At 68.4% G+C, this 115,343-nt stretch carries 107 protein-coding genes (1 of these 107 running past the window's edge); 35 read left to right on the top strand and 72 right to left on the bottom strand.

Features of this window, described 5'->3' with window-relative positions; genetic code table 11:
• Positions 1-517, top strand: partial view of an alpha/beta hydrolase gene (locus FFS72_RS14250; RefSeq protein WP_171018679.1) — the 3' portion only. 368 nt of this gene lie to the left of the window's left edge; only the last 517 of its 885 coding nucleotides appear in the window; the start codon falls outside the window, past its left edge; it ends in the stop codon at positions 515-517.
• A 218-nt stretch (positions 518-735) separates the two neighbouring features.
• Here the strand turns inward: FFS72_RS14250 and FFS72_RS14245 are convergent, their stop codons facing one another.
• The 9 genes from FFS72_RS14245 to FFS72_RS14205 form a co-directional block, all read right to left on the bottom strand.
• Positions 736-1,482 carry an ABC transporter ATP-binding protein gene (locus FFS72_RS14245; protein ID WP_137874531.1) on the bottom strand — a complete coding sequence of 249 codons (747 nt, stop codon included), beginning with the start codon at positions 1,480-1,482 and terminating at the stop codon, positions 736-738.
• A complete protein-coding gene (locus tag FFS72_RS14240) occupies positions 1,479-4,193 on the bottom strand; it encodes a branched-chain amino acid ABC transporter permease/ATP-binding protein (protein WP_137874530.1) in 2,715 nt (904 codons plus the stop codon). Before FFS72_RS14240 ends, FFS72_RS14245 begins: the two co-directional genes overlap by 4 nt.
• A 28-nt stretch (positions 4,194-4,221) precedes the next feature.
• On the bottom strand, positions 4,222-5,454 hold the full coding sequence (locus tag FFS72_RS14235) for an ABC transporter substrate-binding protein (protein ID WP_171018678.1): 1,233 nt from the start codon (positions 5,452-5,454) through the stop codon (positions 4,222-4,224).
• Positions 5,455-5,661: 207 nt separating this feature from the next.
• Positions 5,662-7,626: an acetoacetate--CoA ligase gene (locus FFS72_RS14230; RefSeq protein WP_137874528.1), complete on the bottom strand. Its 1,965-nt coding sequence runs from the start codon at positions 7,624-7,626 to the stop codon at positions 5,662-5,664.
• Position 7,627: 1 nt separating this feature from the next.
• On the bottom strand, positions 7,628-8,482 hold the full coding sequence (locus FFS72_RS14225) for an HpcH/HpaI aldolase/citrate lyase family protein (protein ID WP_137874551.1): 855 nt from the start codon (positions 8,480-8,482) through the stop codon (positions 7,628-7,630).
• Positions 8,483-8,522: 40 nt separating this feature from the next.
• A complete protein-coding gene (locus FFS72_RS14220; RefSeq protein WP_137874527.1) occupies positions 8,523-9,014 on the bottom strand; it encodes a MaoC family dehydratase in 492 nt (163 codons plus the stop codon).
• Complete coding sequence (locus tag FFS72_RS14215) at positions 9,011-10,174, bottom strand: acyl-CoA dehydrogenase family protein (protein ID WP_137874526.1); 1,164 nt, start codon at positions 10,172-10,174, stop codon at positions 9,011-9,013. Before FFS72_RS14215 ends, FFS72_RS14220 begins: the two co-directional genes overlap by 4 nt.
• Positions 10,171-12,201 (bottom strand): acetyl-CoA carboxylase biotin carboxylase subunit, encoded by a 2,031-nt coding sequence (locus tag FFS72_RS14210; RefSeq protein WP_249353310.1) that lies wholly within the window; start codon positions 12,199-12,201, stop codon positions 10,171-10,173. Before FFS72_RS14210 ends, FFS72_RS14215 begins: the two co-directional genes overlap by 4 nt.
• A gap of 5 nt (positions 12,202-12,206) precedes the next feature.
• Positions 12,207-13,739 carry a carboxyl transferase domain-containing protein gene (locus FFS72_RS14205; protein ID WP_137874525.1) on the bottom strand — a complete coding sequence of 511 codons (1,533 nt, stop codon included), beginning with the start codon at positions 13,737-13,739 and terminating at the stop codon, positions 12,207-12,209.
• Positions 13,740-13,868: 129 nt separating this feature from the next.
• Between FFS72_RS14205 and FFS72_RS14200 the strand changes: the two genes are divergently transcribed.
• The 4 genes from FFS72_RS14200 to FFS72_RS14185 are packed head-to-tail and all read left to right on the top strand — an operon-like array spanning position 13,869 to position 16,320.
• The gene (locus tag FFS72_RS14200) at positions 13,869-14,483 is read left to right on the top strand and encodes an SACE_7040 family transcriptional regulator (protein WP_137874524.1); all 615 of its coding nucleotides are present in this window, start codon (positions 13,869-13,871) and stop codon (positions 14,481-14,483) included.
• 55 nt (positions 14,484-14,538) lie between these two features.
• Positions 14,539-15,159, top strand: a complete 621-nt coding sequence (locus tag FFS72_RS14195; protein ID WP_137874523.1) for a TetR/AcrR family transcriptional regulator — start codon at positions 14,539-14,541, stop codon at positions 15,157-15,159.
• A gap of 36 nt (positions 15,160-15,195) precedes the next feature.
• The gene (locus FFS72_RS14190; RefSeq protein ID WP_137874522.1) at positions 15,196-15,969 is read left to right on the top strand and encodes a maleylpyruvate isomerase family mycothiol-dependent enzyme; all 774 of its coding nucleotides are present in this window, start codon (positions 15,196-15,198) and stop codon (positions 15,967-15,969) included.
• A gap of 21 nt (positions 15,970-15,990) precedes the next feature.
• Positions 15,991-16,320, top strand: a complete 330-nt coding sequence (locus FFS72_RS14185) for a YnfA family protein (protein WP_137874521.1) — start codon at positions 15,991-15,993, stop codon at positions 16,318-16,320.
• On the opposite strand, the gene FFS72_RS14180 is transcribed toward FFS72_RS14185, so the two are convergent.
• From FFS72_RS14180 to FFS72_RS14165, 4 genes are all read right to left on the bottom strand, one after another.
• Positions 16,301-16,960, bottom strand: coding sequence for a YoaK family protein (locus FFS72_RS14180; protein WP_349303993.1), 660 nt, complete (start codon positions 16,958-16,960; stop codon positions 16,301-16,303). The genes FFS72_RS14185 and FFS72_RS14180 overlap by 20 nt on opposite strands.
• Before the next feature lie 49 nt (positions 16,961-17,009).
• On the bottom strand, positions 17,010-17,279 hold the full coding sequence (locus FFS72_RS14175) for a GlsB/YeaQ/YmgE family stress response membrane protein (RefSeq protein ID WP_137874519.1): 270 nt from the start codon (positions 17,277-17,279) through the stop codon (positions 17,010-17,012).
• A 161-nt stretch (positions 17,280-17,440) separates the two neighbouring features.
• A complete protein-coding gene (locus tag FFS72_RS14170; protein WP_137874518.1) occupies positions 17,441-18,550 on the bottom strand; it encodes an NDMA-dependent alcohol dehydrogenase in 1,110 nt (369 codons plus the stop codon).
• A 28-nt stretch (positions 18,551-18,578) separates the two neighbouring features.
• Entirely contained in the window at positions 18,579-20,081 is a 1,503-nt protein-coding gene (locus FFS72_RS14165; protein ID WP_137874517.1) for an aldehyde dehydrogenase family protein, read from the bottom strand.
• Between the two features lie 157 nt (positions 20,082-20,238).
• On the opposite strand from FFS72_RS14165, the gene FFS72_RS14160 reads away from it, so the two are divergent.
• Genes FFS72_RS14160 through FFS72_RS14150 form a run of 3 tightly spaced genes read left to right on the top strand, consistent with a single transcriptional unit; the run spans position 20,239 to position 22,317 of the window.
• Positions 20,239-21,234, top strand: a complete 996-nt coding sequence (locus FFS72_RS14160; RefSeq protein ID WP_212744354.1) for an ABC transporter ATP-binding protein — start codon at positions 20,239-20,241, stop codon at positions 21,232-21,234.
• On the top strand, positions 21,231-22,082 hold the full coding sequence (locus FFS72_RS14155) for an ABC transporter permease (protein ID WP_137874516.1): 852 nt from the start codon (positions 21,231-21,233) through the stop codon (positions 22,080-22,082). Before FFS72_RS14160 ends, FFS72_RS14155 begins: the two co-directional genes overlap by 4 nt.
• Positions 22,072-22,317, top strand: coding sequence for a helix-turn-helix transcriptional regulator (locus tag FFS72_RS14150; RefSeq protein WP_084734306.1), 246 nt, complete (start codon positions 22,072-22,074; stop codon positions 22,315-22,317). Before FFS72_RS14155 ends, FFS72_RS14150 begins: the two co-directional genes overlap by 11 nt.
• Before the next feature lie 16 nt (positions 22,318-22,333).
• Here FFS72_RS14150 and FFS72_RS14145 read toward each other — a convergent pair whose 3' ends face one another.
• The 6 genes from FFS72_RS14145 to FFS72_RS14120 all read right to left on the bottom strand — a co-directional run bounded on the left by FFS72_RS14145 (position 22,334) and on the right by FFS72_RS14120 (position 29,900).
• Positions 22,334-23,998: a helix-turn-helix domain-containing protein gene (locus FFS72_RS14145; protein WP_137874548.1), complete on the bottom strand. Its 1,665-nt coding sequence runs from the start codon at positions 23,996-23,998 to the stop codon at positions 22,334-22,336.
• 13 nt (positions 23,999-24,011) lie between these two features.
• Entirely contained in the window at positions 24,012-25,601 is a 1,590-nt protein-coding gene (locus tag FFS72_RS14140) for an AMP-binding protein (protein WP_137874547.1), read from the bottom strand.
• Between the two features lie 242 nt (positions 25,602-25,843).
• A complete protein-coding gene (locus FFS72_RS14135) occupies positions 25,844-27,211 on the bottom strand; it encodes an MFS transporter (RefSeq protein WP_249353306.1) in 1,368 nt (455 codons plus the stop codon).
• Between the two features lie 122 nt (positions 27,212-27,333).
• Positions 27,334-27,825 carry a hypothetical protein gene (locus tag FFS72_RS14130; protein ID WP_137874515.1) on the bottom strand — a complete coding sequence of 164 codons (492 nt, stop codon included), beginning with the start codon at positions 27,823-27,825 and terminating at the stop codon, positions 27,334-27,336.
• Positions 27,826-27,924: 99 nt separating this feature from the next.
• Entirely contained in the window at positions 27,925-28,803 is an 879-nt protein-coding gene (locus FFS72_RS14125; protein ID WP_137874514.1) for an alpha/beta fold hydrolase, read from the bottom strand.
• A 44-nt stretch (positions 28,804-28,847) separates the two neighbouring features.
• Positions 28,848-29,900 carry a YeiH family protein gene (locus FFS72_RS14120; protein ID WP_137874513.1) on the bottom strand — a complete coding sequence of 351 codons (1,053 nt, stop codon included), beginning with the start codon at positions 29,898-29,900 and terminating at the stop codon, positions 28,848-28,850.
• Positions 29,901-30,002: 102 nt separating this feature from the next.
• Between FFS72_RS14120 and FFS72_RS14115 the strand changes: the two genes are divergently transcribed.
• Positions 30,003-30,902 (top strand): LysR family transcriptional regulator, encoded by a 900-nt coding sequence (locus tag FFS72_RS14115; protein ID WP_050065759.1) that lies wholly within the window; start codon positions 30,003-30,005, stop codon positions 30,900-30,902.
• Here the strand turns inward: FFS72_RS14115 and FFS72_RS14110 are convergent.
• From FFS72_RS14110 to FFS72_RS14080, 7 genes are all read right to left on the bottom strand, one after another.
• Complete coding sequence (locus FFS72_RS14110; protein WP_137874512.1) at positions 30,874-32,439, bottom strand: long-chain-fatty-acid--CoA ligase; 1,566 nt, start codon at positions 32,437-32,439, stop codon at positions 30,874-30,876. The two genes, FFS72_RS14115 and FFS72_RS14110, sit on opposite strands and share 29 nt — an antisense overlap.
• A complete protein-coding gene (locus tag FFS72_RS14105; RefSeq protein ID WP_137874511.1) occupies positions 32,433-33,128 on the bottom strand; it encodes a CoA transferase subunit B in 696 nt (231 codons plus the stop codon). The genes FFS72_RS14110 and FFS72_RS14105 overlap by 7 nt, the downstream gene beginning before the upstream one ends.
• On the bottom strand, positions 33,125-33,916 hold the full coding sequence (locus FFS72_RS14100) for a CoA transferase subunit A (RefSeq protein WP_137874510.1): 792 nt from the start codon (positions 33,914-33,916) through the stop codon (positions 33,125-33,127). Before FFS72_RS14100 ends, FFS72_RS14105 begins: the two co-directional genes overlap by 4 nt.
• Positions 33,913-34,497, bottom strand: a complete 585-nt coding sequence (locus tag FFS72_RS14095; RefSeq protein WP_137874509.1) for an RBBP9/YdeN family alpha/beta hydrolase — start codon at positions 34,495-34,497, stop codon at positions 33,913-33,915. The genes FFS72_RS14100 and FFS72_RS14095 overlap by 4 nt, the downstream gene beginning before the upstream one ends.
• Before the next feature lie 93 nt (positions 34,498-34,590).
• Positions 34,591-35,646 (bottom strand): beta-keto acid cleavage family enzyme, encoded by a 1,056-nt coding sequence (locus FFS72_RS14090; RefSeq protein ID WP_137874508.1) that lies wholly within the window; start codon positions 35,644-35,646, stop codon positions 34,591-34,593.
• Between the two features lie 50 nt (positions 35,647-35,696).
• Positions 35,697-36,590 carry a TauD/TfdA dioxygenase family protein gene (locus FFS72_RS14085; protein ID WP_249353305.1) on the bottom strand — a complete coding sequence of 298 codons (894 nt, stop codon included), beginning with the start codon at positions 36,588-36,590 and terminating at the stop codon, positions 35,697-35,699.
• Positions 36,591-36,625: 35 nt separating this feature from the next.
• Positions 36,626-37,600 carry a quinone oxidoreductase family protein gene (locus FFS72_RS14080; RefSeq protein WP_137874507.1) on the bottom strand — a complete coding sequence of 325 codons (975 nt, stop codon included), beginning with the start codon at positions 37,598-37,600 and terminating at the stop codon, positions 36,626-36,628.
• A gap of 203 nt (positions 37,601-37,803) precedes the next feature.
• Here FFS72_RS14080 and FFS72_RS14075 point away from each other — a divergent pair, with 203 nt between their 5' ends.
• Positions 37,804-38,808, top strand: a complete 1,005-nt coding sequence (locus FFS72_RS14075; RefSeq protein WP_137874506.1) for an AraC family transcriptional regulator — start codon at positions 37,804-37,806, stop codon at positions 38,806-38,808.
• Here the strand turns inward: FFS72_RS14075 and FFS72_RS14070 are convergent.
• The gene (locus tag FFS72_RS14070; protein WP_137874505.1) at positions 38,805-40,025 is read right to left on the bottom strand and encodes a serine hydrolase domain-containing protein; all 1,221 of its coding nucleotides are present in this window, start codon (positions 40,023-40,025) and stop codon (positions 38,805-38,807) included. The genes FFS72_RS14075 and FFS72_RS14070 overlap by 4 nt on opposite strands.
• A 56-nt stretch (positions 40,026-40,081) precedes the next feature.
• Positions 40,082-40,765 carry a TetR/AcrR family transcriptional regulator gene (locus FFS72_RS14065; protein WP_137874504.1) on the bottom strand — a complete coding sequence of 228 codons (684 nt, stop codon included), beginning with the start codon at positions 40,763-40,765 and terminating at the stop codon, positions 40,082-40,084.
• A 299-nt stretch (positions 40,766-41,064) separates the two neighbouring features.
• Between FFS72_RS14065 and FFS72_RS14060 the strand changes: the two genes are divergently transcribed.
• Together FFS72_RS14060 and FFS72_RS14055 are read left to right on the top strand one after the other, a co-directional pair.
• Positions 41,065-41,457 (top strand): carboxymuconolactone decarboxylase family protein, encoded by a 393-nt coding sequence (locus tag FFS72_RS14060; RefSeq protein ID WP_137874503.1) that lies wholly within the window; start codon positions 41,065-41,067, stop codon positions 41,455-41,457.
• Between the two features lie 50 nt (positions 41,458-41,507).
• Positions 41,508-42,860 (top strand): MFS transporter, encoded by a 1,353-nt coding sequence (locus tag FFS72_RS14055; protein ID WP_137874502.1) that lies wholly within the window; start codon positions 41,508-41,510, stop codon positions 42,858-42,860.
• Between the two features lie 57 nt (positions 42,861-42,917).
• Here the strand turns inward: FFS72_RS14055 and FFS72_RS14050 are convergent, their stop codons facing one another.
• Positions 42,918-44,366: a glycoside hydrolase family 5 protein gene (locus tag FFS72_RS14050; RefSeq protein WP_502704119.1), complete on the bottom strand. Its 1,449-nt coding sequence runs from the start codon at positions 44,364-44,366 to the stop codon at positions 42,918-42,920.
• 288 nt (positions 44,367-44,654) lie between these two features.
• On the opposite strand from FFS72_RS14050, the gene FFS72_RS14045 reads away from it, so the two are divergent.
• The 5 genes from FFS72_RS14045 to FFS72_RS14025 all read left to right on the top strand — a co-directional run bounded on the left by FFS72_RS14045 (position 44,655) and on the right by FFS72_RS14025 (position 49,643).
• A complete protein-coding gene (locus FFS72_RS14045) occupies positions 44,655-45,944 on the top strand; it encodes an MFS transporter (protein WP_137874500.1) in 1,290 nt (429 codons plus the stop codon).
• A 123-nt stretch (positions 45,945-46,067) separates the two neighbouring features.
• Positions 46,068-46,712 carry an ABC transporter permease gene (locus tag FFS72_RS14040; protein WP_137874499.1) on the top strand — a complete coding sequence of 215 codons (645 nt, stop codon included), beginning with the start codon at positions 46,068-46,070 and terminating at the stop codon, positions 46,710-46,712.
• On the top strand, positions 46,709-47,938 hold the full coding sequence (locus FFS72_RS14035; RefSeq protein WP_137874498.1) for an ABC transporter ATP-binding protein: 1,230 nt from the start codon (positions 46,709-46,711) through the stop codon (positions 47,936-47,938). Before FFS72_RS14040 ends, FFS72_RS14035 begins: the two co-directional genes overlap by 4 nt.
• Positions 47,935-48,672, top strand: coding sequence for an ABC transporter permease (locus FFS72_RS14030; RefSeq protein WP_171018677.1), 738 nt, complete (start codon positions 47,935-47,937; stop codon positions 48,670-48,672). Before FFS72_RS14035 ends, FFS72_RS14030 begins: the two co-directional genes overlap by 4 nt.
• Positions 48,672-49,643: a glycine betaine ABC transporter substrate-binding protein gene (locus tag FFS72_RS14025; protein WP_137874497.1), complete on the top strand. Its 972-nt coding sequence runs from the start codon at positions 48,672-48,674 to the stop codon at positions 49,641-49,643. Before FFS72_RS14030 ends, FFS72_RS14025 begins: the two co-directional genes overlap by 1 nt.
• Before the next feature lie 22 nt (positions 49,644-49,665).
• Here FFS72_RS14025 and FFS72_RS14020 read toward each other — a convergent pair whose 3' ends face one another.
• From FFS72_RS14020 to mftA, 13 genes are all read right to left on the bottom strand, one after another.
• Positions 49,666-50,187: a DUF779 domain-containing protein gene (locus tag FFS72_RS14020; protein WP_137874496.1), complete on the bottom strand. Its 522-nt coding sequence runs from the start codon at positions 50,185-50,187 to the stop codon at positions 49,666-49,668.
• Positions 50,184-51,209: an alcohol dehydrogenase AdhP gene (adhP, locus tag FFS72_RS14015; RefSeq protein ID WP_171018676.1), complete on the bottom strand. Its 1,026-nt coding sequence runs from the start codon at positions 51,207-51,209 to the stop codon at positions 50,184-50,186. The genes FFS72_RS14020 and adhP overlap by 4 nt, the downstream gene beginning before the upstream one ends.
• 159 nt (positions 51,210-51,368) lie before the next feature.
• Complete coding sequence (adh, locus tag FFS72_RS14010) at positions 51,369-52,892, bottom strand: aldehyde dehydrogenase (RefSeq protein ID WP_137874495.1); 1,524 nt, start codon at positions 52,890-52,892, stop codon at positions 51,369-51,371.
• Between the two features lie 82 nt (positions 52,893-52,974).
• Complete coding sequence (locus tag FFS72_RS14005) at positions 52,975-54,312, bottom strand: transcriptional regulator (RefSeq protein ID WP_137874494.1); 1,338 nt, start codon at positions 54,310-54,312, stop codon at positions 52,975-52,977.
• 61 nt (positions 54,313-54,373) lie between these two features.
• Positions 54,374-55,822 carry a mycofactocin dehydrogenase MftG gene (gene mftG, locus FFS72_RS14000; protein ID WP_137874493.1) on the bottom strand — a complete coding sequence of 483 codons (1,449 nt, stop codon included), beginning with the start codon at positions 55,820-55,822 and terminating at the stop codon, positions 54,374-54,376.
• A complete protein-coding gene (gene mftF, locus FFS72_RS13995; RefSeq protein WP_137874492.1) occupies positions 55,819-57,216 on the bottom strand; it encodes a mycofactocin biosynthesis glycosyltransferase MftF in 1,398 nt (465 codons plus the stop codon). The genes mftG and mftF overlap by 4 nt, the downstream gene beginning before the upstream one ends.
• A 25-nt stretch (positions 57,217-57,241) precedes the next feature.
• Complete coding sequence (mftE, locus tag FFS72_RS13990; RefSeq protein WP_137874491.1) at positions 57,242-57,952, bottom strand: mycofactocin biosynthesis peptidyl-dipeptidase MftE; 711 nt, start codon at positions 57,950-57,952, stop codon at positions 57,242-57,244.
• Positions 57,953-58,010: 58 nt separating this feature from the next.
• Complete coding sequence (locus tag FFS72_RS13985; RefSeq protein ID WP_137874490.1) at positions 58,011-59,963, bottom strand: mycofactocin system FadH/OYE family oxidoreductase 2; 1,953 nt, start codon at positions 59,961-59,963, stop codon at positions 58,011-58,013.
• Complete coding sequence (locus tag FFS72_RS13980; RefSeq protein WP_137874542.1) at positions 59,960-61,915, bottom strand: mycofactocin system FadH/OYE family oxidoreductase 1; 1,956 nt, start codon at positions 61,913-61,915, stop codon at positions 59,960-59,962. The genes FFS72_RS13985 and FFS72_RS13980 overlap by 4 nt, the downstream gene beginning before the upstream one ends.
• 4 nt (positions 61,916-61,919) lie before the next feature.
• Entirely contained in the window at positions 61,920-63,098 is a 1,179-nt protein-coding gene (mftD, locus tag FFS72_RS13975; protein WP_137874489.1) for a pre-mycofactocin synthase MftD, read from the bottom strand.
• 10 nt (positions 63,099-63,108) lie between these two features.
• Positions 63,109-64,344: a mycofactocin radical SAM maturase gene (mftC, locus tag FFS72_RS13970; protein WP_137874488.1), complete on the bottom strand. Its 1,236-nt coding sequence runs from the start codon at positions 64,342-64,344 to the stop codon at positions 63,109-63,111.
• Positions 64,345-64,384: 40 nt separating this feature from the next.
• Positions 64,385-64,681, bottom strand: a complete 297-nt coding sequence (gene mftB / locus FFS72_RS13965; protein ID WP_007531746.1) for a mycofactocin biosynthesis chaperone MftB — start codon at positions 64,679-64,681, stop codon at positions 64,385-64,387.
• On the bottom strand, positions 64,666-64,764 hold the full coding sequence (gene mftA / locus FFS72_RS13960) for a mycofactocin precursor MftA (protein ID WP_084734304.1): 99 nt from the start codon (positions 64,762-64,764) through the stop codon (positions 64,666-64,668). The genes mftB and mftA overlap by 16 nt, the downstream gene beginning before the upstream one ends.
• 107 nt (positions 64,765-64,871) lie before the next feature.
• Here mftA and mftR point away from each other — a divergent pair, with 107 nt between their 5' ends.
• The 3 genes from mftR (at position 64,872) to FFS72_RS13945 (ending at position 67,510) form a co-directional block, all read left to right on the top strand.
• Complete coding sequence (gene mftR, locus FFS72_RS13955) at positions 64,872-65,495, top strand: mycofactocin system transcriptional regulator MftR (protein ID WP_137874487.1); 624 nt, start codon at positions 64,872-64,874, stop codon at positions 65,493-65,495.
• Positions 65,496-65,633: 138 nt separating this feature from the next.
• A complete protein-coding gene (gene mftR2 / locus FFS72_RS13950) occupies positions 65,634-66,314 on the top strand; it encodes a mycofactocin system transcriptional regulator MftR2 (RefSeq protein WP_137874486.1) in 681 nt (226 codons plus the stop codon).
• A gap of 140 nt (positions 66,315-66,454) precedes the next feature.
• Positions 66,455-67,510 (top strand): ferredoxin--NADP reductase, encoded by a 1,056-nt coding sequence (locus FFS72_RS13945; protein ID WP_137874485.1) that lies wholly within the window; start codon positions 66,455-66,457, stop codon positions 67,508-67,510.
• Here the strand turns inward: FFS72_RS13945 and FFS72_RS13940 are convergent.
• The gene (locus tag FFS72_RS13940; protein WP_137874484.1) at positions 67,482-68,267 is read right to left on the bottom strand and encodes a DNA alkylation repair protein; all 786 of its coding nucleotides are present in this window, start codon (positions 68,265-68,267) and stop codon (positions 67,482-67,484) included. The genes FFS72_RS13945 and FFS72_RS13940 overlap by 29 nt on opposite strands.
• A gap of 125 nt (positions 68,268-68,392) precedes the next feature.
• Here FFS72_RS13940 and FFS72_RS13935 point away from each other — a divergent pair, with 125 nt between their 5' ends.
• Complete coding sequence (locus FFS72_RS13935; RefSeq protein WP_137874483.1) at positions 68,393-68,764, top strand: SPW repeat domain-containing protein; 372 nt, start codon at positions 68,393-68,395, stop codon at positions 68,762-68,764.
• A 65-nt stretch (positions 68,765-68,829) separates the two neighbouring features.
• Positions 68,830-69,438: a TetR/AcrR family transcriptional regulator gene (locus FFS72_RS13930; protein WP_249353302.1), complete on the top strand. Its 609-nt coding sequence runs from the start codon at positions 68,830-68,832 to the stop codon at positions 69,436-69,438.
• On the opposite strand, the gene FFS72_RS13925 is transcribed toward FFS72_RS13930, so the two are convergent.
• From FFS72_RS13925 to FFS72_RS13900, 6 genes are all read right to left on the bottom strand, one after another.
• Entirely contained in the window at positions 69,424-70,260 is an 837-nt protein-coding gene (locus tag FFS72_RS13925; protein WP_249353300.1) for a glutamate racemase, read from the bottom strand. The genes FFS72_RS13930 and FFS72_RS13925 overlap by 15 nt on opposite strands.
• A 151-nt stretch (positions 70,261-70,411) precedes the next feature.
• Positions 70,412-71,500 carry a thiolase C-terminal domain-containing protein gene (locus FFS72_RS13920; protein WP_137874481.1) on the bottom strand — a complete coding sequence of 363 codons (1,089 nt, stop codon included), beginning with the start codon at positions 71,498-71,500 and terminating at the stop codon, positions 70,412-70,414.
• Entirely contained in the window at positions 71,497-71,925 is a 429-nt protein-coding gene (locus tag FFS72_RS13915; RefSeq protein ID WP_137874480.1) for a Zn-ribbon domain-containing OB-fold protein, read from the bottom strand. The genes FFS72_RS13920 and FFS72_RS13915 overlap by 4 nt, the downstream gene beginning before the upstream one ends.
• 172 nt (positions 71,926-72,097) lie before the next feature.
• Positions 72,098-73,300 carry an NAD(P)/FAD-dependent oxidoreductase gene (locus FFS72_RS13910; RefSeq protein ID WP_137874479.1) on the bottom strand — a complete coding sequence of 401 codons (1,203 nt, stop codon included), beginning with the start codon at positions 73,298-73,300 and terminating at the stop codon, positions 72,098-72,100.
• A 91-nt stretch (positions 73,301-73,391) separates the two neighbouring features.
• Positions 73,392-73,880 (bottom strand): twin-arginine translocation pathway signal, encoded by a 489-nt coding sequence (locus tag FFS72_RS13905; RefSeq protein WP_137874478.1) that lies wholly within the window; start codon positions 73,878-73,880, stop codon positions 73,392-73,394.
• Positions 73,877-74,419 carry an Rv1363c family protein gene (locus FFS72_RS13900; protein WP_137874477.1) on the bottom strand — a complete coding sequence of 181 codons (543 nt, stop codon included), beginning with the start codon at positions 74,417-74,419 and terminating at the stop codon, positions 73,877-73,879. The genes FFS72_RS13905 and FFS72_RS13900 overlap by 4 nt, the downstream gene beginning before the upstream one ends.
• Positions 74,420-74,511: 92 nt before the next feature.
• Between FFS72_RS13900 and FFS72_RS13895 the strand changes: the two genes are divergently transcribed.
• The 5 genes from FFS72_RS13895 to FFS72_RS13875 are packed head-to-tail and all read left to right on the top strand — an operon-like array spanning position 74,512 to position 77,071.
• Positions 74,512-75,000, top strand: a complete 489-nt coding sequence (locus FFS72_RS13895; RefSeq protein ID WP_502704118.1) for an Asp23/Gls24 family envelope stress response protein — start codon at positions 74,512-74,514, stop codon at positions 74,998-75,000.
• A complete protein-coding gene (locus tag FFS72_RS13890; protein ID WP_137874476.1) occupies positions 74,997-75,329 on the top strand; it encodes a hypothetical protein in 333 nt (110 codons plus the stop codon). Before FFS72_RS13895 ends, FFS72_RS13890 begins: the two co-directional genes overlap by 4 nt.
• Positions 75,326-75,505, top strand: coding sequence for a hypothetical protein (locus tag FFS72_RS13885; protein WP_050065726.1), 180 nt, complete (start codon positions 75,326-75,328; stop codon positions 75,503-75,505). Before FFS72_RS13890 ends, FFS72_RS13885 begins: the two co-directional genes overlap by 4 nt.
• Positions 75,498-76,499 (top strand): DUF6286 domain-containing Asp23/Gls24 family envelope stress response protein, encoded by a 1,002-nt coding sequence (locus FFS72_RS13880; protein WP_249353299.1) that lies wholly within the window; start codon positions 75,498-75,500, stop codon positions 76,497-76,499. The genes FFS72_RS13885 and FFS72_RS13880 overlap by 8 nt, the downstream gene beginning before the upstream one ends.
• Positions 76,496-77,071 carry a hypothetical protein gene (locus FFS72_RS13875; RefSeq protein ID WP_137874475.1) on the top strand — a complete coding sequence of 192 codons (576 nt, stop codon included), beginning with the start codon at positions 76,496-76,498 and terminating at the stop codon, positions 77,069-77,071. The genes FFS72_RS13880 and FFS72_RS13875 overlap by 4 nt, the downstream gene beginning before the upstream one ends.
• Positions 77,072-77,377: 306 nt before the next feature.
• Here the strand turns inward: FFS72_RS13875 and tuf are convergent, their stop codons facing one another.
• The 13 genes from tuf to FFS72_RS13810 form a co-directional block, all read right to left on the bottom strand.
• Complete coding sequence (gene tuf / locus FFS72_RS13870; protein WP_050065724.1) at positions 77,378-78,568, bottom strand: elongation factor Tu; 1,191 nt, start codon at positions 78,566-78,568, stop codon at positions 77,378-77,380.
• 107 nt (positions 78,569-78,675) lie between these two features.
• A complete protein-coding gene (fusA, locus tag FFS72_RS13865; protein ID WP_137874474.1) occupies positions 78,676-80,778 on the bottom strand; it encodes an elongation factor G in 2,103 nt (700 codons plus the stop codon).
• A 137-nt stretch (positions 80,779-80,915) separates the two neighbouring features.
• Positions 80,916-81,386, bottom strand: coding sequence for a 30S ribosomal protein S7 (gene rpsG / locus FFS72_RS13860; protein ID WP_050065722.1), 471 nt, complete (start codon positions 81,384-81,386; stop codon positions 80,916-80,918).
• Positions 81,386-81,760 carry a 30S ribosomal protein S12 gene (gene rpsL, locus FFS72_RS13855; protein WP_007531705.1) on the bottom strand — a complete coding sequence of 125 codons (375 nt, stop codon included), beginning with the start codon at positions 81,758-81,760 and terminating at the stop codon, positions 81,386-81,388. The genes rpsG and rpsL overlap by 1 nt, the downstream gene beginning before the upstream one ends.
• A gap of 302 nt (positions 81,761-82,062) precedes the next feature.
• Positions 82,063-83,484: a wax ester/triacylglycerol synthase domain-containing protein gene (locus tag FFS72_RS13850; RefSeq protein WP_137874473.1), complete on the bottom strand. Its 1,422-nt coding sequence runs from the start codon at positions 83,482-83,484 to the stop codon at positions 82,063-82,065.
• A gap of 107 nt (positions 83,485-83,591) precedes the next feature.
• A complete protein-coding gene (locus tag FFS72_RS13845) occupies positions 83,592-84,191 on the bottom strand; it encodes a TetR/AcrR family transcriptional regulator (protein ID WP_137874472.1) in 600 nt (199 codons plus the stop codon).
• A 15-nt stretch (positions 84,192-84,206) separates the two neighbouring features.
• A complete protein-coding gene (locus FFS72_RS13840) occupies positions 84,207-84,989 on the bottom strand; it encodes an enoyl-CoA hydratase family protein (protein WP_137874471.1) in 783 nt (260 codons plus the stop codon).
• Complete coding sequence (locus tag FFS72_RS13835; protein ID WP_137874470.1) at positions 84,989-86,149, bottom strand: acyl-CoA dehydrogenase family protein; 1,161 nt, start codon at positions 86,147-86,149, stop codon at positions 84,989-84,991. Before FFS72_RS13835 ends, FFS72_RS13840 begins: the two co-directional genes overlap by 1 nt.
• Positions 86,150-86,154: 5 nt before the next feature.
• Complete coding sequence (locus tag FFS72_RS13830) at positions 86,155-88,167, bottom strand: acetyl/propionyl/methylcrotonyl-CoA carboxylase subunit alpha (protein WP_137874469.1); 2,013 nt, start codon at positions 88,165-88,167, stop codon at positions 86,155-86,157.
• 7 nt (positions 88,168-88,174) lie between these two features.
• Positions 88,175-89,773 carry an acyl-CoA carboxylase subunit beta gene (locus FFS72_RS13825; RefSeq protein ID WP_050065716.1) on the bottom strand — a complete coding sequence of 533 codons (1,599 nt, stop codon included), beginning with the start codon at positions 89,771-89,773 and terminating at the stop codon, positions 88,175-88,177.
• 88 nt (positions 89,774-89,861) lie between these two features.
• Positions 89,862-91,013, bottom strand: coding sequence for an acyl-CoA dehydrogenase family protein (locus FFS72_RS13820; protein ID WP_137874468.1), 1,152 nt, complete (start codon positions 91,011-91,013; stop codon positions 89,862-89,864).
• On the bottom strand, positions 91,010-92,740 hold the full coding sequence (locus FFS72_RS13815) for an acyclic terpene utilization AtuA family protein (protein ID WP_137874467.1): 1,731 nt from the start codon (positions 92,738-92,740) through the stop codon (positions 91,010-91,012). Before FFS72_RS13815 ends, FFS72_RS13820 begins: the two co-directional genes overlap by 4 nt.
• Positions 92,737-93,528: a TIGR03084 family metal-binding protein gene (locus tag FFS72_RS13810; RefSeq protein ID WP_137874466.1), complete on the bottom strand. Its 792-nt coding sequence runs from the start codon at positions 93,526-93,528 to the stop codon at positions 92,737-92,739. Before FFS72_RS13810 ends, FFS72_RS13815 begins: the two co-directional genes overlap by 4 nt.
• Before the next feature lie 358 nt (positions 93,529-93,886).
• Between FFS72_RS13810 and FFS72_RS26475 the strand changes: the two genes are divergently transcribed.
• Together FFS72_RS26475 and FFS72_RS26470 are read left to right on the top strand one after the other, a co-directional pair.
• Complete coding sequence (locus FFS72_RS26475; RefSeq protein ID WP_171018675.1) at positions 93,887-94,039, top strand: hypothetical protein; 153 nt, start codon at positions 93,887-93,889, stop codon at positions 94,037-94,039.
• 501 nt (positions 94,040-94,540) lie between these two features.
• Positions 94,541-94,684: a hypothetical protein gene (locus FFS72_RS26470; protein ID WP_171018674.1), complete on the top strand. Its 144-nt coding sequence runs from the start codon at positions 94,541-94,543 to the stop codon at positions 94,682-94,684.
• Between the two features lie 78 nt (positions 94,685-94,762).
• On the opposite strand, the gene FFS72_RS13805 is transcribed toward FFS72_RS26470, so the two are convergent.
• Positions 94,763-95,239, bottom strand: coding sequence for a DUF309 domain-containing protein (locus tag FFS72_RS13805; RefSeq protein WP_502704117.1), 477 nt, complete (start codon positions 95,237-95,239; stop codon positions 94,763-94,765).
• 106 nt (positions 95,240-95,345) lie between these two features.
• Between FFS72_RS13805 and FFS72_RS13800 the strand changes: the two genes are divergently transcribed.
• On the top strand, positions 95,346-95,801 hold the full coding sequence (locus FFS72_RS13800; protein ID WP_137874465.1) for an SRPBCC family protein: 456 nt from the start codon (positions 95,346-95,348) through the stop codon (positions 95,799-95,801).
• A 99-nt stretch (positions 95,802-95,900) separates the two neighbouring features.
• Positions 95,901-96,965 carry a class I SAM-dependent methyltransferase gene (locus FFS72_RS13795; RefSeq protein WP_249353298.1) on the top strand — a complete coding sequence of 355 codons (1,065 nt, stop codon included), beginning with the start codon at positions 95,901-95,903 and terminating at the stop codon, positions 96,963-96,965.
• 54 nt (positions 96,966-97,019) lie between these two features.
• Here FFS72_RS13795 and FFS72_RS13790 read toward each other — a convergent pair whose 3' ends face one another.
• Entirely contained in the window at positions 97,020-98,255 is a 1,236-nt protein-coding gene (locus FFS72_RS13790) for an acyl-CoA dehydrogenase family protein (protein WP_050065710.1), read from the bottom strand.
• A 72-nt stretch (positions 98,256-98,327) separates the two neighbouring features.
• Between FFS72_RS13790 and FFS72_RS13785 the strand changes: the two genes are divergently transcribed.
• Positions 98,328-98,567, top strand: coding sequence for a PLD nuclease N-terminal domain-containing protein (locus FFS72_RS13785; protein WP_249353297.1), 240 nt, complete (start codon positions 98,328-98,330; stop codon positions 98,565-98,567).
• A 22-nt stretch (positions 98,568-98,589) separates the two neighbouring features.
• Here FFS72_RS13785 and FFS72_RS13780 read toward each other — a convergent pair whose 3' ends face one another.
• The 3 genes from FFS72_RS13780 to FFS72_RS13770 form a co-directional block, all read right to left on the bottom strand.
• A complete protein-coding gene (locus FFS72_RS13780; protein ID WP_249353295.1) occupies positions 98,590-99,018 on the bottom strand; it encodes a hypothetical protein in 429 nt (142 codons plus the stop codon).
• A gap of 187 nt (positions 99,019-99,205) precedes the next feature.
• Entirely contained in the window at positions 99,206-100,738 is a 1,533-nt protein-coding gene (locus tag FFS72_RS13775; RefSeq protein ID WP_137874463.1) for a DHA2 family efflux MFS transporter permease subunit, read from the bottom strand.
• Complete coding sequence (locus tag FFS72_RS13770; protein ID WP_050065876.1) at positions 100,735-101,151, bottom strand: MarR family winged helix-turn-helix transcriptional regulator; 417 nt, start codon at positions 101,149-101,151, stop codon at positions 100,735-100,737. Before FFS72_RS13770 ends, FFS72_RS13775 begins: the two co-directional genes overlap by 4 nt.
• Positions 101,152-101,375: 224 nt before the next feature.
• On the opposite strand from FFS72_RS13770, the gene FFS72_RS13765 reads away from it, so the two are divergent.
• Both FFS72_RS13765 and FFS72_RS13760 read left to right on the top strand, forming a co-directional pair.
• The gene (locus FFS72_RS13765; RefSeq protein ID WP_137874462.1) at positions 101,376-101,870 is read left to right on the top strand and encodes a SixA phosphatase family protein; all 495 of its coding nucleotides are present in this window, start codon (positions 101,376-101,378) and stop codon (positions 101,868-101,870) included.
• A 56-nt stretch (positions 101,871-101,926) separates the two neighbouring features.
• Positions 101,927-102,679: an acyl-[acyl-carrier-protein] thioesterase gene (locus tag FFS72_RS13760; RefSeq protein WP_171018673.1), complete on the top strand. Its 753-nt coding sequence runs from the start codon at positions 101,927-101,929 to the stop codon at positions 102,677-102,679.
• Positions 102,680-102,704: 25 nt separating this feature from the next.
• On the opposite strand, the gene FFS72_RS13755 is transcribed toward FFS72_RS13760, so the two are convergent.
• The gene (locus FFS72_RS13755) at positions 102,705-104,375 is read right to left on the bottom strand and encodes a 4Fe-4S binding protein (RefSeq protein ID WP_137874460.1); all 1,671 of its coding nucleotides are present in this window, start codon (positions 104,373-104,375) and stop codon (positions 102,705-102,707) included.
• Positions 104,376-104,765: 390 nt separating this feature from the next.
• Between FFS72_RS13755 and FFS72_RS13750 the strand changes: the two genes are divergently transcribed.
• The gene (locus FFS72_RS13750; protein WP_249353293.1) at positions 104,766-105,836 is read left to right on the top strand and encodes a lipid II:glycine glycyltransferase FemX; all 1,071 of its coding nucleotides are present in this window, start codon (positions 104,766-104,768) and stop codon (positions 105,834-105,836) included.
• A gap of 48 nt (positions 105,837-105,884) precedes the next feature.
• Here FFS72_RS13750 and FFS72_RS13745 read toward each other — a convergent pair whose 3' ends face one another.
• From FFS72_RS13745 to FFS72_RS13730, 4 genes are all read right to left on the bottom strand, one after another.
• The gene (locus FFS72_RS13745; protein WP_137874459.1) at positions 105,885-106,088 is read right to left on the bottom strand and encodes a hypothetical protein; all 204 of its coding nucleotides are present in this window, start codon (positions 106,086-106,088) and stop codon (positions 105,885-105,887) included.
• 218 nt (positions 106,089-106,306) lie between these two features.
• Positions 106,307-110,269: a DNA-directed RNA polymerase subunit beta' gene (locus FFS72_RS13740; protein WP_137874458.1), complete on the bottom strand. Its 3,963-nt coding sequence runs from the start codon at positions 110,267-110,269 to the stop codon at positions 106,307-106,309.
• Positions 110,270-110,369: 100 nt separating this feature from the next.
• Positions 110,370-113,870 (bottom strand): DNA-directed RNA polymerase subunit beta, encoded by a 3,501-nt coding sequence (rpoB, locus tag FFS72_RS13735; RefSeq protein WP_137874538.1) that lies wholly within the window; start codon positions 113,868-113,870, stop codon positions 110,370-110,372.
• Positions 113,871-114,307: 437 nt separating this feature from the next.
• Positions 114,308-115,252, bottom strand: coding sequence for a hypothetical protein (locus FFS72_RS13730; protein ID WP_137874457.1), 945 nt, complete (start codon positions 115,250-115,252; stop codon positions 114,308-114,310).
• Between the last annotated feature and the right edge of the window lie 91 nt (positions 115,253-115,343).

Here is a 115,343-nt window from a genome sequence, read left to right as displayed (position 1 = left end):
CGCGCTCGCCGGGCACTCCTATGGCGCGATGATCGCGCTGGCCCACACGCTGCGTCGTCCCGAACGGGTGTCGACGCTTGCCCTGCTCGACCCCAATTCGTGCTTCACGGGAATGCGCGCACACTATCTCGCGCGCGCCACCCCTCTCCTTCTTCGCCCCACCGAGGATCGACAGCGCGGGTTTCTCCGCTGGGAGACTCGCGGACGCGCCGTCGACCGCGACTGGCTCGACCTTCTCGCACGCGGTTCCGCACACTTTCCCTCGGCGAAAGTGGTTGTGCCGAAACGCCCCCGACCCAGCGAACTCGCAGCCTTGCAAACGGATACGACGGTGATCCTTGCCGGCGGTAGTCGCGTGCACGACAGTCGACGCCTCGCCGACAGCATCAACGGCACCTACCCGCGGATCTCGGTCATCACGGTGAACGAAGCGAGCCACCACACACTGCCGATGTCGCCCCGACGGGAGGTCGATGCGGCCCTGGGCGTGGCGCTGATCGGACTGGCAGATGGCTAGCTTCGCGGCGTGCTCGCCGACCCCACTCACCCACCTCACCCATGTACCCCAGTTGACCGAATGTGGCGTTCGGTCACTTCAACCGACCGAACGCCACATTCGGTCACACAGGCGGAGGGTGGTGACGCGCGCAGCACCCGTCACGACCGCCGCAAGCACCACGAACAGCGGACATGCCATGGGTACGAATTCGCGAGAACCGCGTTCGGGCAATCCGATCAGAGCATCGGTGGCACCTCGTCGGCGCCAGGGGCCGACAGGTATGCCCGCTGGACGGCGTCGAGATCGGCCGCGATCTCCGTCGCCGACCCCTCCAGGATCACCTGGCCGCGGCGCATCACATACACCCGATCGGCCACCCGGAGGACTTGCCGGACGTGCTGTTCGACCAGCAACACGCCGAGATTCCGGGTGTCTGCGGCCTCGCGCACCACGTCGAGCAACCGCGCCACGATCTGCGGCGCCAGCCCGAGCGACAACTCGTCTGCCAGAAGCAGTTTCGGGCTTCGCGCCAGCGCCCGGGCCAGAGTGAGCATCTGCTGCTCACCGCCGGACAACAGGCCCGCCGGACGCCCGAGGAGGGCTCGTAGTTCCGGGAACACCCCGCACGCCGCCTCGGCGCTGACGCCGGCGAGCCTCAGATTCTCGGCGGTGGTCAGGCCCATGATCACCGACCGTTCCTCGGTGACGTAGCTCAGGCCCCGCCGCGCCAGGGTGGCGAGCGGCGCCCGCTTGTCGGAACCGAGCACGGACACGCGGCCCGAGATCGGCGCCAGTTCGCCTGCCGCCGTGAGCATCGTGGTGGACTTGCCCGCGCCGTTCGCTCCGATCAGGGCCACCACCTCCCCGGACTTCACGGTGATGTCGAGGCCGCGGCACACCACGGCCCCGCCGTACCCTGCGCTCAGGCCCCGGCATTCGAGCACCGTCGTGGACAGCGCTTCCTTCGGTCGGGTCGTCGTCATCGCGCCGCCTCCGTCTCGTCGTCGGTACCCAGGTAGGCGTCGCGGACCGCCGGGCTGGCGGCGATCTCGTCCGGCGTGCCCGCCGCGATCACCTTGCCTGCCTCGAGCACCACGATCCGATCACACGTGGTCATCACCAGGCCCATGTCGTGCTCGATGAGGAGCACTCCGGCTCCGCGTTGTACCGCCAGGTGCCGAATGGCGACGGCGAGTTCGCGGCTCTCGGCGTCGTCCAGACCGGCCGCGGGCTCGTCGAGCAGGATGACGGACGGCGCGGACGCGACCGCCCGTGCGATACCGACCAGCCTGCGCCTGCCGTAGGACAACTCACCCGGCAGCACGTCGAGGTCGTTCTCGAGTTCGAAGTCCCGCACCACGGTTGACGCACTCGGGGAGAGGGGATGTCGGCCCGGGCGGATCAGGTCGGTGACCCAGGTACGCCAACCGGACTCGTCGGCGCCTGCGTGGAGGTTCTCGCCGACCGTCACGTCCTCGAACAATTCGAGCGACTGGAAGGACCGACGGAGTCCGCCCTTGGACCGCCGCGCGGCGGACCAACCGGTGATGTCCTCGTCGCCGAGTGTGAGCTGCCCGGACGTGGGGCTGACGAAACCGGTGATCGCGTCGATCACGGTGGTCTTGCCCGCACCGTTGGGTCCGATCAGACCCACCACCTGTCCGGGCGCGATGTCGAGATCGACGCCGTCGACGGCGGTCACGCCCCCGAACCGCACCGTCAGACCGCGCACCGACAGCGGTGTCGGGCTGACCACTCCGGTGGCCGTTTCGGCCGAGAGCTCATGACCTCGGCCCTTGGTGCGCGACAACAGGGCACCCAGTCCGGGGATGTCCCGAAGCCCTCGGGAGATCATGTCGGCGATGCCGTTCTGGTTGGTGAGCAGGGTGACGATGAGAATCACGCCGCCGAGAAGCGCGGCGATGGCCAATCCGGAGAGCAGGCGGCTGAAGAGAGCACCGGGTGCCATCAGCGAGCCGATGAGGCTGCCCGTAACGAACCCGAGTCCGCCGGTCACCGCCTGGACGACGGCGTTGATCGAGGCGAACACGTTGAACTCGAGGTAGGTGACGGCGGTGTTGCGCAGGCCCAGGATGATGCCCGCCACCGCGGCCAAGCCCGACGCGAGCGCGAACGCGTAGATCTTGACGCCGAACACGCTGATACCGAGTGAGGCTGCGGCCCGTTCGTTGGTGCGGACCGCGATGAGCCGTCGCCCGGTGCGCGAACGCCGCAGGTTCGCGACCATCAGACCGCAGATCACCAGCGCCACGAGGCACACCGTTGCCCACCGCTCGGGGTGGACACTCGGCGTCACGTCGAGTCCGAACAGGCTCAGCTGATGGATCTTCACCGAGCCTTCGAGCTTGTCGCCGGTGAAGGTCGGGTTGTTGAAGACCATCTCCTGGATGGTGAACCCGAGCCCCAGGGTGACCACGGCCAGGTTCACACCGCGGGTGCGCAGTGCAGGCAGTGCGAACACCACACCGATCGCGATCACCGCAGCCACACTCACCAGCGCCGCAGGCACGAGTGGCCAGCCTGCCTGCCCCACGAGGCGTGCGGCGAACAGGGCGCCGAGGCCACCGACGGTGTACTGGGCGAGCGACAGCTGTCCGGCGAAACCGGTGAGGACCACGATCGAGAGCAGGAACACTGCCGCGGCGAGGGTCAGGGTCAGTGATCGCAGCCAGTCGCCGCCGCTCAGGATGATGCCGACTGCCACCACTGTCCCGAGAATGACTAGTGGCCAGCGGATCTCGCCGGAACCGAGAGTCGGAAGCCGTTCGGAGACGTGGCTGCGCAACGGCAGCCCCTTCCCCCGCACCACCAGGACGACGAGGATCACCAGGAACGGCACCGCACGGTTGACGCCGGTGAGCGTCTCCATTCCGAGCAGGTCACGCAGGTCGTCCTGGTAGAGCACGACCACGCTCTCGCCCACGCCGAGCAGCAGGCCGCCGAGCAGGGTGAGCGGGAAGGACTTGAACCCGCCGAGCAGCGCGGCGGCGAGCGCCGACACCGTCACGATCACCACGAATGCCGACGGCGTGAGTCCGGTCAGCGGCGCCACCAGGATGCCTGCGGCACCGGCGAGGGCGCCGCCGACGGTCCAGGTCAGCGTGGCGAGGCGCTGCGGGGACCATCCGAGCGCGGCGGTGGCGCGCTCGTTCTCGGCGGATGCGGTGATCGCCAGGCCCACCCGGGTGAACCTGGTCCACGCCCACAGTGCCACCGTCGACGCCACCGCGATACCGAGGAGGATCATCCGATCCTGCTGCACCACAACACCTCCCCAGCGATATGCCTCGTCGGGCAGGAAAGTTCGCACGCGGATCGACGTGCTGCCGTAGTACTGCTGCACCCCGGCCTGCAGAATCACCATCAGGCCGAGGGTGGCGGCGAGCCGGACGATCGGCGCGGCGTTGGCGAGCCACCGCAACACCAACTGCTGAAACGCCAGGCCGATCAGTCCGGCCACCACCACCGCCACCAGGAAGGCAGGCAGCAGACCCCAGTCGAGGTCACGCTGCAGGGTTTCCAGGCAGATGTAGGCCCCCACCATGGCGATCGCGCCCTGCGCGAAGTTCACCACTCCTGATCCGCGGTAGACCAGCACGATGCCCTGAGCCAGGAGAGCGTAGGCGGACCCTGCTCCCAGGCCGAGAATCGCGAACTGCAAGAACTCAGTCATTCGTCAATCTCCAGGTGGGGAGCGGAACTCAGGAGGTGGGAGTGCGCAGGTCGTACTGCGTGGGATCGGTGACGAGCACGTCACCGTCGAACGTCATCCGGTACATCATCGAGTTCGAGACCCGCTGGAAGATCCCGAACGGCTCCACGTCACCGGGCGTCCACGCCGGGACCAGACCTGCCATGTCGAGGTTCTCGGCGTTCTCGAATCCGCCCCAGACAGTCTTGGCGTCGATCTCGTCGAGCCCCGTGGCGACCTCACCGAACGCACGCACCGACAGCCACGGATTCACCGTGTCGCCGTTGAGGTTCGGCAGTTCGAGCTCCTCCTTCCCCGACTGCTCCATGTCCGCGAGGAAGTCCGCGAGCCCGGGGAAGTCCTCGGTGCTCGACGAGGGCGCCGGGGTCGGGCTGGTGTAGGTCGAGGAGGTGGCGAAGGTGCCGAGGTCCTGCAGGTCGGCCTGGGTGAAGCCCGCCGTGCCCAGTGCGAAGGTCAGCGTCGACCCGAGCTGCTCGAATGCCTGCGAAATCGGGTTGGCATCGCTCGCGCCCAGGGCCATGATCACGCCCTCCGCACCGTTGCGCTCCGCCGCGGCGATGAACTGGGTGTAGTCGGTGGCGCCCGCGCCCACCGCGACGTCGTTGACGATTTCTGCGCCCTTCGCCTGCACGGCCGGGGTCAGGAGGCCGACGAGCTGCGCGGTGACCGGGAGGTCCGGGCGCATCAACGAGAGCTTGGTCTTGCCCTGCGCCACCAGCATGTCGATCATCCCGTACAGGTTGAGCAGAGAGCCGGAGAACGGGGTGTACACGTTGGTGGCGGTGAAGTCCGCCATGTTCACCGGGTTCAGTCCGACCCGCGCGATGCCCGCGTCGAACAGGATCTTCGACGACGCCTCGGACGAGGCAGGCGTGAAGTCCGCGAGCGTGGCGACGGCCCCCTCGGAGACCATCTTGTTCGCGCAGTCGACTTCCTTGTTCGGATCACCCATCGAGTCGCACTGAATCAGTTCGAGCGGACGTCCGTTCACGCCGCCCCGCGCGTTGAACGCGTCGACCGACGCGACCGTGCTCGCGGCGTATCCGACCGATCCGAGACCGGGCGCCTCGATGGGCACGATCTGACCGACCTTGATCGGCTCTCCGGTGGCCGCGGTGCCACCCGCCTCGGAGTCCGACCCACTGTCACTGCTGCAGCCCGCAGCGATCAGGCTCACGGTCGCGAGAGCGGTGATCGCGGGGGCGATTCTCTTCAGGTTCACGTCGGATCCTTTGCATGTGGGCAGCTTCCTTCGGGGCACCCAAGCCAGGTCCGCGCGACGCTGAGCTGCACTGTCAGCCAGCTTCCCGCCGAGGACCCATACCCGGACGCCCGACTTGGCAGCAGCGTAAGGGAATCGAACCCACCCTGTGGTCGACTTCACAAAACTTTCGTTACGGAGCGATACGCAACACTCGCGGCAACCCCGTCACGGCCGCTGAGCCGTGTACCAGTCGACCAGGTCAGGGACGTCGACGGCTGACTTGTCTACGGCCGTCGTCGGATCGCCGCCCTGAAGGATTCTCTTGATCGGAACCTCGAGCTTCTTGCCTGTGCGGGTGTGCGGGACACCGGGGGCGGCGATGATCTCGTCGGGGACGTGCCGCGGCGACACCTGGTCGCGGACCGCGGCGGCGATCCGGTCGCGCAACGCGTCGTCGAGGTGGGCGCCGTCCGCGAGCACCACGAACAGCGGCATCCAGTATCCGCCGTCCGACTGTTCGACACCGAGAACGAGGGCTTCGGCAATCTCGGGAAGTCCTTCGACGACCTGGTAGATGTCGGCGCTGCCCATCCGAATTCCGTTGCGGTTCAGCGTCGAATCGGATCGACCGTGCACGACGACACTGCCGTGGCCGGTGATGGTGATCCAGTCTCCGTGCCGCCACACTCCGGGATACACGCCGTAGTACGCGCCGCGGTACTTCTCGCCGTCGGGGTCGTTCCAGAAGCGCACCGGCATCGACGGCATCGGCCGCGTCACCACCAGTTCGCCCACCTGGCCGCGCACCGACCTGCCCTGCTCGTCGAAGGCGTCCAGCGCGACCCCGAGGTACGGGACGGACAGCTCACCCGGCCACACCGGCACGGTTCGCACGCCGCCTGCGAAGGCGGTGACGACGTCGGTGCCGCCGCTGATCGAGAACACCGGAACCGACTCGCCCACGTTCTCCGACAGCCACAGCGACGACGACGAGGGAAGGGACGACCCGGTGATCCCGACGGCACGCAGGGCACCGAGGTCGTGATCGGCGCGCGGCACGACACCGGCTTTCGCGCAGGCCAGCACGTAGCCGGGACTCGTGCCGACCATCGTCGCGCGATGACGGGACGCGATGTCCCACACCGTGTCCGGTGTGGGATGGGACGGGCTGCCGTCGTAGCAGACGATGGTCGCGCCGACGAGCAGCGCGGCGACCTGGAAGTTCCACATCATCCAGCTGGGGCTGGTGTACCAGAACAGGGCGTCGGTCGGTCCGATGTCGTTCTGCAGCGCAATCGATTTCAGGTGTTCCAGGATCACCCCGCCGTGGCCGTGCACGATGCCCTTCGGCAGTCCGGTGGTGCCGCTGGAGAACACGACCCACAGCGGATGGTCGAACGGCACGTCCACCGGGTCGAGGGTGGCGTCGCCTGCGGACGCTTCCTCCCAGCACATCACCGTGCCCGGCTGGCGAAGACCGTCGGGCACGTCGCCCGACTCACCGCCGAGGCGCTCCACGCGGACCGTCAGTCGAAGTCCGGGTAGTCCGGCGCGCACCTGCGCGACGTCGGCGTCCCGCCGGTGCGCTCGACCACCGAAACGGTAGCCGTCGGCGGCGACCAGCACGGTCGGGTCGAGCTGGCCGAGCCTGGTCAGTGCGGCGGCCGCCGAGTAGTCCTGCCCGCACGCCGCCCAGACGGCGCCGAGGCTCGCCGTCGCGAGAAAGGCGACGACCGCCTCCGGAATGTTCGGCAGGTAGCCGACGACCCGGTCGCCCTCGCCGACGCCGTGCGCTTTCAGCGTCGATGCGAACGCGCCGACCTGCCGCCGCAGCTCCTCCCAGGACACCTCGACGTCGGGGGTGTCCTCACCGGACGACCGGATCGCGGGATGGAGCCGAGTCTGGTGGCGCAGGGCCTGCCGGACGTAGTTGACGCGGGCCCCGGGAAACCAGTGGGCACCGGGCATCGAGTCGTCGACGAGCGCCGCGCCGGGCGGGGTCTCCGACTGGACCTCGAAGTACTCCCAGACCGCCTGCCAGAACTCGTCGAGATCGTCGACCGACCACCGCCACAAGGCCTGGTAGTCGGCCAAGGTGACGCCGCAGCGGCCCTGAACCCAGGAGACGAAATCGGTGAGACGCGCTTCTGCGACGTCCTCGTCCGACGGAACCCACTGCGGCTCCACCATGTCAGCTGACCTCCTGATCACCCGCCCGACGAACGATCTGCTCCGCGTGCCGGAACACCGGGGCATCCACCATCTTGCCCTCGAACGTGAACACTCCGCGCTCCGTGCCCGCCGCCGCCAGCACCCGGCGAGCCCAGTCGAGGTCCTCGGGGTCGGGGGCGTACGCGTCGCGGACGACGATGACCTGGCTGGGATGGATGGACACCTTCGCGTCGAAGCCGACCGCGACCGCGTCGTCTGCTTCCTCGCGCAGACCTGCAAGGTCCTTGATGTCGAGGTACACGGAGTCGAGCGCCAGGCGGCCGTGGGCCTTCGCGGCGAGCAGCGACTGCGATCGCACGTGCCGGGCCACGTCCCGGTAGGTGCCGTCGGCGCGGCGGCTGCCGGTACCGCCGAGGCCGGCGACCAGGTCCTCCGCTCCCCACATCACGCCGATCGCGTTGTCGGCGTGTGCCGACTCGGCGACGGTCAGCGCACCGAGCGGCGACTCGATCAGCACGATCACCTCGCGCGGCGCCAACGAGCGCACCTGATCGGCGGACTCGCACTTCGGCAGCATCACCCGTGGATAGCGGGTCTCGCGCAGCGCCTCGAGGTCGAGACGCTGGTCGTCGGTGCCGTGGGCGTTGATGCGGACGACGGTGCGGTCCGGATCGAGGGGCGTGTCGATCAGGGCGCGGCGTGCGGCGTCCCGGTCTGCTGCCGCGACACCGTCCTCGAGATCAAGGATCACCACGTCCGCCGCGGCCGCGGCCTTCGCGAACCGCTCGGGTCGATCTGCGGGGCAGAACAGCCACGACGGCCCCGGCGGAGTCCAGGCAGGAGCGGAGCCTGCGGAGCGACCAGAGCGTTCGATCGCTGAACCTGCGGTGTGACCGAATACTGCGCTCACACTCTCACGCCTCCCCGTCGACGGGCCGCTTGCGGACCATAGTCTTGCGCGTCGCGGTCGCGACGACGTCGCCGTGCTGGTTGCGGGCGGTGTGCGCGAACGTCACGATGCCCTCTCCCGGCCTGCTCTTCGACTCACGCTTCTCCACGATCTCCGTCTCCGCGTACATCGTGTCGCCGTGGAACAACGGCTTGGGGAACGCGATCTCCGAGAAGCCGAGGTTGCCGACGATGGTGCCCTGCGTCAACTGTGCCACCGACAGGCCGACGAGGGTGGACAGAGTGAACATCGAGTTCACCAGCCGCGCGTTGAACGGCGGCAGGTCGTCGGAGAACGCGGCGTCGAGGTGCAGCGCCTGCGTGTTCATCGTCAGCGTGGTGAACAGGACGTTGTCGGCTTCGGTGACGGTGCGGCCGGGACGGTGCTCGTAGACGACGCCGGTCTCGAATTCCTCGAACCAGAGCCCGCGTTGCACGACCCTCCTGACCTCGGTCACAGTCCCGCCTCCCGCGCGATGAGCATGAGCTGCACCTCGGTGGTGCCCTCGCCGATCTCGAGGATCTTGCTGTCGCGGTAGTGGCGGGCGACGGGGTACTCGTTCATGAACCCGTAGCCGCCGAAGATCTGCGTCGCGTCGCGGGCGTTGTCCATCGCGGCCTCGCTCGCGACGAGCTTCGCGATCGACGCCTGCTTCTTGAACGGCTTGCCCGACAGCATCAGTGCCGCCGCGTCGTAGTACGCGGTACGGGCCGTGTGTGCGCGTGCCTCCATGCGCGCGATCTTGAAGGCGATCGCCTGGTTCGCGCCGATCGGACGCCCGAACGCCTCCCGCTCCTTGGCGTACTTGACCGATTCGTCGACGCAGCCCTGGGCGGCGCCGACGGACAGGGCCGCGATCGCGATCCGGCCCTCGTCGAGGATCCGCAGGAAGTTCGCGTAGCCGCGGCCGCGTTCGCCGAGGAGGTTCTCCCGCGGCACCCGGACGTCGTCGAACGACAGGGGGTGCGTGTCGGAGGCGTTCCAGCCGACCTTGTTGTAGGCGGGTTCGGCGGTGAACCCGGGAGTCGACGTGGGGACGAGGATGGTGGAGATCTCCTTCTTCCCACTGGCGGCGACGCCCGTGACCGCGGTGACGGTGACGAGCCTGGTGATGTCGGTGCCCGAGTTGGTGATGAACTGCTTGTTGCCGTTGATCACCCAGCTGTCACCGTCCTCGCGGGCGGTGGTGCGGGTCCCGCCCGCGTCGCTGCCTGCACCGGGCTCCGTGAGGCCGAACGCCGCGAGATTCCTGCCGCTGGTGAGCTGCGGCAGCCATTCCTGCTTCTGTTCCTCGTTGCCGAACCGGTACACCGGCATCGCGCCGAGGGACACGCCGGCTTCGAGGGTGATGGCGACCGACTGGTCGACCTTGCCGAGTTCCTCGAGCGCCAGGCACAGCGCGAAGTAGTCGCCGCCCTGTCCGCCGTACTCCTCGGGGAACGGCAGCCCGAACAGGCCGAGCTCGGCCATCCCCGCGACCACCTCGTACGGGAAGGTGTGGTTGGCGTCGTGCTCGGCGGCGACCGGTGCGACCACCGACTGCGCGAAGTCGCGAACCGCCTTGGCGAGCTGTGCGTACTCGTCCGGGAGCGCTCCGGTGGAGAGATAGTCGGTCATGCCTGATCACCCTTCTCGGTGTTGTCGGTGGCGGCGCTTTCGGCCGGGATCACCTGGGCCAGCAATTGGTCGACCTTCACCTGATCGCCTGCGGCGACGAGGATTTCGACGGTGCCGTCGATCGGTGCGGTCAGAGCGTGTTCCATCTTCATCGCTTCGACGACGACGATCGTGGTGCCTGCTGCGACGGTGGCACCGGATTCGACCCCGACCGCGATGACGGCGCCGGGCATCGGGCTCGTCAGTTCCGCCTCACCGGCATGGACGTCGCCGGTGCGGACGTTGACTTCCTCGACCTCACGCACCATCGCCGTGCCCGACGGGGACGCCAGCCACAGGTGCCCGTCGTGGGCGGCGACGCGATAGGTCTCGCTGCGGCCGTCGAGAACGACTCGCAGTCGGTCACCGTCCAGCGATGCTGTCAGCGACCGGCTTTCGCCGTCCTCGAGGGCGACGGCCGCGGCTCCCGGATGCCCGGTGATGCGCACGTGTTCGGCGCGGGATGCGGTGGCGAGCCGGAAGCTGGTCGGCGCCGCAGCTCCGACACGCCACCCGGTCGGGACGTCCCACGGGTCCGCCGAGCCGGCGGGCCAGCGCTGCAGCCAGCGGTAGACGCCTGCCGCGACGATCTGGTCGTCGGTCGGGTCCGGCGCGGCGAAGTGCTCCACCCGACGGTCGAGCAGGCCGGTGTCGAGGTTGCCAGCGACCACATCGGGGTCGGCGAGCAGGAACCGCGCGAAGTCGATGTTCGTGACGACACCGAGCACCGCGGTCTCGGCGAGAGCGCGGTCGAGTCCGCGCAGTGCCGACGCCCGGTCGACGCCGTGGGCGATGACCTTCGAGAGCATCGGGTCGTAGTCGCTGCCGACGACGGTGCCGACGCGCAGACCGGAGTCGACGCGCACTCCGTCGCCGTGCGGTTCGGCCAGGTCGACGACGGTGCCACCGGTCGGCAGGAAGCCGCGTCCCGGGTCCTCGGCGTAGACGCGGGCCTCGATCGCGTGCCCGGTCATGGTGACGTCGGACTGGGCGATGGTCAGCTTCTCCCCCGCCGCGACCCGCACCTGCCACTCGACCAGGTCGACGCCGGTGACCATCTCGGTGACCGGGTGCTCCACCTGCAGGCGGGTGTTCATCTCCATGAAGAAGAACTCGTCGGGACGGTCCGCGGACACGATGAACTCGACGGTGCCCGCACCCGAGTAGTCGACGCTGCGCGCGGTGTTGCACGCCGCCTCGCCGATCCGCGCGCGGGTCGCCTCGTCGAGCAGCGGCGACGGCGCCTCCTCGATCACCTTCTGGTGCCTGCGTTGCAGGCTGCACTCACGTTCCCCGAGGTGGATCACGTTGCCGTGACCGTCGGCGAGAATCTGCACCTCGATGTGCCGGGGGCGCAGCACGAATCGCTCGAGAAACAGGGTGTCGTCACCGAACGCGGACGCCGCCTCACGGCGCGCACTGACCAGCGCGGCGGGCAGATCCCCGCGGTCCTCGACCATCCGCATGCCCTTGCCGCCGCCTCCGGCAGACGGCTTGACGAGCACCGGGTAGCCGACCTCGTCGGCGGCGGCGATCAGCTCGGCGTCGGTCAGGCCCGGCTTGGCGATACCGGGAACGACCGGCACGTCGAAGGCCGCGACGGCGTTCTTCGCGGTGATCTTGTCGCCCATCACCTCGATCGCTCGCGCCGACGGTCCGAGGAATGCGATACCGGCCTTCTCCAGAGCCGCGGCGAATGCCGCGTTCTCGGAGAGGAATCCGTAGCCCGGGTGCACGGCCTGCGCGCCGGTGCGCTGCGCCGCCGCCACGACCTTGTCGATGTCGAGGTAGCTCTCCCGTGCGGGCGCGGGGCCGAGACGTACGGCGGTGTCCGCCTCCCGCACGTGGCGGGCGTCGGCGTCGGCGTCGCTGTAGACGGCGACGGACCGGATTCCCATCGCGCGCAACGTCCGGATCACCCGGACCGCGATCTCGCCGCGGTTGGCAACCAGAACGGTTTGGAACATGCCTGTGCTGCGTTCAGTCATCTCACTCACATCCGGAAGACGCCGTAGGAGACCGGCTCTATGGGTGCGTTCGCGCACGCCGAGAGTGCCAGTCCGAGAACAGTTCTGGTGTCGGCGGGGTCGATGACACCGTCGTCCCACAACCGCGCGGTCGAGTAGTACGGGTTGCCCTGCGACTCGTACTGGGCGCGGATCGCGTCGGGGTCGCTGCCCGATCCGACAGCCCCGAGCACCTGCGCGGCCTGCTCCCCGCCCATGACCGAGATGCGGGCGTTCGGCCACATCCACAGGAACCTCGGCGAGTAGGCCCGGCCGCACATCGAGTAGTTGCCCGCACCGTAGGAGCCGCCGATCACCACGGTCAGCTTCGGCACCCGCGCACACGCCACGGCGGTCACCATCTTCGCTCCGTGCTTCGCGATGCCGCCGGCCTCGTAGTCGCGTCCGACCATGAACCCGGCGATGTTCTGCAGGAACAGCAGGGGGATCGATCGCTTGTCGCACAGTTCGATGAAGTGCGCGCCCTTCATCGCGGACTCCGCGAACAGGACGCCGTTGTTGGCGACGATGCCGACGGGATGCCCGTGGATGTGCGCGAAGCCGGTGACCAGGGTCTTGCCGTACTCGGCCTTGAACTCCTGGAAAGCGCCACCGTCGACCACTCGCGTGATGACCTCGTGCACGTCGTACGGCGTGCGCGGGTCGGTCGGGACCACGTCGTACAGCTCGGCCTGATCGGCGACCGCGTCGACCGTCTCGGCGACATCCCACGGCCGCGGCTCGCGCGGACCGAGCGTCGAGACGATGTTCCGGACGATGCGAAGCGCGTCCTGGTCGTCGGCCGCGAGGTGGTCGGTGACACCGGAGACCTTCGAGTGCAGGTCGCCGCCGCCGAGTTCCTCCGCCGTGACGACCTCACCGGTCGCGGCCTTCACCAGCGGCGGCCCGCCGAGGAAGATCGTGCCCTGATTGCGGACGATGACGGCCTCGTCACTCATCGCGGGGACGTACGCACCGCCCGCGGTGCACGAACCCATCACCGATGCGATCTGCGCAATTCCCTTGGCGCTCATGGTCGCCTGGTTGAAGAAGATGCGGCCGAAGTGTTCGCGGTCCGGGAACACCTCGTCCTGGCGGGGCAGGAAGGCTCCGCCGGAGTCGACGAGGTAGATGCACGGAAGGTTGTTCTGCAGCGCGATCTCCTGAGCGCGCAGATGCTTCTTCACGGTCATCGGGTAGTAGGTGCCGCCCTTGACCGTGGCGTCGTTCGCGACGATCACACACTCCCGGCCCGAGACCCGGCCGATACCGGCGATCATGCCCGCGCCGGGGCACTCGTCGTCGTAGAGGCCGTTCGCCGCGAGCGGCGAGAACTCGAGGAAGGGGCTGCCCGGGTCGAGGAGGGTGTCGACCCGGTCGCGGGGCAGCAGCTTGCCGCGATCGACATGCCGCTGCCGCGACTTCTCACTACCACCGAGCGCGGCCGTGGCCAGCCGCGCACGCAGCTCGGCCACCAGCCTCTCGTGCTCGGCCCTGTTCTCGTCCCGGTCGAAACCCATCTCGCCGCCCGTCGTGTCGAGGCCATCACGTGACCACCGAAGCATTCGGTTAACTACCAATAACTGAATTTAAGATAACTGTGCTTAACTGAGTTGTCCATACCCCGAGGCCAACGAGGTGACGCTGCCGTGACAACCGACCGCGACGAGCTGCTCCAGCCGGCACTGACGGCCCGCGGCCAGGCGAAGGCCGACCGACGCAGGCAGCTGCTCCAGGCCGCCGCCCGGCTCATCGCCGAACGCGGCTACGCGGGAGTGCGCCTCGAAGACCTGGGTTCCGCGGTCGGCATCAGTGGCCCCGCCGTCTACCGGCACTTCTCCAACAAGGAGGCCCTGCTCGTCGAACTGCTCGTCGACATCAGCGCCCGCCTGTTCGACGGCGGCACCGATGTCGTCGAGTCCACGCCGGACGCCGTGGCGGCGCTGCACGGGCTCGTCGAGTTCCACCTCGACTTCGCCCTCGACGAGTCCGACCTCATCCGGGTGCAGGACCGCGACTTCGCGTCCCTCCCCGAGGGCGCACGGCGTCAGGTCCGCCAGTTCCAGCGGCGCTACGTGGAACTGTGGGTGCAGGTCCTGCGCGAGATCGACCCCGACCTGACCGAGACGGACGCCCGCATCAAGGCCCATGCCACGTTCGGCCTGATCAACTCGACTCCCCACAGCGCAGCGGGCACCACCCCCGCACGCACCCGCGACGTCCTGCGCCGGATGACGTTCGCGGCGCTCGCGCCGGGCGTGTGAGGCTCGCCGCCGAACACCCTTGCGCCGATCCGAACAGCGTTAGACAATACGAACCATGTTAGGCAACGCGCGGCCGGACGCTCCGGCGGCGACCACCGCCTCGCACCCCGGCACCACCCGTGCGAGCAGGCGACGCGACGCCACCCGGTCGGAGATCCTCGATGCGGCCTGGGACATCGTGCGAGCCGACGGACTCGCCGCCCTCACCCTGCGCGACGTTGCCAGGCGAGTCGGAATGCGAGCACCCTCCCTGTACTCGTACTTCCCCTCGAAGAACGCCATCTACGACGCCATGTTCGCGCAGGGATCACGCGAATTCGTGGCCTTCTACGAGCAGGTTCCCCTCACCGACGACGCACTCACCGACCTCCGGGTCGGGATGCACGCCTTCGTCCGGTTCGCCACCGAGGACACCGCCCGCTACCACCTGCTCTTCCAACGCACCCTCCCCGGATTCGAGCCCTCCCCCGAGTCGTTCGCCGCCTCCGTCCAGGGTCTCGACCTCCTGCGCCGCCGCCTCACCGCCCACGGATACGACGACACCGTCGTCGACCTCCTCACGGCGCTCGGCACCGGACTGGCCGATCAGCAGATCTCCAACGACCCCGGCGGGGATCGCTGGATCAGGCTGATCGACGACGCGATGACGATGTTCCACAACCACGTCTCCGGCTGACCGCCGCCACGGAGACACTGCCCCGACGAGGTCGTCATGACCGACATCACCCACCCCACCACCGACATCGCCCCGTACACCCGAGGCGAAGCGCACACGCTCGCGGCTACGGAGTACGCAAGGATGCGCGGCGTCCTTACCCAGTTGGGAGCCGACGACTGGTCACGGCCGACCGACTGCACCGACTGGGACGTGCGCGCGCTGGCGGGCCACATCCTCGGCGGAACCGAATTCTTCTGCTCCCCAAGCGAGTTCGTCCACCAGCTCCGTGCCGGCTCCGCTGCCGCCAAGGGCAGGCCGACGGTCGACGGAATTACGGAGGTCCAGGTCCGAGAGCGCGCAACCCTGAGCACGGACGAGCTGATCGATCGCTTCGCCGCCGCCGGGGACCGAGCCGCGCGCAACCGCGCCCGTCTGCCCGCACCGCTGCGCATGATCCCGATGACGGCGCAGGTCGGCGGCCGGGACGAGAAATGGCGCCTCTCCTATCTCGTCGACGTCGTCCTCACTCGCGACACCTGGATGCACCGCGTCGACCTGTGCCGCGCCGTGGACCGACCGATGACGCTGACCGCGGACCACGACGGCCGAATCGTCGCCGACGTCGTCCGCGAATGGGCACAGCGTCACGGGAAGCCGTATGCCGTGGAGCTGTCCGGCGTCGCGGGCGGCGTGTTCGCCTCGCAGGGAACCGCTTTCGGGAACACGGCTTACGGGCACATCGTGATCGACGCTGTCGAGTTCTGCCGCACACTGTCCGGGCGAGGCCCCGCCGGTACCGGCCTGCTCGCCCAGCCCGTCCCGTTCTGAGCCCGGGCTATCGTTTCGCGCATGACCGTCGCGAAGTCGATAGCCCTGTTCGCCGTGGCCGCCGTGTTCGAGATCGGTGGCGCCTGGCTGGTGTGGCAGGGCGTGCGTGAGCACCGCGGCTGGCTGTGGGCCGGGCTCGGTGTGATCGCGCTCGGGGTCTACGGATTCGTCGCGACGTTGCAGCCGGATGCCAACTTCGGCCGCATCCTCGCCGCGTACGGCGGTGTGTTCGTCGCCGGATCGCTCGCGTGGGCAATGGCCTTCGACGGCTTCCGGCCCGACCGGTGGGACATCGCAGGCGCCCTGATCTGCCTCGCCGGGGTCGCCGTCATCATGTACTCGCCTCGCTGAACCCGACACCAGGGCGGCGGGCGAAACCAGCGGCTAGCGCGGCGGCCACTCCCACGGCCACCCAGAGCCCCGCCAGTCCAACCAGGCGGTGAATGCCCGTCCCGATCCCGACTCCGGCCAGCAGTCCGAGCCACAGGCCCGCGAACCGGAGCCATTCCCAGCGTGCACCCCCGGTCAGCGCGGTGGCCACGCCGCGACCCAGTTTGACGAGCGTCCCCGTCATGTAGGTCAGGCTGATCGACGACCCGCTCCCGCGGTCGAACACGGTGTTCTCGGCACCCATCGCCAATGCCAGTGCCGCGATGACGATCTGCGTCGACTCGACCGCGGACCCCGCCACGGCCACCGTCAGCAGGACAGCGGTCAGTCCCAGAACGGCCGAGCGGCGACGAAGTCCGACTCGGTCGCCGACAAGCGATCCCGCCACGACGCCGAGCACGAACAGCACGATGATCGACGCGCCGACCAGGGCCGGATGCCACTGGCCCTCGGTCGCGGCGACCCCCATTCGCGTGGTGTTGCCACTCATGAACGAGACGAAGAACCCACCGAGCGTGATGAACCCGAACGCGTCCACATAGCCGGCCAGCGCGGCGAGGACAACCGCGACCACGTACGTCCCGCGGTCCTCCCCGCTCACCACGACGCCGCGCGCCGGGGCCGGTCGTGCGCGGCGTCGGGTTGGGCGCCTACCGCGCCTTCTCCCGGGTCAGCGCCGTGTAGCCGAGAGTCAGGATCGCGGCGGCCGCGATGCTGATGATCCACCGCCACCAGTCGATTCCGCCGGTGTCTCCCTTGTCGCTGATCATGTCCCAGACCCAGTACCCGATCAGGGCACCGGCGATACCGAGGACGATGGTGATGACCCAGCCCATCGCCTGCTTGCCCGGGATGACGAGGCGTGCGAGCACGCCGATGACCGCGCCGAAGACGATGGTGCCAACGATGTCCCAGAACATGGTGGACTCCTCTCCTACCACGTCAGCCCAGTCGGCCACGTCAGCCTCGTGCGGCTGCCACGCTTTTCATGGTGACACGGACCGCACCGGAAGGAAACCGGAGCGGCGGACGGTAGCGCGGGCCGGAGCCCGCGATACCGCCCGCCACCCAGGTGAGGCGCCTAGGCGTGCACGACGACACCGCGAATGTTCTTGCCGTCGCGAAGGTCCTGGTAGCCCTCGTTGATCTGCTCGAGGGTGTACCGGGTGGTGACCAGTTCGTCGAGCTTCAGCTGGCCCGCGTCGTAGAGGCGCAGCAGCTTGACGATGTCGTACTGCGGGTTCATCGACCCGAACAGCGAGCCCTTGATCGTCTTCTGGTTGAGCGTCAGGTCGCAGCCCGACACGTGGACCGTCAGCTTCGTGGGATCGGCGAGGCCGGTGATGACGACCGTTCCGCCCTTGCCGACGACGGCGGTCGCGGCGGAGACGACCTCCTCGTCGACGGTCCCGACGAGAATCAGTGCCGCATCGGCTCCCTGGCCCCACGTCAGTTCCGCAACCTTCGCGGCGGCGGTCTCCGCATCCGGGAATGCATGGGTGGCACCGAATTTCAGTGCGGTCTCGCGCTTGAGCGGGATCGGGTCGACGGCAACGACGTACTTGCAGCCGGCGCTGACGGCACCCTGGATCGCGTTGATGCCGAGCCCGCCGATGCCGTACACGACAGCGGTGTCACCGGCGCGCAGGTTGCCCGCGTTGACTGCGGTGCCCCAGCCGGAGGGCACGCCGCAGCCGACGAGCACTGCCGTCTCGAGCGGCAGCCAGTCGTCCACCTTCACCACCGAGTGCTGGGAGATCGTCGCGCGCTCGGAGAAGGTGCCGAGCATGCACATCGCACCGAAGTCCATGCCCTTCGCATGGAACCGGAACGTTCCGTCGGGCATCGAGCCCTCGAGGATGGTGGCGCCCATGTCGCACAGGTTCTGTCGGCCGGTGGAGCAGTACCGGCAGGTGCCGCAGTTCGGGATGAAACTGCACACCACGTGGTCGCCGGGCTTGACCTTGGTGACGCCCGGGCCGACCTCCTCGATGATGCCGGACCCCTCGTGCCCTCCGACGATGGGATAGCGCGGCGGCAGGTCCCCGTCGGTGAGGTGCAGGTCCGAGTGACACAGGCCCGCGGCGGTGTACTTGATCAGCACCTCACCTGGGCCCGGCCCGTCGAGTTCGAGTTCCATGATCTCGAACGGCTTGCCCGCCTCGAGCAGTACGGCAGCGGTGGTCTTCATGAGGGTCTCCTTCGCTTCGGTGGACGGGTCAGAGTGCGATGTTGACGGACTTGGTGATCGTGTAGGCGTCGAGGCCGGCGGCGCCGAGCTCGCGGCCCCAGCCGGACTGCTTGTAGCCACCGAAGGGCATCGCGGTGTCGAAGCCGTTGTACTGGTTGATCCACACCGAGCCGGCCTTGATCTGCCGCGCGGTGCGGTGCGCCTTGGAGATGTCCTTCGTCCAGATGCCCGCGGCGAGACCGTAGATCGAGTCGTTGGCGGCGGCAGCGACACCGTCGGCGGCGTTGAACGGCAGTGCGGCGACGACGGGTCCGAAGATCTCCTCCTGCACGATCGAGAACTCCGGCTTGACGTCGACGAAGACGGTGGGCTCGACGAAGTATCCGGTGTCGCCCCAGCGCTTTCCGCCGGTCAGTGCGCGCGCACCGTCGGCGAGGCCGGCGGCGAGATAGCCGGTGACCTTGTCGAACTGCTCCTGTGAGACGAGCGGTCCGAGCTGGGTGGTGGGGTCGAGTCCGGGGCCGATCTTCACCTGGCTCGCGGCGTCCGCGACGGCCTGGGTGAACTCGTCGAAGATGCTGTCCTCCACGAACATCCGGGTGCCCGCGACGCAGCACTGGCCGTGGTTGAACAGCCATGCGTTGACGGATCCCTCGACGGCGGCGTCGAAGTCGGCGTCCGCGAACACGATGTTCGGGCTCTTGCCGCCGAGTTCGAGGGTGACCTTCTTCAGGTTGCCCTTCGCCGCGTCGACGATCTTCTTTCCGACCTCGGTGGAGCCGGTGAACGCGATCTTGTCGACATCCTCGTGCGCCGACAGCGCGGCGCCCGCGTCGCCGAATCCGCTGACGATGTTGACGACACCCGGCGGGAAGCCCGCCTCCTGGAACACCTCCCCGAGCAGCAGTGCGGTCAGCGGTGTCTGCTCGGCAGGCTTGAGGATCACCGTGTTTCCCGCGGCGAGCGCCGGGGCCAGCTTCCAGGACGCCATGAGCAGCGGGAAGTTCCACGGGACGATGAGTCCGCACACCCCGACCGGCTCACGCAGCGTGTATGCGTGGAACTGCGCGTCCGGCGCGAAAGGCATCGACACGTTGACGGTGCTGCCCTCGATCTTGGTGGCCCACCCCGCGTAGTAGCGGAACACGTCGGCCGCCCAGGCCACGTCGACGGCGCTGGCGATCGCCACGGACTTGCCGTTGTCGAGGGCTTCGAGCTGACCGAACTCCGCGGCCCGCTCGGACAGGATGTCGCCGACTCGCCAGAGCAGCCGTTCGCGCTCGTTGGGCTTCATCGCCACCCACGGTCCCTCGTCGAACGCGCGTCGCGCGGCCCGCACGGCGCGGTCCACGTCCTCGGCCTGGCCGTGCGCGACCTCGGTGAGGACGTTGCCGGTGGCCGGGTCGTGGGTCGCGAACGTCCGACCGGACGCGGCGTCCACCCACTCACCCCCGATCAGGAGCTTCTTCGGTCCTCCGGCCAGAAAGCCCTGAACCGGGGCCGCGAGCGGGAAGTCGGCGATCGCTGTCATCGGAACTCCTTCGAAACGACGATGTGATGTACGTCATGCTCTGTCGGTTTCGATGGCGTCAACTGTCCGAGCTTCGGACACCTGACCGGAAGTCTTGTGACCACAGAATGTAGTAGGTATGCTACGAATCACCATAGATCGACAACGGGGAGGGATTATGGGCAGTCAAAGTCACACCGGCACCGTCGATGACGCGGCCGTCGACACCGTCATCGACGTCCGCGGGGTGCGTATGCGGTACGACGACACCGACGTCCTGCGCGACGTGACGTTCCAGGCCCGGCGGGGCGAGGTTCTCGTCATGCTCGGCCCGAACGGCGCGGGAAAAACCACCACCATCGAGATCCTCGAAGGGTTCCGGCACCGCTCGGACGGAGATGTCACCGTCCTCGGAACCGACCCGGGCCGGGGCGACGAGCAGTGGCGCGCCCGGATCGGAGTCGTCCTCCAGTCGTGGCGCGACCATGCCAAGTGGCGGGTTCGGGAACTGCTCGACCACCTCGGCTCGTTCTACCGGCCGTACACCACCGACACCGTTCGTCGCCCTTGGGACACGGACGAACTCGTCGATCTCGTCGGCCTCTCCGAGCAGGCGAACGCGCGGATCGCGAACCTGTCCGGAGGCCAGCGTCGCAGGCTCGACGTGGCCATCGGCATCGTCGGTCGGCCCGACGTCCTGTTCATGGACGAACCGACCGCGGGGTTCGACCCGGCCGCCCGCCGCGACTTCCACGACCTCGTGCACCGCCTCGCCGACCTCGAGGACACGACGGTGCTGCTCACCACGCACGACCTCGACGAGGCGGAGAAGATCGCGGACCGGATCCTGATCCTCGCCGGTGGGCGCATCGTCGCGGACGGGTCGCCCGACGAGCTGACCCGCCGGATCGCCGGCGACGCCGAGGTGCGGTGGACCGTCGACGGCAGCCGATTCGTCCACAGCACAAGCGAATCCACGGCATTCGTGCACCGACTCTTCATCCAGCACGGCGACGCCGTCGAGGACCTCGAGGTACGGCGGGCCTCACTCGAGGACGCCTACATGGCGTTGGTGCGCCGTCACGAATCCGGCGACCCCGAGCAGGTCGACGATGCGTCCACCGCCCTGGGAGTGGTCGCTCCCGTTCCCGGTCTCACGGAGGTCACCCGATGAACACCACCAGTGCATCCATTCGCGGCGGCGTCGCCCGCGGGCTGATCGAACTCCGTCAACTGTTCACCGCCGCGCCGGACCTGATCGGCCAGTTCCTCACCCCGGCCATCAGCCTCGCCGCCCTGTACCTGCTCCGCGGCCGCGACTACGCGGACAGTGGAATGTCGGTCGCCGAACTCGCCGTCCCCGGACTGCTCGGGTCGATCATCGTGTTCAACGGGCTCTTCGCTGTCACCAACGTACTGGTGCTCGACCGTGAGGACGGAACACTGCTGCGCGCCAAGGCGATACCGGGCGGCATGACCGGATACTTCATCGGCAAGATCGTCACGGCGGCCGGATCCGTCCTCGTGCAGGTGGCGGTCGTGCTTGCCGCGGGAATGGCGATCATCGGTGGTTCGTCGCTCGACGGGCCGGGCGCGTGGGCGACGTTCCTGTGGGTGCTGCTGCTCAGTCTGCTCGCCGCTCTCCCGCTCGGTGCCGTGCTGGGCGCGGTCCTCGAGGGACCTCGCGCCACCTTCCTGCTGACGATGCCGCTGATGGGTCTGATCGCCATCTCGGGGATCTTCTATCCGATCACCGCGCTGCCCGGGTGGCTCCAAGGAGTGGCGCAGGTGTTCCCGTTCTACTGGAGCGGCCTCGGCATGCGTTCGGCACTGCTGCCGGCCGAAGCCGTGACCATCGAGATCGGCGAGTCCTGGAGGCACGCCGAGACCGCCGCGGTGCTCGGGGCATGGGCGGCGGCCGGGCTGCTGATCGCGCCGGTAGTGTTGCGGCGCATGGCGCGTCACGAATCCGGATCCAGCATGGCTGCACGACACGAGAAGGCGATGCAGCGTGCCTTCTGAGGTCGTCTACAACCGCATCGCGATGCTCCGCGCCGAGCGCGGCCTGTCGCGTCGGGAGTTGGCCGAAGCGCTCGGCGTTCACTACCAGACCGTCGGCTACCTCGAACGCGGCGAGTACAGCGCCAGCCTGCACCTCGCGCTCCGGATCGCCGCGTACTTCGAGGTGGCGGTCGAGGTCGTGTTCTCCACCGAGCCGTTCCCCCGGCTGGGTTCGCGCGACACCGAATCCGCGTGAGCCCGCTACACCCGGATCACGACCTCACGTCGAGGGCGCGCATCCGGGTGTAGAGGGTGCTCCGGCTGATCCCCAGCTGGGCCGCCGCGTGCACCTTGTTGCCGTGGCACTGAGCCAGCGCGTCCACGATCGCCTGCCGCTCGGCCTGTTCCCGACCCCCGAGCCTGCTCACCCGGTCGGAGGTTCGGTAGCGGTCGGGCAGGTCGGTCGCGGTGATCCGGCTGCCACCCGCCTGCCCGGCGGCGCTGCCGACCACGACGCGCAGTTCGGCGAGGTTGCCCGGCCACCGGCCCGCGCTCAGTGCCTCCAACGCCGACGCCGTCAGCCGCGCGCCCGGTGCGATCTCGTCGAGCATCGCCTGGGCGATGTCGGGGATCTCGGCCCTGCGCTGCCGCAGTGGCGGCAGCACGACATGTTCGGGGCATCGCGCGACCAGTGCCGCGACCGGACGCGGCAGATCCTGCTCGGGCTCGCCGGTCAGCACGAGCCGGGCTCCACCTGCAGTGAGGGCATCCGTCAGCATCGGATGCACCGCGTCGGGCAGCAGTTGCACCTGCTCGACGACGACCGTGTCGGTGCCGACCAGGGATCGGGCCAACTCCCCCAGCCAGACGTCGAGGCCACGCAACGGGATCTGTGCGGCATCGTGGATGTGGCACACCCGGCTCCCGACGAGATCACGCACGGCGCTGGTGCGTCCTGCCCCGGGTTCGCCGAGCACGACGACCGCATCGTCCGAGTCGCGCAGCCGCAACAGCGTCCCTCGGATCCGCGCACCTGCCTGGTCGCCGAGACCCGGGCCACGCGGAATCGGGGTGGACCGGCGTTCTCGCGGCCGGACCAGGAACAGTGCTCCGCCGTCCGCGCCGGCGATCCGGTCGGCCTGCACGGACACCGACTCTCCCGACGCGAGTTCGATGTCCACCGTGCGGGACTGGTCCGGGGACAGGTCGGCCGCCAGCGCCCGCAGGACGGCATGGTCGGCACCGTCGAGCATCTCCTGCGCGGTGCGGTTGGACAGCAGCAGGTCCTCACCGATCGCGGCCACCGCCACCTGACGCTGCGGCGAGACCCGATGGAAAGCGTCGACCAGGCGTTGCTCGGACGCACGCGACCCGTCGAGCAGTCTCCGCTCGATGTCCGCCGCCGCACGCTGCAGGAAGGGCGCGAACAACGAATTGACCTGCGGGGCAATGCAGGTAAGGTCGAGGATGCCCTCGACCCGGCGGGTGACCGGATGGATGATCGGGTGACCGTAGCAGCTCAGTTCCTTGAACTGGTCGAGGTAGTGCTCGGCGCCGTTGACCACGACACCGCGGCGCACCTCGAGTGGCGTGCCGAGTGCGTTGGTGCCCGCCAGGTCCTCACCGAACCTCGATCCGACGATCGCGCCGAGCCGCTCCATTCGCCGCTCCACGGCCGGGTTGTCGAACACCCGAGCCACGATGCGGCAGTCCGGATCCGCAAGTAGGAGACACAGTTCCGTGCCCGCGATCTGGATACCGACCTCGTCGAGTACAGGGCGCGCCGCCCGGAGCAACCGGCCGGTGAGGTCCAGGTCGTCGGCGGGCGTGGCGTCGAATGCACACCCCGGGTCGATTCCGCTGAGTGCGGAGCGCTTCCAGGACAGCGCGATCTCGGGCCGGACGGCGATCGACCCGCCTGGCCCGTCTGCCGTCACGCCCGTCACCGCCTCACCTGCCTCCGAGCAGTTCGACCGACTTCTCCCGCATCTCGATCTTGCGGACCTTTCCGGTGACGGTCATCGGGAACTCGTCCACGACGTGCACGTACCGGGGGATCTTGTAGTGCGCGAGCTTGCCGGTGCAGTAGGCGCGCAACGACTCGGCATCGAGGTCGGGGGCTCCCTCGCGCATCCGGACCCACACCATGAGCTCCTCGCCGTACTTCGCGTCCGGCACACCGATCACCTGCGCGTCGAGCACGTCAGGATGGGTGTAGAGGAACTCCTCGATCTCACGCGGGTAGATGTTCTCGCCACCGCGGATGACCATGTCCTTGATGCGCCCGGTGATCGCGACGTAGCCCTCGGCGTCCATGACGCCGATGTCCCCGGTGTGCATCCACCGGGCCGCGTCGATCGCTTCGGCCGTCTTCTCCGGGTTGTTCCAGTAACCCAGCATCACCGAGTAGCCGCGGGTGCACAGCTCACCCGGCTGCCCGCGCCGGACCGTCAAACCCGTTGCCGGGTCGACGATCTTGACCTCCAGGTGCGGACCGACCCGGCCGACGGTGGACACCCGCTGGTCGATGGAATCGTCGGCGCGGGTCTGCAGCGACACCGGCGACGTCTCCGTCATGCCGTAGCAGATGGACACCTCGGACATGCCCATCCGCTCGATCACCTGCTTCATCACCTCGACCGGACACGGCGAGCCTGCCATGATCCCGGTACGCAGGCTGGACAGGTCGTAGGAGTCGAAGTCCGGTTCGGCGAGTTCGGCGATGAACATCGTCGGCACCCCGTACAGGGAGGTGCAGCGCTCGGCCTGGACGGCCTCGAGGGTGGCCTTCGGGTCGAAAGCCGGGGCCGGAATCACCATCGCCGCACCGTGACTGGTGCAGGCCAGGTTGCCCATCACCATTCCGAAGCAGTGGTAGAACGGCACCGGGATGCACACCCGGTCGGCCTCGGTGTAGTGGCACAACTCGCCGACGAAGTAGCCGTTGTTGAGGATGTTGTGGTGGCTGAGGGTCGCGCCCTTGGGGAAACCCGTTGTCCCCGACGTGTACTGGATGTTGATGGGGTCGTCCATCGACAGGTCCGCCTGCGCGGCGGCCACTGCGGCCGGATCGGCGGCGTGGGCGGCGAGGCCATCGGTGACAAGCGTCTGCCACTCGTCGCTGCCGATGAGGACAACGGACGTCAGGTCGGGACAGTTCGGTCGAACCTGCTCGATCATCGCCGCGTAGTCGGAGGTCTTGAAACTCGCCGCCGAGATCAGCATTGTGATCCCGGCCTGCTCCAGCACGTACTGCAGTTCGTGCGAGCGGTAGGCGGGGTTGATGTTGACGAGGACGGCGCCGATCTTCGCGGTCGCGTACTGCACCAGCGTCCATTCCGGACAGTTCGGCGACCAGATCCCGACCCGGTCGCCCTTGCGGACGCCCCGCCGCAGTAGTCCCGCGGCCAGCCCGTTCACCTCGGCGGCGAATTCCGCGTACGTCCACCGCCGACCGGAGGCGACGTCGACGAGGGCGTCGCGGTCACCGTGGGCGGCCACCGTGCGGTCGAGGTTGTCGCCGATCGTGTCCCCCAACATCGGGGCGTCCCACACACCCGAGGTGTAGCTGGGCAGCGCACTCGACTGTTGCGCCGTGTCGGGCACGTTCCGGGTCATCGTCCATCCTCCTCGCGCCCTGCCGGTCGGCTGCGGGCGGTTCATCGTCGAAAGTACTCGCGTCCTGTGATGCAGAGCACACAAATGATCGGGGCACAGACATGGTCCGCCGGGCGGGGTGCAGGCAACTGTCCAGGAACTGCACACCCACCCGGCGGCGCATGTCAGAGCGCGAGATCCTTGGTCTCGACCAGCGCTCGGGTGCAGAAGAAGCTGAGCACCGCGAGTGCCGCGAGCATCACGCCGATCGCGATGCCGCCGAACGACGCAGCGAGGGGCGCCGCGATCAGCGGCGGGATCGCCCCACCGAGCACGCCGGCCAGGTTGTAGCCCAGTCCGGCGCCGGTGTAGCGGTAGCGGGTCGCGAACATCTCGGGCAGCAGTGCCCCACACGGACCGTAGGCGACACCGAAGATCGCGAGGGTGCCGAACATGCCGATCACGAACGCGGCGGGGGTGCCCGTGTCGAGGATCGGGAACAGGGCGAGCGCCCAGAACAGGGCGGCGACGCAGGAGCCCATGATCACCTTGCGGCGACCGATGCGGTCCGAGTACAGCGCGGAGACGACAATCGCGGCGCCGAACACGACGGCCGACGCGATGCCGACCGAGAGGACGAACGGACGCGAGAAGCCGAGCGTCTTGGTGCCGTAGCTGGTGAGGAACGCGGTGCCGAGGTAGAAGAACGCGAACAGGGTCGCCAGCGCACCGGCCGAGAGCAGGATCTCCTTGCTCTGGTAGCGCCAGGCGTCGGCGAACGGCAGCTTCTGGGCGGGCTGGTCGGTCTGGTTGGCCCGCTCGGCCTGATTGGCCCGGAAGACGGGGGTCTCCTCGATGGCGAGGCGCATGTAGAGGCCGATGCCGACGAGCACGATGGAGAACAGGAACGGCACCCGCCAGCCCCAGTTCAGGAAGGCGTCGTTGGTGTCGCCGAGCACGGCCCCGGTGACCAGGAAGGTCCCGGACGACAGGATGAAGGCGATGGCCGGGCCGAGCTGCGGGAACATCGCGTACAAGCCGCGTTTGCCGGGTGGTGCGTATTCCGCGGTGAGCAGTGTCGCGCCCGCCCACTCGCCGCCGACCGCGAAGCCCTGCGCGAACCGCAGGAGGACCAGGATCAGTGGGGCCGCGACGCCGATCGTCTCGGCGCTCGGGAGCAGGCCGATGAGCAGCGTCGAGATGCCCATCAGGAGCAGCGTCGAGACCAGCGTCTTCTTACGGCCGATCCGGTCGCCGTAGTGACCGAACAGCATCGCCCCGACCGGCCGCGCGAAGAACGCGACCGCGAACGTCGCGAACGACGCGACCGTTCCGGCGGTGGACCCGAGCGCGGGGAAGAACACGGTCGGGAAGACCAGCGCGGCGGCCGTCCCGTAGATGAAGAAGTCGTAGAACTCGATCGTGGTGCCGATGCAACTGGCGACGGCGACGCGGCGAACGCTCGTCCCGGTGCCGGACGACTTCGCGGTCCCGGGAACGGACGGTGGCCGCGTCCCCGTTCCTGGTGCCGAACTCTGCGACACAGTCGACATGGGTCCTTCTCTCACAGCTGGGCCCGGCGGGATCGCCGGGGCTGGGAGAAAAAGTAGTGACGCGGCTCACCCCCGCAATACCCCCGAAAGGGGGTGGGGTGAGCCGCGTCACATGGTTTCGATCAGTTGGCGGCGGCGCTGAGGATCTCCTGGCGCAGCTCGGACCACACCACCGCGTAGGCGTCCGGGTCGTCAACGGCCCCGGACAGCAGCTCCTGGTACCGGGCGAGGCGCGGCACGTAGGCGGAGACGTCGTCGAACACACCCTCGGCGCGGCGGTCGAGGTCGGCGAGTTTCTCGGCGTCGCCCTCGGCATCGGCGAACTCGGCGTCGAGCGGCTCGAACCGCTCGACAACCTCGGCGAACAGGAACTCGTCGATGGAGACACGCTCGGCGTCGAGCTGGTTCTCCAACTCCGCGAGCCCCGCGTCCGTCAACGAGACCGAGCCCGCGTCGTCGGTGGCGCGGCCCATCTCGACGAGCGCGGTCAGCGCGGCCTGCGCGGACGACTCCGTGACGCCCAACTGGGCGGCGAGTGCCGGTGCCGTCACCGATTCCTTGAGACGGACCGTCTGGAGCAGAGCCAGTTCGTCCACGTTGCCTGCGAAGGCCATGTGCGTTTTCTCCTCATCGCTTCGCGACTCGTCGTCGCGGGTGCGACGCGACATCGTCGTGCGCATCATCATCGCGTGACCTCGCGCCGAGGGGTGCACCTACCCTGCGCGGTGGCCTGCCCCGAGGGCGTCGAGGAACCCTCCCGCCTCGGCTACGAACACGGCGTTGTCGTCGCCCGCGACCATGTGCCCCGCTTCAGCGACGTTGACCGCGGACGCGTGCGGGATCAGTTCCAGCAACTCGGCGACGCCGTCGTCGCTGACGATGTCGGACCGGCCGCCGTGCACCAGCAGGGTCGGAACCTCGACGAGCCGCGCCGCCTCGACCATCCGGGCGTGCGGGGCGACCGGTGTCTCGCCGTCGTCGCGCGGCTCGGTGAACGCGGGATCCCAGTGCCAGAACAGTCGGCCGTCCTCGCGTTCGCGGAGGTTGCGGCGCAACCCCTCGATGTTCGAGGGCCGGGTCCGGTGCGGTTGGTAGGCGGCGACCGCGGCCGCGACCTCGTCGAGATCGGCGAACCCGTCGGGCCTGCCCTTCATGAACGCGGTGATCCGTTCGACGCCTTCCGGTTCGACCTTCGGCGTGATGTCGACGAGCACGAGGCCGCGAACCGAACCCGGATGCTCGCCCTCCGCGATCAGCCCCGTCATCCCGCCGAGCGACGCCCCGAACAGCACGGGCGGTTCCCCCAGTTGCTCGATCACCCCGAGCAGGTCGTCGATGAACCCGCCGATCCGGTAGTCGCCGTCCGGTGCCCAGTCGCTGTCGCCGTGCCCGCGCGCGTCGAGTGTGTGGACGGTCCAGCCGTCGGCGGCGATTCCGGCGGCGGCCCGGTTCCAGGAGTGCCGCGTCTGACCGCCGCCGTGCAGCATCACGACCGCGCCGCGGTCACCGGACCCGGTCACCGGGGTCCAGCGGTCGGCGACGATCGCGCCGGCAGTGCCTCGCAGTTCGACGGTCTCGCGGTTCGCAGTCACGCCGGCCACATTAGGTGTGGCGCGGACGGCGTCCGGGGTCGGGTTCACGCGACCAGCAGTGTGCCCACCAGTGCGATGCCCGCGACCCAGACGGTGGATGCTGCGGCCAGGACGAAGGGGCGCGGTCCGACCGCCCGCAGGAGGCTCACCCGGACACCGAGGCCGAGGGCGAACATCGCGGTGGTCAGCAGCGCGGTCTGGGCGAGCCGAGCCAGGTCGAGCGCCGCGTCGGGCAGCAGTCCGGAGGAGCGCAGCGCCACGCAGCCGAGGAAGCCGATGACGAAGACGGGAACCAGCGGCGGCCGGGTGCCTTCCGCGTCGCCACCCTTTGCGGCGCGGCGCTGCCGAGCACCGAGGTAGGCCATCACCGGCGCCAACATCAGGACGCGAGCGAGCTTGACCACCGTCGCGACGGCGAGTGCGCTGCCGCCGATCATGCCGCCCGCCGCGACGACCTGCGCGACCTCGTGGATCGAGCCACCGGCCCACATGCCCGCCTGCCGTTCGCTCAGGCCGAGCACGTCCGACAGCAGCGGGATCGCCGGGATCATCAGGGTGCCGAACACGACGACCAGCGCGACCGAGGTGAGGAGTTCCTCCTCCTTCGCGGAGACGACACCGTCCGTTGCCGCGACTGCGGCGGCACCGCAGATGGAGAAGCCGCAGGCGATGAGGATGCGCTGCGTCCACGACAGGCCGAGCAGCTTGCCTACATACATGGTGCCGGTGATGCCGAGCACGACGATCGCGACCACGACGGCGATCACTCCCCACCCGAGCCCGATGACGTCGCTGAACATCAACTGCAGCCCGAGCAGCGCCACCCCGACCCGCAGGAGTCGCTTGGCGGAGAAGTCGAGTCCCGGCTTGATCCAGGCGGGCACCGTGACGAGGTTCGCGACCAGTGCTCCCGCGACGATCGCGATGAGCATCGGGTTGACGGCGGGGACGAGCCGGCCGATCCCCATGGCGACCGCGGCGCCGGTGACGCACAGCGCGACACCCGCCGTGACGCCGACGGTTCGCGACCGCTCGGCGGTCTTTCGACCCTGCCGATCGGCACTCGATTCCGGCTTGGTGCGCACATCACTGGACATGTCGATCACTCTGCTGCATCCTGCACACGCCCGGTAGCCGTCATCTCGCCATGCCCCCATATCTTCTTGATATGTCAATTGGCTGAGGCATATGCTTTCTGCATGTTCACCGAGTGGCCGGATCTCGACGTTCTTGATCTCCTCGTCGGCGTGGATGATCACGGAAGCCTCAGCGCAGCAGCGCGAGTCGCGGGAATGGCACAGCCCAACGCCAGCCGCGCGATCAAGCGACTGGAAGCACAGGTGGGCACTCCACTACTCCAGCGCAAACCGACGGGTTCGACACTGACACCGGAAGGGACAGTGCTCGCACACTGGTCGCGGCGCGTGCTCGGCGAGGCCAGGCAGCTGCTGGACGTGGCAGCGGGCATGCGCGAGAAGCGCGCCGCCGAACTGACGGTCAGCGCGAGCATGACGGTGGCGGAACACCTGATGCCCGCCTGGCTCGGACAGTTCCGGCGGATGACACCGGATGTCACGCTTCATCTGCAGGTACGCAACTCGACTCAGGTGTTCGACGACGTCACCGAGGGTTCCTGCGACGTCGGATTCGTCGAATCGCCGACCGTCCCGCGCGGACTGCACAGCATCGCCGTTGCCCGCGACCGGTTGGTGGTGGTCGTCGACCCGGGTCACCCGTGGGCGCGCAGACGGCGCCCGCTGACGATCGCCGAGCTCGCGGCGACGCCGCTCGTCGTCCGCGAACCCGGATCGGGAACCCGTACGACACTCGACCTCGCGCTGCACGAATACAACAGGGCGGCACCGCTTCTCGAACTGGGTAGCGGCGCCGCCGTGCGGACCAGTGTGCTGGGCGGAGTCGGCCCGGCCGTGCTGAGCACCCTCGCCGTGTCCACCCAGGTGGCCTCGGGGGAACTGAGGGTGGTCGAGGTCGACGGACTCGACCTCGACCGCACCCTGCGCGCCGTGTGGCGCCCGCCCCGCCAACTCGAGGGTCCCGCGGGCGACCTCGTCAGACTCGTGCGGCGAGTTCGCGTTTGAGGATCTTGCCGGTCGCCGTCATCGGCAGGGCGGCGACGAAATCGATACTGCGCGGGTACTTGTAGCCGGCCATCCGGTCACGGCTCCACGCGATCAGTTCGGACTCGTCGATCTCGGAGCCGGGTTCGAGGATGACCACCGCCTTCACCTCCTCACCGTGACTGGGGTGCGGCACCCCGATCACGGCGGCGAGCGATACCGCCTCGTGCGACATCAGGACTTCCTCGACCTCACGCGGATAGACGTTGAAGCCGCCACGAACGATCAGGTCCTTGGCGCGGTCGACGATGTAGTAGAAACCGTCGTCGTCGCGGCGGGCGAGGTCGCCGGTCCGGAACCAACCGTCCCGCACGACCTCGGCGGTCGCCTCCGGTCGGTTCAGGTAGCCCTTCATCACGTTGTGACCGCGGAGCGCGATCTCCCCGACCTGGCCGGAACCCGAGACGGTGTTCCAGTCGTCGTCGACGAGCCTCGCCTGGATCCCCCACACCGGCACCCCGATCGACCCCGGTCGGGGGTCGCGTTCGGGATCGCTGAACAGGGCCAGCGGCGACGTCTCGGACAGGCCGTAGCCCTCGAGGATCTGCACCCCGAATCGTTCGGCGAACCGGGTCAGGATGTCCACCGGCAGAGCCGCGCCACCGGAGATGGCGCAGCGGATCGTGGCGGCGATACGCGCGACGTCGACCGTGCAGTCCGGGTTGTCGAGTGCACCGAGCAGCGCCCAGTACATGGTCGGGACCCCCGCGAAGACGGTGACCGCCTCGTCCACCAGGAGCCGCAAGGCGGCGCCTGCCTCGAATCGGGGCAGCAGTACCAGCGTCGCGCCGACGGCGACGCCCGCATTCATCACGACCGTCTGCCCGAACGAATGGAACAGCGGAAGCGTCACCAGGGCCGTGTCCCGCCGGACCGGATTGCTGTCGAAGATCCGGTTCGCGGTCACCGCGTTCAACACCATGTTGGCGTGCGACAGCTCGGCACCCTTGGGCTTGCCCGTGGTCCCGCTGGTGTAGAGCACGACCGCGGTGTCGTCGGGCCCCGTCACCGCCGAGGTGTACGCGGCCGACTGCTCGGTGATCGCTGTCTCGAACGACGACTCACCATCCCTCACCACGATGTCCGAATCCCCGGACACGACGAACAAGTCGCGGCACGTCGACGCGGAAGCGAAACCGGCGCGCGCGTACTCGCCGATCGGCAGGTCCGCGGTGCCCTCGGCGCAGAAGTAGGCGGCGGCCCCGGAATCATCGAGGTGATAGGCGATCTCGCGACCCTTGAGCATGGTGTTCAGCGGGACGACGACCGCGCCCGCCTTGAGGATCCCGTAGTAGACGACCGGGAATTCGGGCACGTTGGGCAGCGACATCGCCACCCGGTCGCCGGGGCCGACGCCCCGCGCTCCGAGCAGGTTGGCGACGCGGTTCGAGCGGGCGTCGAGCTCCGCGTACGTCATCCTCGCGTCGCCGAGGACCAGCGCGTCCCGGTCCGGGTGGCGTCGGGCGGAATCTTCCAGCAGCAGGCACAGATTCAGCACGAAGCATCCGCTCCGTCGCCATCGAAGGACGGTGACGGCACATACAGCGGCGCGTCGGTGGCCGCGAGCACCTCCTCCACGGTCACGCCGGGAGCGCACTCACGCAGCACCAACCCCGTTGCGGTGACGTCGACGACGGCCAGGTTGGTCACGATCCGATGGACGACGCCCTGCCCGGTCAGGGGAAGCGTGCACGTACGCAGGATCTTCGAATTCCCCTCCTTGTCGGTGTGATCCATCAGCACGATGACCTTCTTGGCGCCGTGCACGAGGTCCATCGCCCCGCCCATGCCCTTCACCATCTTGCCGGGCACCATCCAGTTGGCCAGATCCCCCGACGCCGACACCTGCATGCCGCCGAGCACCGCGACGTCGATGTGCCCGCCGCGGATCATCCCGAAGGAGAGCGCGGAATCGAAGAACGCGGCGCCCGGGTTGACCGTGACGGTTTCCTTGCCCGCGTTGATCAGATCCGCGTCCACCTGGTCCTCGTCCGGGTACGGCCCGGTTCCGAGGATCCCGTTCTCACTGTGCAGTGTCACGTCGAGACCGCACGGAAGGTGGTTGGGAATCAGTGTGGGCAGACCGATTCCGAGGTTGACGTAGTCCCCGTCGATCAGCTCGGAGGCGACGCGGGCCGCCATCTGCTCGCGGGTCCACCCGGTGACGGCGGTGAGCGTGGCGGTCATGCGTGAACCCCGTTCCTCGGGCGGTGCGCGCCGGCGTCCTGGCGTGACGCCACGGTGCGCTTCTCGATCTGTTTGTCCTGCCGTCCGGTGCAGACGACCCGGTCCACGAAGATCCCGGGCAGGTGCACCATTCCCGGATCCAGAACTCCTGGCTCGACCAACGTCTCGACCTGGGCGATGCACACCCGGCCCGCCATCGCGGCGAGCGGATTGAAGTTGCGTGCGGCGAGGTTGAACACCAGATTTCCCTCGGTGTCCCCGATCGACGCGTGCACGAGGGCGTAGTCGGTGGTGATCGACTCCTCGAGCAGGTAGCGCCTGCCGCGGTACTCGCGGGTCTCCTTCGGCGGCGACGCCACCGCGACGGAACCGTCGGACGCGTAACGCCAGGGCAACCCGCCCTCGGACACCGGAGTTCCGACTCCCGCGGGTGTGAAGAACGCCGGAATGCCCGCGCCGCCCGCCCGCAGCCGCTCGGCGAGCGTCCCCTGCGGCGACAGCTCCACTTCCAGCTCACCGTCCAGGTACTGGCGCGCGAACTCACGGTTCTCACCGACATAGGATGCGGTCACGCGTCGGATCCTCTTCTTCTCCAACAGGAGTCCGAGTCCGTGACCGTCGGTTCCGCAGTTGTTCGACACCACTTCGAGATCGGTTGCGGTGCCGTCCGCGAGCGCCGCGATCAGGGCGTCGGGGATGCCGCACAGACCGAACCCGCCGACGGCGAGTGATGCACCGTCGGGGATGTCGGCGACGGCGTCGGTGGCCGACACGAAGACCCGGGTCACGACGACACCGCCGCGGTCTCCCCGGTCAGCTCGCGCACGAATTCCTCTGCCCGCGGCCAGTACCCGTATCCGGAACCGGGGTTCAGGTGTCCCACCTCGCCGAGGTCGACGAGCCGGCTGCCCCACACCTCCGCGAGGCCCGCGATGCGGCGGTACGACGCGAGCGGGTCGTTGCTGCTGGCGGCGACGATGCTCGGGAAGGGCAGCCGACGGCGCGGGATGGGGTTCCAGCCGTTGCGCTCGAGGTCCGGCAACACCGGATAGCCCTCGGGCAGAGGATGTTCGAGGTCCGCTGGGGTGGCGAGCAGGGCACCCTGGATCTCCCGGGTCGGGTGCTGCGCCCAGTGCACTGTGATCATGACGCCCGCACTGTGCGCGACCAGCACCACCGGTCCGTCGATTTCGTCGAGCACGGCATCGAGCGCCGCGATACGGGCCGCCAGGCTGAGCTTGTCGTGTTCGAGCGGCGGAACGGTGGCGACGCGGTCGAGCTTCGCGGCGAGCAGGGTCTGCCAGTGATCGGCGACGTGGTCCCGGAGTCCGGGCACGATCACCACGGTCGGGTCTGCGGTGCGGGTCATCAGTTCTCCAAATGTGGGGAGCGGCTCCGCCGCCCGTGCGTGGTCTTCACCCCTTCCGGGGTGAAGACCACGCACGGGCGCGAAGGGCAGTTCTCAGGCGTGCTGGGTGAAGCCGACCTGGCCGGGCTGACGGTTCGGCGCGTAGCCGAGCCGGGCCAGGGTCTCGTCGGCGTCCTTGTAGGTGGTGCCGATCTTGTAGATGTCGCGGGCCTCCTTCGCCGTGGCCACATCACGACCGAGCTCCTTGGCCACCCGCACCAGCTGACGGACCTGCTCGGCCGAGGTGATCTTGACCTCGCCGCTCGGCGCCCACAGGTTGTCCTCGTTGCCGCAACGCGGGTGCAGACCCATCGCGATGGCCATCGTGTTCACCGGCAGCACACTGCGCATCAGCGTCTCGAGCGTCAGGCACGCACCGTCCGGAACCCGGTTGACGAACTGCATCATGTTGTACGGGTTCGGGCCGTCGAAGCCGCCACCGATCGCCACCCACGTCAGGTTCAGCGGGCCCGTGTAGACACCACGACGGATCAGCCGCTCCACCGTCTCGAGCTGCGGGATCGACGACAGCTGGAAGTGCGGCTGGATACCGGCGGCCTGCAGGCGACGCAGGTGCTCCTCGACCCACTCCGGGCCCGCGGGGACGGTCATCTCGCGGTAGGTGTGAGCGAGGTCGGCGTTCTCCAGGGAGGTGCCCTTGATGTCACCGGGCGTCATCAGCTCCATGATGTTCATCTGGCTGGTGTTGATCGCGATGGTGACCTGGTCCGGCTTCGGATCCAGCTCGGCGAGCATGTGCCGGACGTTGTCCGGCAGCCACTTCGCGTCCGCGCCGTCACCTTCCGGCGCGAAGGAGATCGAACCGCCGACCTGCAGGATCATCTCCGGCACGGCCTCACGGAGACGGCCGAGGAGCTCGTTGAACTTCGACAGGCGCTTGGAGCCCTTGCCGTCCTCCTCACGGACGTGGATGTGCAGCACGGTCGCGCCTGCCTCGAAGCAGTCCACGGCCTGCTGGACGTGCTCGTCCATCGTCAGCGGCAGGTCCTCGGGGAAGTCCTCGACCGCCCACTCCGGGCCGTACGGGGCGACGGTGATGACCAGCTTGTCCTGGTTCTCAGGGAAGAATGCGTCGTCGTGGAAATGCATGGCAGAACTCCTGTTTCGAGTAGCTGGGTGAATTCGGATGTAGTGGGCCGTCAGAAGGGGCGGTCGCCGACGATGCCTGCGCGCTCCATCTTTCGGACCGCGGGCCAGTAGTCCTGCACGGCGTAGTGCTGGGTCGAGCGGTTGTCCCAGATCGCGACGCTGTTGCGCGTCCAGTGCCAGCGCACCTGGTATTCGGGGATGGTCGCCTGGCTCTGCAGGTACCGCAGCAACTCTCCGGCCCCGGGCGCGTAGTCGATGCCGCACCGGATGTTGTCGTCGGTGTGAAAGTTCGTCAGGTGCGTCGTGAAGCTGTTGACGAACAGGACCTTCTCGCCGGTCTCGGGGTGGGTACGGACCACCGGATGCTCGGCGTCCGGGAAGCGCTCGCTGAGTTCGTGACGCTGCTCGATCGGCAGCCGCGCACCGAAGGACGACTCGATGCTGTGCCGTGCCCGCAGTCCGTCGATCCGTTCCTTGACCTGCTCGGGCAACCGCTCGTAGGCCAGGGCCATGTTGACCCAGATCGTGTCGCCCCCGACCTCGGGACCCTCGACGCACCGCAGCACGGATCCCATCGGAGGGTTCTCCCGCCAGGTCGCATCGCAGTGGTAGGAGTTCTCGAACGCCTCGCGCGGGCTGTCGAGGTCCTTGTAGATCCGGACCAGGCCGGGATGTTCGGGGTCGCTGCCGAGGACGGGGTGGTCCTCGAGCGGACCGAACCGTTCCGCGAGCGTCACGTGCTCGGCACGGCTCATGCCCTGGTCACGGAAGAAGAGGACCTTGTGCTCGAGCAGCAGCGCCTTCAGTTCGGCGAAGCGGTCGTCGTCGCGGCTGACCTCGGCGAGGTCAACGCCGTGCACCTCGGCACCGAGGCTGCAGGTGAGCGGGCGGGCGTCCATCGTGGTCCGGGTGCGGCCGGAGTCGATGTCGACGGTGGCGGTCATGGTCGTCTCCCTTTCTCGGCAGGTGAGGACTGGTCTCAGCAGGTGAAGACCGAGGAGCCGACGCTGCGGCCGGCTTCCAGGTCGCGGTGGGCGCGGACGGCGTCGTCGAGCGCGTACTGCTGGTTGATCTCGATGGAGATCCGGCCTGCGGCGACGTGGTCGAACAGCTCGCCCGCGAGTTCGGCGCGTTCGGCCGGGTCGGCGATGTAGTCCGCCAGGGCCGGGCGGGTCACGAACAGCGACCCCTTGACCGCGAGCTGCATGGCGTCGATCGGCGGGATCGGCCCGGACGCGGTACCGAAGGCGACGAGGAGGCCACGCCGTGCCAGCGAGTCGATCGACGACTGGAAGGTCGATGCCCCGATGCTGTCGTACACGACCGGGACGCCCTTGCCGTCCGTGATCTCACGAACTCGCTCTGCGACGTTCTCCCGGGTGTAGACGATGACCTCACTGCAGCCGTGCGCCCGGGCAACGGCGGCCTTCTCGTCCGAGGAGACGGTGCCGATCACGTTGACGCCCAAGAGCTTCGCCCACTGGGTGAAGATGAGTCCGACTCCGCCCGCCGCCGCGTGCAGCAGCACCGTGTCGCCTGCGCTGAGCGGATGGATCCGGCGCAGCAGGTAGGACGTGGTCAGGCCGCGCATGGTCATCGCGGCCGCCGTCTGGAGTGCGATCCCGTCGGGCAGGGAAATCAGGTGCTCGGCCGGCATCACACGCTCGGTGCTGTACGCGCCGAGGGGGCTACCGGTGTAGGTGACGCGATCACCTTCGCGGAAACCGGTGACACCTGCGCCCACCGCCTCGACGACACCGGCGGCCTCGACACCCATTCCCGCGGGCAGCGGAGCCGGGTACAGGCCGGTCCGGAAGTAGGTGTCCGCGAAGTTCAGGCCGACGGCTTCGTGCCGGACGCGGACCTCACCGGCTCCCGGGTCACCGACCTCGACGGACTCCCATTTCAGGACCTCGGGGCCGCCGGTCTCGTGGAAGCGGATCGCGTGTGCCATGTGAGTTCTCCTCGATCGGTACCGTTCTGGGGCGGGATCCACCCGTTGAGCCACAACACATTTCGGAGTTCCACCCGCGGTGCTGTGATGTTGATGACACAACAGTAGCCACGAGTCGCCCGTCACACTTATCCTGAGGGGACATATTTGTTGCCGATTCGGGACATGGCCGGAACGATCGGGACCGACAAGGGAGGAGCGCAGTGAGCAAGCCACTCGCCCGCTACGCCGCACTGACCGGCTACATCGATCTGAGCCGATCACTGTCGCTCGATCCGATCCAGCTGATGCGCAACGTCAACCTCGACCCCGGAGGCCTCGACCTGCAGGACCGCTGGGTGCCCGCGGGCTCGGTCGCGCGCCTGCTCGAACTGTCCGCCGCAGCGTCCGACAGACCGGACTTCGCCCTCAAGCTCGCGGACCGTCGCCGCCTCTCGACACTCGGCCCCCTCAGCATCAGCCTGCGCGAGGAACCCGACGCCCGCGGCGCCGTCCGCCTGCTGATCAGGTATCAGCACATGTTCAACGAGTCCCTGCACATTCGCCTGTCGGAGCGCGACGGGCTGTCGACCATTCGGATCCATGTCGACACCGGCGAGCCGATGCCCGTTCGGCAGTCCGTCGAACTGGCGGTGACCGCGACGTACCAGCTGCTCGCCCAACTACTCGGCGAGCACTGGCACCCGGTGTCGGTCTGCTTCGAGCATGCCCGGCCTGCGGACGACACCACCCATCGGCGGGTGTTCGGGGCACCACTGAGGTTCGACGCCGAGTACTCCGGGATCGTCGCGTACACCAGCGACCTCGACCAGCCCAACCGGCTGTCCGACCCCCTGCTGCGGTCCTACGCCCGCCAGGTCCTCGACACCGTCACCGCCCCCGAGGAACCCACGACCACCACGCGAGTCCGCGAACTCGTCGAACTACTGCTTCCGACGGGACGCTGCTCCGTCGATCAGGTCGCGCGCAGCCTCGGCGTCGATCGCCGCACCGTGCACCGCCACCTGGCCAAGTCGGGACTGACGTTCTCCATCGTTCTCGACGAGACCCGGACCGAACTCGCGAGACGCATGGTGAGCAGCCGGCGCTACTCGCTCACCGAGATCTCCGAAATGCTCGCGTTCTCCACGCCCAGCAGCTTCTCCCGGTGGTTCAGCCGCCAATTCGGCATGAGCCCCCGAGAGTGGCGTACCCGCGCGGAGGCCTAGTCGCCCGCGATCGCCCGGAACACCTCGAACGTCGCCTCCTCGTCCTGCTCGGTGCCGTGGTCGCTGAGCTTGACGATGACGGTGCCGGTGGCCGGGTCGACATAGGTGTACTGGCCGTAGACGCCGAGCGCGGACAGATCCGGGATGTCGGGGGTGGGGTGCCACCATTGAGCGGAGTAACCCCAGTTCTCGTTCGTGACCCGGTGCGGGGCAGGTGTGCTGATGCGTTCGATCCACGCGGGCGGGACGACCTGGGTGTCACCTGCGCGCCCACCGTCGAGGACGAGCCGGCCGATCTTGGCGTAGTCGCGGGCGGTCGCGTTGAGGCAGCAGAACGCCTTTTCCTGGCCGCCGGGCCGGTCGAGATTCCAGGTGGCGTCGTCCTCGGCGCCGATCGGGGCCCACAGGTTCCGCTCGAGCAGCTCGGTGAGCGGCTTGCCCTCGACCCGGGCCAGTATCTGTCCGAGGAGCTGGGTCTCGACGCTCCGGTAGTCGCCCTCGCTGCCAGGGGTGTACGTGACCTCGCGGTGGTCGGCGACGAATTCGTCGAGGTCCTGGGTCAGGTACATCCGGGCCGTGCCGGTCAGCGGCCAGTACGGGTTGTAGTTCTCGGACACGTCGACGCCCGCGGTCATGTCCAGCAGGTGCCGCACGGTCACGGTGTCGTACTCGCCGCCGGTCGCGAGCTCCGGCAGGACGTCGACGAGCCGGTCGTCCTCGCGGAGCTTGCCCGCGTCGATCGCCTGCCCGATCATCAGCGAGACGACCGACTTGGCCATCGACCACGACGACAGCGGCGTCGTGGCCTCGACGCCGTCGCGGTACCACTCGTGGGTGAGGGCGCCGTCGCGGAGCACCAGGAAGGAGTTGGTGTGGGTGGTCTCGAGGAACTGCGCGACCGGGATCTGCTCGCCCTTCCACGGCACCGTCTCGGGCAGCGGAGTCGGGTTCGCCTGCAGCGGAGCGGGATCGGGCGATGCCGCCACCGCGCGGGAGGGATACAGCTCGCCCTGCTTCGACGGTGCCTCGGTCAGCAGCCGGACCAGGGTCGGCGGCGCGGGGATCTCGAGCACCGCGGCGGCGGCATAGGTCGCCGCCACCAGCGTCGCGGCGACCACCGGGACGACGATCGCGGCCGTGCGCAGCCGGGAGCGCTTACGCGGGGCCCCGGGCTCGGCGGCGGGGGCCTCGATGGCGGTGGTGCTGGGCTCGGTCATGCGTGGCGGATCCTCGATCTCGGGGGTGGTGGGTCGGTGGCACCGTGCGGGCGTGGTCAGTCCGCGTGCTCGGGGGTGGCCGCGGCGTTGGCCTTGGCGTCGACGGCCGTCCAGAACGCCTCGATCAGGGTGTCCAGCACAAGGTCCGGGCTCAACTCGGCGAGCGCGGGGGCGTGTGCGGCGATCGCGGGGTACCTCGCCGGGTCCGCGCCCACGTACTCGTGGGCCCAGGCGCGTTGATCGCCCGCGCGCAGCGTGTCCGGCAGGATCGCGTAGCCGGCCCGCATCCCCGCGTACGACAGCACGGACTCGGCCAGCATCCGCTGATAGCGGACCACATCCGCCGGTTCAAGCCCCAGCTCGTCGAGCGCGGTGAGCATCATCTCGACAAGGGCGAATTCGCCGGGGCCGCGGGTGGTGCGGGGGGCCACGGCGGCGCCGACGTGGGGGTGCTCGGTGAACACCGCGATCACCGCGCCTGCGAGGTGTTCCAGCCGCTCCTTCGGGCCGAGCCCGGCGGGAACGCGCTCGTGCGCCATCGTCAGCAGCCGGTCGCCGACCGCGCGCAGGAGCGCATCCTTGTCGGCGAAGTGTCGCCACACCGCCGACCGGTCGACCCCGAGTTCCTCGCCGAGCGCGCGTCCGGTCAGCCCGTCCGGGCGGCCCCGTGCGGCGATCCGAACGGCGGCGTCCACGATCACCTCGGGCGTCAACCGCCTGCGCGAACCGTCGTCGACCATTCGTTGTGCCCCTCCTGCCGTGAGTCCTTCTGGTCCACTCAGGGGCCAGAAGGACTCACGGGCAAGCTGTCATCAATATTGTCATCAATGATGACATCACTGATGTGACGGCGGAAGGCAGTTTGTGAAACTGCTACCCGGCACCCTCCCATACACACTGCGTGTCCCGAGATGCGCAGAACTGCGTCCCGCAGGGATAAGGATGCGGCCTATAATCGCGCTAACGTGATCTACGCCACTTTCGGCGGGGGACGCGTCCTGCGTCACCCCTTTCACCCCACGCGTGAAACGAGTGCTGCATGAACACCAACCCCGAAGCGCTGCACACCCCGACCATCGACGGGATGCGCCGCAGCGGCAACTGGAACCCACTGTGGGACACCCTGTCCGACTGGGATCCCGAGTGGACCGAGCAGTTCATGGCGATGAACGCCACGCCCATCCGGCGCGGAGTGTTCTCCCCCGAGTTCGTCGAACTCCTCAGCATTGCCATCGATGCCGCGGCCACACACATGTATGCACCCGGAGTGCGTCGGCACATCCGGGCCGCTCTCGAACTCGGGGTTTCCCGAGAGGAGATCCTCACGGTTCTCCAGATGGTGAGCGTTCTCGGCATCCACGCCTGCAATCTGGGCGTCCCCATCCTCGAGGAAGAACTCGACGCGTTCGAGTCCCGCCGCGCCGCGTCCTGACCGCCGCCACGCAACCCGACATCACTTCCCTGCCCGCCCGAGGAGCAACCATGGGACTCACCACCACCACTACCCCCGAGCCGACCGGGACCGACGATCCCACGAGTCCGGGACCGACGAACCGCACACGAAGCGGCAGGCGTATCTACCCCTGGGCCGTGTTCGGACTCACCTTCGCACTCCTGCTGTCGGACTACATGTCCCGCCAGGTACTCAGCGCGGTGTTCCCGTTCCTGAAAGCCGACTGGGCCCTGACGGATTCACAGCTGGCCTCTCTGACCAGCATCGTCGCCCTCATGGTCGGCCTGCTCACCTTCCCGCTCTCGCTCCTGGCCGACCGATGGGGCCGCGTCCGCAGCCTCGTCCTCATGGCGGTGGTCTGGAGCGTCGCGACACTGTTCTGCGCGATCGCGGCAAACTACGAGCAGATGCTCGCCGCCCGGTTCCTGGTCGGTGTCGGCGAGGCCGCCTACGGCAGCGTCGGAATCGCGTTGGTGCTCAGCGTGTTCGCCCCCCGCGTGCACTCGACGCTGAGCGGCGCCTTCATGGCAGGCGGATCGTTCGGCTCGGTCGTCGGCGTCTCCCTCGGTGGCGTGATCGCGGTGCACCTGAGCTGGCGGTGGTCGTTCGCGGCGATGGCTGTCCTCGGCCTCCTGCTCGTGGCCGTGTTCCGCGCCGTCGTCACCGAACGCCGCCTGGCCGAGTACAACACCGAGCAGGACCCGCACACCGCAGGGCCCGCGGCAGCCGGAATCCGCGTGCCGGTGTCCACGCTGTTCACGAACCCGGCGGTCTGGTGCGCGTACCTCGGCGGCGGACTCCAGATGTTCACCGCCGCCGTGCTGCTCGCCTGGACCCCCAGCTTCTTCAACCGGTACTACGGCCTGGCCCCCGACAAGGCGGGCGTCATCGCCTCGGTCTTCGTGCTCCTCATCGGAACCGGAATGGTGGTGTGCGGCATGATCACCGACCGGGTCGGCCGGAACAACCCGGCGGCCAAGTGGTCCAGTGCCGTCGCATTCTGCGTCATCTCGCTCGCCGCACTCGGCGGCGCGTTCGCACTGGACACCGGAGCGCCCCAGCTGATCCTGCTCGGCATCGGCGCGTTCTTCTCGGCCGGCTCGTCCGGGCCCACCGCCGCGATGGTGGCGAGCCTGACCCACCCGTCGGTCCGATCGTCGGCGCTCGGATCCCTCACCGTCGCCAACAACATCCTCGGCCTCGCGACCGGCCCGTTCCTGATCGGCGTTCTCGCCGACCACCTGGGCCTGCTCGGCGCCCTGCAGTTGGCGCCGCTGGTGTACGTGCTCGCCATCGCCGCGCTGCTCATCGGCAAGCGGGTCTACCCGGCCGGGCTGCGGAAGCTCACCGAGCAGAGTGCCGCCGCCGCTGCGCGCGCGTAGCTCGGCAACGAACCGGACCTGCTGTGGTGGCAACACCCACAGCAGGTCCGGTCGTGCTCAGGACTGCGTCACCGAGTAGTCGCCCTGCGCGTGGGCCGTCATCCGCCAGCCACCGTCCAGCTGTTCCAGCACGACGTCGGACAGGTTCACGGTCTGCAGGTCGGGTTGCACCGACCCCGGGTACCACGCCTCCACCAGGCCCGACCCGGAGCCCTTGAAATCGCCTCGCGACAACTCGGTCAGGACGCCGGGAACAGCCCGCGGGTACGCCCGGGACAGCGCGGCCGCCACGTCCTCGATCGGGCCGAGCGGGGTCCCGGACGGGCAGTCGACGCGGTTCAGGTTCTCCTGCATCGTCGAGGTGTTGCCGTCACGCACCGCGTGCGGGTCGCCGCACGCCTGGGTCCACGACCACCAGGCGCCGCCGATGCGGTGACGATCCATCGAGTCGAGGAAACGTTCGGTGTCGGCGGCCGCGTCGTCGCCCCACCAACCCCACTCCCCCGTCCACAGCGGCGCACCGTAGACGGCAGCCGCGTTCGCGGCGATCTTGAACCCGTCCTCGACGCTGGGGAAATCGCTGCTCACGGTGATGGACTGGCTGTAGAGGTGCGGGGAGAACACGATCAGCGGATCGGTCAGATACTGCCGGGGCGGTATCGCGTCCAACCCGAAGCCGGACCAGATCGCGCTCGGCTCGACGATCACCAGGTGCTCGAATCCACCGGTCTCGGCCTGCCGGATCGCGTCGATCGCGCGCTGGTAGAAGCGCCCGAGCTGATCGGCGGCGGTGACCGGGTCACGCAGACCGGGGTTGGGTTCGTTGAGCAGGTCGTAGCCGACGACGGCCGGTTCGTCCTTGAACTCCGCGGCCAGCTTCGCCCAGGTCGAAACCAGATGTCCCTGCACTCCCTGCTCGTCGTCGTAGAACGCCTGGAACGCCCGGGCGACGGCGGGCGAGACCTCGCGGACCCCGCCGGCGGTGCAGGTGGTCCAGCCGTCGGTGATGGTCGCCCACTCGGGCGCGCCGTCCCAGCCGATCCCGGGTTCCGTCAGCGGCGGGCAGGAGACGCCGGGCGGGGTGCCGATGAACTTGCCCCACGCGTCCTGGTGCATGTCGAGGAGCGTGTAGATGCCGTGGTCCTTCGCATCCCGGACCGCGGTGCGGATCCGGTCCACGTACGCCGTGTCGAACGCCCCCGGCGTGGGCTCGAGTGCGGACCATGCGACGTTGAGCCGGACGACGTTGAACCCCATCGCCGCCATCCGCGCGAAGTCGGCGCGTTCGAGCGGCATCACGGTCGGCAGCCCGGTTCCGTTGTCCGCGTAGTCGTTGAGCTGGTTGACGTTCACCCCGCGGAGTAGCACCGTGCGGCCGTCGACGTCACTGATCGTGCTGTCCGAGACCGTCAGCCGAGGCAGCGTCCACCCGTCGGTTGCATCCGCGGCCTGCGCCGCGGGCGCGGTACCGAGCGTCAGCGCGGCGACGGCTGCCGCCGCCGTCAGCGACGAAAGGAATGACAAGCGCACTACATCCTCCTGAACAGTTGTCCAACTTTGTGCAGAGTAACCCGCGCCACATCCGGCACGACACCGCGAACACATCACGTCCCGAAATAGCAAGAAATATGTCCCGGCAGGGCAAGTTACGTCACGCAACCCGGGCTAACGTGACTGCAGTCACCTTTGCCGCCGCTCGGCCGGTACGTCACGGCCGGATTCGTCACGGCTGGACACCGCTCGGAGAAACGGACCGAGCGCACCTTCGCTCGTTTCGGGACAGGATCCATTCACATGCAGTTGCAGACCGCGACGCGACCCACCGTCACCACGCCCGAACGGGCGAGCGCCGGGTCACGGGCATTCCCCTGGGTGGTGTTCGCCCTGATCTGCGGACTGATGATGTCGGACTACATGTCCCGACAGGTGCTCAGCGCCGTCTTCCCGCTCCTCAAAGCCGAATGGAACCTGTCGGACACCCAGTTGGCCTCGCTCACCAGCGTCGTCGCCCTGATGGTCGGAGTCCTCGCCCTCCCGCTGTCGCTCCTCGCCGATCGCTGGGGACGGGTCCGCAGCATCGTGGCGATGGCCGTCCTGTGGAGTGCCGCGACGGTCCTGTGCGCCGCCGCGGCCAACTACGGCCAACTGCTCGGGGCGCGCTTCCTGCTCGGCTTCGGAGAGGCCGCCTACGCCAGCGTCGGCATGGCCGTCATGCTGAGCGTGTTCGCTCCCCGACTGCACGCGACACTCAGCGGAACCTTCCAGGCGTCGACCTTCTTCGGATCGGTACTCGGCGTCGCCCTCGGCGGCGTGCTCGCCGACCGATACGGGTGGCGTGCGGCATTCCTGATGATGGCGGTCGTCGGACTCCTCCTCGTCGCCGCGTTCCGGATCGTCGCCACACCGGCCAGGCTCGAGCGCCACACCCCCGAGCAGGCGGCCACCACGACGGCCGGCACCCGCGCCCCGCTGTCGAGCCTGTTCACCAACACACCGCTCGTGTGCGCGTACGTCGGTGCCGCGCTTCAACTCTTCGTTTCCGGTGTGCTGCTCGCCTGGCTTCCCAGCTACTTCAACCGATACCACGGAATGGACACGTCGACAGCCGGACTGACCGCGTCGGTGTTCGTGCTCCTGATGGGTGTCGGCATCGTGTCGTGCGGCATCACCGCCGACCGTATGAGCCGACTCCATCCCGAACGCAAGTGGACGGTCGCAGTCGTGACCGCCGCAATCGCCCTCGTGACCCTCACCGCCGGATTCGGTGTGGCCGACGGCTCCGCACAGATGATCCTCATCGGAATCGGAGCATTCTTCTGCGCCGGCTCCTCCGGCGCGACCACCGCGCTCGTCGCGAGCCTGACGCATCCTTCGATCCGGGCCTCGGCCTTCGGCGTCGGAACCCTCGTGAACAACATCCTCGGCATGGCCCTGGGGCCCCTCGTCGTCGGACTCCTGTCCGATCGACTGGGCCTGCTCGGTGTCCTGCAATGGGTTCCGCTCGCCTACGTGCTCGCCATCGCCGTCCTCCTCGTCGGACTGCGCACCTACCCCGCGGGACTCCGCAAGCTCGCCGCGCTGTAACCCGCGCCACGCCGCAACTCTCCACACGAAACCCCTGGTCACACAAATCCAGAACTCTGCACGCGACTCCTGCTAGCGTCGGATTCGAGCACTCCGGAAGGCGCCGCCGCGAGAAGGAGCTTCGTGAATCTCTGGGACTATCTTCAGGGTAGGGGTGAGTTTCTCGCGTTCCTGACCTATCAGCATGCGTCGCTGGCCTTCCAGACGGTCCTGGTGGGGACGCTGGTCGCCATCGCGATCGCTGTTGCCGTGCATCGCCTTCCACTCGCTTCGGCACTGACCCTCACGAGCAGTCGGGTCGCGCTGACCATTCCGTCGCTCGCACTGCTCGCGCTGCTGATCATCCCGTTCGGTCTCGGCGTCGTCCCGTCGTTCATCATGCTGGCCTTCTTCGCGGCGATGCCGGTGATCGGCAATGCGATCGTCGGCCTTCGGTCGGTACCCGACTCCCTGATCGAGTCCGCTCGCGGAATCGGACTGTCCCGCAGTCGGATCCTGCTGACGGTGTCGCTGCCGATCGCCTGGCCGGTCATTCTCACCGGAATCCGGGTTTCCACTCAGATGATCGTCGGCGTCGCCGCGATCGTCGCATACGTTCTCGGACCCGGACTCGGCTCGCTCATCTTCAACGGCCTCTCCCGGCTCGGCGGAACCAACTCCGTCGAGATGGCGTTCACCGGAACGATTCTCATCGTCGTCATCGCCCTGGTCTTCGACGCCCTGCTCGTTCTCCTCGGGCGCCTCACCGTCTCGAAGGGACTGCAGTGACCGAGAACCGAACCGTCACCGGCGCCTCCATCCGACTCGACGGTGTCGTCAAGCAGTACCGCGGCCAGTCCGCACCGGCCGTCCGGAAGATCGACCTCGACATCGAGGCCGGCCAGGTCGTGGCCTTCGTCGGCCCGTCCGGATGCGGCAAGACGACGACACTGAAGATGATCAATCGCCTGATCGAGCCGACCGCGGGTCGCATCTTCATCGGCGACCGCGACGTCACCAACGAGAACCCCGACAGGCTCCGCCAGTCGATCGGCTACGTCATCCAGTCGGGCGGACTCTTCCCGCACTGGTCGGTGGCGAAGAACATCGGCGCGGTGCCGCGCGTGCTCGGGTGGGACCGGAAGCGGATCGAGGAACGCACCGAGTACCTGCTCGACCTCGTCGGACTGGATGCCGACACCTTCCGCGACCGACTCCCGAAGGACATGTCGGGTGGGCAGCAGCAGCGCGTCGGCGTCGCGCGCGCACTGGCCGCGGACCCACCGGTGCTCCTCATGGACGAGCCCTTCGGCGCGGTCGACCCGATCACCCGGGTCCGCTTGCAGGACAGCCTGATCGCCATCCAACAGGAACTCGCGAAGACCGTCGTGATCGTCACCCACGACTTCGAGGAGGCGACCAAGCTCGGCGACAAGGTCCTGATCCTGTCCGAGGGCGGGCACATCGAGCAGTACGCGACGCCCGAGGAGATCCTCGCGACTCCCGCGACCCCGTTCGTCGAGGAGTTCGTCGGATCCGGCGCCACGCTGGCCCACCTGACCCTGTCCCGGGTCAAGGACGTCGACCACGACGCGGTGGTGACCGCCCGTGTCGGTGATCCGTCGAACGAGGTCATCGGCAGGGCGAGGGCGCGCGGCGCCACCTGGATCGTGGTCGTCGACGCACATGGACGGCCGCGGGCATGGCCGTCGCTCGACGAGGTCGCGACGAGGGACCGGGTTTCCGACTACCTCGACCCCCGGCTTCCCGTGGTGGCGCCGTCGTCGACGCTCAACGACGCGCTCGACACCATGCTCGCGGCGAGCCAGGGCGGCGTCCTCGTCACCGATGCGCGCGGCGCGGTGACCGGCGCACTCACCATCGCCACTGTCATGTCCGTCATCCGCGGACAACTGTCCGACGCCCGAGCCGACGACGGGCACGTCACCTACACCGGATACGACGAACGCGCACACGGCGACCCAACCGGACCGGGCGAGGAGCCCGCGCCGTGACGCGCTTCCGGCGCGCCCCCATCGACGTGTGGTTCGAGCCGTTGATCATCGTCGTGCTCGGAACCGCCTACGTCCTCTGGTATCGGTCCACGACACTGACGCCGACCGAGGAAGCGTCCCTCGGCTGGGATGCACTCCGCCTCACCCTGTTCGACCACATCCGCCTGACGTTGACGGCGACGGTGATCGTCGTGGTGATCGCGATCCCGCTGGGAATCCTGCTCACCCGCGGCGCGGCCAGGCGCCTCAAACCGATCGTGATCAACGTCGCGAATGTCGGCCAGGCGGCGCCCGCCATCGGTCTGATCGTGTTGCTCACCATGTGGCTCGGCACCGGATTCCGTACCGCGGTCATCGGACTCGTCGCGTACGCCGTCCTGCCCATCCTGCAGAACACGATCGTCGGCCTCGACCAGGTCGACAAGCGCACCATCGAGGCCGCGCGGGGAATCGGCTACTCCGCGCCGCGCACCCTCGTGCAGGTGGAGTTGCCGCTTGCAGTTCCCGTCATCCTCAACGGCGTCCGGACCGCGCTGGTGATCCTCGTCGGAACCGCGACCCTGAGCACGTTCATCGGCGCCACCAGCCTGGGCACCCTCATCACCACCGGGGTGACACTGTTCCTCCCGAAACTCCTCGTCTCGGGGGCCGTCCTGGTCGGCCTGCTGGCGTTGACGATCGACTGGCTCGGCCGGCTGGTCGAGTTGGCCGCGACCCCGCGAGGCGTGTCGTGATGCGGCGGCTGCGCGGCGTGGCGGCCTCGCTGCTCGTCGCCGTCGCAGTGTCCGGCTGCGGTCTGGTCAGCTCGTCGGGAACGTTCCACGACGCGACGCTGCCCGGCGGCGAGCGGCCCCTCGACGACGCGGGTCTCGTCGTGACGTCGAAGAGCTTCACCGAGGGCGTACTGCTCGGGAAGATCACCGCCACCTACCTGGCCGCCGCGGGCGCCGACGTCACCGACCTCACCGGCGCACCCGGGTCGGCGTCGTCGCGGCAGGCCCAGCTGAACGGCGATGCCGACATCCTCTGGGAGTACACGGGTACCGGCTGGGTGAATTATCACGGCCAGACGGAGACCATCTCCGACCCCACCGAGCTGTGGCAGCGAGTGCACGACATCGAACTGCAGGAGAACGACCTCGTGTGGTTGCCGCCCGCGAACTTCAACGACACGTACGCCTTCGCGGCATCCGCCGAGACCGCGCAGCGGCTCGGCGTCTCCACGCTCTCCGACGTCGCGCGGCTGCCCGAGTCGGAGCGGACGTTCTGTGTGGACGACGAGTTCTACAGCCGCGCCGACGGATTCGTGCCGATGCTCGAGGCGTACGACATGCCGCTCGGCGCCCCGAACGGGGTCCCGTCCCAGAACGTGACGCGGATGGACGCGGGCGTCGTCTACACGTCGACCGCGCGCAGCGCGCCCTGCAACTTCGGGATGGTCTACACGACGGACGGCCGCGTCAAGAACCTCGATCTCACCGTGCTCGAGGACGACCGCGACTTCTTCCTGCCCTACAGCGGAACCGTCGTCGTCCGCCGCGAGATCATCGAGCAGTACCCGCAGATCGCGGACCTGATGGCCGTGATCTCGCAGCGCCTCACCGACGAGCTGATGCAGGAACTGAACGGCCGCGTCGACATCGACGGCGAGGATCCGGCGGACGTCGCGTACGACTGGCTCCGGAGCGAGCAGCTCGTCGAGTAGCTGCTCGTCGAGGAGTGGCCCGTCAGCGCGGCGGCACGGGGCAGGCGTCCGCGGCCTCGGCAACGATCTGCGGCACCGTCGGCACCTCGGGCCGGCGCCCCGCCTCCCACTGCTCGCCGGTGACGGGTTCGTCGCCTGCGAGCGCGGTCGTCTCGTCGCCGGTGAAGGCCCGTCCCCGACTCAGGAACCGCAGGCCCTCCGGCGTTTCGAGACTGAACCCGGAACCGCGACCCGGGACGACGTCGATCACGAGCTGCGTGTGCTTCCACAGCTCGAACTGCGGCCCCGAGATCCACACCGTGACCGCGTCTCCACCCGCGGGCAGTGCCGACGGCACGTCGCCGGCACCCAGGCGCAGGTCGAGCACGCCGACGAGGACGTCCCGGTCGCCGACGATGAACTCCCCTGCGGGATAACACATCGGTGCCGACCCGTCGCAGCAGCCGCCGGACTGGTGCATCATCACCGGCCCGTGGGCCACGACCAGCCTGCGGAGCAGGTCGGCCGCGGCCACGGTCGCGACGATGCGCGGGGGTGCGCTCACCTGAAGTCCAGCACGACGCGACCGTCGACGGTCCCGGCGCGCAGTTCGTCGAACACGTCGTTGATCTCCTCGAGTCGCCGGGTGTGCACGGTCGGCCGAATCTTGCCGCGGGAGTAGAAGTCCAACGCCTCAACCATGTCCTGTCGGGTGCCGACGATGGACCCGCGGATGGTCAGCCCCTTGAGCACCGTGTCGAAGATCGGTGCCGGGAAGTCGCCGGGAGGCAACCCGTTGAAGGCGATGGTGCCGCCGCGCCGGGCCATGCCGATGGCCTGCCCGAACGCCTGCGGATGCACCGCCGTGACGAGGACGCCGTCGGTGCCGCCGGTGGCTTCCTGGATCTTCGCGACGGGATCCTCCTTGGTCGCGTTGACCAGGACCTCGGCACCGTACTTCGCGGCGAGGTCCAGTTTGGCGTCCGAGACGTCGACCGCGGCGACCCGCAGGCCCATCGCCGTCGCGTACTGGACGGCGACGTGTCCGAGGCCGCCGATGCCGGAGATGGTGATCCACTCGCCCGGCACCACGTCGGCCACCTTGATGCCCTTGTAGACGGTGACGCCCGCGCACAGCACCGGGGCCACCTCGACGAGGTCCGAGCCGTCCGGGATCCGCGGGGCGAACCGCGCGTCGACGAGCATGTACTCCGCGAACGACCCGTTCACCGAGTAGCCTCCGTTGACCTGCTTCTCGCACAGCGTCTCCCAGCCGGTGCGGCAGAAGCGACACTCCATGCACGCCGACCACAGCCAGGCGTTCCCCACCCGCTGCCCCACCTCGAGTTCGGTGACGCCCTCCCCCAACTGCACCACCCTGCCGACACCCTCGTGGCCGGGAACGAACGGCGGACTCGGCTTGACGGGCCAGTCCCCTTCCGCCGCATGCAGATCGGTGTGGCACACACCGCTGGTCTCCAGTTTCACCAGGGCCTGATTCGGACCCGGGACGGGAATCGGCACCTCCTCGATCGTGAGGGGCTTGCCGAACTCGTGTACTACCGCTGCCTTCATCGTGTCGACCATCGTGTCCTCCGTGGGGGTCGTGGGTCGTGACTGGGGTGATTGGTGGTTGTGGTGTCGGACGTGTGGGATGTCGTGGTTGGAAGCGCGGTGCCCGCCGCGGAGGGGGGTGCGACGGGCACCGCGCCGATACTCCCGACCGAGGGGACGGGAGAAGCGGGATCAGAAGAAGCCCTGTGCCTTCGGTGCGTAGCTCACCAGCAGGTTCTTGGTCTGCTGGTAGTGGTCGAGCATCATGTGATGGTTCTCGCGGCCGATACCGGACTGCTTGTAACCGCCGAACGCCGCGTGCGCCGGGTACTGGTGGTACGTGTTCGTCCACACGCGACCCGCCTCGATGTCGCGGCCCGCCCGGTAGGCGACGCCGCCGTCACGGGACCACACACCCGCGCCGAGACCGTAGAGGGTGTCGTTGGCGAGGGAGATGGCCTCGGCGTAGTCCGTGAAGGAGGTCACGGACACGACCGGGCCGAAGATCTCCTCCTGGAAGATCCGCATCTTGTTGTTGCCGGTGAAGATGGTCGGCTGGATGTAGTAGCCGCCCGACAGATCGCCACCGAGGTCGGCGCGCTCGCCACCGGTGATCAGCTTGGCACCCTCGGACTTTCCGATCTCGATGTAGGACAGGATCTTCTCGAACTGGTCGTTCGACGCCTGCGCGCCGATCATCGTGTCCGTGTCGAGTGGATCGCCCTGGCGAACGGCCTTGGTGCGGATGGCGGCCATCGCGAGGAACTCGTCGAAGATGTCCTCCTGGATCAGCGATCGCGACGGGCAGGTGCACACCTCGCCCTGGTTCAGCGCGAACATCGTGAAGCCCTCGAGGGCCTTGTCCTGGAAGTCGTCGTTCGCGGCGAGGACGTCGGAGAAGAAGATGTTGGGGCTCTTGCCTCCGAGTTCGAGGGTGACGGGGATCAGGTTCTGCGACGCGTACTGCATGATCAGCCGACCGGTGGTGGTCTCGCCGGTGAACGCGATCTTCTTGATCCGCGGGCTGGAGGCGAGCGGCTTGCCCGCCTCCGTGCCGAAACCGTTGACGATGTTGACCACGCCCACGGGCAGCAGGTCACCGATGAGACCGAACAGGTACAGGATCGACGCAGGCGTCTGCTCGGCGGGCTTGAGCACCACGGCATTGCCCGCCGCGAGTGCGGGCGCCAGCTTCCACACGGCCATCAGGATCGGGAAGTTCCACGGGATGATCTGCCCGACGACGCCGAGCGGCTCGTGGAAGTGGTAGGCGACGGTGTCCGAGTTGATCTCGGAGAGCGAACCCTCCTGTGCGCGAATGGCTCCCGCGAAGTAGCGGAAGTGGTCGATCGCCAGTGGAATGTCGGCGTTGAGGGTTTCGCGGATCGGCTTGCCGTTGTCCCAGGACTCGGCGAGCGCGATCGCCTCGAGGTTCTCCTCGATCCGATCGGCGATCTTGTTCAGGATCACCGCACGCTCGGCGACGGACGTCTTGCCCCAGGCCGGTGCGGCGGCATGCGCGGCGTCGAGGGCGAGTTCGACATCCTCCGCGGTGCTGCGCGGGATCTCGCAGAAGACCTGGCCGGTGACCGGAGTGGAGTTCTCGAAGTACTGCCCCTTGACCGGCGCGATCCACTCGCCGCCGATGTAGTTGCCGTAACGCGGCTGGAAGGACATGAGTGCTTCGGCTGTACCCGGACGGGCGTAGACGGTCATCGGAACTCCTGTCGTCGTGCATCTGGTGTGTGATCCAGAACACTACGACCGTGAGGGTTGCAACCACGTTGCGTACACGCGGTCAGTGACCGAACTGTTCGTCGAAGATCGCGATACGAGCCCTGACCTGGTCGTACATTGCTGACCGCCGGTCGATCGACGACAGGTACGCCGACCACGCCGCCGAGTCCTCGCGGCCGTCCGGCGTCGCGGTCCACCGCGCCAGCAGCGACTGGTCACCCGACCGGAGCAGCGCCGCCCGCATCCGGACCCGCAACTCGTCGCGCATCTCCTCGACTCCTGGCGCGACGGACCCGGGCAGCACCGGGCCCCGGTAGGCGGCGAGCGCTGCCGCCGCGTCGCCGCGGTCCAGCGCCCGGCCGACGTCGGCGACGTCCGTGTCGAGGTCGCCGCGGAGCCGGTAGGGCCGCGACTGCAGCCGCTCGGCTCCGAACACCTTGCGCAACCGGGACATCTCGGCGCGGATCGTCACCGAGTCGAGCTCGGACTCGTCCAACAGGACCGCCAGCTGATCGCCGCTGACCCCCTCCGGACGCGCCGCGAGGAGCAGGAGGATCTCGGCATGCCTGCGGGAGAGCGCGATTCGGTCACCGCCGACGACGAGCGTCGGACGTTCCGATCCGAGCACCGAGAGCCGCGGCGGCGCCTCGCCCAGCGGACCGGGCGCCCCGAGCAGGTGCAGCCCCGGCGAGTTCAGCAATTGCAGCCTCAACTCGGCCTCGGCGGCCGCGACGGTCGCCCGCACCAGTGCCAGTACCTGAGGCTCGGCGACCTGCGGGCCACCCGTGATGTCGATGGCGCCGAGAATCCGACCGGTCGTCGGGTCGTGCACCGGAGCCGCCGAACAGCTCCAGTCGTGGACGACGGAACTGAAGTGCTCGGCACCGAAGATCTGCACGCACTGGTCGACGGCGAGCGCCGTACCGGGGGCATTGGTCCCGACTCGGTCCTCACTCCAGTCCGCACCCTCGACGAAGTGCATCGCAACGGCACGGTCCCGCGCCGCCGAATCCCCCTCGACCCACAGGAGCCGCCCGGACGCGTCACTGATCGCGACCAGCAGGCCGGTGTCCGCGATGTCCTCGACGAGGAGCTGCCGCACCACCGGGCGAATCAACGCCATCGGGTGGCCCGCGCGGTACCGGTCCAGTTCGAGGCCGTCGAGGTCGAGCTGGTCGCCGACGAGGTCGGGGTTCACACCGCGGTCGCGGCTGCGCAACCAGGAGTCGAGGACCACCGACCGCACCGTGCGGTCCGCCGCGTCCTGCCGGATCGCCTCGTCACCGGAGACGAAGGCGCGGTGCGCGGAGGACACGGTGCGGGCGAGTTCGGCGACGTCGTCTCCCGGCCGTACGGCAACCCACGGATTGCCGTGCTGGGTGGACGACTGCAAGGCCATGCCCCCACTGTAACGCGAGTCACAGGTCACGGTTCGGGGTTCCCTGCCGCAGCCGCGCTGGTCAGGCGTCCAGTCCGGTGACGAATCGCGCGACGCGCTCCGCGACCATCACGACCGTGGCGTGCGGGCCGCGGCTGGGCAACGACGGCATCACCGACCCGTCCGCGATCCAGAGCCCGTCGACGCCGATCACGCGACACCGGTCGTCGACGACCGCGACCGGATCGTCGGGCGATCCCATCGCACAGCTCCCCGCCAGGTGCATCGAGGTACCCAGACCCAGCGCGCCCGCCGGATGCTCCACCGCCACACCGAATCCGGACGCATCGAGCAGTTCCCGGGCGAGGTCGAGGCCCGCGCGCATTTCCACCCGATCCGCGTCGTCGCTCAGATATCGGTACCGGACGAGCGGCGGGACGGTCGGGTCCGCGGATCGCAGGGCGATCTCGCCGCGGCTGCGGGGGCGCATCAGCGCGACACCGATCCTGCCGAACGGATCGTCGACACCGGCGATGACCTCGCCGAACGGGGCGGTGTACGGGCGCAGCTCGAGATCGTCGGTCTCGAGGACCACTTCGAGAACGGCGCGGCCGGAACTGTGGGGCGGCGCGTCGACCGGACGGTAGGCGAGGGTCACCTCGGGATGGTCCTCGAAATCCCGGCCGACCCCCGGCCGGTCCAGCACGACAGGGATACCGGCACGTGAAAGTTGTTGCGCCGGACCGATCCCCGAATGCATCAGCAGGTGCGGCGTCCCGACCGCGCCCGCGCAGAGGGCGACCGTATCGGCGCGGAGCACCCGTACCCGTCCGTCCTCCTCGACCTCCGCGCCGACCACCCGCGCGCCCTCCAGCACCAGACGCACCGCCCGGGTCGCCGTCCGCACCCGCAGATTCGGCCGACCAAGGTGCGGGATCAGGTAGGCCGTCGCGGTGCTGACGCGAACGCCCGCCCACGCGTTGAGCGGGACCGGTCCGACGCCTGCCGCATCGGGTTCGTTCAGGTCCGCCCGGTACTCGTGTCCCGCGGCCGTCGCTGCGCGCACGAACGCCGCACTGTAGGGATGCAACTCGTCCACGCCGGTGCGGGTCACCGGCATCGGTCCGCCGTCGCCGTGCCAGGCCCGGTCGCCGAACGGGTCGGACTCGAGGCGACGAAAGTGCGGCAACACGTCGTCGTACGACCACGACCGCGGCCACCGCGTGAAGTCGTCCGCGGTCGCCCGCACGAAATAGCCGCCGTTGACCTCACCCGAGCCGCCGAGCACCCTGCCTCGGGCGAGCAGCGCCTCCTCGCCGCCTGCCGACAGGTGCGCCGGGTAGCGCCACACGAGGTCGCTGTCCGGACCCACCGGAAGCAGTCCGAGTGCGCCGGGTCCCGTCCCCCGCGGCCCCGCTTCGACGAGCGTCACCGCGCAGTCGGGGTCCGCGCTCGCCCGGCCCGCGATGACGCACCCCGCCGAACCGCCGCCGATCACGAGGACGTCGGTGTGCGGCGGGGCCGGAGTCACCGCGTCAGTCGTGGCGTCAACGCGGCCCGGCTGCGATGCACCAACGCACCCCGCCACAGACCGGTCCCGTACGCCAGATCGTCGAGCCGCTTGTACGCCAGGTGCCGCACCGGTCCGAGTCCGCCCGGCTCGCGATGCGTCCACCAGTCGGCCGCACCCTCCGCGACCGCGACTGCGAGTGCGATCCGGCGGACCCGCCGCGAACAGAGGGCCGCGACCACCGTCACCGGCCAGTAGTGCCTGCACATCGCCGACGCGAGCTGCCACGCCCCGCCCGCCATGCCCTGGATGGCGAGCACCGTCGCGATCCTGGTCGGGCGGTCCAGATCGCCGAACGTGCGACGCAGGCGATGTACCGTCACCGCCTGGGTGACGAGGGCACCGACGAACCCGATCCGCGTTCCCGTCGCGGCGAGCAGCCATGCGAGCACCGTCCACACCGACATCGCGAGCGGCGGAACCAGGCCCTGGTGTCGGGACGCCAGCGGCGCCGCGCCCGTCCCGTAGAAAACCTTGCGCCCGAACCACTTCCGGAACGACACCCGATGGTCGTGAGCCACGTGCGCGACGGGCTCGTAGCGCAGGCGCCATCCCGCCTCGTGGAGCCGCCAGCACAGGTCGACGTCCTCCGCGACGTGCATGGACTCGTCGAACCCGCCGACATCCTCGAGAGCACGCGCTCGGACCAGCATCGCCGCGCTCGGCACGTACGACACGGCACCACCCGCACGGACCTGCCCCTCCTTGCGGCCCAGGTCGAGCGAGGAACGGGCGTGCTCGTATCGCGCCAGCGAGCCCCCCTCGGGAGCCAGCGCCACGATCCGCGGCGCCACCATCGCCACCGCCGGATCGCTGAAATGCCCCAGCATCGCATCCAGCCAGCCGGAGCGGGGCACCACGTCCGAGTCGAGAAACGCAACGAATCCGGTTGTGGCCTCGGCGATTCCGGTGTTGCGTGCCGCCGCCGGCCCCCGCGCGACGTCGTGCCGCACGACCCGAACACCACCCCGCTCGCCCTGGACTGGCGGAGTCGTGACGGGCACCGCGGAACCGTCGTCGACGACGATCACCTGCAGTCCGTGCAGAGCAGGCAGCAGTCGGTTCAGCCCCGCGACATTGTCCTTGACGGGGATGACGACGGTGACGTCCTGATTCGGCGGCGAACTCATCGGCCGCGGATTCGCGACTCCGGAGTCCAGCAGTCGCCGGGCAACCTCCGCCGTCTGGTGATCGACGACCCGCAGATATCCGTCGCCGATCATCGCGGCCGCGGTCGGCGCCAGCTTGAGCATCCGAGTCGGCGACCCCCCGATCAGGACCCGACCGGAGGAGAAGGTACGCACCGTCGGATCGAGGCGAACCCCGAATCCGTCGGGCAGTCGAGCGTGACGCATCAGGCGATCGTATTCGCTTCTGTGCTCACCGCAACATCCCGCGGGCATCCGGATCCCATCGGTGCACCGCATCCGCAGCTCGGGCGCACATCTGCTCGAACACGCGTGCCCCCTCCTCGGCCGTCGCGCCCCTCGGATCACCGAGCACACCGTTCGGGCTGACGGCCGCGACACCGCCGCTTCGCAGCGCCGGCATCAGGTCTGCGATCGGACGCACGTCACCGCACTCGACCAGGTCGGCGTGCACCAGCCCGGGCGAAAGGTGCAGTAACAAGGACGTTTCCGTGCGGCCGGCATGCGCGTCCGCTCCCGGAACCGCGCACGGCAGCCAGGCCGCGTCCCGACCCTCGTACCGCAGCAAGGCCACCGCCTCCGCCAAGGCGGGCGCGTTCCCACCGTGCCCGTTGACGAACAACACGCGCGGCGACCAGCGACACGCCGAACGCCCGTACTCGACGACCACCGACTTCAGCACCTCGCTGCCCAGCGACACCGTGCCGGCGAACCCTTCGTGCTCGCCACTCGCCCCGTACGCGATCGCAGGCGCGACCACCAACCCCGGCAACCGACCGGCAACTGCCGACGCGATCCTGGTGTCGGTGTCGAGCGGAAGGTGCGGGCCGTGCTGCTCGACGGACCCGACCGGTACCGCGAGCGCGGGACGGGACGCATCAGTCTCCGGCCACGTCGCGACGGCCAGCGGTCCGGGGCCGGCGAGGGAATCGGGTGCGGGCATGCCCCCGATGCTATGCCGCCCCGCGAGGCCGGGGGCGGACCGGGAGCAGCCGTCGCGATCAGAGCGCGGCGGCGGCACGGTGGCCCTCGACGACGGCGGCGTGGGCGCGGCGGGGGGCCAGAGCGTCGCCGATACGGTGAACCTCGAACCCACTGTTGGACAGTTCTTTCCACAGTTCGTCCACAGGACTCTGGTGCACCGAGCACACGACGGCGTCGAACTCCGGTTCGGTGACCGTGCCCGTCGGATGGTGCAGCAGGCGCAGCCGCACGCCGGTACCTGTGTCGACCGCCGCCATCGGTACCACGTCGGTCACCTGGGCGATGCTCGCGGCATGGGCGCGGCGCTGCCAGCCCTCCATGTCCAGCGTCAGTCCCAGGTCCTGGCCGACGATCAGCGCCGGTGTCGCGACGGTGACCGCACAGCCGCGCGCGGCCAGCGTCTCCGCGACGGATGTCGCCTGGTGAAATCCCAACTCGTCGAACACCAGAACCCGGCCGACCGGATCCGCCCGACCCTCCAGCGCGTCGCGCACGTCCACGACCGCGACACTGTCCGCGGCCCAGTCGGGCCTGCGGGGGCGTGCCCCCGTCGCGACGATCACCGCCTCCGGTTCCAGGCGGCGCAGCAGGTCGGCGTCCACGTCGACTCCGGTCCGTATCGTCACACCGGCACGTCGGCATTCACGTTCCAGATCGACTGCCATCTCACCGAATTCGCCTCGACCGAGGGCACTCGCGGCCGTGAGCACCTGTCCGCCCAGATGCTCGTCCCGTTCGAACAGCGTCACTCGATGACCGAGCGCGGCCGCTGTCGCGGCCGCCCTCATCCCCGCGGGCCCGCCTCCCACCACGACGACCGCACGCCCGCGACGTCGGGGTGACGGCAACGGCACCGACTCCCGTCCCGCGTCGGGGTTGACCACGCACCCGAGCCACCGGTTCATGCCGACCCGACCGATGCACTCCTGGTTGCATCCGAGGCAGGTGCGCACGTCGTCGGCGCGACCGAGCACGGCCTTGGCCGCGAAGTCCGGGTCGGCGATCTGTCCGCGCACCACGCCGACGAGATCGCAGTGCCCTTCGGCGAGCGCCCGCTCGGCCTGCTCCGGGTCGGTGAAGCGGCCGACGCCGACGACGGGGAGCGACACCGCGCGGCGAATCGCGTTGGGCACGAACAGCGCATAGCCGCGCGGCACCGCCATCGAGGCCTCGATCAGGTGCAGCGTCTCGGTGGCCATCCCGATCGACGTGTTGAGGTAGTCGACGTGGCCGGACACCTCGATCATCCGCGCCACCGACACCGCCTCGTCGAGGTGGATGCCGCTCGCAATCGACTCCTCCCCCGTCAACCGGACTCCGACCACCAGGTCGGGCCCGACAGCTGCGCGGACCGCTGCGATCACCGCGAGGAGCAGTCGGGCCCGGTTTGCGAGCGTCCCGCCGTGGTCGTCGGTGCGCTGATTGGTCTGCGGGGAGAGGAATGCGCGCAGGATCGACGACTGCGACGCCTGGATCTCGACGCCGTCGAATCCGCCTGCGCGACAACGCTCGGCGACGGTGGCGTAACTCTGCACCAGTTCGTCGATCTCGCTCGCGCCGATCTGCCGGGGAACTTCACGGAACAGCGGATCCGCGACGGGACTCGGTGCCCACAGGTGCAGACCCGAGTACATGCTCGACCCCTGGCCCCCGTTGTGGTTGAGCTGGGCGAGGACGACGGCGCCGTGGGCGTGCACGGCGTCGGTGATGCGCCGGTAGCCGGTCACCACCTCCGGCCTGTGCCCCTGGATCACCTTCTCGTACGGCCGGTCCGTCGGGTGGACGCAGTGCTCCTCGGTGATGATCAGTCCGGCGCCGCCCTTGGCCCGTGCCTCGTAGTAGGCGGCATGCTGCTCGGTTGGCAGCCCGCCGACGGCGGCGTTCGTCAGGTGCGCGGTGAACACGACGCGGTTCCGGAGGCGGCGCGGTCCGATCGTCAGGGGTGACGTGAGGGTCGGTGTCGTATTCACCGCGACCACTCCGTCAGCAGGTGTGTCGCGGCCTCCCGGCCCTCGCGTATGGCCTCGGCCACCGTGCGCGGCGCGATCCGGTCCCCCACCGCGAACCGGCGTTTCGCGGAGGCCAACTCTCCCCCTGGCCCGGTGCCGTCCACCGACACCGACTCGTCGGGGACGCGGTGTCCGCAGTCGACGACGGCGTCGGCACGAACGACATCCCGCGCGCCGGTGTGCACGTGCTCGAGTTCGACCCGGCCGGCGGAGAGTCCGACGATTCGGGACCGCAGGTACCGCACGACCCCGGCGCGCTGGAGGCGGCCGTTGGCGTCGGCGAGGTCGCCGGTGCGTCCGAGTTGAGTTCCAACGACAGGATCGGGCGTCACCACGACCACGCTTCGGCCCCGCGCGGCGAGCATCTCGGCGACGGCGACACCGACGGGTCCGCCGATCGGATCCCACACCACCGCCGTGCCGTCGGGGAGCGTCCCCTCGAACACGTCGGCGGCGGCAACCACCGGCACGGTGCCGTCCCCCGGCACCGGCCACGGCCCGGCGACACCTCCGGTGGCGACCACGACCGCGGCGGCATGGTCGGCGGCGATCTCGCGGTCGGTCACCTCACGCCCCAACTCCACCCGGACGCCGAGGCGGTGGCACTCGTCCGCGAGCCATTCGGTCCACGCGGACAACCGCTCCCGGCCAGGTCCTGTCGCCGTGCGCGCCACCATCCCGCCGAGACGCCCGGACCTCTCGGTCAGCCGGACCCGGTGACCGCCCGCCGCCAGCACGCGGGCCGCCTCGAGACCCGCGGGTCCGCCCCCGACCACCCACACGTCGCGACCGCCGCCCGGGTGAGGGGACCCCTCGACCGGTTCGGCAGACTTCGGGTTCCCCTCGCCCGGGGTGGGGTTGCCGATGCAGGTGACGACGGGGTTGCGAGGGTCGCGGACGAGGCAGGTCTGGTTGCAGAGCACGCACGGCCGCGGCGCGCGACCCTCCCGGACCGCGCGCACCAGGTCGGGGTCGGCGATCTGCGCTCGCGTCATCTCGACGAGGTCCGCGACGCCGTCCTCGAGCGCGCGCGACGCGGCAGCGGGGTCGACGACGCTGCCCTGCAACACCACCGGCACCCCGATTGCGCGGATCCGACGCGCCGGTTCCACGTTGAACATGGGCGGGGTGTGCGCGTCCGGCCTGCACCGGGTCGCCGTCGTCGGCCCACCACGGACGACGGTCACGAGATCGAGCGAATCGGACAGCGCCCGAAGCTGTTCCGCGGCGGCGTCGATCGATATCCCACCCCACGGAGCGAGCTCGTCACAGGACAGCCGGAGAGCGAGGATCCGATCCGGGCCGAGAACCGCGCGGACGGCGGCGACCACCTCGCGCAGCAGTCGGGCGCGGTCGGTGCCGTACTCGTCGGTACGGACGTTGGTGAGCGGCGAGAGGAACTGCCGCAGCAACGCCGTCGGGCCCGCATCCACCTCGACACCGTCGACGTCCGCCGCGACAGCGATCGCCGCGGACTCCGCGAATCCCGCTATCACCGACCCGATCTCGGTGTCACCCATCTCCGCGGGCATCTCCCGGCTCACGACGTCGGCGACCGGCGACGGCGCCCACAGCACCGACTGGGAGTACGCGCTCGACCCCTGCGATCCGTGGTGCCCGAGTCCGGCCAGGATCAGGGCGCCGTGCGGTCGGCACGCCTCGACGACGGCTCGCCACCCCGGACCGCACTCGGCGGCGAGCGGCGCACGCTCGTACGGCCAGTCGTCCGCGCACACCGACGCGGTCTCGGTCACGACGATGCCGCATCCGCCGCGAGCCCGCGCTTCGTAGTAGTCGGTGTGCCGGGGTGAGAACCCGCGGCCCACACCGAGATTGGTCTCGTGAGCGCCGAAGACCACCCGTGACCGGGCTCTGCGCCCGGCCAGGGTGGTCTCGTCGGTGATACCCGGCAGTGGTCTAGACCCCGAGGTCGCGGCGGAAGCCTTCGGGGATGACCAGGTCGGCGGGCGACAGGTCCGCGATGTTGGAGTGCCCGAGACCGAGGACGGCGGAGTCGACGCCGCCGCGCAGGATGTCGAGGACGTTCTCGACACCGGCCTGACCGTTGGCCGCCAGACCCCACAGGTACGAGCGGCCGATCATGACCGCGCGGGCACCGAGCGCGAGCGACTTGACGACATCGGAGCCGCGGCGGATACCGCCGTCGAGCACGACCTCGATCTGCTCGCCGACGGCCTCGGCGATCGCGGGCAGCGCCCGGATCGGCGCCGGGGTGCCGTCGAGGTTGTTGCCACCGTGGTTCGACACCGAGATCGCGGTGCAGCCGGCGTCGACGGCGCGCTTGGCGTCGTCGACACGCATGACGCCCTTGAGCATGAACGGGCCGTCCCACTGCTCACGCAGCCACGCGACGTCCTCCCACGTGGGCAGCGGCGTCCCCATCCACGACCCGTACGCGCCGAAGAACGTCGGAGCCGGGCCGCCGTCGGCGGGCGCGAGGTTCGGGGTCGTCAGGTCCGGGATGGCACCCGACTTCACGAACTGCGACAGCCACTTCGGGTGCAGGATTCCCTGCAGGGCGTTGGCGCGCATCGCGGCGAAGTCCATCTTCTCCGGGATCGCCGGGGAACCCCAGTCGCGGCCCATCGAGAACGACCAGTCGAGCGTCATGATCAGACCGGTGGCGCCCGCCTTCTTCGCGCGCTCCATCCGATGCAGCAGCTCGTCGCGGGTGCCGACCCAGTACATCTGGAAGAACGTCTGCGGGTTCGCCGCGACGACGTCCTCGACGGACTTCGACGCGAACGAGGACAGGCCCATCGCGATGCCGCGGGCCGCGGCGGCGCGAGCGACGGCGACCTCACCGTCGGGGTGCACCGCCTGCACGCCCGTCGGGGAGATCATCACGGGGAAGGACAGCGGCTGCCCCATCACCGTGGTCGACAGTTCCCGCTTGTCCGACAGTCCCGCCACGTGCGGCGCGAAGCCGAGCTCGGCGAACGATTCGGTGTTGTCGGAGGTCGACACGCCCTTCTCGGAGCCGGCGACCAGCGCCATGTACACCGGCTTCGGCAGACGCTTCTGGGCCCGCCGCTGCGCCTCGGCAACGGTCTCGAACCACGCATTCTTAGCCATCGAGATTCCTCTACTTCATTCCCGCGAGCGGGTTTTCGTCACAGATCTTGGCCGGAGGCCGGGTGGTGAGCAGCGTCAGCGGCACCGGCGCCTGCGGGACGCGGCGTTCGGCACGCTTGCCGGTTCGGGAATGGTCCTGACTGGACTTCGGGACACTGCGGTCCGCTTCGAGCGCCGATTCGCCGTATCCCTGAACGCATTCGGGGTCCGGACCGTCCATCGGCAGGCCGGTGAAGAACTTCGCGGCCATGCAACCACCGCGGCACGCGTCGTAGTGCGCGCACTTGGAGCAGGCGCCGCCGGTCTGCGGGGAGCGCAGGTCCTGGAACAGGTCGGAGTGCTGCCACACGTGCTGGAAACCACCGTCGGACACGATGTTTCCGGCGAGGAACTGGTCGTGGATCGCGAACGGGCACGCGTAGACGTCGCCGATCGGGTCGATCAGGCAGACGACGCGGCCTGCGCCACACAGGTTCAGTCCGGGCAGCGCGTCACCGTAGGCGGACAGGTGGAAGAACGAGTCACCGGTGAGCACACCCTCGCCGTTGGCGACGAGCCAGTCGTAGAGTTCGCGCTGCTGCGCCTGCGTCGGGTGCAGCTCGTCCCACACGTCGGCGCCGCGGCCGGACGGGCGGAGTCGCGTGATCCGCAGCGTCGCACCGTATTTGTCGGCGAGCGCCTTGAAATCGTCGAGCTGGGACACGTTCTGACGGGTGACGACGACGGAGATCTTCGCGTCCTTGAACCCCGCCTCGGCCAGGTTCTCCAGCGCCCGCACCGCCATGTCGAACGAGCCGGGGCCACGGACTGCGTCGTTGACCTCGGCGGTCGCACCGTCGAGGGAGATCTGCACGTCGACGTAGTCGGACGAGGCCAGGCGTGCAGCGACCTTCTTGTCGATCTTGACGCCGTTGGTGGAGAACTTCACACCCACCTGGTGCTCGGTCGCGTAGTCGACGAGCTCCCAGAAGTCCGAGCGGACGGTCGGCTCACCGCCACCGATGTTGACGTAGAAGACCTGCATGCGCTGCAACTCGTCGATGATCGACTTGCACTGCTCGGTCGACAGCTCCCGAGGGTCACGCCGCCCGGACGAGGAGAGGCAGTGCACGCACGACAGGTTGCATGCGTACGTCAGCTCCCAGGTCAGGCAGATCGGGGCGTCGAGGCCGAGCTCGAACTGATCGACCAGTCGCCCCACCGCGGGCGGCGGGCTGGTGGCGGGTGGTTCCAGAACGGAGGTCATGGGTTCTAGTCCTCGTCAGAAAGAAGTGGGTGGCGGACGATCAGGCGGCGGAGGCGGCAGCCGCGGGGACGATCATCTTCGACTCGGCCAGTGTGGCCAGGGCACGCGCGTAGATGTCGATCCGGGCGTCCTCGATGCCTGCCGCGCGGATCGCACTGCGGGCGTCGGGATGGTCGGCCAACGACTTCACGATGCCGACGATGGTCACGTTCTTCAGGAAGGACAGCTTGCGGGTCCCGAAGTGGTAGAGCAACGCCCCGAAAGGTTCGGGGCGAAGCGCCACCTGCGGGTGCAGCTGCCACCCGGTGTCGAGATTCACGGTCAGTACACGCCGCACATGCCGTCGATCGAGACCTCTTCCACGAGAGACTCCTGGACGAGCTCGGTCTCGGCGACCACGGATTCACGAGTGTCGGACATTCACTTACCTCCTGTGTCAGTGTTGATCCGGTCTCAGCCCTCTGTTGCTGTGACTCGGCTCACGACAATAATGGCATCGAGTGCAGAATGGAAGGCAGGACGCGAACTTGGCGGGTAACAGCAGGTCGGAGCCGGTCCGAATCGGCCGCAGACCGTCGACGACTCCCGATCGGATCAGCAGCATCGCGATCGCCCTGTTCGCGGAACAGGGATTCGAGGAGACCAGCGTCGATCAGATCGCCGAAGCCGCGGGCATCGCACGGCGCACCTTCTTCCGCTACTTCCCCTCGAAGAACGCGGTGCCGTGGGGCGACTTCGACACCCACCTGTCCGACATGCGCGAGCAGCTCGCGAACCTTCCCGACGACATCTCGCTCGCCGACGGACTGACCAGGGCACTGCTCGAGTTCAACCGGTTCCCGCCGGACATCGCGCCGATCCACCGCAAGCGCATGGAAGTGATCCTGAACGCGCCGGCACTGCAGGCGTACTCCATGGTCATGTACACGGGATGGCGCGACGCCATCGCGGAATACGTCGCGGCCCGCCTCGGCTGCCGCACGACCGACCACCTCCCCCGAACGGTTGGCTGGCTGGTGCTGGGCACCGCGCTGGCCGCGTACGAGCAGTGGCTCACCGACGAGAACCTCGAGTTGCCCGACCTGCTGCGGGCGGGCAGCGCAATCCTGACCGATGGACTCACGACGCTGTCGGCGACCACCGATTCGTGACCCGGACAGGCCTGTCGACCTGGTGCGGCCGATTCCTGTACCGAAATTCCCCGGACCCGACCTCATCTCGGGCAATCGGCCTTAAACTTGGGCCAGAGGTCGGCACGAGTCGACCGAACACTCGCCATGGGACGCACGATGACGGACAAGTCCGTGATCTTGGGTCGGCCTGCCCGACGCAACGTCGGCGCCGACTCACGGACGACCGGCGCCACACACGGCAACCTGTCCGAGCAGGAGATCGTGAACGCGGCCCTGCGCGTCATCCATCAGGACGGCCTCGAGAAACTCTCGATGCGGCGCCTGTCGCGTGAACTCGGCGTGTCGGCGATGGCGCCGTACTACTACGTCACCGACAAGCACGAACTGCTCGACCTCGTGGCCACCGCGGCGCTGGGGGGAATCACCGCGCCCGAGCCCGGCCCCGACTGGACCGAGCGGCTCCGCAACCTGATCGACCAGATCGACGAGCGGCTCTCGACGTATCCGGGACTCGGCGAGGTACTGCTCGACCGGATGCTGCGATCGCAACGACACCTGGTCGCGCTGGTGATGGACATCCTCTTCGACGCCGGATTCACCGACCGCAACGTCTACTGCGCCTACGCGACGATCCACACCTATCTGTACGGCCGCAGCGGCGTCACCACGCAGGATCCGAGGGTGCCGGACCCATCCGTGCTCCCCGAGTCGATCGCCCGCGCGACCGCCCACATCGATCGGATCCACGGTCACGACGTCTACCGATTCGGTGTCGCGACGCTGATCGCGGGCCTGAAGGCGCAGCTCGATCGTCAGGGCGAGACGCAGCACGAGTGACGCGGTCGTCCCGATTGCCGGGAGCGGGCGTGCACAATCTACGATCCAGCTGCTTACATGCTTTCTGCTACTCTGCAAAACTAGAACACGTTACAGAACGTGTGCACCGCTCCCCATGCAGCGCCCCGAGAGGATCGACCATGACCACTGTTGACGTTCCGCACAGCTCCAGGTCGGTTGTGCTGACAGTGTCGGGTGTCGTGGAGGAGACGTCGGACGCCCGCTCGCTGGTGTTCGCGGTCCCGGACGACCTGCGCAGCCGATTCGAGTACCGGCCCGGCCAGTTCCTGACCCTGCGCATCCCCAGCGACCAGACGGGTTCCGTCGCACGCTGCTACTCGCTCGCCAGCTCCCCGTTCGTCGACGGCGAGCCCAAGGTCACCGTCAAGCGCACCGTCGACGGGTACGGCTCCAACTGGCTGTGCGACAACGTCAAGGTCGGTGACACGATCGAGGTGCTTCCGCCCTCCGGAGTGTTCACCCCCAAGTCGCTCGACCACGACTTCCTGCTGTGGGGCGCGGGCAGCGGCATCACCCCCGTCATCTCCATCCTCAAGTCCGCCCTGAGCCAGGGCAGCGGCCGAGTGGTACTGGTCTACGCCAACCGGGACGAGACCTCGGTGATCTTCCGCGACGAGCTGCGCGCCCTCGCCGCCGAGTACCCGACCCGCCTCACCGTCGTGCACTGGCTCGAGTCGCTGCAGGGCCTGCCGACCCCCGACCAGTTCGCGACGCTCGCCGCCCCGTTCACGTCGTTCGAGTCGTTCATGTGCGGCCCCGGCCCCTTCATGGACACGGTCCACAAGGCACTCGCCGAGGCGGGCGTTCCGCGCAACCAGGTGCACGCCGAGGTGTTCAACTCGCTCGCAGGCGACCCGTTCCAGGACGTCGAGCTCGCGGAGGTCAGCGAGGAGGAGGCCGCCGACGCGGCGACCGTCACCGTCACCCTCGACGGAGAGACCCACGAACTGAGCTGGCCGCGCAAGCAGACGCTCGTCGACATCATGCTCGCGAAGGGCCTGGACGTGCCCTACTCCTGCCAGGAAGGCGAGTGCGGCTCCTGCGCCTGCACCGTGCTCCAGGGCAAGGTCGAGATGGAGAACAGCGAGATCCTCGACCCCGAGGACATCGCGGCCGGCTACATCCTCGGCTGCCAGGCCAAGCCCGTCACCGACCGCCTCGAGATCGAGTTCTGACACCCGCACCGTCTGCGCGCATCCGGCGATAGCGGGTGCGCGCAGACGGGTCGAGATGCTCGGTCGCGTAACTCAGCGCCGTCGCTCCCATCGCCGGGGCGTACTCGTCGAGGAAGACCGTCAGCAACGCGCGATCGACCCGCTTGCCGACCTCCCGAAGCATCCAGCCGAGCGCCTTCTGCGTCAGGTCGCGCCGGTCGGCGAGCAGCCGCGGCGCCAGGTCGAGCGTGGTCGACGCGTCACCGCGCCGGATGAAGCCGAACGTGGTCAGCAGGGCCACCCGCCTGCGCCAGAGATCCTCGTCCGCACCGAGATCGAACACCGGATCGCGCGCCCGGTCGAACAGCCAGCCGCCGAGGATCCGCTCCGCCGACGCGTCCACGAGGTCCCAGTTGTTCACCCGGCCACGCAGCACCGCGGCCAGATAGAACTCGGCGATCCGCTCACGCTGCGCATCGTCGCGGGTACGAACCCCGCTCGCCTTCTCGAACCGCCGTACCAGGATCAGCAGACCCGCCAGCCGGTGTTCGTGCACCTCGCTGTCGAGGAGTGCGTCGACCTCCGGCAGCGGTAGGTCGGCGAACCGCTGCACGACCTTCCGCGTCGCGGGTACGCGCACCCCGACGAACACGTCCCCCTCGCCGTACTCCCCCGGACCGGTCCGGAAGAAGCGCTGCAGATTCGCGGCGTCGACCGGATCCGAGACCTCCGCGAGTGCCGCTGCGACGTCACGGTGGCCATACCCGACGGTGCTCATGCCCCGACCCTGCCACATACCCACTCACCTGCACGAACACCTTGATCGGACGGTCGATCAGGGCTATACCTGAAGGTGTGCCGCAATACCGACATATGCGGCAAATCCGGCGAAGGAGGCTGGAAATGAACGCATCCGTCAACAGGTGGCAGGACTGGGTCGCCGTGGTGATCGGCGCAGTCGTGGCGCTCTCCCCACTCTGGGTCGACACCAACAGCGCCGCCCAGTGGTCGATGATCGTCCTGGGCGTCCTCGTCGCCGCTGCGGGCGTCGCCAACATGATGGCGCCCACCTCCGAGATGGTCGTCGGGGCGATGGGTGTCCTCGGCGTCCTGCTCTTCGTCGCACCCTGGGTCACCGGCTACGCCGACATGGCGGGCGCCGCATGGACGTCCTGGGTCGGCGGCGCCGCGACCGTGCTGACCGCACTGGCCGCGATGCCCGAGGGTTCCCGCATGCACATCGGCCACGGCGGAGGACTCGCACCGCATCACTGAGCACGTCCACCACTGATCCCGCCAACGCGCCGGGACGGATCGCGCCCGCCCCGGCGAAGGAGGAGGTGTTCGACGTGCCCGGCACCCGGAGAGGTCGATCGCAGCCAGGCAGCGACACCCGGACGAGGATCCTCGACGCCGCCGAACAACTCATCGCCACCCGGGGATTCGACGCGACGCCCACCGCCGCGATCGCCGCACGCGCAGACGTCCCCAAAGGCCTCGTCTTCTACTACTTCCCCACGAAGGAGTCGATTCTCACCGCACTCCTCACCGAACGGTTGTCCACCCAACCCGCCATCGACGTCACTGGTGTCGCGGTGACGGGCGCGCCGGTCGACGCCCTCGTCAACCTCGACGCGGCACTCGGCCGCGACGACAGCCCCACCGTCCGCGAGATCCTCTGGAGGGAAGCGGGCACCCATCCCGCCGCACGCGAGCAACTGCGGGCCCTGCGCGCACATCTGCAGGCACTGACCGTGGAGGTGCTGCGGGCCAGTGCCCCGCTGACCGCACCGGCACGCGTCCTCGACTCCTGCGCGAGCGCCTGGGTCGCCGCGATGTTCACCGCCACCCACCTCGACCGATTCCGTGGACGCGAGGAGCGGGTGGAGTACCTGCGATCGGTCGCGCGGGTCGTGACCGCAGGAATGGGCGCGCTATCGCATCCGTGAATCCTCGACGCCCCGCATCCGTGAGTCCTCGACGCGCCGCATCGGCGAATCCTCGACGCCCCGCACCGGTACAACCAGTTCACGACCGTCGGCGTAGACACCGGCACTGGCGGGCAGAGCCCCCGGCCGACCACTGACCAGCACCGACACCGTCCCGCCGCCGCCGACGTCCCGTCCGAGGGCGTCGATCCGACGAAGGGTCTGAGCCGCGACCGCGCGCGCACTGTCGAAGAGCGTCACGCCGGCGGGCAGTCGCTCGGTGATCAGATCCGCGACCAGCGGATAGTGCGTGCAGCCGAGGACCACCGCATCACAGGAGTCCGGCGTGCTCGCCACGGCCGCGTCCACCGCCGCCGCGATCCGGTCGGTGTCCCCGAGGTCGATGGCGTCGGCAAGCCCGTGACAGGCGACGCCGACGACGTCGCTACCGTTGCCGAACCGGGCGATCAGATCCGCCTGATAGGCACTCGCCGTCGTCGCGGCCGTCGCCCAGATGGCCACCGACCGGGACACCGCCGCGGCAGGCTTGATCGCGGGCACCGTCCCGATCACCGGGATCGAGTCCCCCAGATGTGTGCGCACGTGGTCCAGCGCCGTCACACTGGCCGTGTTGCAGGGCAGTACGACCACCTCGGCGCCGAGCCCGACGGCCCGATCCGCGGCTGCCACCACCCGGTCGACGACCCACTGCGCCGGCTTAGGACCCCATGGGGCGCCGTCCGGATCCATCGACAGCAGCAGATCCAGCTCCGGACGCAGTCGACGCAGCCACGCCGACGTCGGCAGCAACCCGAGACCCGAGTCGATCAGCGCAACCGTCATCGGATCCGCCCGGTGACCGCCGCGAGAAGCCACACCCGGTCCGACGAGTCCTTCACCGCCGAATCCTTCACCACTGTCCTCTCCACCGAATTCACCTCGACAGTCGAGAGTATCCGCAGCCCGCGACCGCGCGCTCGGCAGCATTCGCGGCTCAGCTGGTGCGACGAAGGAACAGGCACCCCGCCGACCCCGATCCACCGAGCGCGACCACCGCCGTCGACGGCGGACCACCGGACTCGGAGCCACCCTCGTTCCCGCGCATCCGAGCGACGGCTTCGACAACCAGATCGAGGTCCGGACGCCTGCCCAGACCGAGGTGGCCGCCGTGCGGATTGACCGGAAACGTGCCGCCGCGCGAGATGGTGCCCGCCGTCGCCAGAACGCCGCCCGCACACCCCGGGTCACAGAGGCCCAGCGCCTCCAGCCAGGTCACCACCCGGAACGAGTACTCGTCGCCGATCAGGAGGATGCCGGGCACGGCACCGTGCAGGTCCTCGCGCAGAGATGATCCGGCACGGTCGGCGGCGCGCTCGGAATCCCGCTCCGCGAGCGGACTGACCGCGTAGGCGGCACCGACACCACCGACGCCGACGGGTCGGCTCCCCGACCGCCGCTCCACGCGGCCTACGGGTTCGAGCACCACCGCCGCCGATCCGCCGACGGGTCGCGCGCGGTCGTGCACGCAGAGAGGGTCGGCGAGCATCGGTGCCGACAGGTAGTCCCGCAGGCTCAGTCCCCGGCCCGCGTTCGCGGATGCGACGATCGCGATCCGGGCCAGATCAGGGCGGGTCAGCCCGAAACGCTCGATGTACGCGCGGGCGTCCAGCGCGACGTCGACCGTCTCGTCGTCCGCGCCGTACGGTGCGTGCCAGCTCGCCCACCCTGTGACGGCCTCGGCGCGGCCGAAGCGATCGGCGCCGGATCGTGGATCGGGCGGCGGCATCGTCTCGACGCACACGATCGCCCGCAGCCGTCCGGACACGACCGCGTCGACCGCCTGCACTGCGGCCGCACCCAGGGCACCGTGATCCGAAATCTCCGTCCGCCAACACAATTCGAATCCGAACAGATCGGAGACCGCGTAGGCGTCGACCCCGCAGGCGAGCAGACCGTCGATGTCGGAGACCGAGGTTCCGGCGTCGGAGAGTGCGGCACGCACCGCTGCACCCGTGGATGCGAGGGCGTCGCCGGGCGCCGCGCGGCCGACGCCGGACACGACGACCCCGCCGGCGCCGCTCACGACACCGCCTCGATCCGGGCTTCGAACAGGTCGGACTCCTCGAGTTCGGCCAGCGGCAACCAGATCCGGTCGTCGACCTGCTCGAACACCAACCGGACCGGTGCTCCGACCCGGAGGTCGTCCGGATCGCATTCGACCAACCCGAGCAGGAGCCGCACTTCCTCGAGGAGGTCGACGATCCCGACGAGGCGAGCGCGGGGGCGAGCGCCCGGGATGCCGGTCCAGGACGCCAACACACCCTTGCCGCTGACCGGTTCGAACTCGAGGCGGTCGAACCAGCAGTGCCTGCAACTCGGAACCGGGGGAAACGACCAGCGACCGCACCTCGGGCACCGTTGCACCAGCAGTCGCCCCGACGCACCACTGGTCCAGTGCGCCGCGGTCAGGTCCGTCGGTTCCGGAAGCGCACGCCGACCGTGCACCATGAATTCACGGTAGCCGCAGTGACGCCACCGCGGTGCCGTGATTCAGACGACCACGGCGGTGCCGTGAATCAGACGACCACGGCGGTGCCGTGAATCAGACGACCACGGCGGTGCCGTGAATCAGACGACCACGGCGGTGCCGTGAATCAGACGACCACGGCGGTGCCGTGAATCAGACACCCGCGGGGTCGAGTACGTCGCCGATGGGGACGCGGCCCGACACCTTGGCACGCATCTTCATCACCGGGCCCGCGAGTCCGCCGCCGACGACGGCGACGAGGTTGCCGTCGCGCTCGTAGTAGGCGAGGAACTTGCGTCCGTCGTCACGGACGATGTGGACGGTGTCGGTGCCGGACGGTTCGCCGAGTGCCTGGATCTTGACGTCGTACTGATCGCTCCAGAAGTACGGCACCTGAGCGGGGGCGTCGGGTGCGGCCCCGGTCACGAGGGCGTGTGCGGCGATCTTGGCCTGCTCTCCGACGTTGCTCCAGTGCTCGACCCGTCGATGCTCGCCCTCCGGCTGCTGCCAGGACGCGACATCGCCGACGACCCACACGTTGGGGTCGCTGGTGCGTCCGGTGGCGTCCGCGAGGACGCCACCGCCTGCGGCACGGTCCGCGAGGGCGATCCCGGAGTCGTCGAGCCATCCGGTGACGGGGTGCGAGCCGATGCCGATCACCACGAGGTCTGCGGTGATCTGGGAGCCGTCACTGAGTACGGCTCCGGTGACCCGGTCGTCTCCGACCAGCGAGTCGAGTCCGATCCCGCTGCGCACGTCGACACCCTCGCCGGTGTGCAGGCGGGCGACGAGGGCGCCGACCTGCTCGCCGAGCACGGATGCGAGCGGCGTGGGCTGCGGTTCGACGAGGACGACGTCGAGTCCGCGGGCGCGGGCACTGGCGGCCACCTCGCAGCCGATGAACCCTGCTCCGACGACGAGTGCGGTCCGGCCTGCGACCAGGTCGCCGCGGAGGGCGTGCGCGTCCTCGAGGGTTCGCAGCACGTGAACGCCGGCCAGGTCGGCGAGGCCGGGGATGCGCCGCGGGGTGAGTCCCGTCGCGATGACCAGGTGGTCGTAGTCGAGGGTGGTGCCGTCGGCGAGGGTGACCGTGCGCGCCGCGGAGTCGAGCGCTGCTGCGGCCGAACCGAGTCGCAGGTCGACCCGCAGGTCGTCGTAGTGGTCGGCGGGCTTGAGCGTCACGTCGTCGGTTTCACCGCGGACGACGTCCTTCGACAGCGGCGGCCGGTCGTACGGCAGGTGCGATTCGTCCCCGACGAGGACGATCTCGCCGTCGTGACCGGCCCTGCGCAGTTCCTCAGTGGTCCGCAGGCCGCCAAGCCCTGCCCCGACGATCACAATCCGTCCGACACCCATCGCGCGTTTTCCCCTTCACACCTCGTACACGACCGTGCTCGATCGTGTGGAAAGTTCATACCAAACTGACACGCGTTTCAGTAGTGCCACATCATGACGGTTCGAAGTCCGAGACGAGCCACCGGCCGTCGATCCGGGTCAGATCGACGCGCGCACCGACCTTCGTGGTCACCGGATCGGGAGCAGCATCAGTGCTGGTCACCTGCGTCAGGAACACCAACGCCTCGGCATCGTCGCCGTCGACGCTCGACACTCCTGTCGCCGTGACGGTGGCGGTCGAGGTGACCCGATTCGTCCGCGAAGTTGGAACGACGACCGTGTCGGTGAACTGTCCGTACCGGGCCCGGAAGTCGCCCGTCAGCCGTTCCCCGGCGGCGTACTGATCCGCCGCGACGGTGTCCGGGGTGTAGGTCAGCAGCGCCGCTGACGTCTCCGCCGCCGCCTGCGCGACGTCGTCGCGTGTCTGTGCGCTCACCCGCGCCTGCGCATCGTCCACCGTCACGGACAGCACCGCGGCACCCGACGCCAGCAGCACCGCAAGCACACCGAGACACCACGCCATCAGTCGAGAGCCCCTCATGCGACGTACTCCAGCGCTGCCGTGCGATACACGCCGTCCACCTCGTCCATCGTCAGCCGCAACCGCCACACCCTCGACTTCTCCTCGGGTTCCACGCGATTGGTGACGGTGGATCGAACCTGAACGAGGACGACACCGCTGTCACCGTCCCACGACTCGATCGCAGCGTCCGCCTCCTGGCCGACGGTGGTGACCTCGGTGTCCTGGACGACCGACACGAACGACTCGGCACTCGACGCGAAGTCGTCGTGGAACTCGCCGGTGGCTCCGGCCAGGACGCGGCGGACGTCGCTCTCGGCCGTCGCGTGATCGACGGTCGCGAGGTTCATCGCGGTGTCGCGGGCCGCGGCGAGCGCGTCACGCTGCTGCGACTCCAGCGCCGACGCCTGCCGGTACTGCCACAGCAACACCCCACACACCCCCGCGAGCAGCAGACAGACAACCCCGAACGCCGCGACCACGACGCGCCCGCGCCGGGTCGTTCCGGCGCGGCCGTCCTCATCCGACGGGGACGCGTCGTCCACGTGTGTCTGCGCCATACCCGTCCTTCGTCCGACTCCGTTGCGCGCTCCACCGTAGGTGATCCGACTCACAACCTCCGCTGCCCCTCCGCACTCACTAGGGTTGAGGGGTGACCACAGCACCCGACCCCGGCGACACCCCCGCGCAACGACCCGGCCACGGGACCGTGCAGTTCGCGTCCGCGGCCTCGACCGAACTGGTCGGGTCCCAGGGCCGCACGATCATCGCCGACGCCGTCGTCGCGAAGATCGCCGGAATCGCCACCCGCGAGATCAGCGGCGTCTTCGACGTCGGAGGCGGCACCGCGCGGGTCGTCGGCGCGCTCCGCGACCGCATCCCCGGCGCCCGCGTCAATCACGGGCAGGGAGTCGCCGTCGAGGTCGGTGAGAAGCAGGCCGCGATCGACATCGGGATCGTCGCCGAGTACGGCGTCGCCCTCCACGAACTCGCGGCCGGTATCCGCCGCAACGTCATCGCCGCCGTGGAACGGATGACCGGCCTCGAGGTCACCGAGGTCGACATCACCATCTTCGACGTCGTCCTCTTCGACGACGCCCAGCAGTCGAACGAACCGGATCCGCGCCCGAGGGTGCAGTGAGCAGCCACGCCGGCAGTGCCGACACCGACGCCGACCTGATCGCGGCGCGAGTGCTCGCGGTGCCCGGTGTCGCCGGACTGCACGGCGGCGAGTTCGGCGAGGTCGCCACCTACCTTCCCGGTCGCCGCGTCCTCGGCGTCCGGCTCACCGATCCCGGGTGCGCCGTTCACATCGTGGTCGCGTACCCGAACAACGTCGTCGACGTCGCGGACGCGGTCCACCGCGCAGTGTCCCCGCTGATCGCGGGCCCGGTCACGGTGACCGTGGAGGACGTCGCCGACAGCACCGCCGCGGCACCGGCCGACACCTTGGAAGGGACATCGCGATGAACAGCACGGTCGTCGGACTGCTGGCCGGGTTGTTGCTCGCGCTGGCCGGGATTCTCGGCGGATTCGCCGGATTCGTGTTCGCCGTGATGCTCGGCGGCGCAGGCATGGCGATCGGCGCGCACCGCGACGGGCACTTCGATCTCGGGGCACTGTTGCGAAGCAGGGGCCGTGGCTGATCCGATCGCCGTCACCGGGGATCCCACGTCCGGGGAGACGATCTCCGAGACGCCGCACAGCGACGTCGACCTCGAACGCGGCGCGCGTGGACAGCTCGTCGTCAAGGATCGCGCGGTATCGAAAATCGCTGTTGCAGCAGCCCTTTCGGTTCCCGGTGTCGTCCGCCACACGGGTAGCCTGCTCGCCCTGTCCGCGCGCGACCTGCCGCGCGCGGACGTGACGACGGGACCGGACTCCGTCGCCGTCACCCTCTACCTCGCCGTGACCTGGCCGTGCCCTGTCGCCGTCCTCTCCCGTGAGGTGCACGCCGCGGTCGCCGATCGCGTCGAGACCCTCACGGGCATGGCCCTCGAACACCTGCACGTCGTTGTCGCCGCCGCGGTCCCCCGTCCGGAGGGCACCACCGACATGGACGCCCGCCAACTCGCTGCGGAGTGCGATCCGGAGATCGTTCCTGTGCGGGCTCGGCCCCCGCTGGCGCGTCCGGGATCGGCGGTCGTCGCGGTGGCCGCCGCTGCACTGTTGATCGGTGTCGCGGTGGTCGCGGGCCGTGAATTCCTCATCGAGAAGGGCGCCATCTCACCTGCGGCGTGGGTTCGGAACTCGGTCCGGTGGATCGCGGACCTGCACGGGCAGACGTGGATGGTGGCTGCAGCGCTGGGTGCCACGGCGGTGGGCCTGATCCTGATCTGCCTGTCCGTGATGCCACGTACCCGGACCCACGTTCCGGTCGGCGACGACGGCAGCGCCGTCGTGTGGATGCGCCCGACCGACGTCGCACGCATGTGCAGTTCCCGCGCAGGCACCGTCGGCGGCGTTTCCGCCGTGCACACCACTGTGGATCGCAGGCGCGCAACGGTGCACGTGACACCGAACGGCGAGGTGGCGTCGGACGCCCTGGAACAGCAGGTACGTGACACCGTCGAACCCGCACTCGCCGCGGTCTCGTCACCGCGGGAACTCCGTGTCCGGGTCGGGAAGGTCAAGCAGTGAAACGGCGAACGTCCATCCTGGACCGCCTGGTCGCGCTCACCGCGGGACTGGTGCTCATCGGCGCAGCCGGTCTCACGCTGACGTGGTTCGTCGGGGTCGAGTCGGTTCGCGCGTTCGTCCGGCGTCTCGATCGCACCACGTTGTCGGAGTTTCCGGACCAGTCGTGGTGGCCGACCGCGCTCGGCGTGACGGCCATCGTCGCGTTCGTCGCCGGTCTCGCACTGTTGCTGGTGAACGTGCGACGTGGACGTCCCGAGACGATGCCGGTGCTGCCGTCGGGACCGCACTGGGCCGACGAGGGTTCGGACACGTCGCTGTCCGTGGATCTCGGCCCCCTCGCCGCAGGCTTGGCCGGGGAGCTGTCGACCCTCGACGGGGTACGCACGGTTCGTCAGTCCGCCGTCGACGACCGGGGACTTGCGACCCTGCGGGTGACCGTCGTCGCCGATCCGAGCATCGACGTCGCAACCTTCACGCGCAGCGCCGAGGCGTTCGCGCGGGCGATGGCGGCCGCCCTTCCCGGCGCGCCCGTCGCCACGCAGGTCCTGCTGCACCTCGCTCCGGCGGACTAGTCGGCCGGCCGGACCGCGGCCTCTCCGAGAAGGCGCGCGGGCATTTCCGCACGACTGACCACCGGGGCCGACGCCTCCGCCAACTCGGAGCCGGCATGACGATCCTCGGCGGCACGCCGGTCACCGACGTCGACGACGTCGTGCGCCTCGATCCACGCCCGACCTGATCGGCGTCGGGCTCACGACTCCTGTGCCGGATCGGGTCTCGCCTCGTGGAGGACATCATGGAACGCGGAAACGGCGCCCACCCCCGAAGGGATGGACGCCGTTTCCGTTGTCCAGCTTGATCAGTCAGTGATCAGGAAATCACTTGATGATCTTGGTGACGCGACCGGCGCCGACGGTGCGGCCACCCTCACGGATCGCGAACCGCAGGCCCTCGTCCATGGCGACCGGCTGGATCAGCACGACGGACATCTCGGTGTTGTCACCGGGCATGACCATCTCGGTGCCCTCGGGGAGGGTCACGACGCCCGTAACGTCCGTGGTACGGAAGTAGAACTGCGGGCGGTAGTTGTTGAAGAACGGGGTGTGGCGGCCGCCCTCGTCCTTCGACAGGATGTACGCCTGGCCCTCGAACTCGGTGTGCGGGGTGGTCGTACCCGGCTTGACGACGACCTGGCCGCGCTCGACATCTTCGCGCTTGATGCCACGAACCAGCAGACCGACGTTGTCGCCAGCCTGGCCGGAGTCGAGCAGCTTGCGGAACATCTCGATGCCCGTGACCGTGGTCTTGGTCGAGGTCGGGCGGATGCCGACGATCTCGACCTCTTCGTTCACGTTCACGATGCCGCGCTCGATACGACCGGTGACGACGGTGCCACGACCGGTGATCGTGAAGACGTCCTCGACGGGCATGAGGAACGGCTTGTCGGTCTCACGGACCGGGTCCGGGATGGAGTCGTCGACGGCCTGCATGAGGTCGAGGACCGACTGGCCCCACTTCTCGTCGCCCTCGAGCGCCTTCAGTGCGGAAACGGGGACAACCGGAGCGTCCTCGTCGAAGTCCTGCGAAGCCAGCAGCTCGCGGACCTCCATCTCGACGAGCTCGAGGATTTCCTCGTCGTCGACCATGTCGGCCTTGTTCAGGGCGACGAGGATGTAGGGCACGCCGACCTGGCGAGCGAGCAGGACGTGCTCACGCGTCTGGGGCATCGGGCCGTCGGTGGCGGCGACAACGAGAATCGCGCCGTCCATCTGAGCGGCACCGGTGATCATGTTCTTGATGTAGTCGGCGTGGCCCGGCGCGTCGACGTGCGCGTAGTGGCGCTTGTCGGTCTGGTACTCGACGTGGGAGATGTTGATCGTGATACCACGAGCCTTCTCCTCAGGCGCCTTGTCGATCTGGTCGAAGGCCGAGGCCTCGTTCAGATCCGGGTACTTGTCGTGCAGGACCTTGGTGATGGCCGCGGTCAGCGTCGTCTTGCCGTGGTCAACGTGACCGATGGTCCCGATGTTGACGTGCGGCTTCGTCCGCTCGAACTTCGCCTTCGCCACTTGATGGCCTCCTGTTGTGTTGCTTGCGTAAATGCAGCAGTGCGGTTGTTTTACTTGGTCGTGCTCAGCTGGTGAAAACTCGCCAGCGGTCGTGCTCCCAGCTGGTGTTACTCGCCGGTCGCCTTGGCGATGATTTCCTTCGAGACGTTCGCGGGAACCTCTGCGTAGGAATCAAACACCATGGAGAAGTTCGCGCGACCCTGGGTCTTCGACCGCAGGTCGCCGATGTAGCCGAACATCTCCGAGAGCGGAACCAGCGCCTTCACGACACGGGCACCACTGCGTTCCTCCATGGCCTGAATCTGGCCACGGCGGGAGTTGAGGTCGCCGATCACGTCGCCCATGTAATCCTCGGGCGTGGTGACCTCGACGGCCATGAGGGGCTCGAGAATGACCGGGCCGGCCTTGCGGGCAGCTTCCTTGAGCGCCTGCGAGCCAGCGACCTTGAAGGCCATTTCCGAGGAGTCGACGTCGTGGTACGCGCCGTCGAGCAGGGTCAGCTTCAGGTTCACCAGCGGGTAGCCGGCGAGCACGCCGTACTGCATGGCGTCCTGAGCACCGTGGTCCACGGAGGGGATGTACTCACGCGGAACGCGGCCACCGGAGACCTTGTTCTCGAACGCGTAGGACTCGCCGTCCTCACCGATGTACGGCTCGAGCGCGATGATCACCTTCGCGAACTGACCGGAACCACCGGTCTGCTTCTTGTGGGTGAACTCGTGCTTCTCGACCGTCTTGGTGATGGTCTCGCGGTACGCGACCTGCGGCTTGCCGACGTTGGCCTCGACCTTGAACTCGCGACGCATACGGTCGACGAGGATGTCGAGGTGCAGCTCGCCCATGCCGCCGATGACGGTCTGGCCGGTCTCCTCGTCGAGTTCGACGGAGAAGGTCGGGTCCTCTTCGGCGAGCTTCTGGATCGCGGTGCCCAGCTTCTCCTGGTCGGACTTGGTCTTGGGCTCGATCGAGACCTGGATGACCGGGTCCGGGAAGCTCATCGACTCGAGAACGATCGGGGCGTCCTGCGCGCACAGGGTGTCACCGGTCGTGGTGTCCTTCAGACCGATCATCGCGTAGATGTGGCCCGCGACGGCCTCGTCGACCGGGTTCTCCTTGTTGGCGTGCATCTGGAAGAGCTTGCCGATGCGCTCCTTCTTGCCCTTGGTGGCGTTGAGCACCTGGGCGCCCGGATCGATCCGGCCGGAGTAGACACGCACGAAGGTCAGCTTGCCGAAGAACGGGTGCGCCGCGATCTTGAAGGCGAGAGCCGAGAACGGCTCGTCCTTGCTCGGCTTGCGCGTGAGGTCTTCTTCCTCGTTGTTCAGCGCGTGACCGTGCACCTCACCGATGTCCAGCGGGTTCGGCAGGTAGTCGATGACCGCGTCGAGCATGGGCTGAACGCCCTTGTTCTTGAACGCGGAACCACACAGCACCGGGTACAGCTCGGAGTTGACCGTCAACTTGCGGATGGCGCCCTTGATCTCCTCGACCGTGAGCTCCTCGCCGCCGAAGTACTTCTCCATGAGAGCTTCGTCGGACTCGGCAACGGTCTCGAGCAGCTTCTCGCGGTACTCGGCGGCCTTGTCGGCCAGATCCGCGGGGATCTCCTCGAAGGTGGGCTCGGCACCGGTCGGCACCACGCCACGCCAGGTGATGGCGCGCATCTCGACGAGGTCGACGACGCCGTCGAAGTCGTCCTCGGCGCCGATCGGCAGCTGGAGGACGAGGGGCTTCGCACCGAGACGGTCGATGATGGTCTGGACCGTGAAGTAGAAGTCCGCGCCCATCTTGTCCATCTTGTTGACGAAACAGATGCGCGGAACGTCGTACTTGGCGGCCTGACGCCACACCTGCTCCGACTGCGGCTCGACGCCTTCCTTGCCGTCGAACACCGCGACGGCGCCGTCGAGGACGCGCAGCGAGCGCTCGACCTCGACGGTGAAGTCGACGTGGCCGGGGGTGTCGATGATGTTGATCTGGTTCTTGTTCCAGAAGCAGGTCACAGCAGCGGAGGTGATGGTGATACCACGCTCCTTCTCCTGCTCCATCCAGTCCGTCGTCGACGCACCGTCGTGCGTCTCACCGATCTTGTAGTTCACACCGGTGTAGAAGAGGATGCGCTCGGTGGTGGTGGTCTTACCGGCATCGATGTGCGCCATGATGCCGATGTTGCGGACCTTGTTCAGGTCGGTCAGCACTTCCTGTGCCACAGGATTCTTCCCCGCTCGTAGCTTGTGTCGGCCCTACCGGACCACGTCTTCGTTGTTTCGCAGCCGGCCCTGATCGGACCCGACACTGCAGTGACGACGCCCGGGCGGCACCCGTGTGAGTGCCGCCCGGCGTCGAATCACCAGCGGTAGTGCGCGAACGCCTTGTTGGCTTCAGCCATCTTGTGAGTGTCCTCGCGACGCTTCACGGCTGCACCGAGGCCATTGCTGGCATCCATGAGCTCGTTGGCGAGACGCTCGACCATCGTCTTCTCACGACGGGCACGCGAGAACGTGACCAGCCAGCGAAGCGCGAGGGTGGTGGAGCGGCCGGGGCGAACCTCGACCGGAACCTGGTAGGTGGCGCCACCGACACGACGGCTGCGGACCTCGAGGGCGGGCTTGACGTTGTCCAGCGCGCGCTTGAGGGTGACGACCGGATCGGTGCCGGTCTTCTCGCGAGCCTGCTCGAGCGCGCCGTAGACGATGCGCTCGGCCGTGGACTTCTTGCCGTCCAGCAGGATCTTGTTGACGAGCTGGGTGACCAGCGGCGAACCGTAGACCGGATCCGCGACGAGCGGCCGCTTGGGAGCGGGACCCTTACGAGGCATCAGCCCTTCTCCTTCTTCGCGCCGTAGCGGCTACGCGCCTGCTTGCGGTTCTTGACACCCTGGGTGTCGAGCGAGCCGCGGATGATCTTGTAGCGAACACCCGGGAGGTCCTTCACACGACCGCCGCGGACGAGCACCATCGAGTGCTCCTGCAGGTTGTGGCCTTCACCGGGGATGTACGCGGTGACCTCGACGGAGCTGGTCAGGCGCACACGGGCGACCTTACGCAGCGCGGAGTTCGGCTTCTTCGGGGTGGTGGTGTACACGCGGGTGCACACGCCACGACGCTGCGGGCTGCCCTTCAGTGCAGCGGTCTTCTGCTTGGACGGCTTGTCGTGCCGTCCCTTGCGGACCAACTGATTGATGGTTGGCATATACCGGCTTTCTTCTTCTTCGCCCGTTCTCCCCGCGGGGAGAACCGGACTCGGTGTGTATTCAGGGATCTAGCAGTTGGAGCAAGAAAACGCTGCTCCTCACCCGTTCCTCGACCCCGAGGTCGGGCGTGTCGCATACCCCCACACAGGCAGCCTGACACTCGCAACCCGCATCGAAATCGACGCGACTGCGCGCATGGCTCACCTAGCTAGGCACACAAATCGGCCCGGAAAGTCCGGACACGACCTACAACAATACCCGCCCGCAGACAAGAAGGTCAAAGTGAGCACCCACACCTCACTCAAGCTTGATCGACCTCTCCGAGGTGGGCCGCCTCGGCCTCTCCGAGGTGCGCATCGACCACGGTGCGGTACGCACGTCGCAGTGCGTCCGCGTACCGCTCCGGATCGGGCATCGCGTCGGGGTCGGCGGCGAAGGTCACCGTCAGCCGGTCCCCGACCGACACGACGTAGTGGTTCAGGCGGGACCCGTCGCCGACTCCGAGGATGCCGAACGACTCGACCGCACGACCGCCGAGAAACCGCATGTTCTCGGCCCCGCGCGGGACGTTGGAGAGCATCGTGTTGCCCAGCGACACCGTCTCCCCTCGTCCGATCGGCAAGCGCGACCGGCGCCACACCAGCCAGTTCACGTACACCGCGGGTGCGACGTCGAGCGCACCGGACAACTCGGCGACGGCGGGATGCGCGAACCTGCGCTTCTCGGACGCCATCGAGTCGTGGATCGCACGCAGTCGCTCGACCGGATCCTCGACGTCGGTGTACAGGTCGACGGAGAGAACCACGAAGTTGTTGCCGGAGTCGGAGTCGACCGCGCCGCGCAGCGAGTAGGACACCTTGCCGCCGAGCGAGCCTGGTGGCACCTCACCGTCCGCACGGAGGTAGGACGACATCGCGTCCCCGACAACGGCGGCGATCACGTCGGTGACGGCGATACCCGGATGCCGGGACCGCAGCGCCCGGATCTCGGCGAGGTCGAAGGTCACGACGTCGAACGTGATTCCACCTCCGTGCGTCCGATTGAACCGTGTCATCGGCCACCGGAAACGCGGTGTCTGGATTTCCCCGCTCGCCGCCGCCCGCGCCGCGGCCCTGGTGAGCCCTTGGGCGCGGAGCGAACCGCGGGCGAAGCGGAGTGCGTTGCCGGGGATCCGCAGAACGGCACGGCCGAACGCGACTCGGGAGGACACGTCCCGATATCCAGCTCCCGCCGGAAGCGGCTGCGCCGCAAAGAGTTCGCGAGCCAACTCGACGGTTGCCATCCCGTCGCCCACGGCATGGTGGATCTTCAGCACCACCACGCAGGCACCGTCCGGGACTCGGTCGACGCCGCTGACATCCGTGACGACGAGTACCTCCCACGGCGGACGCTCCGACGCCAGGCGAGTGCCGCAGATCTCCACGATCCGATCGCGCACGGCAGGCCACCCGGGGGCACGTGCCGGCTCGACCGTCACATGGTTGCGGAGGTCGAAGTCGGCGTCCGGAGCCCAGTACGGGTAGTCCAGATCAGCGGGGACCCGACGGATCCTGCTGCGGAAGACCGGAGAGTGCTCGATGCGAGGTGCCAGCCACTCCAGAACCGACTCGAGGTCGACGGTGGCTCCCGCCGGATCGAACACGTAGCCGTCGATGATGCGGGAGACGTGCGAGCCTGCTTCCGAGAGAACATGGGTCGCATCGGTTGCTGTCAGTTGGTGCATGTACTCCGCCTCACCGGTTGGTGCCGCCTCACCGGATAGATCACCGGGTCGCACGCGCCAGCCTAGTGCGGAACGCCTGAATTCACCGGCCTCACCTGCACCGGACCTCAGCCCAACCCTGCGCCGAGCTGCGCGTCGAGCGCCGACGCCCACATCCGGACCACCTCGGCGCGACGCGCCGAATCGTCGGTCAGGACGTCGGCGAGGCCGAGTCCGCGCGCCAGGTCGAGCGTCGCCTGAACCGCGGCGCGGACACCCGGGTCGGCGCCGTCGACACCGAGCTGATCGATGGCCATCCGGTGCGCGGTGCGGCCGAACCGGTCCTCGAGCGGCAGCACCCGCTCGCGTAGCGCCGGATCGGATGCCGCCGCAGTCCACACCTGCAGCGCCGCCTTGAACAGGTTTCCGGTGTAGTACTCGACGAGACGCTCGACCACCGCGACAGTCCGTCCCTCCCCCACCGGAAATTCGACGGCTTCCTCTCGCGCGCTCTGCATCCTGGCGTCGAACATGTACTCGAGAGCAGCGGTGATCAGGTCTTCCCGGGTCGGGAAGTGGTGCTGTGTCGCACCGCGGGACACTCCCGCGCGGGTGGCGACGACCCCGACCGTGGTCGCCGCCCACCCGTTCTCCGCGAGACAGTCGATGGTCGCCTCGAGCAGACGCTGCCGGGTCACCCGGCTGCGGTCCTGCTGTGGTTCACGCATCGCTCACCCCTGTTCTCAGCGCGGCGGCGCCCACGACGGCGGCCGACGCTGCAGAAAAGCCGTCATCCCTTCGATCGCCTCCGCGGAGCCGAACAGTCTGGCCGACTGTGCGGCCACGTCGGAACCGTACCGGTCGAAGTCGGCGAGCATTCGCACCGTCGTCAGTCGCTTCGACTCCGCCAACCCCTGCGGGGAGGCCGATGCCAGCTCGCCGAGCCACTTCGACACCGTCGCGTCAGCGTCGTCCGAGGCCGTCGTGACGAGGCCGATCGCTTCCGCCTCGGCGGGACCGAACTTCTCGCCGGTGAGGAAGTAGCGACCTGCGGCCCGCGGCGACATCCGCGGCAGCACCGTCAACGAGATGATCGACGCGGCCAACCCGAGCCGCGACTCCGTCAACGCGAAGGTGGACGCGGGGCCCGCCGCCACCAGGTCGCAGGCCCCGACGAGACCCATCCCACCCGCTCGCACGTGCCCGTCGATCTTCCCGACGATCGGCTTCGGCAGTTCCAGGAACGCGCGCAGCAGATCCGTCATGGCGGTGGTGCGCTGGGCCGCCAGTGTCGCCGGATCCTCGGCCGCTCCGCTCGCCTCCGACAAATCGGCACCGGCACAGAACGTTCCGCCGGTGTGCGTGAGCACGACCGCGCGGACGTCCGGGTCCGCCGCCGCGTCGGCGAGCGACTGACGCAGCTCCGAGACGAGCCGCGTCGAGATCGCGTTGCGGTTGTGCGGCGAGTCCAGGGTCACGGTGGCGAACCCACCCGCGACCTCGTACCGCACGACGCGATCGGTCATCAGTACGACCTCGGCAGCCGCAGGGAGTGCTGGGAGACGAAGTTGAGGATCATCTCGCGGCTGACCGGCGCGACGCGGGCGATCCGGGCCGCCCCGAGCATGGCAGCGAGGCCGTACTCCTTGGTGAGGCCTGCGCCGCCGTGCGTCTGGATCGCCTGGTCGAGCGCCTTGATGCTTGCCTCGGCCGCGGCGTACTTGGCCATGTTCGCGGCCTCGGCGGCACCGAAGTCGTCGCCCGCGTCGTACAGCGATGCGGCCTTCTGCATCATCAGCTTGGCCAGCTCCAGCTCGATCTTGCACTGGGCCAACGGATGCGCGATGCCCTGGTGGGCGCCGATCGGCGTCTTCCAGACGGTGCGCTCCCGCGCGTACTTCGTGGCCGCCTCGATGGCGTAGCGGCCCATGCCGACCGCCATGGCCGCGCCGAGGATGCGTTCCGGGTTCAGCCCGGCGAACAACTGCATGAGCGCCGCGTCCTCGGACCCGACCAGCGCGTCGGCGGGCAGCCGCACGTCGTCGAGGAACAGGGTGTACTGGTGGTCGGGCTCGACGATGTCCATGTCCATCGGCGTCCGCACGAAGTTCTCGGTGTCGGTGGGAACGATGAACAGCGCGGGCTTGAGCTTGCCCGACTTGTGGTCCTCGGTTCGGGCGACGATGAGCACCGCGTCGGCCTGGTCGACACCGGAGATGAAGATCTTGTTGCCGCGCAGGATCCAGTCCTCGCCGTCCCGGCGGGCGGTCGTGGTGATCTGGTGCGAGTTCGAGCCGGCATCCGGCTCGGTGATGCCGAACGCCATGATCTTGCTGCCGTCGGCCAGCGCGGGCAGCCACTTCTGCTTCTGCTCGTCGGTGCCGTACTTGCCGATGATGGTGCCGCAGATCGCGGGTGAGACGACCACGAGCAGCAGGCCGGCGCCCTTGGCCGCGAGTTCCTCCTGCACGAGTGCGAGCTCGTAGATACCGGCTCCGCCGCCGCCGTACTCCTCCGGCAGGTTGACGCCCAGGAAGCCGAGCTTTCCCGCCTCGTTCCACAGTTCGGTCAGCGGCTCGCCACGGCGCGACCGGGGCAGCACGTAGTCGACGTAGTTGTAGCGCTCGCCGAGCTTGGCGACCGCGGTCCGCAGTTCCTTCTGCTCGTCGGTCTCGATGAAACTCATTGCGTTCACTCCCCTGCTTCGGTGGTGTCGTCGACGATCGCGAGGACGGTGCCGACGTCGACCTGCCGGCCGACTGCGACGTTCAGTTCGGTGAGCACGCCGTCCGCGGGCGCGGTGATGGTGTGCTCCATCTTCATGGCCTCGAGCCACAGGATCGGAGTGCCCGCGGTGACGTGGTCACCGACGGAGGCTCCGAGGCGGACGACCGTGCCCGGCATCGGCGCGATCAAGGAACCGGCCGCCACGACCGTGGACGGGTCGACGAACCGGGGCACGGCGCGGAACGCGCTCGCGCCCGCCGCCGAATCGACGCACACGAGGTCGCCGTAGCGGGCGACCGCGAACCGACGGGTGAGCCCGCCCACCGTCAGGACCACGGACTGCGGTGTCGCCGAGACGAGTTCGACGTCGTCGACGACGTCGGTGTCGAGAACCCCTCCGCGCAGGATCCGGTAGTCGACCTCGTGTGTCGCCGTCGCGCTCTCGAACACCTTGCGCTGACGCTGCGATGGCACGTTGCGCCATCCGCTCGGCGCCCGCCCGACGACCCGCGCCGCCTGCCTGTTCGCCGCGGCCGTCGCGAGTGCGGCCGCGAGGGCCGACACCCGCTCGGAGTCACCCGATGCGACGGGAGCGGCGAGGGCCTCGAGCCCGTGCCTGTCGAAGAACGCGGTGTCCGTGTCCCCGGACAGGAAGGCCGGATGACGCAGCACGTTCACCAGCAGGTCACGGTTGGTGACGAGGCCGTGGATCTTGGCCTGCGCCAACGCGGTCGCGAGTCGCGCCGCCGCGGCCCGTCGGGTCGGCGCCCATGCGATCACCTTCGCGAGCATGGGGTCGTAGAACACTCCGACGACCGACCCGTCGACGATGCCGGAATCGAGCCGGAGTCCCCGCGGCGCCGCGGGGACCGTGAACTCGGTGTCGACGCCAGGGATGTCGATGCGGTGCACGGTGCCGGACTGCGGCTGCCACTCCTGGGCCGGGTCCTCCGCGTAGAGCCGGACCTCGATCGCGTACCCGCGGGACGCGGGCGGCTGCGCGGGCAGCGCGATGCCCTGCGCGACCTGCAACTGCAGGTCCACCAGGTCCAGTCCCGTAGTCAGTTCGGTGACGGGGTGCTCGACCTGGAGTCGGGTGTTCATCTCCAGGAAGTAGAAGCCACCCTTCTCGTCCGCGAGGAACTCGACCGTGCCCGCACCTTCGTAGCCGATCGCGGCAGCGGCGTCGACCGCGGCCTGGAACAGCTTGTCGCGCATGCCCGCGCCCTCGGCATCGAGCTTCTCGACGAGCGGCGACGGGGCTTCCTCGACGACCTTCTGGTGGCGGCGCTGGATGGAGCACTCGCGCTCGCCGACCGCCCAGACGGTGCCGTGTGCGTCGGCCATCACCTGAACCTCGATGTGCCGGCCGGTCTCGAGGTAGCGCTCACAGAAGACCGTCGCGTCGCCGAACGCGGACAGCGCCTCGGCGGCCGCACCCTCGATCTGCCCGGGCAGATCCGCGAGCGTACGCACGACACGCATGCCGCGCCCACCGCCGCCGGCGGAGGCCTTGATCAGGACCGGCAGATCGGCCTCGGTGACCTGGCCGGGGTCGAGTTCCGCGAGCACAGGGACGCCTGCGGCGTCCATCATCTTCTTCGACTCGACCTTCGAGCCCATCAGCTCGATCGACTTGACGGGCGGCCCGATCCAGGTGAGCCCGGCGTCCTGGACCGCTTTCGCGAATTCTGCGTTCTCGGACAGGAATCCGTAACCGGGGTGGATCGCGTCCGCTCCCGCCGCATGCGCAGCGGCGATGATCTTCTCGCCGCGCAGGTACGTGTCGGCAGCGGCGTTGCCGGGCAGGCGGACCGCGACGTCGGCCTCCCGGACGTGCGGGGAGTCGGCGTCGGCATCGGAGTACACCGCGACGGTCGCGATGCCCGCGGCGCGGGCGCTCGCGAACACGCGCCGTGCGATCTCTCCGCGGTTCGCCACCAGGACGGAGGTGACGGCGGTGGTGGTGACAGTCACGCTGGGCTCACATTCTGAAGACACCGAAGTTCTCGGTGCCTTCGATCGGGGCGGTGGCGATCGCCGAGAGACACATACCCAACACCGTGCGGGTGTCGCGCGGGTCGATGATGCCGTCGTCGTAGACGCGACCGGACAGGAACATCGGAAGCGATTCGGCCTCGATCTGGGCCTCGACCATCGCCCGCATGCCCTTGTCGGCTTCCTCGTCGTACGGCAGACCCTTCGACGCCGCGCTACCGCGAGCGACGATCGAGACGACGCCCGCGAGCTGTGCGGGGCCCATCACGGCGGACTTGGCGCTGGGCCAGGCGAACAGGAACCGCGGATCGTAGGCGCGGCCGCACATGCCGTAGTGGCCGGCGCCGTAGGAGGCGCCCATCAGGATGGAGATGTGCGGGACGGTGGAGTTCGAGACCGCGTTGATCATCATCGCGCCGTGCTTGATGATGCCGCCCTGTTCGTACTCCTTGCCGACCATGTAGCCGGTGGTGTTGTGCAGGAAGATCAGCGGGGTGTTCGCGCGGTTGGCGAGCTGGATGAACTGGGTCGCCTTTTGCGCCTCCTCCGAGAACAGCACGCCGCGCGCGTTGGCGAGGATGCCGACCGGATAGCCGTTCAGCTCGGCCCACCCGGTGACGAGCGAGCTGCCGTAGAGCGGCTTGAACTCGTCGAAGTCGGAGCCGTCGACGATGCGGGCGATGACCTCGCGCGGATCGAACGGAACCTTCAGGTCGGCGGGCACGATGCCGGCCAGTTCCTCGGCGTCGTACAGCGGTTCGATCACCTCGGCCCGCGGTGCCGGGCCCTGCTTGCGCCAGTTCAAACGCTTGACGATGTTGCGACCGATGCGGATCGCGTCGTACTCGTCCTGCGCGAAGTAGTCCGCGAGCCCCGACTTGCGGGCGTGCATCTCGGCACCGCCGAGCGACTCGTCGTCGGACTCCTCACCGGTCGCCATCTTCACCAGCGGCGGCCCGCCCAGGAACACCTTGGACTGTTCCTTGATCATCACGACATGGTCGGACATGCCCGGAATGTAGGCGCCGCCCGCGGTCGAGTTACCGAACACCAGTGCCACGGTGGGGATTCCGGCCGCCGATGCCCTGGTCAGGTCACGGAAGGCCCGGCCACCCGGGATGAAGACCTCCTTCTGGGTGGGCAGGTCCGCGCCACCCGACTCGACCAGCGAGACCACCGGAAGCCGGTTCTGCATGGCGATCTCGTTGATCCGGAAGCTCTTCTTGATCGTCCACGGGTTGCTCGCGCCACCCCGGGACGTGGGGTCGTTGGCGACGATCATGCACTCGACACCCTCGACCACACCGATGCCGGTGACGACGTTGGCGCCCACCGGGAAGTCGCTTCCCCACGCCGCGAGGGTGCACAGCTCGAGGAACGGCGAGTCCTCGTCGACCAGCAGCTCGATCCGTTCGCGGGCCGTCAGCTTGCCACGCTTGTGGTGCCGCTCGACGGATTTCGGCCCGCCGCCGGCGAGCGCCTTCTGCAGCTCGACGTCGATCTCGGCGAGCTTCGTGTTGGTCGACTCGGCTGCGGCGAGGTACGCCTCGCCTGCCGTGTCGAGTGTCGATCCGATCACTGTCATCGTTGTCTACCCCACTGTGTCATCGGGTTTCGGGTCATCGGGTTTCGGGTCATCGGGCTTCGGGTCATCGGGTTTCGGGCCCTTCGGGTCATGCCTGGTATCCGAGCACTTTCGCGGCCAGCGACGTCAGGATCTCGTTGGTACCGCCGCCGATCCCCAGGATCCGCATGTCGCGGTACTGGCGCTCGACCTCGCTCTCCCGCATGTAGCCGAGACCGCCGAACAGCTGCACCGCCTGGTGCGCAACCCATTCGCCGTTCTCGACCGCGGTGTTCTTCGCGAAACACACCTCGGCCAGAAGGTTCTGGTCGCCTGCGGTGTACCGGTCGACGACCATGCGGGTGTACACCCGCGCCACGTCGACCTTGCGGGCCATCTCCGAGAGGGTGTTCTGCACCGACTGTCTGCTGATCAGCGGGCGGCCGAAAGTCTCCCGGTCACGGCACCAGTCGAGCGTCAGGTCGAGGCACCTCTGCGCGCTGGAGTACGCCTGCGCTGCCAGCGCCACCCGTTCCGAGACGAAGGCCTGCGCGATCTGGGCGAAGCCGGAGTTCTCGGCGCCGACCAGATTGGCGACCGGGACGCGGCAGTCGACGAACGACAGCTCGGCCGTGTCCGACGCCAGCCAGCCCATCTTCTCCAGCTTGCGCGAAACGGTGAATCCCGTTGTGCCCTTCTCGATCACGAGGAGCGACACTCCACCCGCGCCGTCACCGCCGGTGCGGACCGCGGTGACCACGAAGTCGGCGCGGCATCCCGACGTGATGAACGTCTTGGCGCCGTTGACGATGTAGTCGTCGCCGTCGCGCACAGCGCGCGTGGTCAGGTGCCCGACGTCGGATCCGCCGCCTGGCTCGGTGATCGCGAGCGACCCGATCAGCTCACCGGCGAGGGTGGGACGAACCCACTTCTCGATCTGGTCGGGGTCACCCGCCGCCACCAGGTGCGGCAACGCGATGCCGCAGGTGAACAGCGACGCGAACAGGCCACCCGACGCCCCGGCCTGGTGCATCTCCTCGCACACGACGATCGAGTCGACCGGATCTCCGCCGCCGCCACCGACGGATTCGGGGAACGACACCCCGAGCAGGCCGAGTTCGCCCGCCCGCCGATGCAGTGCGCGAGGAAGCTCACCTCCCCGCTCCCACTCGTCGAGGTGGGGCAGGATCTCCTTGTCGACGAAGCGCCGAACGGTCTCGCGCAGGTCGCGCCGTTCGGGGGTGTTCCACGCATCGGTCACGAGATCGCCTCCTGGAGTGTGGTGTCGGATGTCGCCGAGTCGAGCAGCGCGGAGGGAATCGCGAGATGGCGCGAGCGCAGCCATTCGGCGAGCCCCTTCGCCTGCGGGTCGAAACGAGCCTGGTAGGCCACGCCGGGTCCGAGGATGCCCTCGATCACGAAGTTGATCGCTCGCAACTCCGGCAGGAGCGTCCGGGTGATCGGCAACTGCGCCGCCTCCGGCAGCATCCGACGCACCTCGTCCACCGTCAGTGCGTGCGCCAGCCACCGCCACTGCTCGTCGGTGCGAACCCAGACGCCGATGTTCGCGTTGCCGCCCTTGTCGCCACTGCGCGCCGCAGCCAGCGCGCCGAGCGGCGCGTCGACCGTCTCACCGAGCGGAAGCGGTTGCGGCAGCACCGGATCGACCACGGATTCGAGAGGCCTCGTCTCCGCCGTGGGCGCGATGTCGACGCGGGTGCCGTCGGGCAGCACCGCGACGTGCGGGACCAGGTCCGCGTCGACGTATCCGGGGGTGTAGACGCCGTAGGCGGAGCCGTTGCCCGGCATCGACAGGAAGGTACAGCCCGGGTAACTGGCCAGCGCCAACTCCACCGCGACGTTCGAGAACGCCCGTCCGACCTTGTTCGGGTCGGGATCGCGGACCACGCAGCGCAGGATCGCGCTGGCCTGCTCCTCCGTCTCTGCGTTCGGACGGTCCAACCGAGCCAGGTCCCACGTCAGCTCGGCGGGACGTTCCGGAAGCCACGATTCCAGCTGGGTGCGTGCGAGCTCGGCCTTCGCCTCGATGTCGAGTCCGGTGAGCACGAAGGCCATTTCGTTGCGGAACCCACCGAGGGTGTTGAGCGAGACCTTCACCTGCGGCGGCGGCGCCTCACCGCGGACCCCCGAGATCTCGACGCGATCGGGCCCGTCCTGCCGCAACGTCACGCTGTCGAGTCGGGTGGTGACGTCGGGGCCGGCGTAGCGCGCACCCTGGATCTCGTACATCAACTGCGCGGTGACGGTGTCGACGGTGACCGCGCCCCCGGTGCCCGCATGCTTGGTGATGATCGAGGAGCCGTCCCCGCGGATCTCGGCGAGCGGGAACCCGGGTCGGCCGAGGTCGGGAATCTCGGTGAAGAACGAGAAATTGCCACCGGTCGCCTGCGTGCCGCACTCGATCACGTGCCCCGCCGCCACCGCGCCTGCGAGGGCATCGTAATCGTCTCGGCGCCAACCGAAGTGGTGCGCCGCGGGCCCGACCACGAGCGACGCGTCGGTGACGCGGCCGGTCACCACCACATCGGCTCCGGCTGCGAGGCACTCCGCGATTCCCCACGCACCGAGGTACGCGTTCGCCGTGAGCGGCTGCCCCAGACCGAGTTCCGACGCGCGCGCCGTCACGTCGTCGCCCTCGACGTGAGCGAACCGGGCCCGGATCCCGACCCGGTCGGCCAGGTCCCGCAGCTGTGCGGTCAGCCCGGCCGGGTTGAGGCCGCCCGCGTTGACGACGATCCGCACCCCGCGGTCCATCGCCAGCCCGAGCCCGTCCTCCATCTGACGCAGGAAGGTCTTCGCGTAGCCCAGGCCCGCATCCTTCATGCGGTCCTTGCCGAGGATGAGCATGGTGAGCTCGGCGAGATAGTCACCGGTCAGGTAGTCGAGGTCGCCGCCGGTGAGCATCTCCCCCACTGCGGAGGCACGGTCACCGTAGAAGCCGGAGCAGTTTCCGATACGGACGCTCACGAGTCCTCCTTACGATCACGGCCGGCGCCGGACGGACCGGCGAAGGCCTGGGCGATGGTCAGCCAGGTGGCGGCGTCCGCGCCGACCGCAGTCAGTGCGAGGTCGTCGCGGTGTGCGCGCTGGGTGACGAGCAGACAGAAGTCGACGGCTGGTCCGGTGACGCGTTGGGCGGCGTCGGGAGGCCCCCACACCCAGGTGTCGCCGTCCGGGCCGACGAGCTCGACACGGAACTCCTCGGCGGGCGGCGGCAGTTCGTTGACGGAGTAGGCGAAGTCGCGGGTCCGCACACCCAGGTGCGCAATGGAGCGCAGCCGTGAGGTGGGCACCATCTCCGCGCCGAGCGCGTCGGCGACATCCTGGGCGTGCGCCCACGTCTCCATCAGGCGCGCGGTCGCCATCGACATCGCGCTCATCGGCGGTCCGTACCACGGCAGCTTGGTCCCGGCGGGCAGCGCGAGAAGTGCGTCGACGAGCGCAGCGCGTCCGGCCCGCCAGTCCGCGAGCAGTTCCGGCACCGGCCGCCGCGACTCGACCTCGGCGGCCTCGTCCACGAAGCCGGTCGGATTGCGCCATGCTGCTGCCAGCGACTCCGTGAATCCGTCGGGGTCGGTGACGGACAACAGCGCCGCGCGGTCGGTCCAGGCCAGGTGGCCGATCTGGTGCGCGATGGTCCAGCCGGCCGCAGCCGTGTCGGAGCACCACCGATCGTCGGGCAGATCTGCGACGAGGACGTCCAGCGCAGCACCCTCCGCCGCCAGGTCGGCAACGACTGCGTTCAACTCGGCCATGCGTCTCCTTCCACGATGATGTGTCAAGCATCACCCCACCACGATAAAAAAGCAAGCTTGCTTGCTTGTTATTTTCCCGGTCGTCTCGCGCCCTGATCACGAAAGAGCCACGAACGATCCCCGCTTGCTGTAGAACTTCTCCGAGCCACACCGACCTGGATGCACACCGACGAACCTCAGGAGCGCGTCATGTCCGATCCGATCGCCGCTGTCGCCGGCCTCGCTGCTGCCGACATCGCAGCCGACCTCGGCAGCAGCATTGGCCTGCCGTTCTTCACACTCGACTTCGGCAGCTGACGTCACTATTCGACACCACGGCGAGTCGGACGACCTGCCGATGTAACACAAGGAGACGACCGTGAACCTCTCATCCCTGGACCTCAAGGGCCTGCTCGCGATGCTCGCCACCGTCGGCGGCGACAAGGGCACCGGAACCCAAGCCGAGACCGGCATCGTGACGGGAGTCCCCAGCTTCATCCTGAATCTCGGTTCGGTCACCTACACGAGCTGACCACGGTCGCTTCGCCACCGCGCACTGTCGTTCGAACAATCGACATCTCCTCGAGACATCCTCGATATTCGTTCGAAAGCCTGGTCACAGCCCGGTCACATCGGGTACAAATAGCCGAACGCTAGTCCAGGCGTACATCCACGACACCAGCAAACCAGGAGTTAAGCCATGTCCTCTGACCTCGCAGATCTTTTCGGCGGCCTGGCCACCGTGTTCGACGCCCTCGACAGCCTCTCCAGCGGCTCCGGCGACGGCGGCGGCTCGTCCAGCGGCTCGTCCAACTAGTTCACCAGCACCTCACGGGAGGCCACCGGCATCAGCCGGTGGCCTCCCGTTCTGCATGACAGAGCAGGACGACAACGCCTGACACATCCCGAACCCCCTGCTCCGCCCGCGATCCCGGGGTTGGCGGAATCGGATCCGCACCGCTCCGGACTGCGGTAGAAACTGGTGCCCCCGACACGCGGGGGCATCACATGAACATCGAACCAAGGAGCACACATGGGATCGCTCGCCAACCCCCTCGACTTCCTGCTCGGAGTACAGCCCATCAACGCGCAGTCGGTTGGCAGCAGTATCAGCCCACTGGGATTCGGAATCTCGTTCGGCAGCCTCGGCGGATTCGAATTCGGGCTCGGGAGCTAATGCGCGGCAACGCCGCGGCGTGATCTTGCGGAGGGCACGACGCAACGTCGCCCTCCGCAAGGCGGAGCCCGCCCGGTGTCAGCGAGCCAGGCGCGGTCCCGGAACCCTTTCGTCCAGACCCCGGTCGAGGGCGGCGAGTACATCGGTCGACCACGTGACCAGTCCCGGCACATCGAGACCGTGCGGGGACTGCGCGACATACGGGCGCAGTCGAACGACGCCGCGTGCGATGACCTTTCGACCGCCGGACGCGTTGCCACGCCGCAGGTGGGTCAGGCCGACCGCCAACTGCGCGAGGCCCTGCCACAGCGAGCGTTCGTCGTCCGGCGCCGCTTTCCAGGCGTCCTCGAGCACCTCGTGCGCGTGAAACGGCATGTCGGCATCGAGCAGTCGCTGCGCCTCGGCAATCGTCTCGGCAGGCGGGCGGACGAGCCCTTCAGGAGCCCGTGGGATCCCGACCGCGCCGCGCGGGAGCGGTCGACCCAACCCGTCCCGCGGGCGTGCGTTCCGTGGACGGCCCCGTTCGTCCCGTTCACGATCCTTCTCATCCACCACGCCATCCACCCTATTCCGGTCCAACCCGGACACGAGTGGACATTCTGTGCGTTACCGTGAGTAACAGAAATGGATCGGCGCGAGTCGATCGTCCACGAGGAGCACCATGGGTCACATCCACCGCATCGCGACCACCACCGCACCCGTCGCCGCCGGTTTCGCGTATGTCGACGACTACCGCAACGTCCCCGACTGGATGTTCGGCGTCACCCGATTCGAACCGGTCGGCGGTCGGTCGCAGGGTCTCGGGTCGGTTTTCGACGTCACCATGCAACTCGGACCCAAGGCACTGCACTCGCGTGTGCGCATCACCGAGTGGGAGCAGGATCGGCTGATCGTCCTCGATTCGATCGGCGGCATCTCCAGCTCCTCCAGTTGGCAATTCGCACCGACCCCCAGCGGCGGCTGCGAACTGTCCGTCGACTTCGACTACACACTGCCCGGTGGGCTGCTCGGAAAGGCGCTCGCGAAGATCGTCGAACCGATCGTCGGTACGGCGATCGCCCAGACCGAGTCCACCTTGCGGCGCCGAGTCGAAGAGTTGTCCGGCCAACGCGGCTGAAAACACCACGGCGGGCCGGGCCCCGGAGTCACGATGGACCTGTCCGAATTCCTGATCGAAGGTCCCTGTCCGCAGGTCCCTGATCAAAGGAGGACCGTCGTGTCCGCCATCAGCCCCGTCGATGCACTGGCCCAGCGGATACTCGAGGCGAGCCTCGGTGCCGTCGACCTGCTCGCGATCCACGTCGGTGACCGGCTCGGGTGGTACCGGTGCCTCGCCGAGGACGGCCCACTGTCCGCCGACGACCTCGCCGCCCGCACCGACACCCATCCCCGGTACGCACGCGAATGGCTCGAGCAGCAGGCGGTGACCGGACTGCTCGACGTAGACGCGAGCGATCCGCCGGCACCACGGTTCTCGCTTCCCCCGGCGGCAGCGGAGGTCCTGACCGACACGTCCAGCCTCTCGTACCTCGCACCGTTGGCCCGGATGTTCGCGGGCGCTGCCGGGCAGTTGCCTGCACTCCTCGACGCGTACCGTTCCGGCGGCGGGGTGAGCTGGGCCCAGTTCGGGGCGGACGCCCGGGAATCGCAGGCCGACATGAATCGGCCGTGGTACGAGCGGGAACTGCCGGGTGCGCTGGCCTCCGTACCGGACCTCGACGCGACCCTGCGCAGGCCAGGTGCCCGGATCGCCGACGTCGGATGCGGCGCCGGGTGGTCGTCCCTCGCACTCGCCCGCGCCTGGCCGGACGCCCGTGTCGACGGTTACGACATCGACGAACCGTCCATCGCGATGGCGGTCGCCAACACGGGCGCGGACGTCGCCGATCGCGTCACCTTCCACGCCGGAACCGCCGCGCTGCTGCCGGAAGCGGAGTTCGACGTCGTGTTCGCGTTCGAATGCGTGCACGACATGCCCGATCCGGTCGATGTGCTCGCCGCGGCCCGGCGATCTCTCCGTCCGGGCGGCACCGTCGTTGTCATGGACGAGGCCGTCGCGCACGAGTTCGCCGCGCCCGGCGACGAGACCGAGCGCCTGATGTACGGATTCAGCCTCTTCGTCTGCCTTCCCGACGGCATGAGTCACCAGCCGAGCGCCGGCACCGGCACCGTGATGCGGCCGCGAACCCTCCAGCGCTACGCAGCGCAGGCCGGCTTCACCCGATTCGAGATCCTCCCGATCGAGGACTTCGGTTTCTGGCGCTTCTACCGCCTCGGATGAGGTGAACCCGTGCCCGGTCCCAGCGGGCACGGGTTCCGCTCCTCCTGGAGGTAATCAGGCGAGCAGGCCCTTGGCGATGTGCGTCACCTGGATCTCGTTGCTGCCCGCGTAGATCATCAGCGACTTCGCGTCACGCGCGAGCTGCTCGACCTTGTACTCCCGCATGTAGCCGTTGCCGCCGAACAGCTGCACGGCCTCCATCGCGACCTCGGTTGCCGCCCGCGACGAGTACAGCTTCATCGCCGACGCCTCCGCCAGCGACACGGGCTTGCCTGCCGCGGAGCGCTCCAGCGAGTTGAAGACCATGTTCTGGACGTTGATCCGCGCGATCTCCATCTCGGCGAGCTTGAGCTGGATGAGCTGGAACTGGGCGATCTCCTTGCCCCACAGCTTCCGGTTCTTCGCGTAGTCGACGGACAGGCGCAGGCACTCGTTGATGATGCCGAGCGACAGGTAGGCGATGCCGATGCGCTCGGCGGCGAACGACTCCTTCGCGCTTTCCTTGCCGTCGCCCTTCGCCGGGTTCTCCGTCTCGCCGAGCAACCGGTCCTTCGTGATCCGCACGTTGTCGAAGAACAGTTCACCCGTCGGCGACGAGTTCATGCCCATCTTCTTGAACGGTGCGCCCTGCGTGAACCCTTCCATCCCCTTGTCGAGGACGAAACCGAGCACCTTGCGGTCGCGGCGGTCGACGGACGCGTCACCCTCGTCGAGCTTGGCGTACACGATGACGACATCCGCGTACGGGCCGTTGGTGATGAACGTCTTCTGCCCGTTGAGGATGTAGTCCTCCCCGTCGCGGCGAACGTACGACTTCATGCCGCCGAACGCATCGGACCCGGAGTCGGGCTCGGTGATCGCCCACGCACCGACCTTCTCCATCGTCACGAGCTCGGGCAGCCAGCGCTTCTTCTGCGCGAGGGTGCCCCGGCTCCGAATGGTGCCGACGGCGAGCCCGAGGCTCACACCGAGCGACGCGACGAGACCGAGGCTCACACCGGCGAGTTCACAGTTGAGGATCGCCTGCATGCCGCCGGCGACCGCTGCACCCGACTTGCCGGACGCCGGAACGTCCTCGCCCCGCTCGCGCGCCTCGTCGCGGGCGATCTCCTTCTCGAGTCCCTCGGTTGCCATGTCGGCGATCCCGAAGGTGCTGTACATCTTCCGGATGATGTCGAACGGCGGCAGCTCGCCGCTCTCCAACTGGTCGACGTGGGGCGTGATCTCTTTGGCGATGAAGCCACGCAGTGCGTCGCGGAACATCAGGTCGGTGTCGGACCACTCGTACATGTCGTGAACTCCAAGCATTTTCGGCGGCTACTTCCGCCAATATAGAACACGTTCTCGTAATGGAACCCCGACATGACCCCACCGGCACGGATACTGGTCCGCATGAAGCAGAAGCAGATCGATCCCCGGCTCCGCGTCCCCCTCGCGCTCCTCTCGGTCGTGCAGCTGGCCCTGACGGTTGCCGCACTCCTCGACCTGCGTGGTCGCGACGCGGACGAGATCCGCGGCTCCAAGCCGGTGTGGGCCGCCGCGTCGTTCGTGAACTTCGTCGGCCCGATCGCCTACTTCACGTTCGGACGCCGTCGATCCTGACCAGGGCGCCTGCCTGCCACCGTCACGCGACGCGTCGGCGGCTGACCCCTCGCTGGTGACGACCGCCGGTCAACCCCCACGTCGTGTCCGATTCGGCACTGCCGGGTCGACGGCGCTCGATGTTGAAATCGGTGATCGGAAGCCGCTCCAGCAGCGGAGACTCCGCACACGGATCACCGTGGTAGCCCTGCTCGAGCATCGAGTACGCCGTGTGATTGACCGCCTGGACCGCGACCTTCAATGCGGCGAGCGCGGTCGGCTCCGGGCCGAATCGGGCGAGGGTGTGTCCGCCCTGGACAGAGGTGCCCACGACGGCATAGAAGGCCCAGTCGGTGTCGCTTGTCCCGGGCCCGGAGACGGCTACCTCATCGACGCCGGAACGGACCGGATCGGCTCCGCGGGTGCGCGATGGTGAGGCTTCCGACGTTCTCGGCATGGATTCGGTGGCCATGACGCGCCTTCTTCCGTGTGTTGCTACCCACATCGGTTCCGTTGGGTTCGACGTTAACGCCGGGGTCCGACACGGTGGCGGTGCCACGCCCTACGCCGGCGCAACAACCGGCAGAACGACGACGGGCCCACCTCCGAGGAGATGGGCCCGTCGTTCGTTGTCCGACCTAGTGGTCAGTGCATCTTGGTCAGTGCATCATCATCGGCGCCGCTTCACCGTCCGCGGGCGCGACCGCGGGCTTGCGAGGCAGGAAGAATGCCGGGATGAAGGTGAGCAGCAACAGCACCAGCGCCACCAGGAAGGTGTTGCCGAACGCGTCCGCCATCGCAGACATACCCTGCTCGATCACACTGGGCGGCAGCTGAGCCGCGAGCTCCGGGTTGTGCTGGGTGGCCATCACGGCGCCTGCCTCCGGGCTGGCCTTCATCTGGTTGGTGAGCACCACCGACATCGTCGCGGTACCGATCGACCCCGCGACCTGCTGGACGATGTTCATCAGCGTCGATCCACGGGCGATCGTCTGATCCGTGAGCGTCGCCATCGCGGCCGTCATGATCGGCATCATCGTGCAACCCATGCCCAGGCCCATCACGAACAGCGCAGTGAGCAGCAGCGGGTACGGGGTGTCTGCCCCGAGCTGGGTGAACACGCCCATTCCCAGTGCCATCAACGTCACACCGGTCATGACGATCTTGCCCGGACCGAGGCGGTCCACGAGGTTACCGGCGATCGGCATGGTGACCATCGCGCCGATGCCCTGCGGTGCCAGCAGCAGCCCCGCGGCGAGGGTCGTCTCACCGCGAACCTGGAGGAAGTAGCTCGGGAACAGCAGGCCCGCGCCCATGAATGCGACCGCGAACAGCGTCGAGGTGAGCACGGCGATGGTCAGGTTGCGGTTCTGGAACAGGCGCAGATCGATCAGCGGGTGATCGGCGCGGCGCAATGCGTGGTACACGAACGCCACCACCAGAGCGGCGCCGATGCTGCAGGACACGGCCACCTTGGTGGTGATTCCGCCGCCGCCCTCGGAGATCGACGAGACGCCGAACAGGAACAGCGCCAGGCCGGGCGAGAGCAGCAGCATTCCGACGAAGTCGAACGACTCGGCCGGCTGCGGCTCGTCCGCGGGCAGCAGCACGAACGCGGCGATCAGGGCGATGATGCCGATCGGCAGATTGATGAGGAAGATCCAATGCCAGCTGGCCGATTCGAGGAGCCAGCCACCGAGGATCGGGCCGGAGATCGGGCCGAGCAGCATCGGGATGCCCAGCACGGCCATGACACGACCGACGCGGTGCGGTCCCGCTGCCCTGGTCATGATGGTCATGCCGAGCGGCATCAGCATGCCGCCGCCGAGACCCTGGACCACGCGGAACGCGATCAGCGACTCGATGTTCCACGCCATCGAACACAGCACCGAGCCGGCGACGAACAGCACCAGCGCCGTCATGTAGAGACGTTTGGTGCCGAATCGGTCGGCGGCCCAGCCCGTCGCGGGAATGACGGCGGCCAGCGCGAGCGTGTACGCGGTCATCGTCCACGCGACGGTGGCGTAGGTGGCGTCGAACTCCTGCATGAAGGTCGGCAGCGCGACCGACACGACGGTGACGTCGAGGATCGACATGATGGCGCCGAGCACCACCACGCTGGCGATCTTGAGGACTGCGGCGTCGATCTTGTCCGAGGCCGGCGGGGCTCCCGGAGGTGTCGGCGTCGTCATGCGGTCTCCTGACAGTTGTGTCTCTGGACTCGCAGGGCGTCACCCGCGAGCACTGCTTGCAGCGATTCGAACAGTTGGGTCCGGGTCGGCTCCGGGAGCCGGCCGGTGAAGGCGCGAACCTCGTCACGCTTGGCCTCGATGTGGCTGGCGACGACGGTACGTCCCGCGTCCGACAACGAGACGCGCTTGATCCGGCGGTCCGCCGAATCCTCTCGCCGGTCGAGCAGCCCCTGATGGAGCAACTGATCGACATTGCGTCCCGCCGCGGCGACCGAGAGGTGCAGTCGGTCGGCGATCTCGTTGATCGGGACGGGCTGGCCGCACTGGGCCAGGACGAACAGCGTCCTGACCTGAGAGAAGGAGAGGTCGAGAGCGATCAAGCGATCCATTGCCTCCCCCTCACCTATCCCCATGAGCCGGGTGACGAATTCGTCCAACGCCCGGAAGAGCTGATCGGGGGTCGTGGTCACCCGGCAAATACTAACGATGACGCAACTATTGCCCAAGCGCGATCATTGTGAGGGGCGTCACCCCCCCCGGACCGTCGGACCCACCGATCCGATCACGACGCCATCGCGTCGGACAACCGAATATCTGCGTACACCCGCCCGTTCCCCGGAGCGGATAGCCTCGCCTCATGGCAGAGGCATCGCGGGTCCTGATCCTCATGCGGCACGGCAAATCCGCGTACCCGGACGACGTGTCGGACCACGAGCGACCCCTCGCGCGCCGCGGACTCCGGGAAGCCGCGCTCGCAGGCGACTGGATCCGTGCCACCCAGCCACCCGTCGACGCCGTGCTGTGCTCGACCTCGACTCGAACCCGGCTGACCCTCGACGCGACAGGGGTCGACGCTCCCGCCGAGTTCAGCGACCTCCTCTACGGAGCGACCCCCGCGCAGGTACTCCACGAGATCGCGGGCACGAAGCCCGACGTCACGACCCTCCTCGTCATCGGCCACGATCCCGGCATCCCCGGCGCCGCGACAGCCCTGGATCCGCGGTCCCGGTATGCGGACCGGATCTCCGACAAGTTCCCGACGTCGGCGCTCGCGACACTGACCATCGAGGGCGACTGGTCGTCCATCCACTCGGCGGGCGCGGCACTGACCGCCTTCCACATACCTCGGTGACGCCCGGACCGGCTCGGCGATACTGAGGCGTCATCCACCTCCGAGAGGACGCCGACGTGCCGTTCGACCAACCACTGACCGCCGCACCCGCGAGCGCGACACCGTTCCGGACGTCCCGGCCGCTGCGCACCGGGGACGTGGCGCCCGACAACCGGTTGCGTTTCGACGGCATCGCGAGATACCTGCAGGACATCGCCTCGGACAACGCCGACGCCGCCGGCTTCGGCGTCACCGACCCGGTATGGATCCTGCGTCGCACGGTGATCGACGTGCACACTCCCGCAGCGTTCCCCGACCGCCTGCACCTGAGCCGGTGGTGCTCGTCCTACTCCACCCGGTGGTCGAACATGCGCGTGCAGTTGACCAGCGACAAGGGTGCTCGTATCGAGACCGAGGGATTCTGGATCAACCTCAACCCGGACACCGGGATGCCGACGCGCATCAGCGACAGCACCCTGGAGCTGCTCGCGACGACCACCGACGAGAGCCGGCTGAGATGGAAGGCGTGGCTCGACCAGGACGCCCCCGCACCGGACGGCGTCCCCGACGCCGCTTTCCCACTGCGATCCACCGACCTCGACCCGCTCGGGCACGTCAACAACGCCGCCTACCTGCATGCCGTCGAGGAACACGTGACGGCCCGCCCGGACCTGCTGGCGGCTCCGCATCGACTGGTGATCGAGTACCGCGCGCCGATCACCGCGGGCGAGCACCTGGCACTGCGACGCCGCGACGACGACGAGTCGTCGACAGTGTGGTTCGTCGTGAACGGCGAGAGCCGGGCCACCGCTCGGATGGCCCGGCTCTGAGCCGCTGTTCGGGTGCCGTTCGGCGTCAGCCCTTCGAGATCGTCACCATCTCGCCGATGTCGAGCAGCTTGACGCGCGGACGGCCGCCGGCCTTGCCGAGTTCCTTCTCACGCGCGTCGATCAGCTTCCAGCCCGCCCAGTCGACCTCGTCGGGCTGACGCTCGGCCAGCAACGACACCAGGGCCTCCCGATCGCCCTTCGGCGCGTTGAGGCGCTCGGCGACGAGATCCTCGAGGATGAGCGCGATCGTGTTGTGCGCACACAGCCGGTTCGTTCCGATCACGCCGGACGGCCCGCGCTTGATCCAGCCCGCGGTGTAGGTGCCGGGCACGGGGACGTCGGTACCCGTCTCGGTGACCCGCCCGCCGACGTTCGAGATGGTGCCGCGCTCGTCGTCGAACGGCAGGTCGGGAATCGGGACACCGCGGTAGCCGACGGACCGCAGGACCAGACCGGCTTCGAGGAGTTCGGTCTGGTCGGTGCTGCGTGCACGCATCGCTCCCGACTCGTCCGCGACCATTTCGTTGCGTGCGACGAGGACACCCGTGACGTGGTCGTCACCCTGGATCTCGACGGGGGACGCGAGGAACCGCAACACGATGCGCTTCGGGTGACCGGCGAGGGGACGGGCCGCGTACTCGCGGAGGATCTCCAGCTTGAGCTTCTTGGCCGGATCGGATTCCACCTCGGCGGCACTGGCCGAGTCGAGTTCGAGTTCGGCCGGATCGACCACGATGTCGACGCCCGGAAGGTAGCCGAGCGCGAGCAGTTCGGGATTGGTGAACGCCGCCTGCGCCGGCCCGCGCCTGCCGAGGAGGACGACCTCGTCGACGGCACTGCCGCGGAGGGCGTCGACGGCGTGCGGCGCCATGTCGGTCTTCGCGAGGCGGTCGGGGTCGACGACCAGCAGTCGGGCCACGTCGAGGGCGACGTTGCCGTTGCCGACGATGACCGCGCGGCGACCGGAAAGGTCGAAGGTGCGGCCCGCGTAGTCGGGATGCCCGTTGTACCAGGCCACGAACTCCGTGGCGGCGAGGCTGCCGTCGAGATCCTCGCCCGGGATGCCGAGTCGGCGGTCGCTCGGCGCCCCGACCGCGTAGATCACGGCATGGTGATGTTCGAGCAGTTCGGCATGCGTGATGTGCTTTCCGACCTCCACGTTGAGGTGCAGGCGGAAGCCGGGCCGCCGGAACACCTCGGCGAACATGTCGGTGACCGACTTGGTCTCCGGATGGTCGGGGGCGACGCCCGCGCGGACCAGACCCCACGGCGTCGGCAGCCGGTCGAACATGTCGACCTCGATACCGGAACGCTTGAACGCCAGCAGCTCCCGGGCCGCATAGAACCCCGACGGACCGGACCCGATGATCGCCACCCGGAACGGATCGTGGTCCGTCTTCGGGAACTTGAGGGACGGTCCGGGTGCGACCGCCTCGTGATCGCCCGCGGCGAAGTAGTCGGCGTTGATCGACGCGTAGCGTTCCATCCCGTCCGGAAGGTCGTCGTCGCGGAAGATCGCGTTCACGGGGCACGCGTCGACGCAGAGTCCGCAGTCGATGCAGGTCTCCGCGTCGATGTAGAGCATTTCTGTTCGCTGGAACGCCCGCTCGTCCGGTGTCGGATGGATGCAATCCACCGGGCACACCTCGGTGCAACTGGCGTCGTTGCAACAGGGCTGTGTGATGACGAACGCCACTGTCGGTCTCCTCTAAACTAGAACCTGTTCTCGCAAGGATACCTGCGTGACCTATGACACGTTAGCGGGAACTGTGCATGAGATCACCGACACCCGCGAGCACCATTGTGATGTGAATCACTTGAACGATCGAGCGCGAACACCGCCCGAGCTCCACCCCCAGCCCCCGACAGGGCGCGCCTGGAGTTGCGAAACATTTGCGGAACTGTCGCCGATGCACTGGGGTGGGGAATACACTTCGTCCACCTCGCGACTCCGGTCCTTGAAGTTGCGCGACGCCAGCCAAGACGCAACGAAGGGGACATGCCGGTGACCATGGGGGATAATAAGCCAGGCAAAACAACAATTGCGCACTACCCGGCCACCGCCAGGCTGGCCGAACCGCACGAAATGGACAACTGGGACGAACACATCGCCCGCAACCCCGACGGCGGTTCGGTCTTCCGCTGCCACGCATTTGCCGAGTCGTTGCGGCTGCAGGGCCACGAACCGCAGTACCTGTTCGTCGGCGACCTCGCCGTCACGGCAGTGCGAGTCCGGGTGCCCCGGATCGGCACGTTCTGGCAGATCCCCGGACCGGGCGTCACCGACGTCGACGACCTGCTTCGCGTCATCGACGCACTGATCCCCCTCGCCGCCGCGAACGACATCTTCAGCATCCACGTCGACCCACTGCTCGCCGAGGTCGAGGCCGACCAGGCGCGGCTGCGCGCACGCGGGTACTGGCGGACGATCACGTGGACGAACGACCACACCATCGTCGTCGGCATCAGCGGCAGCGAAGAGGAAGTGCTCCGGCGGTTCAGCACCCGGTCGCGCCGGTGGATCAAGCGGGCCGCACGCGACGGCGTGGTCGTCACCCGGGTCGAGGCCACCGACGAGAATTGCCGACTCAAGTACGAGTTGCTCAAGGCGACATCCGACGCACGGTTCGCGATCCCCAGTCCCGCTATTGCCACGGCCACCTACCAGCAGCTTCAGGGGGCAGGCAACGGGCAGCTGTTCTTCGCGCACTACGACGGTGTGCTGGTCGCCGCCGGCTACGCCATGCGCGCAGGCACGACCTCCCTCTACCTGACCGGCGCCTCCGTCCGGAAGGAATCGGGCAGTTCCGAGGGCAACGGGCTCGGGGCGCACGGCGTCGGGCACGCGGTGCAGTGGGAAATGATGCGCTGGGCGCGCGAGAACGGGTGCACCAGCTACGACATGTACGGGACCCCGTCGTCGCAGTACATCGACGATCCGAAGCACCCGCTCTACGGAGTCGGCCAGTTCAAACTCAGCTTCAGCAAAGAGGTCACCGACTACATCGGCTGCTGGGAGGTCCCGGTTCGTCGGATCCCCGCCCGGATCATGCACATGGCCGAGCGACTCACCGTCAACCTCAATCGCATCAAGCTCGTCAGCCGATTCACCGGCCACAACGCTCAGTACAACCCGGACCTCGCCTGGTTCCACTGATCGACTGTGGACCCCGGGTCGGCCACCTGCCCGACCCGGGCACGCTCGTCAGCTGAGCAGCTTGCGCACACCCACGATGCCTGCGGCGATCACCAGAACGCCGAGAAGAGCACCCCAGAACCCGAGCGCCCACCACAGCACACCGAAACCGATCACCAGCGGCGCGACGGTGATCGCCACGATCCCCGGGCTCTCCTTCACCGTCTCCAACGCCGCCTGCGCCTTGGTCCGGTCGATACCGCCACCCGCCATGACTGTGCCCCGTTCTCGTCCACGACCGGAATGCCCGATTCACCGTCCACGATAGTCGCGGTGCGGTGTGCGGACAGGCTCCGCGTCGTCACGCCCGACTCACCACCCACAGTGCCGCAGTCGACACGAGCGGAAGAACCCACACACCGACGCGACAACGCCGAACGGCCCCGCACTCGTAGACGAGTGCGGGGCCGTTCGGATGGAACGCGGAGCGACTACCGGTAGTCGGTGCTGAATCCGTAGTCGTCCAACGGAACCGCAGCACCGGTGCCCTGGCCGAAGCCTTCCGGGCTGTAGTACTGGTCGTCGTAGGACGGCACGGCGTACGCCGCGGCGCGCGCCTCCTCGGTCGGCTGAACCTGGATGTTCCGGTACCGGTTGATGCCGGTACCCGCCGGGATCAGCTTGCCGATGATGACGTTTTCCTTCAGACCGATCAGCTTGTCCGAGCGGCAGTTGATCGCCGCATCGGTCAGCACGCGAGTGGTCTCCTGGAACGACGCCGCCGACAGCCACGAATCCGTCGCGAGCGACGCCTTCGTGATACCCATCAGCACAGGGCGACCCGACGCGGGCTCGGAGCCCTCGGCGACGACGCGGCGGTTGCTGTTCTCGAACTCGGCGCGCTCGACCAGCGAACCGGGCAGGAATTCCGTCGCACCCGAATCGATGATCGTGACGCGACGCAGCATCTGGCGCACGATGACCTCGATGTGCTTGTCGTGGATCGACACACCCTGGCTCCGGTACACCTCCTGAACCTCGTTGACGAGGTGGATCTGCACCTGACGGGGGCCCATGACACGCAGCACCTCGTGCGGATCGGCAGCACCCTCCATGAGCTGCTGGCCGACCTCGACGTGGTCACCGTCCGCCAGCAGGCGCTCGGTGCCGTCGTCGTGCTTGAAGACGCGCAGACGCTGACGCTTCGACAGCTTGTCGTACACGACCTCTTCGCCGCCGTCGTCCGGGACGATGGTGATCTTGTAGAAGCGGTCGCCGTCCTCGAGCTGCACGCGTCCGGTAACGTCGGCGATCGGGGCCTTGCCCTTGGGGACACGGGCCTCGAACAGCTCCTGGACACGCGGCAGACCACCGGTGATGTCGGCCGCGCCGGCCGCACCACCCTGGTGGAAGGTACGCATCGTCAGCTGGGTACCGGGCTCACCGATCGACTGTGCGGCGACGATACCGACGGCCTCGCCGATGTCGACGAGCTTGCCGGTCGCCATCGAGCGGCCGTAGCAGGTCGCGCACACGCCGGTACCGGTGGTGCAGGTGAGCACGGAGCGCACCTTCACCTCGGTGATGCCGGCAGCGAGCAGCGCGTCGAGCGCCGGGTCGCCCAGGTCGTGGCCACGCTCGACGATGACGTTGCCGTTCTCGTCGACCGCGTCGGAGGCCAGCGTGCGGGCGTACGTCGAGGTCTCGACGTGCGCGTCACGGATGACCGAGCCGTCGGGCTGCTTCTCCGAGATCGTGGTGATGATGCCACGCTCGGTGCCACAGTCGACCTCGCGGACGATGACGTCCTGCGAGACGTCCACCAGACGACGCGTCAGGTAACCCGAGTCGGCGGTACGGAGAGCCGTGTCCGCCAGACCCTTACGGGCACCGTGCGTGTTGATGAAGTACTCGAGAACCGTCAGGCCCTCCTTGAAGGACGACTTGATCGGGCGCGGGATGAACTCACCCTTCGGGTTCGTCACCAGGCCCTTCATGCCTGCCAGCGAGCGGACCTGGGTCATGTTGCCCGCCGCGCCCGACTTCACGATCATCGGGATCGGGTTCTCGTCCGGGAAGTGCGCCTCCATGGCCTTGCCGACCTCGTCGGTCGCCTCGGACCAGATCTTCACCAGAGCGCTGTTGCGCTCCGCGTGGTTGAGAGCACCGCGCTGGTACTTCTTCTCGATCTGGTCGGCCTGCGCCTCGTACTTCTCCATGATCTGCGGCTTCTCCGGCGGCACGAGGACGTCGGAGATCGACACGGTGACGCCGGAGCGCGTGGCCCAGTAGAAGCCCGCGTCCTTCATCTTGTCGACGGTCTGCGCGACCACGATCATCGGGTACCGCTCGGCAAGATCGTTGATGATCGTCGCCTGGCGCTTCTTCGGCATCTGCTCGTTCACGAACGGGTAGTCCGCGGGGAGCAGCTCGTTGAACAGCACGCGGCCGAGGGTGGTCTCCGCGACCCAGGGGTCACCGTAGTTCCAGCCCTCGTCGCCGAACAGCTCGGCTTCGCGCTCGGCCGACGGGCGCTGCGTGATCAGCCGCACCTTGATCTTCGACTGCACCGACAGCGCGCCACGATCGACGGCCATCTGAGCCTCGGCAGGCGACGAGTACACACCCTGCTCGGGAGCGTCGGCGGTGGCCGCGGCCAGCTCGCCGACAGCACCCTCGTCGAGACGGGTCAGGTGGAACAGACCCGTGACCATGTCCAGACGCGGCATGGCCAGCGGACGACCCGATGCAGGCGACAGGATGTTGTTCGACGACAGCATCAGGATGCGGGCCTCGGCCTGCGCCTCTGCCGACAGCGGCAGGTGCACGGCCATCTGGTCACCGTCGAAGTCGGCGTTGAACGCCTCACACACGAGCGGGTGCAGCTGGATGGCCTTGCCCTCGACGAGCTGCGGCTCGAACGCCTGGATGCCGAGGCGGTGCAGCGTGGGTGCACGGTTCAGCAGCACCGGGTGCTCGGCGATGACCTCTTCGAGGACGTCCCACACCTGGGCACGCTGACGCTCGACCATCCGCTTCGCGGACTTGATGTTCTGCGCATGGTTCAGGTCGACCAGACGCTTCATCACGAACGGCTTGAACAGCTCGAGTGCCATCAGCTTCGGCAGACCGCACTGGTGCAGCTTCAGCTGCGGGCCGACGACGATGACCGAACGGCCCGAGTAGTCGACGCGCTTACCGAGGAGGTTCTGACGGAATCGACCCTGCTTGCCCTTGAGCAGGTCGCTCAGGGACTTCAGCGGGCGGTTGCCCGGTCCGGTGACCGGACGTCCACGACGGCCGTTGTCGAACAGGGCGTCGACCGACTCCTGCAGCATCCGCTTCTCGTTGTTGACGATGATCTCGGGCGCACCGAGGTCGATCAGTCGCTTGAGGCGGTTGTTGCGGTTGATGACGCGGCGGTACAGGTCGTTGAGGTCGGACGTCGCGAAACGGCCACCGTCGAGCTGCACCATCGGACGAAGCTCCGGCGGGATCACCGGAACGGCGTCGAGAACCATGCCCATCGGCGAGTTCCCCGACTGCTGGAACGCGGCGACGACCTTGAGGCGCTTGAGCGCACGCAGCTTCTTCTGGCCCTTGCCGCTGCGGATGGTCTCGCGCAGCGACTCGGCCTCGGCGTCGATGTCGAAGTTCTTCATCAGGATCTGGATGGACTCCGCGCCCATCGCACCCGTGAAGTACTCGCCATAACGGTCGACGAGCTCGCGGTAGATGCTCTCGTCGATGATGAGCTGCTTGACCGCCAGCTTGGTGAAGGTGGTCCAGATCTCGTCGAGCCGGTCCAGTTCACGCTGCGCACGGTCGCGGAGCTGACGCATCTCGCGCTCGCCGCCGTCCTTGACCTTGCGGCGGACGTCGGACTTGGCGCCCTCGGCCTCGAGCTCGGCGATGTCGGCCTCGAGCTTCTGGGCGCGGGCTTCGAGGTCGGCGTCACGCTGGTCGGCGACTGTCTTCTTCTCGACCTCCATCTCCGCCTCGAGCGTGGACAGCTCGTTGTGACGCAGCTCGTCGTCGACGCCGACGATCACGTACGCGGCGAAGTAGATGATCTTCTCGAGATCCTTCGGCGCCAGGTCCAGCAGGTAGCCGAGCCGGCTCGGGACACCCTTGAAGTACCAGATGTGGGTGACGGGGGCGGCGAGCTCGATGTGGCCCATCCGCTCACGACGCACCTTCGCACGGGTCACCTCGACGCCGCAGCGCTCACAGATGATGCCCTTGAAGCGGACGCGCTTGTACTTGCCGCAGTAGCACTCCCAGTCCCGGGTGGGGCCGAAGATCTTCTCGCAGAAGAGGCCGTCCTTCTCGGGCTTGAGCGTGCGGTAGTTGATGGTCTCCGGCTTCTTGACCTCGCCGAAGGACCACTGCCGGATGTCGTCCGCGGTGGCGAGACCGATGCGGAGTTCATCGAAGAAGTTGACGTCGAGCACGTAACTTCCTTTCCCCTGTTCGGGTTTGAATTGCTGCTAGTTCGCTATCGCTGCCGGGTCCCGGTGGGCGGTACCACTGCACCGCCCACCAGGTCGGCTCCTAGTTCGCGAGGTCGTCGACCGTCGCGGCTTCGTTCCGGGACAAATTGATGCCCAGGTTCGCGGCCGCCCGCTCCAGATCCTCGTCGTCGCCGTCGCGCATCTCGATGGCCGCGCCGTCAGAGGACAGCACCTCCACGTTGAGGCAGAGCGACTGGAGCTCCTTGAGGAGGACCTTGAACGACTCGGGGATGCCGGGCTCGGGGATGTTCTCGCCCTTGACGATCGCCTCGTACACCTTCACGCGACCCACCACGTCGTCCGACTTGATGGTCAGCAGCTCCTGCAGCGTGTACGCCGCACCGTAGGCCTGCATCGCCCAGCACTCCATCTCACCGAAGCGCTGGCCACCGAACTGTGCCTTACCGCCGAGCGGCTGCTGCGTGATCATCGAGTACGGACCGGTCGAACGCGCGTGGATCTTGTCGTCGACGAGGTGGTGCAGCTTGATGATGTACATGTAGCCGACCGAGACCGGGTACGGGAACGGCTCGCCGGAGCGACCGTCGAACAGCGTCGCCTTGCCGTCGGAACCGACCATCTGCTCGCCGTCACGGTTCGGAAGGGTCGCGCCGAGCAGACCCGTCAGCTCGTCTTCCTTCGCGCCGTCGAACACCGGAGTCGCGATGTTCGAGTCGGCCGGAGCGGCGAGCATCTCCTCGGGCAGGCTCGCAGCCCACTCCGGACGAGTGCCGTCACCCGCGACCTGCACGTTCCAGCCGGTCTTGCCGATCCAGCCGAGGTGCGTCTCCAGAACCTGACCGATGTTCATACGACGCGGAACACCGTGCGTGTTCAGGATGATGTCGACCGGCGTGCCGTCCGAGAGGAACGGCATGTCCTCCTGCGGGAGGATCTTGCCGATGACGCCCTTGTTACCGTGCCGGCCTGCGAGCTTGTCGCCGTCCTGGATCTTGCGCTTCTGGGCCACGTACACGCGGACCAGCTCGTTGACACCGGGAGGCAGATCGTCGTCGTCCTCGCGCGAGAACACGCGGACGCCGATGACCTTGCCGGTCTCACCGTGGGGCACCTTGAGGGACGTGTCGCGAACCTCGCGCGCCTTCTCACCGAAGATCGCGCGGAGCAGCCGCTCCTCCGGGGTCAGCTCGGTCTCGCCCTTCGGGGTGACCTTGCCGACGAGGATGTCGCCGTCACGGACCTCGGCACCGATGCGCACGATGCCGCGCTCGTCGAGGTCGGCAAGGACCTCGTCGGAGACGTTCGGGATGTCCCGGGTGATCTCCTCGGCACCGAGCTTGGTGTCGCGGGCGTCGATCTCGTGCTCCTCGATGTGGATCGAGGTGAGCACGTCCTCCTCCACGAGGCGCTGCGACAGGATGATCGCGTCCTCGTAGTTGTGGCCCTCCCACGGCATGATCGCCACGAGCAGGTTCTTGCCGAGCGCCATCTCACCGTTCTGGGTGCAGGGGCCGTCGGCGAGGACCTGACCGGACTCGACCCGCTGGCCCTCGTCCACGATCGGACGCTGGTTGCTGCAGGTGCCCTGGTTGGAACGCGCGAACTTGTTCAGGCGGTAGGTCTTGCGGCTGCCGTCGTCGGCCATGACCGTGACGTAGTCGGCGGAGACCTCTTCGATGACACCGGTCTTCTCGGTGACGATGACGTCGCCGGCGTCGACCGCGGCACGCAGCTCCATACCGGTGCCCACCAGCGGCGACTCGGAACGGACCAGCGGCACGGCCTGACGCTGCATGTTCGCACCCATGAGGGCGCGGTTGGCGTCGTCGTGCTCGAGGAACGGAATCATCGCGGTCGCGACAGAAACCATCTGACGCGGCGAGACGTCCATGTAGTCGACGTCGGAGGACGAGACGAACTCGACCTCTCCGCCCTTACGACGGACGAGGATCCGGTCCTCGCTGAAGTGACCGGACGAGTCGACGGACGAGTTGGCCTGCGCGACGACGTGCCGGTCCTCCTCGTCGGCGGTCAGGTAGTGCACCTCGTCGGTGACCTGGCCGTCCACGACCTTGCGGTACGGGGTCTCGATGAAACCGAACGGGTTGACCCGCGCGTACACCGAGAGCGAACCGATCAGACCGATGTTCGGACCCTCAGGGGTCTCGATCGGGCACATGCGGCCGTAGTGCGACGAGTGGACGTCGCGGACCTCGAGGCCTGCGCGCTCACGGGACAGACCACCGGGGCCGAGCGCCGAGAGACGACGCTTGTGGGTCAGGCCCGACAGCGGGTTGTTCTGGTCCATGAACTGCGACAGCTGGGAGGTTCCGAAGAACTCCTTGATCGCGGCCACGACGGGACGGATGTTGATCAGGGTCTGCGGCGTGATCGCCTCGACGTCCTGAGTGGTCATCCGCTCGCGAACGACACGCTCCATGCGGGACAGGCCCACGCGGATCTGGTTCTGGATGAGCTCGCCGACGGTGCGCAGACGACGGTTGCCGAAGTGGTCGATGTCGTCGACCTCGACCGGCACCTCGACGCCGCCGGGGACGGTCATCGTCTGGTCGCCCGCGTGCAGGCGCACCAGGTACTCGACCGTCGCGACGATGTCTTCCTCGGTGAGGGTCGACGCCGTGATCGGCTGGTCGGTGTTGACGCCCAGCTTCTTGTTGATCTTGTAGCGACCCACGCGAGCGAGGTCGTAGCGCTTCTCCTTGAAGAACAGGTTCTCCAGCAGGGTCTGCGCGGACTCCTTGGTCGGCGGCTCGCCCGGACGCAGCTTGCGGTAGATGTCGAGGAGCGCCTCGTCGGTGCCCGCGGCGTTGTCCTTCTCGAGCGTGGACATCATGATCTCGGAGAAGCCGAAGCGCTCCGTGATCTGCTCGGTGGTCCAGCCGAGAGCCTTGAGCAGCACGGTGACGGGCTGGCGACGCTTGCGGTCGATGCGCACACCGACGGTGTCGCGCTTGTCGACGTCGAACTCGAGCCAGGCGCCACGGCCCGGGATCACCTTGACGCTGTGCAGCGTCTTCTCGGTGGCCTTGTCGATGCTGTCGTCGAAGTAGACACCCGGCGAACGGACGAGCTGGGACACCACGACACGCTCGGTGCCGTTGATGATGAAGGTGCCCTTGTCGGTCATCATCGGGAAATCACCCATGAAGACCGTCTGGCTCTTGATCTCACCGGTGTTGTTGTTGATGAACTCGGCAGTGACGAACAGCGGTGCCGCGTACGTCATGTCCTTGTCCTTGCACTCCTCGACGGAGGCCTTGACCTCGTCGAAGCGCGGGTCGGAGAAGGACAGGGACATCGAGCCCGAGAAGTCCTCGATCGGGGAGAGTTCGGCGAGGATGTCCTCCAGGCCGCCGGTCGCACCCTCGTCTCCGCGAGCCTTGACTCGCTCACGGTATTCGGGCGAGCCGATCAACCATTCGAAGGAATCGGTCTGAAGATCAAGTAGACCCGGGACTTCGAGAGGCTCGCGAATTTTCGCGAACGAGACCCTCTTCGGGGCTCCGGGGATTCCGGCCTTGGTCTGGCTAGAGACTGCCAAGATGCGTCCTTCCAGCACCTCACGCGGGCCGCTCGCTTGCATTGCGACCGCCGCTGTATCTGCTTCTTCTGTGGGGCGAATTCGCTGGTCACAACCCGAACGAAAACTCGTCACCACCACGCAGGAAGCGGAAACTTCGATGCGGCAGGGTCGAGAGGTGGACAGGAGGCAGCCAGCGCAACGTCCAACGGTACCGGAAATGCGCGCAGAATACAAACAGCGCGAGAAGAAACCTAAGATTCGATCACCGAAGTGAGATCACAGGTCCACGAGACTGTGCGGTATCCAGTCGCCCGGGTGGGATCTGTGCCTGCGCGACACTCGCGCCCGATGCCTCCATTTGCGCCGGCGCGTGATCATCCGGACTCACGATTACTCGCAGGTCTTGCCAATAGAGTGACGCCTCACGCGCCGGACGTCAAGACCGAAGCGCAGGAATCGCCCCGAGGCACCTGTCAACGGTCCCTGATCTCGGACAACAGCCAGGTGTCCCCCACCCGGGTCATCGTCACCGACAGCGGGCCGGCAGCGCTTCCCTGCTCGACTCCGTCGTTGCTCGCGCTGACGTTCATGCTCGCGACCAGCTCGGCGCGATCTCCGTCGAGCAGCTTGACGCCGATGTCCGTGACCTGGGCGTTCGTCTGGGTCTTCGTCTGCGTGACCGCGTCCTGGGTCACCTGCGCCGTCTGGTCGAACTGGGTGCGCATGCTGTCGGTGAGCACGGCCCGGGCGTTGTCGAAGTCCTGTTCGACCGTCTCCCAGCCGTAGGTGTAGAGGGTCTGGATGGCATCGCGCGCCGCGGCGGTCACTTCCATCGTCTCCGCCTGATCCACCCATGCACGGTTGGTGACCTGAGCACCCGGGCGCACCGCCGCAACCGCCGCGAACACCCCCAACCCCACCGCGATCGCGGCCAACACGGCCACCCGACGCCACCCGGCGCGGACCGCCTCGTCGTCGGCCGGCGAGCCGGCGACGGTGGACGAGGTGTCACGCGGACCGCCCGGGCCGTCGTCCGCCTGCGCTCGCGGCCGGAGCGAACTCGTCCGATTCACGGGACGAGGAGTCGTCTGCGGCTCCGACGACCCCTCGGAGGTCGACGCGGGCGTGTCCTGGGCCTCGGTCCCGTCGGATCCGCCCGCCTCCGCGGTGTCGGGTTCGGGTTCGTCCGCCGTGGCCTCGGTGTCCACCGCACGATCAGCCGGTGCCGTCACCTCGACGGGCGGCTCCGAAGCGACCGCGGCAGCAGGCGAGGAGTCCGGCGTGCCCGTGGCGGGCACCGACGTCTGCTCGACCTCGTCCGGTGCGGGGGCCTCGCTGCGGGGTGTCTGCCTGCCCGCGATCTTGGGTCGACGACCCTTCGGCTGCGGGGTGTTGCTGCTGCGACGGTGAGGGGGCACTGAACGAACTCCTGAGGCGAGGGGCGGACGGCGGTCGGGGCGGCTACTCGCCGCTGCCCGCGGCCGGTTCGGGTGTCTCGGGCTCCTGCGC

Origin of the sequence: Rhodococcus sp. Q, from assembly GCF_005503035.1 — a bacterium.
Taxonomy (GTDB): domain Bacteria; phylum Actinomycetota; class Actinomycetes; order Mycobacteriales; family Mycobacteriaceae; genus Rhodococcus_G.
The sequence above is the reverse complement of the archived record's forward strand: the minus strand, read 5'-3'. Positions and strand labels throughout refer to the sequence as shown.

Bases quoted from the DNA above. Each gene is read 5' to 3' on its own strand.
- FFS72_RS14245 (WP_137874531.1), bottom strand. From the start codon at position 1,482: ATGACGACGACCCGACCGAAGGAAGCGCTGTCCACGACGGTGCTCGAA.
- FFS72_RS14240 (WP_137874530.1), bottom strand. From the start codon at position 4,193: ATGACTGAGTTCTTGCAGTTCGCGATTCTCGGCCTGGGAGCAGGGTCC.
- FFS72_RS14230 (WP_137874528.1), bottom strand. From the start codon at position 7,626: ATGGTGGAGCCGCAGTGGGTTCCGTCGGACGAGGACGTCGCAGAAGCG.
- FFS72_RS14215 (WP_137874526.1), bottom strand. From the start codon at position 10,174: ATGACCGACTATCTCTCCACCGGAGCGCTCCCGGACGAGTACGCACAG.
- FFS72_RS14210 (WP_249353310.1), bottom strand. From the start codon at position 12,201: ATGACTGAACGCAGCACAGGCATGTTCCAAACCGTTCTGGTTGCCAAC.
- FFS72_RS14205 (WP_137874525.1), bottom strand. From the start codon at position 13,739: ATGGGTTTCGACCGGGACGAGAACAGGGCCGAGCACGAGAGGCTGGTG.
- FFS72_RS14195 (WP_137874523.1), top strand. From the start codon at position 14,539: ATGTTAGGCAACGCGCGGCCGGACGCTCCGGCGGCGACCACCGCCTCG.
- FFS72_RS14190 (WP_137874522.1), top strand. From the start codon at position 15,196: ATGACCGACATCACCCACCCCACCACCGACATCGCCCCGTACACCCGA.
- FFS72_RS14185 (WP_137874521.1), top strand. From the start codon at position 15,991: ATGACCGTCGCGAAGTCGATAGCCCTGTTCGCCGTGGCCGCCGTGTTC.
- FFS72_RS14175 (WP_137874519.1), bottom strand. From the start codon at position 17,279: ATGTTCTGGGACATCGTTGGCACCATCGTCTTCGGCGCGGTCATCGGC.
- FFS72_RS14170 (WP_137874518.1), bottom strand. From the start codon at position 18,550: ATGAAGACCACCGCTGCCGTACTGCTCGAGGCGGGCAAGCCGTTCGAG.
- FFS72_RS14165 (WP_137874517.1), bottom strand. From the start codon at position 20,081: ATGACAGCGATCGCCGACTTCCCGCTCGCGGCCCCGGTTCAGGGCTTT.
- FFS72_RS14160 (WP_212744354.1), top strand. From the start codon at position 20,239: ATGGGCAGTCAAAGTCACACCGGCACCGTCGATGACGCGGCCGTCGAC.
- FFS72_RS14155 (WP_137874516.1), top strand. From the start codon at position 21,231: ATGAACACCACCAGTGCATCCATTCGCGGCGGCGTCGCCCGCGGGCTG.
- FFS72_RS14140 (WP_137874547.1), bottom strand. From the start codon at position 25,601: ATGTTGGGGGACACGATCGGCGACAACCTCGACCGCACGGTGGCCGCC.
- FFS72_RS14135 (WP_249353306.1), bottom strand. From the start codon at position 27,211: ATGTCGACTGTGTCGCAGAGTTCGGCACCAGGAACGGGGACGCGGCCA.
- FFS72_RS14130 (WP_137874515.1), bottom strand. From the start codon at position 27,825: ATGGCCTTCGCAGGCAACGTGGACGAACTGGCTCTGCTCCAGACGGTC.
- FFS72_RS14120 (WP_137874513.1), bottom strand. From the start codon at position 29,900: ATGTCCAGTGATGTGCGCACCAAGCCGGAATCGAGTGCCGATCGGCAG.
- FFS72_RS14115 (WP_050065759.1), top strand. From the start codon at position 30,003: ATGTTCACCGAGTGGCCGGATCTCGACGTTCTTGATCTCCTCGTCGGC.
- FFS72_RS14105 (WP_137874511.1), bottom strand. From the start codon at position 33,128: ATGACCGCCACGCTCACCGCCGTCACCGGGTGGACCCGCGAGCAGATG.
- FFS72_RS14095 (WP_137874509.1), bottom strand. From the start codon at position 34,497: ATGACCCGCACCGCAGACCCGACCGTGGTGATCGTGCCCGGACTCCGG.
- FFS72_RS14090 (WP_137874508.1), bottom strand. From the start codon at position 35,646: ATGCATTTCCACGACGACGCATTCTTCCCTGAGAACCAGGACAAGCTG.
- FFS72_RS14085 (WP_249353305.1), bottom strand. From the start codon at position 36,590: ATGACCGCCACCGTCGACATCGACTCCGGCCGCACCCGGACCACGATG.
- FFS72_RS14080 (WP_137874507.1), bottom strand. From the start codon at position 37,600: ATGGCACACGCGATCCGCTTCCACGAGACCGGCGGCCCCGAGGTCCTG.
- FFS72_RS14070 (WP_137874505.1), bottom strand. From the start codon at position 40,025: ATGACCGAGCCCAGCACCACCGCCATCGAGGCCCCCGCCGCCGAGCCC.
- FFS72_RS14065 (WP_137874504.1), bottom strand. From the start codon at position 40,765: ATGGTCGACGACGGTTCGCGCAGGCGGTTGACGCCCGAGGTGATCGTG.
- FFS72_RS14060 (WP_137874503.1), top strand. From the start codon at position 41,065: ATGAACACCAACCCCGAAGCGCTGCACACCCCGACCATCGACGGGATG.
- FFS72_RS14055 (WP_137874502.1), top strand. From the start codon at position 41,508: ATGGGACTCACCACCACCACTACCCCCGAGCCGACCGGGACCGACGAT.
- FFS72_RS14045 (WP_137874500.1), top strand. From the start codon at position 44,655: ATGCAGTTGCAGACCGCGACGCGACCCACCGTCACCACGCCCGAACGG.
- FFS72_RS14025 (WP_137874497.1), top strand. From the start codon at position 48,672: ATGCGGCGGCTGCGCGGCGTGGCGGCCTCGCTGCTCGTCGCCGTCGCA.
- adhP (WP_171018676.1), bottom strand. From the start codon at position 51,209: ATGGTCGACACGATGAAGGCAGCGGTAGTACACGAGTTCGGCAAGCCC.
- adh (WP_137874495.1), bottom strand. From the start codon at position 52,892: ATGACCGTCTACGCCCGTCCGGGTACAGCCGAAGCACTCATGTCCTTC.
- FFS72_RS14005 (WP_137874494.1), bottom strand. From the start codon at position 54,312: ATGGCCTTGCAGTCGTCCACCCAGCACGGCAATCCGTGGGTTGCCGTA.
- mftF (WP_137874492.1), bottom strand. From the start codon at position 57,216: ATGCGTCACGCTCGACTGCCCGACGGATTCGGGGTTCGCCTCGATCCG.
- mftE (WP_137874491.1), bottom strand. From the start codon at position 57,952: ATGCCCGCACCCGATTCCCTCGCCGGCCCCGGACCGCTGGCCGTCGCG.
- mftD (WP_137874489.1), bottom strand. From the start codon at position 63,098: ATGGCTAAGAATGCGTGGTTCGAGACCGTTGCCGAGGCGCAGCGGCGG.
- mftC (WP_137874488.1), bottom strand. From the start codon at position 64,344: ATGACCTCCGTTCTGGAACCACCCGCCACCAGCCCGCCGCCCGCGGTG.
- mftA (WP_084734304.1), bottom strand. From the start codon at position 64,764: ATGTCCGACACTCGTGAATCCGTGGTCGCCGAGACCGAGCTCGTCCAG.
- mftR2 (WP_137874486.1), top strand. From the start codon at position 65,634: ATGACGGACAAGTCCGTGATCTTGGGTCGGCCTGCCCGACGCAACGTC.
- FFS72_RS13945 (WP_137874485.1), top strand. From the start codon at position 66,455: ATGACCACTGTTGACGTTCCGCACAGCTCCAGGTCGGTTGTGCTGACA.
- FFS72_RS13940 (WP_137874484.1), bottom strand. From the start codon at position 68,267: ATGAGCACCGTCGGGTATGGCCACCGTGACGTCGCAGCGGCACTCGCG.
- FFS72_RS13935 (WP_137874483.1), top strand. From the start codon at position 68,393: ATGAACGCATCCGTCAACAGGTGGCAGGACTGGGTCGCCGTGGTGATC.
- FFS72_RS13925 (WP_249353300.1), bottom strand. From the start codon at position 70,260: ATGACGGTTGCGCTGATCGACTCGGGTCTCGGGTTGCTGCCGACGTCG.
- FFS72_RS13915 (WP_137874480.1), bottom strand. From the start codon at position 71,925: ATGGTGCACGGTCGGCGTGCGCTTCCGGAACCGACGGACCTGACCGCG.
- FFS72_RS13910 (WP_137874479.1), bottom strand. From the start codon at position 73,300: ATGGGTGTCGGACGGATTGTGATCGTCGGGGCAGGGCTTGGCGGCCTG.
- FFS72_RS13905 (WP_137874478.1), bottom strand. From the start codon at position 73,880: ATGAGGGGCTCTCGACTGATGGCGTGGTGTCTCGGTGTGCTTGCGGTG.
- FFS72_RS13900 (WP_137874477.1), bottom strand. From the start codon at position 74,419: ATGGCGCAGACACACGTGGACGACGCGTCCCCGTCGGATGAGGACGGC.
- FFS72_RS13885 (WP_050065726.1), top strand. From the start codon at position 75,326: ATGAACAGCACGGTCGTCGGACTGCTGGCCGGGTTGTTGCTCGCGCTG.
- rpsG (WP_050065722.1), bottom strand. From the start codon at position 81,386: ATGCCTCGTAAGGGTCCCGCTCCCAAGCGGCCGCTCGTCGCGGATCCG.
- rpsL (WP_007531705.1), bottom strand. From the start codon at position 81,760: ATGCCAACCATCAATCAGTTGGTCCGCAAGGGACGGCACGACAAGCCG.
- FFS72_RS13850 (WP_137874473.1), bottom strand. From the start codon at position 83,484: ATGCACCAACTGACAGCAACCGATGCGACCCATGTTCTCTCGGAAGCA.
- FFS72_RS13845 (WP_137874472.1), bottom strand. From the start codon at position 84,191: ATGCGTGAACCACAGCAGGACCGCAGCCGGGTGACCCGGCAGCGTCTG.
- FFS72_RS13840 (WP_137874471.1), bottom strand. From the start codon at position 84,989: ATGACCGATCGCGTCGTGCGGTACGAGGTCGCGGGTGGGTTCGCCACC.
- FFS72_RS13835 (WP_137874470.1), bottom strand. From the start codon at position 86,149: ATGAGTTTCATCGAGACCGACGAGCAGAAGGAACTGCGGACCGCGGTC.
- FFS72_RS13825 (WP_050065716.1), bottom strand. From the start codon at position 89,773: ATGACAGTGATCGGATCGACACTCGACACGGCAGGCGAGGCGTACCTC.
- FFS72_RS13810 (WP_137874466.1), bottom strand. From the start codon at position 93,528: ATGGCCGAGTTGAACGCAGTCGTTGCCGACCTGGCGGCGGAGGGTGCT.
- FFS72_RS26470 (WP_171018674.1), top strand. From the start codon at position 94,541: ATGGGATCGCTCGCCAACCCCCTCGACTTCCTGCTCGGAGTACAGCCC.
- FFS72_RS13800 (WP_137874465.1), top strand. From the start codon at position 95,346: ATGGGTCACATCCACCGCATCGCGACCACCACCGCACCCGTCGCCGCC.
- FFS72_RS13790 (WP_050065710.1), bottom strand. From the start codon at position 98,255: ATGTACGAGTGGTCCGACACCGACCTGATGTTCCGCGACGCACTGCGT.
- FFS72_RS13785 (WP_249353297.1), top strand. From the start codon at position 98,328: ATGACCCCACCGGCACGGATACTGGTCCGCATGAAGCAGAAGCAGATC.
- FFS72_RS13780 (WP_249353295.1), bottom strand. From the start codon at position 99,018: ATGGCCACCGAATCCATGCCGAGAACGTCGGAAGCCTCACCATCGCGC.
- FFS72_RS13775 (WP_137874463.1), bottom strand. From the start codon at position 100,738: ATGACGACGCCGACACCTCCGGGAGCCCCGCCGGCCTCGGACAAGATC.
- FFS72_RS13770 (WP_050065876.1), bottom strand. From the start codon at position 101,151: ATGGGGATAGGTGAGGGGGAGGCAATGGATCGCTTGATCGCTCTCGAC.
- FFS72_RS13765 (WP_137874462.1), top strand. From the start codon at position 101,376: ATGGCAGAGGCATCGCGGGTCCTGATCCTCATGCGGCACGGCAAATCC.
- FFS72_RS13750 (WP_249353293.1), top strand. From the start codon at position 104,766: ATGGACAACTGGGACGAACACATCGCCCGCAACCCCGACGGCGGTTCG.
- FFS72_RS13745 (WP_137874459.1), bottom strand. From the start codon at position 106,088: ATGGCGGGTGGCGGTATCGACCGGACCAAGGCGCAGGCGGCGTTGGAG.